The sequence below is a fragment of the Glycocaulis alkaliphilus genome (assembly GCF_004000605.1).
Taxonomy (GTDB): Bacteria; Pseudomonadota; Alphaproteobacteria; order Caulobacterales; family Maricaulaceae; genus Glycocaulis; species Glycocaulis alkaliphilus.
Window position 1 is genome coordinate 563,582 of sequence record NZ_CP018911.1, and the last position, 115,343, is coordinate 678,924.

The 115,343-nt window shown below is 62.1% G+C and carries 100 protein-coding genes, 2 tRNA genes and 2 pseudogenes (2 of these 104 running past the window's edge); 54 read left to right on the plus strand and 50 right to left on the minus strand.

All coding sequences use genetic code 11. From position 1 onward, the window contains the following. The 3 genes from X907_RS02685 to X907_RS02695 form a co-directional block, all read left to right on the plus strand. Positions 1–1,097, plus strand: the 3' portion of a protein-coding gene (locus tag X907_RS02685; RefSeq protein WP_127565514.1) for a nucleotide sugar dehydrogenase. 70 nt of this gene lie to the left of the window's left edge; the window shows 1,097 of its 1,167 coding nt (coding positions 71–1,167); its start codon lies beyond the left edge, outside the window; the stop codon is at positions 1,095–1,097. Positions 1,098–1,169: 72 nt separating this feature from the next. Continuing rightward, complete coding sequence (locus X907_RS02690) at positions 1,170–2,150, plus strand: NAD-dependent epimerase/dehydratase family protein (protein WP_127565515.1); 981 nt, start codon at positions 1,170–1,172, stop codon at positions 2,148–2,150. Positions 2,151–2,167: 17 nt separating this feature from the next. Continuing rightward, positions 2,168–2,917 carry a glycosyltransferase gene (locus tag X907_RS02695; protein ID WP_127565516.1) on the plus strand — a complete coding sequence of 250 codons (750 nt, stop codon included), beginning with the start codon at positions 2,168–2,170 and terminating at the stop codon, positions 2,915–2,917. A gap of 91 nt (positions 2,918–3,008) precedes the next feature. Here X907_RS02695 and X907_RS02700 read toward each other — a convergent pair whose 3' ends face one another. The 3 genes from X907_RS02700 to X907_RS02710 are packed head-to-tail and all read right to left on the minus strand — an operon-like array spanning position 3,009 to position 6,494. Beyond that, positions 3,009–3,815 (minus strand): ABC transporter ATP-binding protein, encoded by an 807-nt coding sequence (locus X907_RS02700; RefSeq protein ID WP_233352494.1) that lies wholly within the window; start codon positions 3,813–3,815, stop codon positions 3,009–3,011. Next, positions 3,812–4,618: an ABC transporter permease gene (locus X907_RS02705; protein ID WP_170175432.1), complete on the minus strand. Its 807-nt coding sequence runs from the start codon at positions 4,616–4,618 to the stop codon at positions 3,812–3,814. The genes X907_RS02700 and X907_RS02705 overlap by 4 nt, the downstream gene beginning before the upstream one ends. A gap of 22 nt (positions 4,619–4,640) precedes the next feature. Then, complete coding sequence (locus X907_RS02710) at positions 4,641–6,494, minus strand: glycosyltransferase family 2 protein (RefSeq protein WP_127565518.1); 1,854 nt, start codon at positions 6,492–6,494, stop codon at positions 4,641–4,643. 237 nt (positions 6,495–6,731) lie between these two features. Here X907_RS02710 and X907_RS02715 point away from each other — a divergent pair, with 237 nt between their 5' ends. Together X907_RS02715 and X907_RS02720 are read left to right on the plus strand one after the other, a co-directional pair. Beyond that, positions 6,732–8,681 carry an acyltransferase family protein gene (locus tag X907_RS02715; protein WP_170175433.1) on the plus strand — a complete coding sequence of 650 codons (1,950 nt, stop codon included), beginning with the start codon at positions 6,732–6,734 and terminating at the stop codon, positions 8,679–8,681. A gap of 109 nt (positions 8,682–8,790) precedes the next feature. Further along, on the plus strand, positions 8,791–9,546 hold the full coding sequence (locus tag X907_RS02720; protein ID WP_127565520.1) for a class I SAM-dependent methyltransferase: 756 nt from the start codon (positions 8,791–8,793) through the stop codon (positions 9,544–9,546). A 213-nt stretch (positions 9,547–9,759) separates the two neighbouring features. Here X907_RS02720 and X907_RS02725 read toward each other — a convergent pair. Further along, positions 9,760–9,888: pseudogene (locus X907_RS02725) on the minus strand (transposase); the annotation flags it as partial. Between the two features lie 186 nt (positions 9,889–10,074). Here X907_RS02725 and X907_RS02730 point away from each other — a divergent pair. Continuing rightward, positions 10,075–11,718: a coiled-coil domain-containing protein gene (locus X907_RS02730; RefSeq protein WP_127565521.1), complete on the plus strand. Its 1,644-nt coding sequence runs from the start codon at positions 10,075–10,077 to the stop codon at positions 11,716–11,718. A gap of 454 nt (positions 11,719–12,172) precedes the next feature. Here X907_RS02730 and X907_RS02735 read toward each other — a convergent pair whose 3' ends face one another. The 7 genes from X907_RS02735 to X907_RS02765 all read right to left on the minus strand — a co-directional run bounded on the left by X907_RS02735 (position 12,173) and on the right by X907_RS02765 (position 18,659). Then, the gene (locus tag X907_RS02735; RefSeq protein ID WP_127565522.1) at positions 12,173–12,796 is read right to left on the minus strand and encodes a prepilin peptidase; all 624 of its coding nucleotides are present in this window, start codon (positions 12,794–12,796) and stop codon (positions 12,173–12,175) included. Then, entirely contained in the window at positions 12,786–14,918 is a 2,133-nt protein-coding gene (locus X907_RS02740; protein WP_127565523.1) for a type II secretion system protein D, read from the minus strand. The genes X907_RS02735 and X907_RS02740 overlap by 11 nt, the downstream gene beginning before the upstream one ends. A 4-nt stretch (positions 14,919–14,922) precedes the next feature. Then, positions 14,923–15,420 (minus strand): hypothetical protein, encoded by a 498-nt coding sequence (locus tag X907_RS02745; RefSeq protein ID WP_127565524.1) that lies wholly within the window; start codon positions 15,418–15,420, stop codon positions 14,923–14,925. Next, a complete protein-coding gene (locus X907_RS02750; RefSeq protein WP_127565525.1) occupies positions 15,417–15,938 on the minus strand; it encodes a hypothetical protein in 522 nt (173 codons plus the stop codon). Before X907_RS02750 ends, X907_RS02745 begins: the two co-directional genes overlap by 4 nt. 63 nt (positions 15,939–16,001) lie before the next feature. Beyond that, a complete protein-coding gene (locus X907_RS02755) occupies positions 16,002–17,090 on the minus strand; it encodes a hypothetical protein (protein WP_127565526.1) in 1,089 nt (362 codons plus the stop codon). Further along, entirely contained in the window at positions 17,002–18,048 is a 1,047-nt protein-coding gene (locus X907_RS02760) for a type II secretion system protein GspK (RefSeq protein WP_127565527.1), read from the minus strand. Before X907_RS02760 ends, X907_RS02755 begins: the two co-directional genes overlap by 89 nt. Then, positions 18,039–18,659, minus strand: a complete 621-nt coding sequence (locus X907_RS02765) for a PulJ/GspJ family protein (RefSeq protein WP_170175434.1) — start codon at positions 18,657–18,659, stop codon at positions 18,039–18,041. The genes X907_RS02760 and X907_RS02765 overlap by 10 nt, the downstream gene beginning before the upstream one ends. Before the next feature lie 209 nt (positions 18,660–18,868). Here X907_RS02765 and gspG point away from each other — a divergent pair, with 209 nt between their 5' ends. From gspG to X907_RS02795, 6 genes are all read left to right on the plus strand, one after another. Next, on the plus strand, positions 18,869–19,309 hold the full coding sequence (gene gspG / locus X907_RS02770; protein WP_373870266.1) for a type II secretion system major pseudopilin GspG: 441 nt from the start codon (positions 18,869–18,871) through the stop codon (positions 19,307–19,309). 8 nt (positions 19,310–19,317) lie between these two features. Next, entirely contained in the window at positions 19,318–19,752 is a 435-nt protein-coding gene (locus X907_RS02775; RefSeq protein ID WP_127565529.1) for a prepilin-type N-terminal cleavage/methylation domain-containing protein, read from the plus strand. Between the two features lie 415 nt (positions 19,753–20,167). After that, a complete protein-coding gene (locus X907_RS02780) occupies positions 20,168–21,574 on the plus strand; it encodes a hypothetical protein (protein ID WP_127565530.1) in 1,407 nt (468 codons plus the stop codon). A gap of 142 nt (positions 21,575–21,716) precedes the next feature. Next, positions 21,717–23,507 (plus strand): GspE/PulE family protein, encoded by a 1,791-nt coding sequence (locus X907_RS02785; RefSeq protein WP_233352496.1) that lies wholly within the window; start codon positions 21,717–21,719, stop codon positions 23,505–23,507. 13 nt (positions 23,508–23,520) lie between these two features. Continuing rightward, a complete protein-coding gene (locus X907_RS02790) occupies positions 23,521–24,726 on the plus strand; it encodes a type II secretion system F family protein (RefSeq protein WP_127565531.1) in 1,206 nt (401 codons plus the stop codon). Positions 24,727–24,743: 17 nt separating this feature from the next. Then, positions 24,744–25,556, plus strand: coding sequence for a sulfotransferase (locus X907_RS02795; protein WP_127565532.1), 813 nt, complete (start codon positions 24,744–24,746; stop codon positions 25,554–25,556). Here the strand turns inward: X907_RS02795 and X907_RS02800 are convergent. The 3 genes from X907_RS02800 to X907_RS02810 form a co-directional block, all read right to left on the minus strand. Beyond that, a complete protein-coding gene (locus X907_RS02800) occupies positions 25,553–26,437 on the minus strand; it encodes a hypothetical protein (RefSeq protein ID WP_127565533.1) in 885 nt (294 codons plus the stop codon). The two genes, X907_RS02795 and X907_RS02800, sit on opposite strands and share 4 nt — an antisense overlap. Before the next feature lie 134 nt (positions 26,438–26,571). Further along, a complete protein-coding gene (locus X907_RS02805; RefSeq protein ID WP_127565534.1) occupies positions 26,572–27,315 on the minus strand; it encodes a sulfotransferase family protein in 744 nt (247 codons plus the stop codon). Between the two features lie 15 nt (positions 27,316–27,330). Beyond that, complete coding sequence (locus X907_RS02810; RefSeq protein WP_127565535.1) at positions 27,331–28,080, minus strand: FkbM family methyltransferase; 750 nt, start codon at positions 28,078–28,080, stop codon at positions 27,331–27,333. A 214-nt stretch (positions 28,081–28,294) separates the two neighbouring features. On the opposite strand from X907_RS02810, the gene X907_RS02815 reads away from it, so the two are divergent. From X907_RS02815 to fcl, 6 genes are all read left to right on the plus strand, one after another. Further along, complete coding sequence (locus tag X907_RS02815; protein ID WP_127565536.1) at positions 28,295–29,398, plus strand: hypothetical protein; 1,104 nt, start codon at positions 28,295–28,297, stop codon at positions 29,396–29,398. 53 nt (positions 29,399–29,451) lie between these two features. Beyond that, positions 29,452–30,375, plus strand: a complete 924-nt coding sequence (locus X907_RS02820; protein WP_170175435.1) for a sulfotransferase — start codon at positions 29,452–29,454, stop codon at positions 30,373–30,375. A gap of 49 nt (positions 30,376–30,424) precedes the next feature. Beyond that, on the plus strand, positions 30,425–32,254 hold the full coding sequence (locus X907_RS02825) for an exostosin domain-containing protein (protein ID WP_127565538.1): 1,830 nt from the start codon (positions 30,425–30,427) through the stop codon (positions 32,252–32,254). Between the two features lie 96 nt (positions 32,255–32,350). Beyond that, positions 32,351–33,190, plus strand: coding sequence for an FkbM family methyltransferase (locus X907_RS02830; RefSeq protein ID WP_127565539.1), 840 nt, complete (start codon positions 32,351–32,353; stop codon positions 33,188–33,190). 205 nt (positions 33,191–33,395) lie between these two features. Beyond that, positions 33,396–34,466, plus strand: a complete 1,071-nt coding sequence (gmd, locus tag X907_RS02835; RefSeq protein ID WP_127565540.1) for a GDP-mannose 4,6-dehydratase — start codon at positions 33,396–33,398, stop codon at positions 34,464–34,466. Beyond that, on the plus strand, positions 34,459–35,412 hold the full coding sequence (gene fcl / locus X907_RS02840) for a GDP-L-fucose synthase (protein ID WP_127565541.1): 954 nt from the start codon (positions 34,459–34,461) through the stop codon (positions 35,410–35,412). Before gmd ends, fcl begins: the two co-directional genes overlap by 8 nt. A 96-nt stretch (positions 35,413–35,508) precedes the next feature. Here the strand turns inward: fcl and cysN are convergent, their stop codons facing one another. From cysN to X907_RS02885, 9 genes are all read right to left on the minus strand, one after another. Then, complete coding sequence (cysN, locus tag X907_RS02845) at positions 35,509–37,395, minus strand: sulfate adenylyltransferase subunit CysN (RefSeq protein WP_127565542.1); 1,887 nt, start codon at positions 37,393–37,395, stop codon at positions 35,509–35,511. A 2-nt stretch (positions 37,396–37,397) separates the two neighbouring features. Next, a complete protein-coding gene (gene cysD, locus X907_RS02850; RefSeq protein ID WP_233352594.1) occupies positions 37,398–38,249 on the minus strand; it encodes a sulfate adenylyltransferase subunit CysD in 852 nt (283 codons plus the stop codon). Positions 38,250–38,579: 330 nt separating this feature from the next. Continuing rightward, entirely contained in the window at positions 38,580–39,398 is an 819-nt protein-coding gene (gene cysQ, locus X907_RS02855) for a 3'(2'),5'-bisphosphate nucleotidase CysQ (protein WP_233352497.1), read from the minus strand. A gap of 100 nt (positions 39,399–39,498) precedes the next feature. Next, the gene (locus tag X907_RS02860; RefSeq protein WP_127565545.1) at positions 39,499–39,999 is read right to left on the minus strand and encodes a hypothetical protein; all 501 of its coding nucleotides are present in this window, start codon (positions 39,997–39,999) and stop codon (positions 39,499–39,501) included. Beyond that, the gene (locus X907_RS02865) at positions 39,992–40,507 is read right to left on the minus strand and encodes a hypothetical protein (protein WP_127565546.1); all 516 of its coding nucleotides are present in this window, start codon (positions 40,505–40,507) and stop codon (positions 39,992–39,994) included. The genes X907_RS02860 and X907_RS02865 overlap by 8 nt, the downstream gene beginning before the upstream one ends. Before the next feature lie 765 nt (positions 40,508–41,272). Beyond that, positions 41,273–41,530 carry a helix-turn-helix domain-containing protein gene (locus tag X907_RS02870; RefSeq protein ID WP_127565547.1) on the minus strand — a complete coding sequence of 86 codons (258 nt, stop codon included), beginning with the start codon at positions 41,528–41,530 and terminating at the stop codon, positions 41,273–41,275. A gap of 312 nt (positions 41,531–41,842) precedes the next feature. Continuing rightward, positions 41,843–42,754, minus strand: coding sequence for a hypothetical protein (locus tag X907_RS02875; protein WP_127565548.1), 912 nt, complete (start codon positions 42,752–42,754; stop codon positions 41,843–41,845). 190 nt (positions 42,755–42,944) lie between these two features. After that, positions 42,945–43,322 carry a hypothetical protein gene (locus X907_RS02880; protein ID WP_127565549.1) on the minus strand — a complete coding sequence of 126 codons (378 nt, stop codon included), beginning with the start codon at positions 43,320–43,322 and terminating at the stop codon, positions 42,945–42,947. Between the two features lie 72 nt (positions 43,323–43,394). Beyond that, positions 43,395–44,018, minus strand: a complete 624-nt coding sequence (locus X907_RS02885; protein ID WP_127565550.1) for a hypothetical protein — start codon at positions 44,016–44,018, stop codon at positions 43,395–43,397. A 157-nt stretch (positions 44,019–44,175) separates the two neighbouring features. Between X907_RS02885 and X907_RS02890 the strand changes: the two genes are divergently transcribed. Beyond that, positions 44,176–44,517, plus strand: coding sequence for a helix-turn-helix domain-containing protein (locus X907_RS02890; RefSeq protein ID WP_127565551.1), 342 nt, complete (start codon positions 44,176–44,178; stop codon positions 44,515–44,517). Positions 44,518–44,683: 166 nt separating this feature from the next. Then, positions 44,684–45,745, plus strand: coding sequence for a MarR family transcriptional regulator (locus X907_RS02895; RefSeq protein ID WP_170175436.1), 1,062 nt, complete (start codon positions 44,684–44,686; stop codon positions 45,743–45,745). Positions 45,746–46,156: 411 nt separating this feature from the next. On the opposite strand, the gene X907_RS02900 is transcribed toward X907_RS02895, so the two are convergent. Further along, positions 46,157–46,233: transfer RNA gene (locus tag X907_RS02900), tRNA-Ile, on the minus strand. A 228-nt stretch (positions 46,234–46,461) separates the two neighbouring features. On the opposite strand from X907_RS02900, the gene X907_RS02905 reads away from it, so the two are divergent. Continuing rightward, complete coding sequence (locus X907_RS02905; RefSeq protein ID WP_127565553.1) at positions 46,462–47,244, plus strand: SIMPL domain-containing protein; 783 nt, start codon at positions 46,462–46,464, stop codon at positions 47,242–47,244. A gap of 6 nt (positions 47,245–47,250) precedes the next feature. On the opposite strand, the gene X907_RS02910 is transcribed toward X907_RS02905, so the two are convergent. From X907_RS02910 to X907_RS02920, 3 genes are read right to left on the minus strand one after another with little or no spacing between them, the layout of a single operon-like run. Further along, positions 47,251–48,081: a TIGR01459 family HAD-type hydrolase gene (locus X907_RS02910; RefSeq protein ID WP_127565554.1), complete on the minus strand. Its 831-nt coding sequence runs from the start codon at positions 48,079–48,081 to the stop codon at positions 47,251–47,253. Next, a complete protein-coding gene (locus X907_RS02915) occupies positions 48,081–48,701 on the minus strand; it encodes an MlaC/ttg2D family ABC transporter substrate-binding protein (protein ID WP_127565555.1) in 621 nt (206 codons plus the stop codon). The genes X907_RS02910 and X907_RS02915 overlap by 1 nt, the downstream gene beginning before the upstream one ends. 37 nt (positions 48,702–48,738) lie before the next feature. Continuing rightward, positions 48,739–49,461: an MlaA family lipoprotein gene (locus tag X907_RS02920; protein WP_127565556.1), complete on the minus strand. Its 723-nt coding sequence runs from the start codon at positions 49,459–49,461 to the stop codon at positions 48,739–48,741. A 169-nt stretch (positions 49,462–49,630) separates the two neighbouring features. Between X907_RS02920 and metF the strand changes: the two genes are divergently transcribed. Genes metF through metH form a run of 3 tightly spaced genes read left to right on the plus strand, consistent with a single transcriptional unit; the run spans position 49,631 to position 54,289 of the window. Further along, entirely contained in the window at positions 49,631–50,521 is an 891-nt protein-coding gene (gene metF, locus X907_RS02925) for a methylenetetrahydrofolate reductase [NAD(P)H] (RefSeq protein ID WP_127565557.1), read from the plus strand. 2 nt (positions 50,522–50,523) lie between these two features. Continuing rightward, positions 50,524–51,594, plus strand: coding sequence for a homocysteine S-methyltransferase family protein (locus tag X907_RS02930; RefSeq protein WP_127565558.1), 1,071 nt, complete (start codon positions 50,524–50,526; stop codon positions 51,592–51,594). Between the two features lie 4 nt (positions 51,595–51,598). Then, positions 51,599–54,289, plus strand: a complete 2,691-nt coding sequence (gene metH / locus X907_RS02935) for a methionine synthase (protein ID WP_127565559.1) — start codon at positions 51,599–51,601, stop codon at positions 54,287–54,289. Positions 54,290–54,414: 125 nt separating this feature from the next. On the opposite strand, the gene X907_RS02940 is transcribed toward metH, so the two are convergent. Further along, a complete protein-coding gene (locus X907_RS02940) occupies positions 54,415–55,167 on the minus strand; it encodes a HesA/MoeB/ThiF family protein (protein ID WP_373870253.1) in 753 nt (250 codons plus the stop codon). A gap of 70 nt (positions 55,168–55,237) precedes the next feature. Between X907_RS02940 and X907_RS02945 the strand changes: the two genes are divergently transcribed. Beyond that, positions 55,238–55,690: a hypothetical protein gene (locus X907_RS02945; protein ID WP_127565561.1), complete on the plus strand. Its 453-nt coding sequence runs from the start codon at positions 55,238–55,240 to the stop codon at positions 55,688–55,690. Between the two features lie 82 nt (positions 55,691–55,772). Beyond that, the gene (locus X907_RS02950; RefSeq protein ID WP_127565562.1) at positions 55,773–57,080 is read left to right on the plus strand and encodes an ATP-dependent DNA helicase; all 1,308 of its coding nucleotides are present in this window, start codon (positions 55,773–55,775) and stop codon (positions 57,078–57,080) included. Here the strand turns inward: X907_RS02950 and dut are convergent. From dut to X907_RS02990, 8 genes and pseudogenes are all read right to left on the minus strand, one after another. Next, a complete protein-coding gene (dut, locus tag X907_RS02955) occupies positions 57,077–57,526 on the minus strand; it encodes a dUTP diphosphatase (RefSeq protein WP_127565563.1) in 450 nt (149 codons plus the stop codon). The two genes, X907_RS02950 and dut, sit on opposite strands and share 4 nt — an antisense overlap. Before the next feature lie 24 nt (positions 57,527–57,550). Beyond that, positions 57,551–58,006 carry a hypothetical protein gene (locus X907_RS02960; protein ID WP_127565564.1) on the minus strand — a complete coding sequence of 152 codons (456 nt, stop codon included), beginning with the start codon at positions 58,004–58,006 and terminating at the stop codon, positions 57,551–57,553. 65 nt (positions 58,007–58,071) lie between these two features. Continuing rightward, positions 58,072–59,288 (minus strand): annotated as a pseudogene (gene coaBC / locus X907_RS14725) (bifunctional phosphopantothenoylcysteine decarboxylase/phosphopantothenate--cysteine ligase CoaBC). Further along, positions 59,270–59,665: a type II toxin-antitoxin system death-on-curing family toxin gene (locus tag X907_RS02970; protein ID WP_127565565.1), complete on the minus strand. Its 396-nt coding sequence runs from the start codon at positions 59,663–59,665 to the stop codon at positions 59,270–59,272. Before X907_RS02970 ends, coaBC begins: the two are co-directional and overlap by 19 nt. Beyond that, complete coding sequence (locus X907_RS02975) at positions 59,662–59,892, minus strand: AbrB/MazE/SpoVT family DNA-binding domain-containing protein (RefSeq protein WP_233352501.1); 231 nt, start codon at positions 59,890–59,892, stop codon at positions 59,662–59,664. The genes X907_RS02970 and X907_RS02975 overlap by 4 nt, the downstream gene beginning before the upstream one ends. Before the next feature lie 34 nt (positions 59,893–59,926). Then, entirely contained in the window at positions 59,927–61,474 is a 1,548-nt protein-coding gene (gene ubiB / locus X907_RS02980) for a 2-polyprenylphenol 6-hydroxylase (RefSeq protein ID WP_127565566.1), read from the minus strand. Positions 61,475–61,540: 66 nt separating this feature from the next. Further along, positions 61,541–62,293 (minus strand): class I SAM-dependent methyltransferase, encoded by a 753-nt coding sequence (locus X907_RS02985; protein WP_127565567.1) that lies wholly within the window; start codon positions 62,291–62,293, stop codon positions 61,541–61,543. 54 nt (positions 62,294–62,347) lie between these two features. Continuing rightward, complete coding sequence (locus tag X907_RS02990) at positions 62,348–63,025, minus strand: YbaY family lipoprotein (RefSeq protein ID WP_170175438.1); 678 nt, start codon at positions 63,023–63,025, stop codon at positions 62,348–62,350. A 96-nt stretch (positions 63,026–63,121) separates the two neighbouring features. Between X907_RS02990 and mutM the strand changes: the two genes are divergently transcribed. The 7 genes from mutM (at position 63,122) to recF (ending at position 70,960) form a co-directional block, all read left to right on the plus strand. After that, positions 63,122–63,997: a bifunctional DNA-formamidopyrimidine glycosylase/DNA-(apurinic or apyrimidinic site) lyase gene (gene mutM / locus X907_RS02995; RefSeq protein WP_127565569.1), complete on the plus strand. Its 876-nt coding sequence runs from the start codon at positions 63,122–63,124 to the stop codon at positions 63,995–63,997. Between the two features lie 121 nt (positions 63,998–64,118). Beyond that, entirely contained in the window at positions 64,119–65,039 is a 921-nt protein-coding gene (locus X907_RS03000; protein WP_127565570.1) for a TraB/GumN family protein, read from the plus strand. 131 nt (positions 65,040–65,170) lie between these two features. Beyond that, positions 65,171–65,947 carry an enoyl-CoA hydratase gene (locus X907_RS03005; protein ID WP_127565571.1) on the plus strand — a complete coding sequence of 259 codons (777 nt, stop codon included), beginning with the start codon at positions 65,171–65,173 and terminating at the stop codon, positions 65,945–65,947. 142 nt (positions 65,948–66,089) lie between these two features. Further along, entirely contained in the window at positions 66,090–66,356 is a 267-nt protein-coding gene (rpsT, locus tag X907_RS03010; RefSeq protein ID WP_127565572.1) for a 30S ribosomal protein S20, read from the plus strand. Between the two features lie 526 nt (positions 66,357–66,882). Beyond that, positions 66,883–68,325, plus strand: coding sequence for a chromosomal replication initiator protein DnaA (gene dnaA, locus X907_RS03015; RefSeq protein ID WP_233352502.1), 1,443 nt, complete (start codon positions 66,883–66,885; stop codon positions 68,323–68,325). A 154-nt stretch (positions 68,326–68,479) separates the two neighbouring features. After that, the gene (dnaN, locus tag X907_RS03020; RefSeq protein WP_127565574.1) at positions 68,480–69,598 is read left to right on the plus strand and encodes a DNA polymerase III subunit beta; all 1,119 of its coding nucleotides are present in this window, start codon (positions 68,480–68,482) and stop codon (positions 69,596–69,598) included. A gap of 222 nt (positions 69,599–69,820) precedes the next feature. Further along, positions 69,821–70,960, plus strand: coding sequence for a DNA replication/repair protein RecF (gene recF / locus X907_RS03025; protein ID WP_127565575.1), 1,140 nt, complete (start codon positions 69,821–69,823; stop codon positions 70,958–70,960). 112 nt (positions 70,961–71,072) lie between these two features. Here recF and X907_RS03030 read toward each other — a convergent pair whose 3' ends face one another. After that, the gene (locus X907_RS03030; RefSeq protein ID WP_127565576.1) at positions 71,073–71,474 is read right to left on the minus strand and encodes a MerR family transcriptional regulator; all 402 of its coding nucleotides are present in this window, start codon (positions 71,472–71,474) and stop codon (positions 71,073–71,075) included. A 136-nt stretch (positions 71,475–71,610) separates the two neighbouring features. Here X907_RS03030 and X907_RS03035 point away from each other — a divergent pair, with 136 nt between their 5' ends. From X907_RS03035 to X907_RS03070, 8 genes are all read left to right on the plus strand, one after another. Then, the gene (locus X907_RS03035; RefSeq protein ID WP_127565577.1) at positions 71,611–72,492 is read left to right on the plus strand and encodes an SDR family oxidoreductase; all 882 of its coding nucleotides are present in this window, start codon (positions 71,611–71,613) and stop codon (positions 72,490–72,492) included. Further along, positions 72,492–74,102 (plus strand): acyl-CoA carboxylase subunit beta, encoded by a 1,611-nt coding sequence (locus X907_RS03040; RefSeq protein WP_127565578.1) that lies wholly within the window; start codon positions 72,492–72,494, stop codon positions 74,100–74,102. The genes X907_RS03035 and X907_RS03040 overlap by 1 nt, the downstream gene beginning before the upstream one ends. Before the next feature lie 21 nt (positions 74,103–74,123). After that, on the plus strand, positions 74,124–75,281 hold the full coding sequence (locus X907_RS03045) for an acyl-CoA dehydrogenase family protein (protein WP_127565579.1): 1,158 nt from the start codon (positions 74,124–74,126) through the stop codon (positions 75,279–75,281). Beyond that, positions 75,281–76,081: an enoyl-CoA hydratase/isomerase family protein gene (locus X907_RS03050; protein ID WP_127565580.1), complete on the plus strand. Its 801-nt coding sequence runs from the start codon at positions 75,281–75,283 to the stop codon at positions 76,079–76,081. The genes X907_RS03045 and X907_RS03050 overlap by 1 nt, the downstream gene beginning before the upstream one ends. Positions 76,082–76,241: 160 nt before the next feature. After that, positions 76,242–78,206: an acetyl/propionyl/methylcrotonyl-CoA carboxylase subunit alpha gene (locus X907_RS03055; RefSeq protein WP_127565581.1), complete on the plus strand. Its 1,965-nt coding sequence runs from the start codon at positions 76,242–76,244 to the stop codon at positions 78,204–78,206. Beyond that, positions 78,203–79,066 (plus strand): beta-keto acid cleavage family enzyme, encoded by an 864-nt coding sequence (locus tag X907_RS03060; RefSeq protein ID WP_127565582.1) that lies wholly within the window; start codon positions 78,203–78,205, stop codon positions 79,064–79,066. The genes X907_RS03055 and X907_RS03060 overlap by 4 nt, the downstream gene beginning before the upstream one ends. 2 nt (positions 79,067–79,068) lie before the next feature. After that, positions 79,069–80,886: an AMP-dependent synthetase/ligase gene (locus X907_RS03065; protein WP_170175439.1), complete on the plus strand. Its 1,818-nt coding sequence runs from the start codon at positions 79,069–79,071 to the stop codon at positions 80,884–80,886. 7 nt (positions 80,887–80,893) lie between these two features. Beyond that, entirely contained in the window at positions 80,894–82,348 is a 1,455-nt protein-coding gene (locus X907_RS03070) for a flavin-containing monooxygenase (RefSeq protein WP_170175440.1), read from the plus strand. A gap of 143 nt (positions 82,349–82,491) precedes the next feature. On the opposite strand, the gene X907_RS03075 is transcribed toward X907_RS03070, so the two are convergent. Both X907_RS03075 and X907_RS03080 read right to left on the minus strand, forming a co-directional pair. Further along, a complete protein-coding gene (locus X907_RS03075; protein WP_127565585.1) occupies positions 82,492–83,412 on the minus strand; it encodes an alpha/beta hydrolase in 921 nt (306 codons plus the stop codon). Next, positions 83,409–84,356, minus strand: a complete 948-nt coding sequence (locus tag X907_RS03080; protein WP_170175441.1) for an alpha/beta fold hydrolase — start codon at positions 84,354–84,356, stop codon at positions 83,409–83,411. The genes X907_RS03075 and X907_RS03080 overlap by 4 nt, the downstream gene beginning before the upstream one ends. 84 nt (positions 84,357–84,440) lie before the next feature. On the opposite strand from X907_RS03080, the gene glpK reads away from it, so the two are divergent. Together glpK and thrS are read left to right on the plus strand one after the other, a co-directional pair. Then, positions 84,441–85,937: a glycerol kinase GlpK gene (gene glpK, locus X907_RS03085; protein ID WP_127565587.1), complete on the plus strand. Its 1,497-nt coding sequence runs from the start codon at positions 84,441–84,443 to the stop codon at positions 85,935–85,937. A gap of 96 nt (positions 85,938–86,033) precedes the next feature. Continuing rightward, positions 86,034–87,869 (plus strand): threonine--tRNA ligase, encoded by a 1,836-nt coding sequence (thrS, locus tag X907_RS03090; RefSeq protein ID WP_127565588.1) that lies wholly within the window; start codon positions 86,034–86,036, stop codon positions 87,867–87,869. A gap of 111 nt (positions 87,870–87,980) precedes the next feature. Here thrS and X907_RS03095 read toward each other — a convergent pair whose 3' ends face one another. The 6 genes from X907_RS03095 to X907_RS03120 form a co-directional block, all read right to left on the minus strand. After that, positions 87,981–88,286, minus strand: a complete 306-nt coding sequence (locus X907_RS03095; protein ID WP_127565589.1) for a 7(1) septoil knot domain-containing protein — start codon at positions 88,284–88,286, stop codon at positions 87,981–87,983. Positions 88,287–88,470: 184 nt separating this feature from the next. Next, positions 88,471–89,877, minus strand: coding sequence for an NAD(P)(+) transhydrogenase (Re/Si-specific) subunit beta (locus X907_RS03100; RefSeq protein WP_127565590.1), 1,407 nt, complete (start codon positions 89,875–89,877; stop codon positions 88,471–88,473). After that, positions 89,874–90,209 (minus strand): NAD(P) transhydrogenase subunit alpha part 2, encoded by a 336-nt coding sequence (locus X907_RS03105; protein ID WP_127569283.1) that lies wholly within the window; start codon positions 90,207–90,209, stop codon positions 89,874–89,876. Before X907_RS03105 ends, X907_RS03100 begins: the two co-directional genes overlap by 4 nt. A gap of 131 nt (positions 90,210–90,340) precedes the next feature. Next, positions 90,341–91,465: a Re/Si-specific NAD(P)(+) transhydrogenase subunit alpha gene (locus X907_RS03110; protein ID WP_127565591.1), complete on the minus strand. Its 1,125-nt coding sequence runs from the start codon at positions 91,463–91,465 to the stop codon at positions 90,341–90,343. A 97-nt stretch (positions 91,466–91,562) separates the two neighbouring features. Next, the gene (locus X907_RS03115) at positions 91,563–91,856 is read right to left on the minus strand and encodes an aa3-type cytochrome c oxidase subunit IV (protein ID WP_127565592.1); all 294 of its coding nucleotides are present in this window, start codon (positions 91,854–91,856) and stop codon (positions 91,563–91,565) included. Between the two features lie 86 nt (positions 91,857–91,942). Further along, positions 91,943–92,869, minus strand: a complete 927-nt coding sequence (locus X907_RS03120) for an alpha/beta fold hydrolase (protein ID WP_127565593.1) — start codon at positions 92,867–92,869, stop codon at positions 91,943–91,945. Positions 92,870–93,184: 315 nt separating this feature from the next. Between X907_RS03120 and X907_RS03125 the strand changes: the two genes are divergently transcribed. The 4 genes from X907_RS03125 (at position 93,185) to X907_RS03140 (ending at position 99,097) form a co-directional block, all read left to right on the plus strand. Then, on the plus strand, positions 93,185–94,669 hold the full coding sequence (locus X907_RS03125) for a sigma-54-dependent transcriptional regulator (protein WP_127565594.1): 1,485 nt from the start codon (positions 93,185–93,187) through the stop codon (positions 94,667–94,669). A gap of 220 nt (positions 94,670–94,889) precedes the next feature. After that, entirely contained in the window at positions 94,890–97,133 is a 2,244-nt protein-coding gene (locus tag X907_RS03130; RefSeq protein ID WP_127565595.1) for a S9 family peptidase, read from the plus strand. 198 nt (positions 97,134–97,331) lie between these two features. Next, complete coding sequence (locus X907_RS03135; protein ID WP_127565596.1) at positions 97,332–98,570, plus strand: hypothetical protein; 1,239 nt, start codon at positions 97,332–97,334, stop codon at positions 98,568–98,570. A 26-nt stretch (positions 98,571–98,596) separates the two neighbouring features. Further along, positions 98,597–99,097, plus strand: coding sequence for a hypothetical protein (locus tag X907_RS03140; protein WP_127565597.1), 501 nt, complete (start codon positions 98,597–98,599; stop codon positions 99,095–99,097). 116 nt (positions 99,098–99,213) lie between these two features. Here X907_RS03140 and X907_RS03145 read toward each other — a convergent pair whose 3' ends face one another. After that, complete coding sequence (locus X907_RS03145; protein ID WP_127565598.1) at positions 99,214–99,714, minus strand: GAF domain-containing protein; 501 nt, start codon at positions 99,712–99,714, stop codon at positions 99,214–99,216. A gap of 141 nt (positions 99,715–99,855) precedes the next feature. Between X907_RS03145 and X907_RS03150 the strand changes: the two genes are divergently transcribed. Both X907_RS03150 and X907_RS03155 read left to right on the plus strand, forming a co-directional pair. Then, positions 99,856–101,268, plus strand: a complete 1,413-nt coding sequence (locus tag X907_RS03150) for an alkaline phosphatase (protein WP_170175442.1) — start codon at positions 99,856–99,858, stop codon at positions 101,266–101,268. A 57-nt stretch (positions 101,269–101,325) separates the two neighbouring features. After that, a tRNA-Gly gene (locus tag X907_RS03155) sits at positions 101,326–101,399 on the plus strand. Between the two features lie 278 nt (positions 101,400–101,677). On the opposite strand, the gene mcrC is transcribed toward X907_RS03155, so the two are convergent. Both mcrC and X907_RS03165 read right to left on the minus strand, forming a co-directional pair. Next, positions 101,678–102,754: a 5-methylcytosine-specific restriction endonuclease system specificity protein McrC gene (mcrC, locus tag X907_RS03160; RefSeq protein WP_127565600.1), complete on the minus strand. Its 1,077-nt coding sequence runs from the start codon at positions 102,752–102,754 to the stop codon at positions 101,678–101,680. Beyond that, positions 102,754–104,706: an AAA family ATPase gene (locus X907_RS03165; RefSeq protein ID WP_233352503.1), complete on the minus strand. Its 1,953-nt coding sequence runs from the start codon at positions 104,704–104,706 to the stop codon at positions 102,754–102,756. Before X907_RS03165 ends, mcrC begins: the two co-directional genes overlap by 1 nt. A gap of 562 nt (positions 104,707–105,268) precedes the next feature. Here X907_RS03165 and X907_RS03170 point away from each other — a divergent pair. Continuing rightward, positions 105,269–105,763, plus strand: a complete 495-nt coding sequence (locus X907_RS03170) for a fasciclin domain-containing protein (protein WP_373870267.1) — start codon at positions 105,269–105,271, stop codon at positions 105,761–105,763. Positions 105,764–105,832: 69 nt separating this feature from the next. Here X907_RS03170 and rimK read toward each other — a convergent pair whose 3' ends face one another. After that, positions 105,833–107,308: a 30S ribosomal protein S6--L-glutamate ligase gene (gene rimK / locus X907_RS03175; RefSeq protein WP_127565602.1), complete on the minus strand. Its 1,476-nt coding sequence runs from the start codon at positions 107,306–107,308 to the stop codon at positions 105,833–105,835. Between the two features lie 218 nt (positions 107,309–107,526). Between rimK and X907_RS03180 the strand changes: the two genes are divergently transcribed. The 4 genes from X907_RS03180 to ettA all read left to right on the plus strand — a co-directional run bounded on the left by X907_RS03180 (position 107,527) and on the right by ettA (position 112,375). After that, positions 107,527–108,363, plus strand: coding sequence for a pirin family protein (locus X907_RS03180; protein WP_127565603.1), 837 nt, complete (start codon positions 107,527–107,529; stop codon positions 108,361–108,363). A 46-nt stretch (positions 108,364–108,409) separates the two neighbouring features. Next, positions 108,410–109,375, plus strand: a complete 966-nt coding sequence (locus tag X907_RS03185; protein ID WP_127565604.1) for a glutathione S-transferase family protein — start codon at positions 108,410–108,412, stop codon at positions 109,373–109,375. A 575-nt stretch (positions 109,376–109,950) separates the two neighbouring features. Beyond that, the gene (locus X907_RS03190; RefSeq protein WP_170175443.1) at positions 109,951–110,562 is read left to right on the plus strand and encodes a helix-turn-helix domain-containing protein; all 612 of its coding nucleotides are present in this window, start codon (positions 109,951–109,953) and stop codon (positions 110,560–110,562) included. Between the two features lie 148 nt (positions 110,563–110,710). Continuing rightward, complete coding sequence (ettA, locus tag X907_RS03195) at positions 110,711–112,375, plus strand: energy-dependent translational throttle protein EttA (RefSeq protein WP_127565606.1); 1,665 nt, start codon at positions 110,711–110,713, stop codon at positions 112,373–112,375. On the opposite strand, the gene X907_RS03200 is transcribed toward ettA, so the two are convergent. Then, a protein-coding gene (locus X907_RS03200; RefSeq protein ID WP_127565607.1) for a hydantoinase B/oxoprolinase family protein crosses the window boundary here: on the minus strand, positions 112,372–115,343 show its 3' portion. It continues 625 nt past the right edge of the window; 2,972 of the gene's 3,597 nt are visible here — the last part of the coding sequence; the start codon falls outside the window, past its right edge; it ends in the stop codon at positions 112,372–112,374. The two genes, ettA and X907_RS03200, sit on opposite strands and share 4 nt — an antisense overlap.

Genomic DNA, 115,343 nt, shown 5'->3' on the forward strand with positions numbered 1-115,343 from the left:
ATGTGACGGCAGTGGATGTGAGCGAGGAGCGGGTCGCGCTTCTCAATGCGCGCCGCAGCCCCATTGTCGATGCGGAACTCGAAGCCTTCCTGGCAGAGCGGGATCTGTCGCTGACCGCAACGCTCGACGGGCCGGCCGCCTACCGCGATGCGGATTTCGTCATCGTTGCGACGCCGACTAACTATGATCCCAGGACGAACTTCTTTGATACCTCCACCGTGGAGTCGGTGATTGAAGAGGTCGTGCGCGTCAATCCCCATGCCTCGATTGTTGTGAAATCGACGATACCGGTCGGCTTCATTGATCGCGTCCGGGAAGCGCTGGGCACCGACCGGGTGTTTTTCTCCCCGGAATTCCTGCGTGAGGGCAGGGCGCTCTACGACAATCTCCACCCGTCGCGGATCATCGTGGGTGACCGCTCCGAACGTGGCAGGATATTCGCCGAATTGCTGGTCGAGGGGGCTATCCGCAAGGATGCTCCAACCCTTATCACGGGCGCGCGCGAAGCGGAGGCAATCAAGCTCTTCGCCAACACCTTCCTGGCGATGCGGGTCGCGTTCTTCAACGAGCTCGACAGCTATGCCATGTCGGGAGAGATGGACACGCGGGAGATCATCGAAGGCGTGTGTCTCGACCCGCGCATCGGCGCACACTACAACAACCCCTCGTTCGGATACGGTGGTTATTGCCTGCCCAAGGACACCAAGCAGCTACTGGCCAATTACCGCGACGTGCCCCAGAACCTGATCCGTGCGATCATCGATGCCAATCGCACGCGCAAGGATTACCTGGCAGATCAGGTCATTGCCCGTTCGCCGCAAATGGTTGGCGTCTACCGTCTGGTGATGAAGGCCGGCAGTGACAATTTCCGCGACTCCTCCATCCAGGGGGTCATGAAGCGGGTGAAGGCCAAGGGTATTCCGGTCATTGTCTATGAGCCGGTCCTGCAGGACGAGCATTTCTTCGGCTCGCGGGTGGAACGCGACCTCGACCGCTTCAAGCGCGAAAGCGACATTATCCTGGCCAACCGTGTTACCGACGACATTCGCGATGTCGAGGCAAAGGTGTTTACCCGCGACGTTTTTGGCTCGGATTGACAGGCAGGCCTGGCGCCCGGGAGAAGGGCGGCATCAATGTGCACCGTCATGAATGAGGAAGTTTGAGGCGTGATGGGAGACCCTGTTCTGGTGACCGGCGCAGCCGGCTTTATCGGCATGCACGTTGCCGAACGCCTTCTCGCCCGTGGTGAAGCGGTCATCGGGATCGACAACTTCAACGCCTATTATGATACCGGCCTGAAGGAGGCGCGCGTGGCGCGGCTGCTCGCGCGCCCGGACTTCATCCTCGTGCGCGGCGACATCGCTGACGCACCGCAGGTGATGGACATTGTGCGCGGTGGCAAGGTCCGCAGGATCGTACACCTCGCCGCCCAGGCAGGGGTGCGCTACTCGATCGATAATCCGTTCGCTTACGAGCGCTCCAACCTGGCCGGCCACCTATCCATTCTGGAGGCGGCCCGCCACAACGCGGTCACGCACCTTGTCTACGCCTCTTCCAGCTCGGTCTATGGCGCGCGCCCCCTGACCGGTGAGGGGTTCCGCGAGGATGATCCCACCGTCTCGCCTGTCTCGTTGTACGCGGCAACCAAGCGTGCCTGTGAGCTTCTCAGCGCCAGCTACGCCCATCTCTACGGTTTCCCGCAGTCGGGATTGCGCTTTTTCACGGTCTACGGTCCCTGGGGCCGCCCGGACATGGCGTATTTCCGTTTCGCCGAACAGATGCGGCGCGGCGAACCCATTGAGGTCTACGGCGAGGGGCGCATGGCACGCGATTTCACCTACGTGGACGATATCGTTGACGGGATTATTGGCGTCCTGGATCGTCCGCCGGCACAGGGTGGCCATGAAGTCTACAATATCGGGGACAGCCACCCCGTTGGTCTTCTGGACATGATATCCACGCTGGAGGATGTGCTCGGCATGCGCGCCGAAAAGATCATGCGGCCGATGCAGGCCGGCGACGTACCGGCCACCTATGCGGACATCTCCAAGCTTCATGCGCTGACGGGCTACAAGCCCAGGGTGATGCTGCGTGAAGGGCTGGAGCGGTTCGCCGGCTGGTTCGCGCGTTACCGCCCGCGGGCGGCATAGCCTGGCATGGCTGGGTCATGATGTTCTCGATATCCATCCCCGTAGGGTCCTGGCACCCGCTCTTCCCCGAGGTTCTGGCCAGTATAGCCCGGCAGGGCGTGCCGATGGAGCTGGCTCTTCTGGACGCGTCAGGGGACCCCAGGGTCGCCCAGGCAGCCGACCGGTCGGGCCTTGCATTTGTTTACCGGCGCGAAGGCCGCGATGGCGGGCAGGCGGCGGCCATCGCTGAAGGGTGGCGCAAGACCGGCGGCGGCATACTCGCCTGGCTCAACGCTGACGACCTGCTGGTCCCCGGTGCGCTGAAACGGGCCGATACCGCCTTCCGGGACGACCCGGCCCTTGATGTGTTCTATGGCGACAGCGTCTTCGTCGACAGGACCGGGCGGGAGATAGGCCGGCACGGCCAGGTGGCCGACATTTCTCCGCTATTGCTGCGCTCCAACATCATCTCCCAGCCCTCTTGCTTCGTGCGGCGGGAAGCGGTCGAACGCATAGGCGGCATCGACGAGACCCTTCACTACACGATGGACTGGGACTTGTGGGTGCGCCTGTATGTGGCTGGTGCCCGGTTCGAGCGGACCGATGACGTCTTGTCGATGGTCTATTGGGGTGCGGACACCAAGACCGCGAGCCTGTCAGTGCGGCGGCTTGGCGAAATGGCGCGCATCGTGCGGCGTCATGCCGGGCCGTGGAGCGCGTTCAAGACGGTTCTCGCGACGGTCGGTCATGGTCTTTTTGAAAACCCGGAAGATACAATTTTACGATGATAGCTTACGTTGGACGCTCTTGCCAATGGTGCCTTCCGGCAGGACCAACTCTCCGGCAGGTTTGATGAGTCACTGACGAAAGTCGATCAATCTACCTTGCAGCCTTACGAGGTAAGCTGCCCATAGAATCGTACTCTTTCATGACATCCATGATGGGTCCGTCAGCGAGGATTCGCCCTTGGTCCAACCATATTGCCCGTTCACAATTCTGTTCAAGAAGACGCCGGCTGTGGGAGGCCAGAACCAGAATACCGGCGCTGCTTACGAAACGTGCCATCCGCTTGCCCGCCAACTTCTGGAATTCAGCATCACCTGCCGAGAGCCATTCGTCTAGAATAAGAATGTCGGGGTCGAAGGCGGTTGCAATGGCGAAGTTCAGGCGCATGCGCATGCCAGCAGAATATGTCTCGACAGGCAGGTGAAGAAATTCCCCCAATCCAGAAAATGCCGCAATCTCATCGCGCTTGGCTTCAATCTCCGGCCGGCTGCGCCCGCTTGCGAGGCCCCTCAAGGTGATATTGCGGTGTCCAGTTGCTTCACCGCGCATCCCCAGATTGATATTGACGATACTGGTTGCCGTTCCTTTTGCGGTAACAGTGCCGGTTTGGGGCGGGTATATGCCCGCCAGTACTTGCAGCAGTGTCGTTTTGCCAGAACCATTCCGGCCAAGGATTGCCACCCGTTCGCCGCCCTCGATGGCGAAGGAGATGTCAGAAAGGGCGCGTATTGCGCAAATCCGGCCCTTGCGGTCCCTGACCAGCTGCGCGTCGGCGGCCATAGGCTCCGGGCCGTCTTCCATCGTTGAGGCCACAGCCAGCGTACTGCGCGCGCGATTAAACAGCGGATAGGTGATGCTGACCGAATCGACCCTGAGATATGAGTTTTCCATAGCCATCATATCCAGAACGGGAGTTTGCGGCGCATTAATACCGACGCGATCACAGCAAGAATCCAGCTCACTGCAGTGAGAACCAGAACCACCACCCAGCTTGTCAAGCGCGGCTCCTGGCCAAGAAGCGGGGCCCGGAATATCTCGATATAATGTGTGAGCGGATTGAAATCGGCGATGAAGGCGCGTGATCCGGTCAGCCCCTCCCGCACCCAAATGATCGGTGTCACGAAAATGAGTAGCCTGCTGAACGATGTAACCAAATGGGAAATGTCCGGCATTCTGGCCGACAAAAGCCCCAGGAAATATTGAATTGAAATAGCGTTGAATATGAACACCATAAGCGCGACTAATGATTGAAAAGCATTGATGCCAATTCCACTTACCGTAAATGCAATTATTAAAAAGCAAACCACCATATGCATCAATAAAATTACAATTGATCTAAAAATGCTCTGATATACATACACGGAATAAGGAATGTTGACAGATTTTATCCAAATTTGTGATGATGTAAAAACGGAGCATCCATCTACAATATTGCCTACCAGAAATATGTAGGCCGCGTACCCGATAGCCACATAAGCAACAAAATACCTTGGATCATGCCCGGATAGCGGAGTGAAAAACACGGCTACTCCGGCAACGAAAATTCCATAAGACAGTACTATCCAAGCTATGCCAATAATACTGCGCCGGTATCGTTGTTGAACTTCATCCCACGCGAACGTCCGCCATAAATCAAAGCGGATTATGCCCTGCCATATGTCACTAAAAAATGCATATATATTATCTATAATTGTTTTTAGCAATGGGGCGACTCCTGCCAATTTCTTAAAGTTCCGGTCTTTCAATTTCTTGCGAAATTTCCAGCTTCATAATTTTTATTTCATTCTTGGCGTCGGTTTTCTGCAAGTCGCTTACCTGATCGAGCATCGAAAGCATTATTCGCCTGATTTTTACAAGTGCGGTTATCATGATGATAGCGTTAGCTGCAGTAAAAAATCCAATAAAAACAACAGCCTTCATATTGGCATCCTCGACAGCGGCGAAGAGTGCCGCTGCGATCAGAACAGCGATAAGTGCCAATAGAAGGAAACCACCGTTTCTCCACGCCATGCCCGCGAGGTCCCGCCGCATTGCTAGAGTGTGCGTCTGGAGGGCAACCCGCGCAGCAAGCTGACGGAGTGGATCGAGGGTGCCGGATTTTGGTGAGGCGCCGCCGCTGTTTGTGCCGTCTGCAGAAGGGTGAGCGCCACCAAAGCCCTCCTCGCCCCATTCGAGCACAACGGCCTGTGCTGCAAGTTCGCCCGCCAAACGGTTTAGGTCTTCCAACTCATGGTCGCCCGGAGGTTTGGCACTGTCGAACACGATGCGGACTGTTTCAAACCCGAGGAACGCCGCCGTCCGCGCGAGCGTGAGGTGAGGGCTGTCGGAGGGGGGCGCGATTTCGGCAAAAGCTGCAAGGTCGAGATAGAGGCGGTTTGGCGCAGGGGGGACTATGCATCGGGTGGCGACGCCGTCCGTCTGCGTGTCACCATCATGGCGCGCTGGAAGCAGGCTCAGGGCTGCTGGTGAGGCGTCCAGCGCGGCGTCCAGCGCATTGGCAATATCTCGAAGCGGACAGGCTGGGGTGGCCAGGACGATTAGCGGCTGACCGGAAGGGAAGGAAAGCCGGATGAAGTCGCTCGCGCTGGTGATCAGCGTTGTTTCGGGGCCGGGATCTATTGTGCCCATTGTGCGCAGGCCGTGGGAAATGATTATACATTTGCCCTTTTGCCCGGTCCCTTTAAGCCCCGAGATATCGCTCACCGATACGGCACGTGACAAAGGGTCAGCGCGTTTGAACCGGCCGTCCCCCTTTGCTCGCCGCCCCGAAATGCCCCTTATCACCGGTGGATCAGCGGCTATCAGCCGCCTTTCTGCCGCTTTTGCTTCCTCGGGGTCCAGCCGTCGGGCAGATTCGGGCAGGACTGGAGCAAATGCGGCGCGGAATGAAGGATCAAGCAGATCGAGTTCGCGCTGGAGGATTTCATCCGCCTCCTTTTCGTACAGCGACCGGAACATGACTGAGCGCTGTCCCGTGCGATGGCGGAAACAGCCGAGGGGGCGGTCAAACGAGAAGAGCTCGGCGTGCCGGAAAAAGCGTGTCCATAATTCGAAATCATTGGCCACCGAATAGCGGGTGTCGAGCTGTGATCCAGCCGCCTCCCACAAGCGCCGGCGCCAGAACGTCGACTCCTGCTGTATCCACATGCAGTCACCGGCAAGGAAGCGTGGACGCGACCAGGGACGGGCTCGCCCGACCCAGTTAATTTCCCCGCTCTCTGCCATGCTGGTGGGGCGGCCAGTGATCCAGTCGATGTCAGGGTGGGACTTGAAAATGGCGGCAACCGCAGAGAGCGTCCCCGGATGCAAGATATCATCTGAGTTGATCCAGCCCATGATATCACCGGTGGACGCCCGGAAGCCCTTGTTCAAGGCGTCGGCATGCCCGTTATCCGGCTCGCAGATCACCTGCGCAAGGTCGCCGTCGTAGCGGTCGATTATGGCAAGTGAGCCATCCGCACTTTTGCCGTCGACAACGATGTACTCCAGCTCGGAATAATCCTGATCGATAACCGATAGCAGGCATTCCTCGAGGAATTTCGCGCCATTCCAGTTGGGCGTGATGATCGAGAAGCGCATGTAGGACCTGTCTTCGCGTTTTTTTGAGTTGTATGGCGGGCGGGTCCGGATAGTAAATAGCCTCGTGCAACTTGCGTTGGTGCCGAGCGATTTACCAAGCGTACCGCGAAAGGGTCGCAAGCGTCATGACGCCAATGTGCTAGGGACTAAATGCCGAAAGTGAATTTCGCCTTCAAAGTAACTCGATAGCTTAGTCGACGCTTTTCAATAGCATTTTACACAGAAAGATCGATGAGTATGCGCCACCTTGCGCCATATGGAAAAGATAGATTTGATTATATCCAATCTCTCGACGGTTTTCGTTCAATAGCAATATTATTAGTTATTGTTTTTCATATAAATGAAAGCTATATACCGTCTGGATTTATTGGTGTTGATATATTTTTTTCCATAAGCGGATACATAATAACATATGGTCTGGTCAAATTACATGCCGGGAACGGCATTGATTTGATCGAATTTTACCGGAGACGAATAGCCCGGCTGACCCCTGCAGTTGTTTTTGTTGTAATTACAACATTAATTGTTTCAAGCTTTGTTTATCCGTCTGCCAGATTGTCTGAATTTGCGCAAACTGGATTCTTCGCGGTATTATGGGCGTCTAATATATTCCTTTTCCTGAATTCAGGATACTTTGACACAGTAAGCCAAGGAAATATGTTTCTTCACACATGGTCTTTGAGTGTGGAGGAGCAGTTCTACATTTTTTGGCCGCTAATTTTAATTGCATGGGCTAAATTGAGATTTTCTATTTATTTTATTTTGTCGCTGTTTATTGCCTCTTTGTTTGGGGCCGCATATCTCTCGCACCTCGATTCGAGCGCTGCATTTTATCTCATGCCGGCCAGAATGTTCCAGTTCATTGCGGGGGCTCTGGTAGCCATCGCTCACATCAAGCGGATCGACGTCGGTATCAATCCAGTTTGGGTGGCCGCGGCAATGTTCACAGGGCTTTGTTTTGTCTTTTTCGCTGCGGCTTTTGCAAATGGAGAGCACTACAACTTCTGGATTGCTGCGCTCGCTCCAACCATCGGTTCTGCACTCATCCTTGGTGCCATTCGATCTCCTGCAGCGGATTGGCTTTCCTCCCCAGTGCTGAGGTTTGTAGGTCTGAGAGCCTATTCCTTGTACTTGGTTCACTGGCCAGTCATTGTAATCACCACCTATCTGATAGGCGCAGATAAACCCTTGTACGTCGAGGCAGGCCTCCTGGTGCTCAGCTTCCTGTTTGCGGAGCTCGTTTACCGGTTGGTCGAGCAGCCACTTCGAATCCGAAATGACGCGGAACGGCTACCCAACCGGGTTCGGACCAGTATTGCTGTTCTTTCGATGGTCGCTGGTGTGGCTGTGTCCGCCGCGATCTGGAATGGGAGCCTCCCGGGCGTCAGCAATAACGCCGTTACGGTTGTCGATGCCGACAGTTATGCCGCAGCTGCGCAGCGTGCGAACCGGGAACGGGTCTGGCGTGGACGCATCCATCTGGGATGCCATCTGAATGCGACGGCGAGCGCCGACGACTACAATGCCAGCCTCTGCATGGCGGAGAACCCGTCAGGACGCGGGTCCTTGATGGTTATTGCGGACAGTTATGGCGCAGAAACAGTAGTTCTGCTCGAGCAGATCATTCCGCCGCGGGCGATTATGCCGGCGAACGCGGCTGGGTGTCTGCCGATCTACCCGGAGCCGCACTCGGCGAGCAGAAGCCAGGGGTGTCTGGAGTTCAATGTTTTCCGGTTCGATGCAGTACGGCGCGAAGACGTACGCGCTGTGGCGCTTGCCACGAATTGGCGCTGGTGGACCGTGCCCCAGGCCCGCAGCACGATCGAGTACCTCGCCTCACTCGACAAGACGGTTGTGGTTTTCGGTGTCAGGCCGATTTTTTCCGAGCAAGTGAGTGCGCTGGTTGGCACACCCGGGTTCGAGCTCGCCACCAGCGCGCTGGACCCCTACCTGCTTGTGGATCTTTCGGAGTTTAATGAACAGCTGCGCTCGCTGGCGGACGAATTCGATAATGTTCACTTTGTGGATATCCAGCATGTTTTATGCCGCAGCGGTTGCCGCGCGGTCCTGGGAAATGGTGAGGTTATTTACATTGACAACACGCACATCTCGGCGGCCGCTGCCGAATGGTTTGGAGTGGGTCTGCGTGGCGAGTTAGGGCCCGTCCTGTCAGTTCTAAACGAATAAGGCGGGCGGCCCAGCAAGTTGTCGACATTCGTTCCACGCATCACTACGATCGTCGGTGAGCCTATAAAAGGGAATTGAAGCTTTGTCCGAACAGGAAGTTTCACAATTTATGACGGCGTTTGAACGTGCCCGCCAACGCGCTGATCGCTTCGAGGGGATGATGGGGCCGATTTCAATTGGCCTGTTTGAAGCCTTTCTTGAGTTGCAGTTGAAAAGCGGCGTTCACGGCAACATGGTCGAGTATGGCGTTTACCGCGGCCGGTCGGCCGCTGTAGCACTTTCAAAGCTGCGCGCCTCGGAGCGAATGATGTTGGTCGATGCCGCAGTCAAGTATCCGGAGTTTGTCAAATTAAAGTCCATCAATCCGAACTTCGATTTCATTGAAGGTAAGTCCGAACAGCTGGTTGACGATGACCGACTCCGTGCCTTTCTCGAGGCGGGTGTCCGTTTTTCTCACCATGATGCGAGTCATTTCTACGATAATGTCGCGGCTGAGATGGCGTTGATGGAGCCGTTTATTCTGCCGCGGGGCCTCATGGTGCTGGATGATTTTGGCAATCCCAGCTATATGCAGGTGGTTGCAGCGTGTTTCCACCATCTGGCCCGCACCGATTGCAATCTGGAAGTATTCCTTTACGCAAATAACAAAGCCTATCTGTGCCGAAAGGAAGACTTCGAGTTTTACGCCGGGTTTGTGTTGGAAAAGATGCTGCCGCGTCTTCATGCGGTCGGGTTGAATGTCTATCTGTCCCGCACTGACAACAACGCGCGATACCGGGGTTTTTCAATCGCACTTAAGTCCAAGGCGACCGACGACGACCTCTATGGGCTAAGCTTCTTCGGCGACCGGTTTTATCAGCTATAGAGTGGGATACCGCCGTAGGCTTGGCCGGCGCAATAGCGGCGATCGTTGATGACCTGATGGGGTGGACGGCCTCCCCGCATGCGTCGACACCGTGAACCTTGCTCTGCCCCCGAAAAACTGGATCGTTTGAAGCTGGAGTTTTCCGCTAGGTTTCCCTGGGCTGGGAGAGGAGCGGAAGTTCATGAAGGCATCAAAGTTCACTGAGGCGCAGAAGGCGTTCATCCTGAAATAGGTGGCTTGGCTGATCCCCGCCTTGCGGCAGACATCCGCCGTTGCCATGCCGCTCTCCTGTTCGGCCAGGATCGCAATGATCTGTTCCTCGGTGAACCTGCTCTTGCGCATAGTCTGTCACCTCGTGACAGACTCTCAATTCAAATGCCGGACCAAACGCGTCTGAGGTCACACGGGCTGGCCTTATCCGGCATGACCCTCGGTCTGGTGCGCGAGGCCCGTTGGGCTATAAGCTACCTAGCGACTATGGCGGGTCTGCCGGTTCGGCCTGCCTGATCCAGTAGCGAAAGGCGAATTATGCGGCCTGAGATTATCGTGCATCTTGGTTCTGGCTTGTGCAGCGAGCTTGATGACTATGCGGGTTCTGCGGAGAAGGTAGTACTGGTTGAAGCCCAGCCCGATATCGCGGCGCAGCTTCGCGAGTCGGCTGCCCGCTACGCGAATGTGGATGTCATCTGCGGCGCAGTCAGGAAAGATGGCGGCGGCGGCACTGCGCCCTTTGCTGTTTTCAATGTGTCCGAGGTCAGCGGCTTCTGCCCGCCTGGCGCGCTCAAAGCTATGCTCCCGCGGCTCAGCGAGGTGCGCAAGATCGCCGCCGGGCTGATGGACCTGAACTCGGTGCTCACCCGCTACCAGGCGCTCGGCCTTCCCTACCGGGTCATCGTGGATGTGAATGGTCTGGAAGGCGAGATCATCGAAGCGCTGGCGGAACCGGCTTCGGGCTATTTTGTGTCCGATATACGCGTTCACTGCGGGCTCCACGCGCTCTATGAAGGCGGCCTCTCGGCGGCGGAAGTGGAAAGCCGACTTCTTGAAAGTGGGTTCCGTGACGTGGTGAGCGAGGGGAGCGGCCCTGTACGCACCGTGCGCGGCCACCGGAGCCTTGCGGTCTACATCGATACGCTCATCGAGAGAGAGAGAGCTTCACTTCGCACGTTGCAGCAGAGCAGTGCGCAGGCGTATGCGGGCGCGCTGGAGCAGGTCGACCTGCTTACGGCCGAGTTGGAGCGCGTGCGGTCTGAAGGTGAAGCGTCTCGTAGCGCGCTGGAAGGCCAGCTTGCCGAGAGGCTGGCTCAGCGGGATATGGCGCGCGAGCGCGAGAAGGCCAATTTCGAGGCGCTCGAGACGGCCAAGCGCCAGCTTGCCGACAAGGAAGCCGAGCTAGAGCGCTTGCATTCGGAAGGCGAGGCCGCACGGACCGAGCTGGAGAGCCTTCAGCAAAGCAGTGCGCAGGCGTATGCCGGCGCGCTGGAGCAGGTTGACCTGCTCACTGCAGAGATGGAGAGTCTGCGTTCGGAGGGTGAAGCCTCTCGCAGCGCGCTGGAGAGCCAGCTTGCCGAGAGGCTGGCTGAGCGGGATACGGCACGCGAGCGCGAGAGGGCCAATTTCGAGGCGCTCGAAAATGCCAAACGCCAGCTTGCGGACAAGGAAGAAGAGCTGGAGCGCGTGCGGTTTGAGGGTGAAGCGTCTCGCAGCGAACTGGAAGGCCAGCTTGCCGAGAGGCTGGCTGAGCGGGATACGGCACGCGAGCGCGAGAAGGCCAATTTCGAAGCGCTCGAAAATGCCAAGCGCCAGGTGCAGGCCGCCGAGTCGGAGCTGGAAAGGCTGCGGACAGCGCTCGCATCGTCCGAGCGGAATGTCGAGGACCGCCAGAACGAAAACAAGCGTCTTCAACAGGAGCTGGACACCGCGCGGGAAGATCTACGCCTGTCTCTTCGTATACAGCGCCTCGCGCAGGCCGATCTTGCCGAACTTCAGCAGCGCTACGCTGAGTCAGTGTCGCAACGTGCGGATATTGAAAACCAGATCAGCGGCCTAATCGAACACTTTCAGTTAGAGGATGCCAGAAAATCGGCCTTGGCGAAAAAGCCCGCATTGCCTGCCGGTCAGAACCGGCGCCCGGTAAACAAGACAAAATCCAGATCTGCGAAGGGCAAATAGCAGGCGCTACTTGTTGGCATGAGAATATGTCAATCCGCTAATTGTCCATCAAGTCCTCAGGAGACATGTATTGCCTTTGAAAGGCCAGTCTTCGGTGTGTGCTCTGGCGTGAATATTCGTCTCGCCGGGCCCGCAGGGTCACTATATCGACCCAGATTAGATGCATGTCCATCTGATACCGGCCACCGGCCAGTTGAGGTTCTCCATCTGCCTCAGAAGTCCAATCTATCGTCCAGCCTTCGATCTCCAGAGATCCGCTATCTCTCACCGGACGCGACTCGATTATTCGCAAGGCTGAACGTTCTATACGCGGGTATTCGGCAATGAGCTCGAGCTGGACGGCTGACCTATAAAGGTTTTCGACCAGTGCGTAAAATGGCCACAACACCGCTGCCAGCAGTGCCACTGCCACCAACGCTTCCATGGTGGAAAATCCGCTACGCATCGTTCGTGGTCAGCCGTGTCCGCCTGCTATCGCCATGACGCCATAACCAAACATGAGGCCAGGACCAAAAGGCAGTCTGGCCTCAGTCTCACTGGTTGTGTGCCTTATGAAAGCGGCCAGCAACAAGGTTATGGCTACTGCGAGCAGAAGGGCAAGGGGGATCAGACTTGCAGGAACCCAGGTCGCGCACGCCGCTCCAAGAAGAAGATCACCTGAGCCAAGCGCCCTGCGCCCAGTTCTCCAGCGGACTAATCCGGCAGCCAGCGCCAGAACGGCAAGCGTCAGCACGGCAGCCATTGCGCGATCGGGAAGAAGCGAACTAGCCATGGCGCTCGCCAAGCCGGCAACGCCGATCAGTACGGAGCCGGCGTCCGGGAGCAGCTGGCGGCGCAAATCTGTGGTGGCACTTACTGCCCCTGCTCCCGCGGCTGCGGCGAACAGCACAGGCGCCATAGGTGCGGTAAGCCAGAAGATGGCAGTGACGACCAGCAGCAAGCTTAAAAGTGCTGCCGGAGCGCTGATTTTTCTGACCGATGGCATACCAGCCAGTGCTGCCGTCAACATGGCGCTTACGGACCAGGCCAGCGCACAGGCCAGCATCAGGCTGACCCAAGTCAGGTGGCTACTCATCATCACCGGGCCGGGCAACCTCAACCTGCAAGGCAGGCCCGGCCGGAACAAGCCGCCCACCTGTTCGCAGCGGCGTCGCAAACGCGCGGTTGATTTCGTCGGCGTAGAGCTCGGCCATGCGTTGCCGGTCGTCCCGGTTGCGCAATATGTATGGTGTGACCATCACCAGCAGTACTGTGCGATCCGAGTTGAACGACATGGTGGAGAACAGCGCCCCGACAACGGGGACGTTCTGTAAACCGGGCACCCCAGTTGTGCCCCGATTGACCCTTTGTTCCATCAGCCCGCCCAAAATGGCCGTCTGCCCGTCCTGCAGGGTAATTTCGGAAGTCAGGCTCCGGTTGGAGATGATCGGGCTGGCGATGGACTGGTTGGGGTTGGGCTGTGCCGCGCTGACTTCCTGGCTGATCGTGAGATCGATACGGTCGTCGGAGTAAACCCTTGGCTCGACATTCAGCAAGACGCCCGTGGACCGGAACTGAATGGTCTGGAGAATGTCGGTGGACCCGGATTGCTGGGTGGTTGCCGCTCGCTGGCTTGTAATGATGGGCACATCGGTACCGACCTGGACTGATGCAGATGAGCCCGATCTAGCCGTCACTCGCGGCGTAGATAGGATGTTTATCTGCGTGTTGGTCGCGCGCGCGGCAGCCTGAATATCCACATCGCCAGCGCGCAGGACAGCGCTGATGCCGCCGGACTCCAGCCCCAGCCCGCCCCGGGTACGAAGTTCGACGTCGCCCCCGTATGTGTTCAGAAGAAACTCGAAACCGTAGCGCTGCTCTTCGGTAAGCGTCACTTCCGCAATGGTTACTTCAATGAGTACTTCGGGAGCAGCGGTATCAAGATCAATCAACAGGCGCTCAAGCGTTCGGAATTCGGCTTGTGTGCCAACGAAAATGATCCGGTTCCCCACAGAGTCTACAGAGATACGTGAGCCGGGCTGGCTTTGCGGACGCTGCGCTGTTTCCGATTCCACGCGCGTATCCGCGGAAGTCGTCTCACCCATGATACGGGCGGCAATTTCAGCGAGTGTCTGGGCTTCACGAGCGCGCGCCTGGAAAATATGCGGCGTTCTGGCGTCGCTGGCGGCCGCAGCTGCGTCCAGCCTGCGCGCGGTTGCTATCAGGTGGCCCATCGCGCGCTCGGAATCGGCAAACACGATAATCTGGTTTGTCTGGGGTACGGGGATTAGTGTGACAGGCCGGACAGCTCTGGGCCCCAAGCCGATCTGGTAGCCCTCCGTTGTCAGAATATCGATCAGTGCTTGCGTCAACTCGCTTGCTCGCCAGTTCCGTGGCGCAAGCGTGGCCGCGTCGGAGTTGGAAAAGCGCAGATCATCCATCTGAAGTATGATGGCAAGTGCTGCGTCGACATTGTCCGATAGTCCGCTAAGCGTCAGTGCGTTGACGTCGCGTCGCATCTGGATACCCAGTTCGGAGCGCCCGGGAAAGCTCACGCGGAGAATCTGCTCCATCTCAGCGGCATCGATCGCTTCAAGCTGAACGAACTGCACAATCGGACGCAGGCTTGCCGGTACATCGCTCCGCGCGCGCGATCGGATAAATTGAGGCCTGGAAGCCTGTAACTCGGAGCGCTCGACAATCCGCACAAGACCGTCGCGATAGGCGGCCGCCAGCCCGTATTCTCCTATCGCCGCCTCAAACAGCTGGAAGAAGGTCTCGCGATCCATGTCCCTGACGCTGCGCAGGGTAACCACGTCGTTTCTGTCCGCCACACCTGGCCCCAGCGTATAGGGCAGCTCCAATATGTCCCCGAGGACCGTATTTACGAACGCACCCAGCGGCTGAGCGGGAATAGTGGCATTGACCGAGCTGCCAGACAGGCGGGGACGCGAGTCCGGTTCGGCCAGAGATGAACGCCTTTCCCGGGCCATGGCAGGTACTCGCCAGGATCCACTCACGATTGCATGGTCCTGGCGTGCCTCCGGCACATCCTGGGCCTGGTGCGGGATGTATTCCTGTTGTTCTGCCGTGGGCTCTGCCGGACGCGGTGCAACGTCCGCCAGTTGTGCGCGGAGCATCCCGCTTTCATCGAACCCCGCGCATCCGCCCGAAGTCAGAGCGAAGCCGACAACAATTGATGTTACGATAGCCCTGCGCATGGAGTCAGATGTCCTGAGTTACAAAAACGTTGATGCTTCGTTGTTCGGAGTCGCTGGCAATTTCGATGCCATTGGGTCCAATAGCAAGAATCCGCCACTCATTATAGATTAGGTCCCCCTGCTGGAGGACCTCCTGCCGGCCATCAGCAAAACGGGCTATCACCCGCCATTGTCCGTCGAGAGCATACAGAGCTCGTATCCGCGGGGCGCCTTCTCCGAGCTCCCCCTCCAAGTCAATCATATCTGTCTCTACGGCTTCCGTCGCTACCTCCGACGTCGGCCGTTCCAACGGAATTGATCCCGGGAACAGCCCGGTGCTGCCAAGACGTTCAACCAAAACAGCGACATCGGCTGCACCAAGAGGCGCGACAAACGTGTCCACGGTCTGGCCGCCGATTATTGCTTCGGGTGCCGGCGGCGGAGACAGCGCGAATCCGGCCATTGCGGCGACCGGGGCGAGCGCCAGAACAAGCGACAGCCGTACGCTGGCGATGTTCCTCACGTGTCCGACTCGATCATGGCCGGAGCGAGGAAGCGCACCGTGAATCTGCGGTTGGAGGCGCTCCAATCGATAAATGTGGGACGCAGATCGCCATCCGCTGAGGCAGCAGCTTCAAGCAGAGGCGCAAAGGAGCCGGCTCGATCCTGCGCCGAGAGCTCAGCTTCAAATACGACCAGCCCGCCCGGCAGGGACTGCGCCCGGACAATGCTTACCCGTGAACCCGCCAGAGACACGCGCCGTGCGGCGGCCTCGATCGCGCCCTGAATACGAGCGCTGGCGATTCCTTCCGTCGGTGCACGCCAGAAGCGTGCCTCAACGGCGTCAGCCAGCTGTGCTGCTTCGCCGGCAAGGTTTGCCCAATCGCGTTGTTCGAGCGCGGCTTCTCGGGTAGCCAGCTGGCGGCGGGCAAGATCCAGCTCCTGGTCAAGCTGGTTCGACCTGTCACCAGTCTCGAGCAAGGCGTAAATGCACGCAATCGCGGAGAAAATGGCCAGGCCGAGCTGGGCACGTGCAGTCAAGCCAGATCGAATCCGCAAAGCGAGCCCAGGAGGCAGAAAGCGTGAAGGACGGTCTGACATGGTTCAGGTCCTGACTGCGTTCGCCGGAACGACACGCGCTTCGATATCCCACCCGGGCGTATTACCTGACCTTGAGAGGCGCACATCCTGCAGGGTTTCGCGAGCCTCCAGCGCACTTGCAAGTTCGGCAGGCTCGAGGGTTGCTGGTCCCGTCAGCCGGGCGGTGAGCCGCTCTGATTCAATCCGGAACGCTGATATCTGGGCGTTCAGCGTTGCAGCCACTTCAGCAATGTCTGCGGCAGCGGCGAGCGGGTTGGGCACGTCCAGCTCCCGCCTGTACAGAGCCAGCCTCTGGGCGCGGTTGCGGTAGAGCTCGAGCGCCTGATACTGGTCGGCTCCGGCTTCTGCAAAGGCTGATTGCGCGGCGCGCACTGCGTTGAGTTCTGCGGCGGTGCGCAGATACCCCCCAGCGGTGAACGCGAGCGGGATGAGCAAAAGCGCCGACAGCGCGGTCGCAAGGTGGACTGGTCGAAATCGTCCGCTTGCGATTGCCTGGTGTGCGGCAAGACCGGCGCGTGTCAGTGAGCTGCCGGGCAGGGCAGGGGCGGCGGCTTCGCCGGAATGCGCTGCGCTGCGGCGGAAAACGGCAATGTCCTGCGGGTCGGGCCTAGCCGCCCAGAACCGGCTCGCAGCCAGCTCTCCACCGGTCCAGATCTGGCCCTCATAGCCTTCCGGCCGGACAAGCAGGCGATATCCGTCCTCGGCAGGGGGGGCGTCCAGCAGGCTTTCAGGCAGGACCCAGCTTCCCGGCGGGACACCGAGCGCTTCGAGCCTCTGCTTGTCCCATGACCAGATCCCGATATGGGTAGGTCCCCAGCTGAGGTGCCAGCCCGGATCGGCGAAGGGGCTGCGCGCGCGGGCGGCGAGCGCTGCAGCTTTAAATGTCGTTGCCTGAGATGCGCTGCGGGGCCGCGCAATGCGTTCGAAGTGAACGAGGCTGCGGCTGAGGACAAACTGTTCGCCCAGTACGAGTGCGCGCCACAGATCATGCCGCGCCCGCGGATCAACGCCTGAAGCCCTGACGGCTCTGCGGCTGGGTTGCAGGGAAATCCGCCAGCTCGCCGGGATCGTCGATACGGAAAGCTGCCTCAACCTGTTCTCCCCCTGTGAGAAACTCGAACATCCGCTCATATGGCGCTTCGAACGCGCCGTAGGTCAAGCGGATGCGGGCCACCCGGATCAGTGTCCCGGCAGCCTCTTGCGTCAAGAATAGAAACTCGCTGCCTGCGGGTCCATAGCCGAACTCGTCGTAGTGCACGCTGTCCCAGCCTGGCAGGAACAGGTCGGCGAAGGTAAGCGCTTGGCCAGCCTGCAGGCGTTCGAGCGCCACTTCCCGCTCCCGTTCGCGATCTATCAGGACCGACGCGACATGGTCGGGCATGAAAGCCGGGCTCATGGGCGTGCCCGGGACTATGTTGGCATACAGGTCGAACAATACGGGCTGCCGGCACAGGTCAAGCTGGTCCCAGCCGAGTACCGCGCACAGCTCGCTGGCCCGTCTCAGATAGGTGTTCGCCGGTGCCCGCCCGTCCGGATAATCGTCTGCTTCCGCGCCCCCCAGCCGGCGCAAATCGTCGTCGTCCTCATAGTCGTAAAGCCGGGCTTCAAGCCGGCTGGCCTCGGCAAGGTCCAGCCCTTGCGTGACCAGGAAGGCGCTGACGGAGCCGGGCCGTGTGGTGTCGATGCTGATCAGTCCGGCAACGGCAATGATCCGCACCATCATTTCGCGGCCATCCAGAACCACCCGGTAGGGCTGGCCCCGCAGGCTCACCTTTTCCCCCTCGACCACGAAGTCGGGATAGTCGGGGTCAAGGCTGGGTACGCCGCCGACATGCACGGCGTCCCAGCCCATGGGCTCGGCTAGAAAGGTGTGCAGCACGTGCACTTCGGCTGAGTGCAGGTCGCGCTCCAGCGCTTGCCGGTCCACCCATTGGCGTACACTGCCAGAGGCGGATTCGTGTACCGCATAGGCTGCCGCGATCAGCACCGCCAGTATGGCGATCACGCCGAGCGTGAGCGGAAAGACATAGCCCGGCCGGGTCAGAACCATCGGTCCACATCTCTCTGACGCGCCATGGGCGGGCGCGAACGGGTTATGGCGAAGGCATGCACAACGGCCGTGGAGCCGCCATCCTCCGGAACGATCAGGATCACGCGCGGAACCGGCCGGAAGAATAGCGGATCAACGGGAAAGCCCTGCTCCGGCGGCCAGGCAGGATGGGCATTGCCGTCGAAATCGAGATAGGCCAGCCGGGCCGGCACCGCCAGCACGTACTCTGCCACCCTCTCCCCGTTCTCGGTGTAGACCAGGCGCGAGACAGGGCCGCCATCGCGGCTAGCCGCCTCGTCCTCTTCCAGAGTCACGGTGACAATGCCGACAGCCCCTGCGTGACCGGTCAGTGTCAGGTCGGTAAGGCCGCGAAAACCCGCCTCATCGCCCTCGAACGGCGTGCCGCCCTCCAGATAGTCCGGCTGAAGGCCTGCGATGGCGCGGTCGAGCGTCAGCCAGTCGATGATCTGCTCCTGCGTGCCCGCCACCGCCCGGTCCAGCCGTGCGGCCTGCGCTGAGACGGCGCTGAGCGTATCCAGCAGAACGAGCGTCACCATCGCGGCAATGATCAGCGCGATAAGGGTCTCGATCAGGGTAAATCCGGGCCGCATGGGCCGGAGGCTAGTCCGCTCCCTGCCCCCAGCGCAAGCGCACCTGTGCGTATTCCCCTGCTGGCGATGAACCGTTACTATCGGGAGGGTTTCCGTCGAGCAGGCAAGGCCCTGCCGTGGCGTATCGGGGAGTAGCATTGATGTTGATGACCAGATGGCGGGCAGGACGGGCCGGAGCCCCCGGCATGCGCAGGCCGGGCCTGTTTCGCATGCGGCCGGGATATTCCCTGATGGAGGTGCTGATCGCGGTGGCAATCATTGCGCTTCTGGCCGCGCTTATCGCGCCGCGCCTGTTCGGCCAGCTCGACAGCTCCCAGGTGACCGCCGCGCGCACCCAGATCCGCATGATCGAGACCGCGCTGGACACCTTGCGCCTGGATGTGGGCCGCTATCCCACCGAAGAGGAAGGGCTGGCCATGCTGGTCACTCCGCCTGCCGACCTCATCGATATCTGGAATGGTCCTTATCTGGATGGCGGCCTGCCGCGCGACCCGTGGGGCACGCCCTTCCAGTACCGCCCTGCCTCCAGCCCCTCGCGCCGCGGCGTGGTCTACAGCTTCGGTGCCGATGGCCAGCCCGGCGGGGAGGGCTCTGCCGCCGACATCTATTCGCGAGGAGCCGGGCCGGACGACGATGGCGGGCAAAGCTGATCCGCGCCATGCGCCTGCGGCCCGGCTACAGCCTGCTGGAAGTGCTGATCGCGGTAGCGATCATCGCCCTGGCGGCAGGTATGGCCGTTCCCGGCCTTCTAGGCGGACTGGAAGCGCGTGAGGCCTCGGGCTATTTCCGCACCGCAGAGGCACGCCTGCGCGCCCTGCGCATGGAGGCCGCGCTAGATGCGCGCGCTATACAGCTTGAAGACGCGGATCTGAACGCCGCCCTGCCGCCGCCGGGACAGGGCTGGAGCCTTGCCGCAACAGGCCAGCTTGCCATCAGCCCGGCCGGACGCTGCCTCGAGGGGGAGGTGCCGGTACATCTTGTGCTCTCTGCCCCCGGCGGGCGCAGCTGGGCGCGCCTGGCCAGGGGAAGCGAATGCGTGCTGGAGCCCCCGCCGGTGCAGGAGTCCGGTGAGGGCGGCGTGGCCGTGTTCTGACCGGAATACTTGGTGGCCGGGCGTTTTTTGTCTTGACGGATGGCCCACACCGGCGTTCAGTGTCTCTCCCCCCCCCTGATGTGAATAACATGGCGATTATGTGTCAGATGGCTTGGCGGTACCGCCGCCCGGCCCGTATCTGCTTGCTCGGCAATATAAAATGACTGTTATTTGACAGGGTGTTGCAGATTGGCACCGCTTTCCGTCAGGCCGTGCGCGGGCACCTGAAATTGTGGCACAGCAAGGGCAAAATCGATTGACAGGTCCGGATTGCCGCCCTTAACTCGCCGCCAGCGTCACGACACTGTCTGACGTAAATGGGCGGGGTATACAAATAATCGTCCCGTCCATGAATGCGAGACGTCGTGGCGTGTCATGGCCATGACACGGTTGTAACTATGGAGGGGGAACCCCTATGACTATTAAACATCTTCTCGGCGGTGTAGCTGCTGCCGCCCTGCTTACGGGCGCGACGTTTGCGCAGCAAGTGACAGTAACTGGCGCTGGTGATTTTCAAGGCCAGGTGGTCGCGCTCGAGGGCGGCCAGGACCTGGCTGGCGATCTTGTGCTGGAATTTGACCTGAGTGGTGCATTTGCCGGCATGGGCGCAGGCGGTGCGGTTCGTCTGGACATCCAGATTGACGGTGCCACGTTTGACGGCCCGGTGTCCAACACGGCGTTGGTGTCTGCCGGGGCCAACTGCGGCTTCGGTGCTGCACCGTCGCTCGGCGGCGGCGCTGGCGGGAACACGGTGCGTTTTTCAAGCACCGGTCAGCTCAATCTTTGCGCGGCTGGTACCGCGACGATCACGTTGCCGATTGAAGCCACAACGTTTGGCGAACAGATCTCTGTCAGTGCAACGTTTACGGCAACCGCCGATGCCGGGACGTATGGCCCGGTGGTTTCGCTCGACGTTGATGCGGACGATATCGTCAGCTTTGATAACGCGCTGACCTACTCCATCGCGGCTGGCGCTGCTGGCGCCGGTGAGCTCGATGCTAATGGCGAAAACCTGCTTGGCAGCGGTATTCTCGGCGTGCTGTCCGTCGCTTATGATGACACGCTGAACTATGATCTCGCTGACACTCTCGCCGCTGCCAACATTGGCACTGACAACCTTGTTGCCAGTGGTGAACTGACTGTAACCCTCGCCAGCGCTGCCGGTATCGACTTCATCGAACTCGACGGTGTGGACTGCCCGGCTACGGGTAACGTCTTTACCTGTGCGGTCGATATCGCTCAGCTCGAAATTGATGGCGCTCATGACATCACCTTCGATGTCGATGGCAACGGGGCCGTAGCCCAAACGCCGTCTGCTTCGCTATCGCTCGTCGCTGATGGGGGTGCGAATGCCGATGCGGACGTGTTCGACGGCGTCGCTGCCACCGATCTGGCCGAAATCACTCTTGATGATGGTCTCGACACCTCGTCGCTGGCCAATGCGAACTTCGCCTGGGTCCGCTTCGGCACGGGCGGAACGGAAAGCAATTTCCGCATCCAGTTCGCGGATGCAGATGAAGCCAATGCCGTGACGGAAGTGCGTGTGGACGTTGACGCCGGCAATGGCGTTGACGCTCAAACCGTGACGCTCGTGGCGGGCACCGCCAATGACGGCTTCGTGGTTCAGGGTGCGACCATCACCTTCAACTCGCGTGGTCTCGGTGCGGCCTCCGGCCAGAGCGGCAATGCCGACATCACGGGTGTTGACCTGCAACACTCCGACGATGAGCCGGGTGTGGGCAACGGCACGATCCTGCGTCAGCTGATCAACCGTAACACGGCCAGCTTCGTGGCTACGCCGGGCCTCGCGAGCGACAACTAAGTCGTCTCTCCGGTTTTACGGAAAAGCCAAGGGAAGGGGCGGTCTTCGGACCGCCCCTTCTTTTTCATGTGTTTCCCCTTTTGCGCCCCCGCCCGGGCGCCTGTATCGTGACAAAGCATTGAGGGGGCAAAGGCTCCCGCGCATGGCTGGCAGGACAACGATGGACGAGCGCCGGATAGGGGACATATTGCGCGAAAGCGGGGCCATCTCGGCAGAGGATGCCGAGCAGGCGCTCGCCTATCAGCGCGAGACCGGCGCGCTGTTCGGTCAGGCACTGCTTCGCCTTGGCGCGGTCGCCGAGGAAAAGCTCCTGAGCGCCCTCTCCGCCCAGCTCGGCTTTTCCGTGCTGGACCGCGCCGCCCTGCCCGAAAATGACGAGGTCTTTGCCGCCTCTGCCCGCGCCGTCGGCCTCCCCTTGCGCTGGCTTGCCGCCAAGGAGGCCGTGGTCTGGACCGTGCCGGACGGCTCCGGCGATGAGGCGGAGGCAAAGCTCATCCTGCTGGCGCGCAACCCGCTCGACCCCGCGCTCAATGAGCGCCTGCACACCGGCTGGGCCGGCCGGGTGGAGCGTGTGCTGGCCTCAAACCGTCTGCTCGACAGCGCGCTGGCGCGCCTGCACTCGCTCTCGGCCCAGCGCCCGGACGGTGTGCTGACCGATGCCGAACGCCTGCGCGAAATGGCCGAGGAAGCGCCCGTCATCGACTTTGTAAACGCACTGTTTGAGGACGCGCTGCGCGACGGGGCCAGCGACATCCATGTCGAGCCCTTTGAACACGTGTTCAAGGTGCGTTTCCGCGTCGATGGCGTGCTGCATCTGGTGCAGACCCAGCCGCGCTCGCGCTTTGATGCGGTTGCCTCGCGCGTGAAGCTGGTGTCGGGCATGGATATTGCCGAGCGCCGCCTGCCGCAGGACGGCCGTCAGACCATACGCTTTGCCGGCGAGGAAGTGGATTTGCGCGTGTCCAGCCTGCCAGGCGCATGGGGCGAATCGCTGGTGCTGCGCCTTCTGCGCAAGCGCCAGGAACTGCCCACGCTCGATGGTCTGGGCCTTGAAGGCGCGCCGCGAACCGGTTTTGACCGCATGATCCGCGAGCCCAATGGCGTCATCCTCGTCACCGGCCCGACCGGCTCAGGCAAGTCGACAACGCTCTACCGGGCGCTGGAGCTGGTCAATGATGGCGAACGCAAGATCATCACGATCGAGGATCCGGTCGAGTACGATATGGACGGGATCACCCAGGTGCAGGCGCGCGCCGACATCGGCTACAGCTTCGCACGCGGCCTGCGCGCCATACTGCGCCAGGACCCCGACGTCATCATGATCGGCGAAATCCGGGACGGCGAGACGGCGCGCATCGCCATCCAGGCCGCGCTGACCGGCCACCTCGTCTTCTCCACCCTGCACACCAATTCGGCCATGGCCGCCATTGAACGGCTTGTCGATCTGGGTGTGGAATCCTTCCTGGTCTCGGCTGCCTTGCGGGGCCTGATGGCTCAGCGCCTCGTGCGCCGGCTGTGTGATCATTGCGCCCTGCCCGCCCCGCCGGAAGATATCGTCATTGCCGAGCAGCTGCTCGACCAGTCCCGCAGCGAAGGCGCGCTGTGGCCGGCCGGCACATTCGCCGCGCCTGCGCACTGGCGCGTACCGCAAGGGTGCGATCACTGCCGAGGGCAGGGCTATCTGGGCCGCGTCGCGGTCTATGAGGCCGCCTATGTCGATGGGGCCTTGCGCGAGGCTGTCGCCCGCCATGCCCCCTCGCGTGACCTGATGGCCGCCGCCCGCGCCGCCGGCTTCCTGACTATGCTGGAGGACGGGATGCTAAAGGCGCGAGCGGGCCTTACCTCCGTGGCGGAAATCATGCGTGTGCTGGGCGGCGGGCCGGAAGTCGTGATCGACGAGGCACCGCCCGCACGCCTGAGCGCACAAATCTAGGGCGGGCACGGCCATGAGCGGGGCATACCGGTATAAAGGCCTGCGCCCTGACGGGCGGTCCGTCGAGGGACGCATCACCGCCGCCAGTGAGCAGGAGGCCGTCACCCAGCTGGCCGGCCAGCGCATCCAGGCCTTCGAAGTGGTTCCCGATACTGCAAACCGCCGCCGCTTTGCCCGGCGCAAGGCCGGAGCGCGCGACCGGGTGCGCGTGCTGCGCCAGCTCTCCATGCTGGTGCGCGCAGGTGCTCCGCTTCTGACCTGCTTTGACAGCCTACTGGAAGATGAACCCTGCCTAGAAATACATGACAAGCTGAGGGGCATCCGCTCCGACCTCAGGGGCGGGGGACGTCTGTCACTGGCGCTGTCACGCCATTTCCCCGACCTGCCGGACTATGCACCCCGCCTGGTGGAACTCGGCGAGGCGACGGGCTCGCTCGCCGAACGTCTCGCTGAGGTGTCCGGACAGATGGAGCGTGACCTCACCGCAGCGGAGGAGTTGCGCAATGCGCTGGCCTACCCGGCCTTCCTGGCATTTGCCGGGGTCGGCGCCGTGCTGTTCATCTTCATGGTGGTGGTGCCCCGCTTCTCCGCGCTGCTCAGCGAAGCACGCGGCGAGATACCCCTGGTTTCACGCATCGTGCTCAGTATCGGCCAGACGGTCAGCGAGCACTCGGTCCTTGTGCTGGGAGGCCTTGCCCTGCTGGTAGTTATAGGCATCCGGCTGGTCAGCCTGTCCTCCACCCGGCGGGCGCTTGTCGGGGTGGCGTTCCGGACACCGGTTCTGGGCCGGTTCCTCAATGCTTCGGATACCGCGCGCTGGGCGCGTGTGACCGGCACCGCCCTCGCCGCCGGGGCGAGCCTTCTCGACGCGCTGACCCTCGCCGAACGGGGCGTCATGTCAGCGCGCCGGCGTGAAGGGCTTGCCGAGGCGAGGCGGGCCGTGCGTTCAGGCGAGCCGCTGGAGGCGGCCCTGCGCGCAAACACCGATATGGACGCCATGACCCTCAACCTCATCCGCACCGGGCGTCTGTCCGGCGCCATGGCCGACATGCTGCTATTCGTGGCCGAAAGCGGCGAGCAGCAGGCACGAAACCTGAGCAAGCGCCTGACATCGCTGGCAGAACCCCTGGCGATCGCGTTCATTGCCTCGATCATCGGCCTGGTCGTTGTCAGCCTCGTCCTGGCCATGTCCAGCCTTTACAGCTTTGATATCCAGTAATATTCGGGAGCTTTGAGGTGCCGGCACCGATTATCGCAATGGGGGGGATTGGCGGCAGCGGCACCCGTGCCTGCGCCCAGATCCTGCTTAATGCCGGCTATCATCTGGGTTCCGATCTGAATGAGGCGCTGGATAATCTTACCTTCTCGCTGATATTCAAACGCCAGTCCGCGCTGATGTGGAACCGCACGACATTTGAGTGCTACCTGTCAGCCTTCCTCAGCCATCTGCAAACGGGCCACCTGCCCAAAGGCATGGTAGGGACTCTCGCGGACATCCCGGCTGCCGGCCGGGCAGGCCACAGCGCCGACTGGCTGACTGAGCGCCTTGGCCGTGCGCGGACTCCCGGGCCAACCCCGGGGGGGGAACTGCTGGGTTGGAAGGAGCCGAATACACACATTTTCATAGAAAGAATTATGGAATCAAAAGACGATATAAAATACGTGCACATTGTACGAGATTTCAGATACATGATGGCAAGTAAAAACAATAATCAGATTAAAAATTGGGGGCCTGTATTTCTTGACGACGATGGGCTATATGAAGGCCCAAGGGTTCTGCGGTACTGGTTCGAGGTTCAGGCGCGAATGATCGGGATATACAAACGGTTTCCCGACCGTGTGATGTTCCTTAGCTATGACCGGCTGAGTGAGGCACCCCGGATGCAGATCGGCGCATTACTCCGGTTTTGTGAAACACCGGCGGCAGGCGACCTGTCCGAGCTTATGACGGGGCTGGACTTTGTATCTGGGACCAGTCCGGCTTCAGACCTACTGCTGGACGCCCGACAGGCCCGCGTGCTGGCTGAAACGCTCGCGATCTGCGCCTAACTGTCAGGCACCAGCGAACGCCCTGCCTTTAGTGGTTCGCAAATGCGCGACCACCAATGGTCCAGGGTCAATGGCGCGAGCCAGCGGTCCCGCCAATCCGTTCCGGACTGAAACCGGGAGATGATATCTGTGCGTGCGGCACGAAGACGAGCGCGGTCGAGCGCGTCCGGCTGCCATTCATCCACGTAGATGACTGGCAGGCTGGAATACGCAGCTGTTGTGGCGTTACGCCGGATTATCGGAACGGCCCCGTTAAGTAGAGCGAGCCAGGCTTTCGGCGACGGGTCCAGACCGCCTCCCTCGACACAAAAAACAAAGCTGTGCCGCTGAAGGAGGTTCAGAAATTCCTGCTCTGGCACTTCCTCTCCGGGACGGTACGCCCAGCTCGCCCAATGCGTGGCTGCGATCGCGCTCACCGATTTTCGCAGCGCCCACTGATCGCCACCGCGTACCCTGTGAGCGCACAAAGCGGTAAGCGGCCGCGAACCAAGCGACGAAAACCCGGGCGAGAACCACGATGCCCGGTCCCCAGTGGTGACCAGACCAAGGGGGAGGGGTGAAAGCCTGTCGAGGCCTTGAGTGTCCAGGTTCTCTGCCCACCAGTGGAGTAGCAATGGATGGCTTCGTATGTCGTCGACAATGTCCTGCAGCGCCTTGCCGAAGGACGGCCAGCGCAGGTCGACCTGACGCGGAATTGTTGCGTCTTCCGAACCTGACACCAGCACAAATGGACGAGTGAGCTGTGGCAGAACCTCAACCGCGAAGCGCTCGATTGCTATGGCAGGCGAGCGTAGCGACAGAAACAGCGTCTGCGGGGCCTGATGAGGCGGCGTCTGTTTGATCAGGTGAACACGTGGTTCTTGCGTATCGCTGAGAAACACCCAGTCACAGCGCTTTGCAATACCGGTAATCTGGTACTTGTCCGCGCCCTGATGTTTGGGAAACAGCCGAGTGTTAAGCGGTTCTGTCCGTTCCCCCAGTCGCGGTCAAATGTTCCGCTGCCGTTCATGGCCGCTCAGGCCAACGCCCGAGCCCGGAGCGCGTGGTAGGTGTCCCGTGTTTCCTCTGGCAAGGTCATTTGATTGTGAGCCTCTGAAGTCGGAATGGCCGGGTCGTAGAAGCTATCAGCGTCTCGTGCACCTAAACCGATCTTGCTGATGATGGCATCAAGTCTTGGACGCATCACCGCTTCCACAGGAGAAAACTCGATGATTGGCAGGTCTAGAACGTCGGTCCACTCCAGAAGTTTCTGATTGTATGCGGTCCAGATGTGCAAGCCCTTTGCGATGGAAAATCCATTACGCTGCTGCAGGGATTTCGCTACAGCGGCAGGATGCCGGAATATCCCGGCCGCCTGCAGGTCCGGGCACACTTCCAGCCAGCCATGAAGGGCGAACAGCGTGCGGGGATCTTTAAATCCCCAGAGGCTTTGATCCTTGCGTGACTCGATGAACAGGTCACGTACCGACGCGTGGAGCTTGCCCCACACCGGTTTGTGCGGGGGATTGTCCCAGCTGCCACCGTTTGTACGCAGCAGATCTTCATGCATGTAGAGCAGGGATGGCGCTTCCTGCAACCCTTTGGGATTAGAGCGGATGCTGTGGTCAAGCACTTGACCCAAATAAAGACCCGCACCCTTGAGTGATCCGCAAAGCGCGCTGGTTCCACTGCGGTGCATACCCAAGACGACAATCGCCTGTGACTTTGCCGTTTCCAGCTGATCCGCTGGAGTTTTGGCGTGTTTGGTAGCCTCACTCACCTGTTGTCGCCTCTTTCAGAAGTTTCGCAGCCGATCGGCTATGCGTTTTACGGTGCGGCTCCAAGGCCATTTGTACCCCTGAAATGTCGCATACAGATGTGGCTTGAACTGGCTTCCGTCAAGCTGCTGAAAATGTTCTTCAAATAGATCGTTCCTAATGAATATGACATCGCACTGCCAGAAAGCGCTATCATAATAGCAGGGCTCCACGACGTCAAATAACCGGAAGCCGGACTGCATTACAGTCCTCACCCGCTCCGCAAGCGTGTCTCCAGTGCACTCTATTATAACAACGGCACAGTTTTTTAACATGTTTTTTGCGCCTTCCAATACGTCCATTTCACGTCCGTCTATATCAATTTTTAAAAGAAAAGGCCCTGTAAGGGCGTTGGTCCAAATATACTTGTCCAGAGTAGTAATCGCGACTTTCCGTTCGCCGGGTGCGCCTGTAATGCCTTCTGCAATCAAAGAGGCCCGCACAAGGTCTGTTTTCCCTTCAAAGCCCTCTACAGAAAAAGCAGCGATCCCCTCGCAATTGCCAATGGCAATTCCCTCAATTCGGACATCAAGTCTGCGATAGGTTGCCCTGATCTGCGGGTGATATTCCTCGACCGGTTCAAACAGCACATGATGCTTGTCGGGGAAGGCATCAATTAACTCTGGAGTCCCCGTCAGTACGCCGACGTCCAGAATTGTTGTTACCGGAATACCCCTACGCCGTAAAATCTTCAACGACTGGGCCTTTAGGGGTCCACGACCGGTCATTTTCCGTCCATTTCAGCAGGTTCATCGAGGGTGAATGTCGCAGCGCAAGCCAGGATGCGCAAGCTGACTTAACACGCTACGATATACGGGTGAGAATGCTTTTCGGACGTGAAATGTGCGTTGGAAAGTTGTTCCAGCGGCGTCGCAGAGTTGCGTAGCTGGCGGCATGAACGTGCAACAAAAGGATCATGGTGTGAGGGTTCTAGTTGGAGGTATGCGCCAGTCAGACTGGCAGGAGCTCGAAGCCCTGTTCAAGCCGTCCGGGAGCGAGCAACTGGCAGTGTCGATAGAGCGGTTGCCGGACTTTGCTGGCGGGGCCGGCTTAGTAGAGGAAAGCGCTGCCCGGACGTTTCAGTCGGCGCCGACCGCGCTCTGCGTGCTCGGGTATGCGGCACCGGAGGAGGTGGCGGCAGCGGCAATGCACAATGGAGCAGACCCGCTGGACGCGCTCGAGCGGTGGCGGCTTGATTGCAAAGTCATCTTGTCATTGCTCGAGGCCTTTCCGCTGCGCACAGCGCTACTCCACGTTGGAGCCGCTCGTTCTCACCCTGATCTGGCCAAGGGGAAGATTGGCGAGCGACTGGAGCAGGAACTTGATGCGGCAGGTATGCCCCCGGCCCATGTGGGCACACTTTCCCCGCTATTGCTCGCGGCAGCATCTTATATTGTGAGTGATCTGGGGGGCACTGATGAAGACATGTCCCTGCTGGACAAGGTCGCGACTGTTCCAGGCAGCCTCGTTATTCGGCCTAGTGCCCAGGAGCTTGCCCTGGATGCGATTGCCTCAGTGGTCGCCTTGAAGGAGCGCGAGAAGCTGGCAACCGAGCTGGTGCAGGCTCGCAATGCGTTTGAGGCCCGTATGGCGGATCTGACGGAAAAATTGGGCGACAGTGAACGAATGTTCGCAAAGGAGAGGGCCGCCAGGGCGGCATTGGGCGCCGAACTGAATTCGATTAAATCATCGAAGCTGGGTCAAATTTTTCTGTCTCTGCGAAGAATTGGCGCACATTTCAGGCAGTGGCCGCGCCTCTCCAGGCAATTGCGTCTGGATGTCGAACTAGTAAGCACAAGCGAGTATTTCGATGGGCCTTGGTATACTGAGCGTTATCCTGACGTCGCGGCTGCCGGTGTTGATCCGGCGCTGCATTTCGTCCGGCTTGGTGGAGCGGAGGGGCGCGCACCCGGGCCGAGATTTTGCTCATTCGCCTATCTGGCGTCCAATCCCGATATCGCCGAACGCGGGCTAAACCCTCTTGTTCACTATCTCCGGTTTGGCCAGGCGGAGGGGCGAACCATTGAGCCGGTTCACGATGCATGATGAGAATGTTGCATAGGGACGCAATGCCGGCGGATCAAAGCGTATGGTCTGACATGATGAATCCGACAAATGATCGACAGCTGACCCCCGGCTCCGGACCCATCCGGGCGCTGCAAGGTCTTTACGCGAACCCGGCCTCGTCTTCGGCGCGCGAAAAAATGGTGAACGCGCTTTCCGGTCTGATGCCGCTCCTGGAGAGGTCAGCTGAGCCCATCCGCGTGATTCAGCATTTAGCCTGCACCGGCGGTACACTTTTCTCCCGCTGCTTGCAGGCCCAGCCCAACACGACCGTTCTCAGCGAGTTGGACCCTATCAGCACGATACAGCTTAAGACCCAGCGGTCGGGATTTGCGCCAACCGACCCCATTCTGCTGGCGAGAGCAGGCCTGAACCGGATCGATGACGAAACCGCGGTGGAAATGTTCTTGGCTGCTGTGGGTGTGTTGCGTGCTCGGCTCGAGCGGACAGGGCGCAGACTGGTAATCCGGGGGCACGCACACTCGCAGTTTTGTACGGAGGTGGACTGGAACCTGCGGCCAACGCTCAATGAAATGCTTGCCGGGTTGGCGCCAGTGCGTTCCGTAGTCACGCTTCGCCACCCGATAGAATCGTTTACCTCCCTTGACCATAACAAGTGGCACCACTTTTCACCATTTTGCCTGGATGAGTATTGCCTCAGATACCTTGCCTTCCTCGACCGGCATGCCGAAATCCCATCAATTCGATATGAAATGCTTGTTTCAGACCCTGACGCCACTATAAGAATGCTCTGCGACATTCTGGAGCTACCATTCAATGTTGATTGGCCCATGCTGATTCCCGCGATCCGCATGACGGGTGATAGCGGCCGCCGTGGCAATGTCATCGGACCGCGTCCAAGGCGGGAGATTTCCGGCTATCTGGTTGAAGAGGCCGCGCAAAGCGAAAATTACCACACACTTTGCGAGCGCCTGGGGTATGACCCGTCGACAGCCTGATCCCTGTAGGCAAATCGATAACAGGACTGGGTGTCCGGGAGCATAAATTTTGAATACTGTACTTTTCGTGCCCTATTTCAGACCGGACGATCCAGCGCGACGGGCAGAGATCGAGCTGTGTCTTGAAAAGAACAAGGCCAATCCGGCTCTGCACAGCATATGCCTTATCGTTGACGAGCCTGGGCATGAGCATCTGGCCACTGATCGTGTAAAGATTTACCGTGTTGAATCCCGCCCGACCTACCGGGACTGGGTAGAGCTGAGCTATCTGTACGCGCCCGACGCCATATCGCTGCTCGCGAACGCCGACATATATTTTCTGGACGATGTGCCCCGCCTTGCAGAGATATTCGCCAATGACCCCTCCGGTTTTGTCGCGCTAAGCCGCTATGATGGCCACAACACTGAGCTGGTCCGGCATCCAAACCCGCATTGGTCACAAGACAGCTGGGCGTTCCTTCCACGTGCCTGCCGCAACCAGAGCCGCGATGCGCAGCTCGGTTTCCCGCTGGGTGTGCCAAGGTGTGACAACAAGGTAGCCTACGTGTTCGCTGCTTACGGGCACCATGTCTACAATCCATGCAACCATATACGGTCGGTTCATGTCCATGAGAGTGCCATCCGGTCCTACTCCAAGAAGGGGGACATGCGGATAGTCGGCGGGGTGGCGATGGTTCATCCTTGCGAATCTCTCATCGCCCCTTCTAACCTCGATTTCGAACTCTGGCCGGTGCGACCCGAGCTGTTCCAGTCGGTGACTGTCAATAAGTCGTTGGGTAAATGGGCCAAAGAGCTAGAGCTTTCGATCCCGGAAACCCAGCCACTGATCGAATCTGTGCTACCCGGCACGCTAGGAGCTGCAGAGCCGACAAAGCGCTTGCCACAGGAAGGTGGGGGTCTGTTTGCGGACGGAAATCTTGCTGGTTTTGATGCGCACTGGCAGCATCCCGCGATTACCGAGCAACACGCATTCAACAGGCTGAAGGCACTTGCGCCAAGAGAAAGTAGTGTTGCGTATCTTGGATTTCCCTGGGCGACCCTCATAGATGTCAGCAACCACAACAAACAGGACGAGCAGCGCCGGACGCTATTGCGTGCAGCGCTCGATAGCTGCGCGGACCGGCTGAAAGGTTACGGTCGCATCGCAACTGTCTGCCAGCACATTCATATGAAGCAATATGCTTCGCTTCTATCCGAGGCGGGCGTCACCGATGTGTTCTGGTCTCACGCGGTAACAGACGAGCCGGAGATTGCAGAGCACGGACTCACCATTCATCCTTTTCCGTTATATCCGGTGCAGGCTTGCGATGGCCGGGGGGTTAGCTATGAAGCTCGCCGCTACCTGTTTTCTTTTGTCGGCGCCAAGGCGACCCCGATTTATCTAAGCCAGGCACGGACCCATATTATCGAAGAGCTCGCGAGTCATCCGATGGGGCTAGTTCGCGAACGCGCCACCTGGCACTATAATCGTATCGTTTACGACTCCCAGATTCTCAGACGGGTCGAGGCCAATTCGGTGCTTTTGGATGAGGCGGCGTCTGAGGAGTTCAGGGAGGTCATGCGTCAGAGCGTCTTTACCCTTTGCCCCTCTGGCACCGGACCGAACTCGATACGGCTCTGGGAAGCAATCTGTAGTGATTCAATTCCGGTAGTGATGGCGGAGACGTATCGCCACCCCGGTAGCGGTAGCCTGTGGCGTGAGGCTGTGGTCGAGTGCGGCGAGGACCGTCAGAGTATCGCCGAGCTGCCAGAGCGCCTGGCAGAGATAGCCGGCGACGCCCGCGCGCTATTAAAACGCCGGGCCGCCTTGCGTATGCTGGCGTTGCGCTACGGGCCGGACAGCTTCGTTGCGGATATCGTCTCTATCATGCGAAGCTAATTGCGCCGCTTTCCGGCGCAAGAATCCGCTTCTCGCCATCTACCGGCGAGGCTGGACCTAACATGCTGATGTAGCGCAATCGAAGGACCCTTTCTGATGAACCATGATCCGGTATTCACCCACTTTCGTCCTTCAGAGGTGGTAGCAGACGGTGTTTCGGTTTACGACTTTCTTGGTGTCAAAACAGACACGCGATTCAAGAAGGCTTGGGTTCAATTTGCTGCTCCTGCCGGGAAGGCCGTTCAGGCCCGTCTTCCAGCATTTAACGAGCACTATCCGGACTGGGTTCTGACGCTGGAGAGCGTCCTGCGGGCAAGTGGCACCTATCGGGTGGCCGAGCTTGGTGCTGGCTGGGGTACCTGGTCGTCAATCGCCGCTGCGGCTGCCCGGACCCGGCCGCAGATCAGCGGCGTCGAAGTCGTCGCGCTGGAGGCCGACCCCACGCACCATAAATGGCTCCAGCAGCACTTCGCCGTGAATGGACTGAAAGCCGATGGTGTGCATCTGGTTCATGGCGCAATATCAAAAGAACGAGGCCAGGCCCGCTTCCCGGTCATTGAAAATCCTGATGAAGATTATGGCGCGTCGCTGAGGCAGGTGAATAATGGTGGCGACTTTATAGTCGTTGACTCATTTATTCTCGAAGACGTCATATCAAAGTTTACCGGTGCCGTCGATTTTATGCATGTTGATATTCAGGGCGCGGAGTATGATGTTATTCCCGACAATATGGATTTGCTTAAACGGTCTGTGAAGTCAATCATGATCGGGACGCATATATCACTGCAACATCACGAAGGAATGAGAGACAGGTTTCTGGAGCGCGGCTGGCGCGAGCGGATGAATTATCCACGGATGGCCTTATGCGACACCCCCTATGGAAAAATTCAGTTCGGTGACGGCGTTCTGGGATTCGAAAATCCTGACCTTTTCTGACAATTCGGCCTCGCAAATCCTGCCGGCTTGCGCCGCCCTAGGTATGGCGCGCGGGTCTGGCAGCTGACACAGGCCAATGAGGATTCGCTGCGGTCGCTTTGCCGACCGCAGAATGTGTTGTAGCACACGCGCAGGACAGGGTAATCAGCGCCGGGTTACCGGGCAGAACCGGATAACAGATGCAAATTCGAATTACGAGGAAAGCATGACCGCAAAGACGGCTTTGATCACCGGAGTTACCGGCCAGGACGGTGCTTACCTGTCCCGCTTGTTGCTGGAAAAAGGCTATATCGTTCATGGCGTAAAGCGCCGCTCATCCTCGTTCAATACCGGCCGGATCGATGATCTTTACATGGATCCTCACGCCGATGATGTGCGCTTCTTTCTGCATTACGGCGATCTGACGGATTCAACCAATCTCATCCGCCTCGTTCAGGAAGTGCAGCCCGACGAAATCTATAATCTGGGCGCGCAGAGCCACGTGCAGGTGAGCTTCGAGACACCGGAATACACGGCCAATTCAGACGCGATGGGAGCGCTGCGCATACTCGAGGCGATGCGCATTCTGGGGCTGGAAAAGAAGACCCGCTTCTACCAGGCATCGACCTCCGAGCTCTATGGCAAGGTGCAGGAGATTCCCCAGAAGGAAACCACGCCCTTCTACCCGCGAAGCCCGTATGCCGCTGCCAAGCTCTATGCCTACTGGATCACCGTGAACTACCGTGAATCCTACGGCATGCACGCCTCTAACGGCATATTGTTCAATCATGAAAGCCCGATGCGCGGCGAGACCTTCGTCACCCGCAAGATCACGCGCGCCGTTGCAGGTATCAAGCTCGGCTATCAGGACAAGATCTATCTGGGTAATCTGGATGCCCAGCGCGACTGGGGGCATGCGCGCGACTATGTTGAGGGAATGTGGCGCATTCTCCAGCAGGACGAGCCGGATGATTACGTGCTGGGCACCGGCGAGATGTACTCGGTGCGCGAATTCGTCGAGCGGGCATTTGCCCATATCGGTGTCGAGATCGAGTGGCGCGGCAAGGGCGTGGACGAGACCGGTGTCGACAAGGCGACCGGGGTAACCCGGGTTGTTGTTGATCCACGATATTTCCGCCCGGCCGAAGTCGAGCTTCTGCTGTCGGACCCGACGAAAGCCCGCGAAAAGCTCGGCTGGCAGGCCACGACACCGTTCTCCGAGCTGGTGCGCGAAATGGTGACCGAAGACCTGAAAACGGTTGCTCGCGAGCAGGACCGCCATGACCGCCATGGCTGATACTCCCGCCGTCATCTACCCGCTCGAAGGCAAGCGGGTCTGGGTCGCGGGTCATCGTGGCATGGTCGGCTCCGCGCTGGTGCGGCGGCTCGAACGGGAGAACCCGGCCGAGATACTCAAGGTTACCCGCCAGGAGGTCGACCTGCGTGACCCGGCGGCTGTCCGCTCATGGCTGGAAACGGCGCGCCCAGAGGCCGTGTTCGTGCCGGCCGCGAAGGTGGGCGGCATTCTGGCGAATGACACCTATCCGGCCGACTTCCTCTACGACAACCTGATGATCGCAGCGAACATCATTCATGCGGCCCACGAGACCGGTGTGGAGAAGCTGCTCTTCCTCGGGTCGTCGTGCATCTATCCGAAATTCGCTGATCAGCCCATCGTGGAAGAGGCGCTGCTCACCGGCGCGCTGGAGCCGACCAACGAGTGGTACGCGATCGCCAAGATTGCAGGGATCAAGCTTTGCCAGGCTTACCGCAAGCAGCATGGCGCAGATTTCATCTCGGCCATGCCCACCAATCTCTACGGCCCCGGCGACAATTACGACCTTCAGAGTTCCCACGTGATACCGGCGCTCATCCGCAAGGCGCACGAGGCGAAACGCGCTGGCGCACCCTCCATGGAGATATGGGGCACCGGCACGCCGCGCCGGGAGTTTCTGCATGCTGATGATTGCGCCGATGCGCTTGTTCATCTGATGAAGGTCTATTCGGCGCCCGAACACGTGAACGTCGGATCGGGGACGGATGTAACCATTGAGGAGCTGGCGCGCCTCGTCATGGCCGTGGTCGGGTTTGAAGGTGAGCTCACCAAGGATCTCTCCAAGCCTGATGGCACGCCGAGAAAGCTGATGAGTGCAGACCGGCTGCGCGCGCTGGGCTGGAAGCCTTCGATAGGCCTTCGTGAGGGGCTAGAAAATGCAAACGCTTGCTATATTGAAACTATTTAGCAGGCGGCCGCCTTCGCGGAGGATCGTCGTTTCGTGATCGCAAGCCGTTTCGTGGTCAAAATACTGGTCGGCCAATTCTAATGACGCTCGGTCTCGTCATCCCAGCCGCCCCGACCGGCGCAGCAAAGCGATAATGCGGTCAGCGGCCTCTTCGGCGCTGATCGTCGCCGTTTCCACGTGCAGCTCGGGGGTCTCAGGCGCCTCGTAAGGGCTGTCAAAGCCGGTGAAGTTCTTGATCTCCCCCGCTTTGGCCTTCTTGTAGAGGCCTTTGGGATCGCGCTGCATGCACACCTCGATGGGTGCATCGACGAAGACTTCGATAAACTCGTCCTCTTCCACCAGCTCGCGCACCATCTGACGTTCGGCCCGGAAGGGGGAGATGAAGGAGCAGGTGACGATCAGCCCGGCATCAACAAAGAGCCGTGCCACCTCGCCGATCCGGCGGATGTTCTCCACCCGGTCGCCTTCGGTGAAACCGAGATCGCGGTTCAGCCCGTGGCGCACATTGTCGCCATCAAGCGAGTAGGTGTGGTGTCCAGCCTCAGCCAGGCGGCGCTCGACGATATTGGCGATGGTCGACTTGCCGGCACCGGAAAGCCCTGTAAACCACAACACGGCCGGCTTCTGGGCCTTGAGCCCGGCCCGGCGTGTCTTGTCCACATCCATCTGGTGGGTATGGATGTTGGTCGCCCGGCGCAGCGCAAAGCGGATCATGCCCGCCCCGACGGTCTGGTTGGTATACCGGTCGATGAGGATGAACGAGCCGGTATCGCGGATCTCATGGTAGGGATCAAAGGCGATGGCACGGCTGGTGGACAGATTGCACTGGCCGATACCGTTCATGCCCAGCTCCTTGGCCGGGATGTGCTCGTAGGTGTTTACATCAACACCGTATTTCAGCTCCGTCACCGAAACCGGGGTTACCTGCCCGCCGGCTTTGAGCAGGTATGAGCGGCCGGGATGCATGGCATCTTCATGCATCCAGAGCACTTCAGCGGCGAACTGGCTGGCGACTTCCGGGCGATCCTGGGTGCCGGTCAGCATATCGCCGCGGATAATGTCGATTTCCGCATCGAGCACGAGGGTCACCGCTTCGCCTGCGCTGGCCTCTTCCAGATCGCCATCGGCGGTGACGATGCGGGCGACCCTTGCCTTCTGGCCGCTTGATGCGACGACGATTTCATCGCCCGGCTGCACCGTGCCGGACACGATTGTTCCGGAGAAGCCGCGGAAATCGAGATTGGGCCGGTTCACCCACTGGACAGGGAAGCGGAACGGCCCCGAACGCGCATCGGTCTCGGTGTCGATATCCTCAAGCAGTTCCAGCAGCGTCGGCCCGTCATGCCAGTCCATCGCCTCCGAACGGCTGGTGACATTGTCGCCATAGCGCGCGGACATCGGGATCGGTGTGATCGTCTCGAAGCCGAGATTTTCCACCTTCGCGAGATAGTTCGAGACGATCTCGTGGAAGCGGGCACGCGAATGACCGGCAAGGTCCATCTTGTTGATCGCCAGCACGACATGGCGGATGCCCATCATGTGCGCGATGTAGGAATGGCGCAGGGTCTGCACGAGGACGCCCTTGCGCGCATCAACAAGGATGATCGCGAGGTCGGCGGTCGATGCGCCGGTCGCCATGTTGCGCGTATATTGCTCGTGGCCGGGTGTGTCTGCGACGACAAACTTGCGCTTGTCGGTGGAAAAGAACCGGTAGGCGACGTCGATCGTGATACCCTGCTGGCGCTCGGCCTCGAGCCCGTCCAGCAGGAGCGCGAAATCGATCTCCTCGCCGGTGGTGCCGTGCTTTCTTGAGTCCTTTTCCAGCGTGGACAGCTGGTCTTCGAAGATCAGCTTGGAATCGTAGAGCAGCCGCCCGATCAGGGTGGACTTGCCGTCATCGACTGAGCCACAGGTGATAAAGCGGAGCACTCCGCGATCACCGGTTCGCGTGAGACGCGAAATCACATCAGCGCGCACATCCATCTCTAGAAATATCCCTCGCGCTTTTTCTTTTCCATCGACCCGGCTTCGTCATGGTCGATCAACCTGCCCGAACGTTCCGAGGTGCGGGCGGTCAGCATTTCCATCACCACCTCTTCCAGTGTCACTGCCGCCGACTCGATGGCGCCCGTCAGCGGATAGCAACCCAGCGTGCGGAAGCGGACGAGACGCATCTGCGCCTCCTCGCCCGGCGCGAACACGAACCGGTTGTCATCGACCATGAGAAGCTGGCCATCGCGCTCGACCACGGGGCGTTCCGCCGCGAGATAGAGCGGCACGATGGGAATGTTCTCTTCAAGGATGTATTGCCAGATATCAAGCTCGGTCCAGTTCGATAACGGGAAGACCCGGATCGATTCGCCCTGCCGGATCCGCGTGTTGTAGGTCCGCCAGAGTTCGGGGCGCTGATTGCGTGGCTCCCAGCCATGAGCGGAATCACGGAACGAGAAGATGCGTTCCTTGGCGCGCGATTTTTCCTCGTCGCGGCGTGCGCCGCCAAAGGCCGCATCATAGCCGTGCCGGTTCATGGCCGCGCGCAGGGCCTCGGTCTTCATTACCTGGGTGTGCAGGTTGGACCCGCTGGCGAACGGGCTGATGCCGCGTTTGAGACCGTCCTCGTTGATTTCCACGCGCATCTCAAGACCCAGCGCCTCGGCCAGGGCGTCGCGATAGGTGATCATGTCGCGGAATTTCCACGTCGTATCGACGTGCTGCAGCGGGAAGGGCGGGCGCGAAGGATAGAAGGCTTTCAGCGCCAGATGCAGCATCACGGCTGAATCCTTGCCTATCGAATACAGCATGACCGGGTTGGCAAACTCGGCCGCCACCTCGCGCATGATGTGGATGGACTCCGCTTCAAGCGCCTTCAGGTGCTCGGACAGGGGCAGCTTGCCCGTCCGCGGTTTCCCGAAGCTCGCCGCATAGTCCGCGATACGTGCGATTATCGCGTTCCTGTCGGTCGTCATGTCACTCTGACCCCATAATTTGTCCGACTCGGTCGGAAAATTGCCCCGCGCCGACAGGCCTCTGGAGGCTGTGCTGGATTTCCTTGCCCCGCAGGCAGATCAAGGCTGCGATTTCATGATGCGCCGGTCGAATGAGAAACGCACGGGCAAAGGTGAGCCAATACACTTCCGCCGCACGACCGGTGGGTGCAACCCAGTTGCTCATAACCGCACGTGACTGTCTGGCGCTGAGGGCAAGCGGCCCCGCGCCACAAAGCAACCATTGAGATAACCTTGCTCGGTCTTGCCATAGAGGAAGGGCGAGCCGTCCGGCCCGGTAACGCTGCCCCCGGCCGCGATCAGGACCGCGTGCCCGGCGCCGGTATCCCACTCCATCGTCGGCCCGAAGCGCGGGTAAAGGTCGGCCTTGCCTTCGGCAACGAGACAGAATTTGAGAGACGAGCCGGCGTTCACCGCAGCGGCCGCGCCCTGGGATAGCGCGAATGCACGTGTCCGCTCGTCAGCGTGTGACCGGCTCATCACCGCCACCCGTTCGGTCTCCGGCATGACACGGGCCTTGAGCGGTGCCAGGGTGGCATCATCCAGCCTGCTGCCCGGCGCGGCATCTCCGGACAGTCCGGCCCGTCCACCCAGGTAGATCCGCTTCAGTGCTGGCGCATACACGCACCCTGCAACCGGTACGCGCCCGGAAATCAGAGCGATGTTGATCGTGAACTCGCCATTGCGATTGATGAATTCCTTGGTGCCGTCGACCGGATCGACCAGCAGAAACTCGCGTTCGATATCAGGACGAAAGCCGGCCGAAAAACTCTCTTCAGCCAGAACCGGTACGCCTGGCATCACCTTGGCAAGTGCCTCCAGGATAACGGCCTCGGCGCGCGTATCGGCCGCCGTGACGGGAGAGCGGTCGTCCTTGGAGGTGACGACGAACCCGCTGTCGTAAACGTCCATGACCTCGATAGCGGCCTTCAGGCATATGTCGGCAAAGCTGCGGGCAAGCGCATCATGCTCGAGAGACAAGGCGGTTCCTTTCAACGATGTCCGCCGGAATGGCGATTGCAGGTGTGTGCACACCCCGCGTTGCGCGATGGAAATCCCAGCAATAGGGATAATCGGCCATTCATTCCAGTGCTTCGATAATTCTGAGCAGGGCTTTTTCCTTTTCGAGGAGGGCTTTTCCGGCCTTGCCTGCACCGAAGGCGATGAGGGCCTTTTCCAGGCGGGCATATTCGGCCTTGGTGAAATAGAGAAGCACGCAGCGCGTGCGGCCCTGGTCTTCCAGCCCGCGCAAGGCCCGTGACAGATTGCGCACCGTTTCGGTTTCGGCCAGATGCATGAGCCCTTCAAGCGTCTCTGGCTCCTCCACCGCGGTCAGCAGAAGCAGCTTGGTCCAGCCGATCCGCTCAAGGCGGGCCTTGTCGGGATAGCCTGCAAAATGCTGCGCGATGCGGATGAGATAATAGGCCTTGCGCCGGCTGATCCAGGCCTCCTCCAGCCAGGTCCTGAAGGCCTCCGGATCACTGGTCTTCAGTTCCACCAGCATGGTGCCGAGCGGCAGGAAGTGGCGGTCAGGATTGCGGGCCAGGACAAGGGCGTCCTGATAGAGTTGCTGTTCAGTCATGGCCTGCCTCCCCCGTATCGTAATCCGGGAGGTCGAGCGCCTTGAACAGGGCCTCTTCGGCGCCCTCGATCCCTGTGCGGATGCGGCTGGCGCCATGGGCATAGAGCCGCTCGCAGAGGACCTTCCAGCGGACCGCATCAAGGCGCAGGGTCAGCACATGGCTGACCGGGTCCTGCAGGGGCACGCCCAGCACCCCGGCCAGCACCTCGACCGGCAGGGTCTTGGCCAGCACGGTGAGGCTGCGGGCATTGCCGGGCGTCATCACGGCCGTGATCAGGCGCAGCTTGGGCCAGCCGATCCCGGTCAGCTCGGCTGCGCTCAGGCCGTGGGCAAAGGCGGTGCGCACCGGGCGGATCAGGCTGTCGCTGTCGGGATGATCCATGCCGAGCTGGCGCAGGACGACAGGATGAAGTCCGGGCTTGATCTGGGAGATGGCTGACAGGGCGTGGGCCACGTAGAGGATCCCGGTTCCTGCCATCTTCGACAGAGCGTCTGGTGTATATTTCATATCTGGCTCCATGAATGGTTGTTGGAGCCTTGATGCTTCTGGAGAGCCGGATGGGGATCAAAGGATTATGCAGCCAACTGTCTGTTTTATCGGAATATTTTCAAACCTGACACCGCGCCCCCCGTCCCGGCCCGGATCCGCCTGCCATGCGGGCCTGGGTGTCCTGAGCGAAGCGGCAGACCCGGCCTCCCGCGCGCTCGTCCGTCCGGCCGTCCGTCTGGCCGTCCAAAGATTCATTGCAATTAATTGCAGATGCCCGCGTGCACCCACAGCGCCTCCTCCAGACAATTGCAATTAACTGCGGACGCCTGTGCGCACCCGAAGCGCCGCCCCCCCCCGGGGGCGATTGCAATCAATTGCAGATTCCCGCGCGCACCCGAAGCGCCGCCCTCCCGGCAATTGCATTCAATTGCAATTCCTTGCCACGCCGTCACCCCCGCACACAAACAACGGCTCACCCACCCTCAAGCCTCACCGGCAGGCCCGCGATTCTCCACAAATGGCCCGCTCTGGCCCCCGCGTGGACAAGTTCGGACAGGTTTGGCACGCAAATGGACAAGTTTGGCACGCAAATGGACAAGTTCGGACAAGTTCGGACAAGTTTGGTCAAGTTAACTTGACTCCCCGCCAGGCGCTGACTCCCGCCATGGCCATCGCCGACTTTCCCGCGATACGCCCGCTACCCACGCCTACCGTCGGCAATTAATTGCAAATACCCACGGACGCTTTCACGCCAGCGGAGAAGGCGACTGCGGGGTATGCCCGTCAACGTTTGAGGGCCGGATCGAAACCTTCGAAGAAATACCCGACCGGAACCTTGAGCGTGCATGCCAAGGAAAACAGCCCGGCTGCGCCGATACGGCTTGCGCCATTTTCGTATCTCTCAACCTGCTGCAGGGTCACGCCCAGTTTGGCGGCCAGGGTTTGTGAAGACATCTGCAGAATCCTGCGGCGCAGCCGGATACGTATGCCGACATGTCTGTCGATGGCACCGGTGGATCGTGCGCTGGCCATTTGTTCCATATTGGCTCGCCTCCTGCCTGTCCCCGTCCGCCATCGTGCTCAGGGGTCAGGGCCTTGGGTCGGGACAGGGCCGTTAGAGCAGATCCGGTGTCGGACATGGCCATGCCCTGGATCTCCAGACGGACAGTGCATCCATAGCGGGTATGTATGCAGAAAGCACGCCGTGGGTAAAGCCCGGAGCCAGCCCCTGACAGAGTTCGGGCGGCCGGGATGGCCGGGCGGGTCCCGTGCAGACCGGCTTTGCCAGTAACGGCAAAGCCCCATAATGCGCTGCGGGCAAGCCCCCGAGGGGCGGTTCGGCGGCGGCGGGCCCTATTGCCGTGCCAGCGCCTCTGCTCCGATCGGCAGATTGGTGGGGGGCGTCGTGCAGGGCATGGATACGAAACGCTCGCCGCGTCCCATCAGCTCGATCTGCAGACGGCGGATTTCAGCGCCGCCCCCGCACGGCAGCACCCGGGCGATGGATACCTGCCCGTGCTGCTCGAGATGAAGAAGGAAAGCGGCCGCGAGCGCGTCGCTCACTGCGGCATTGACCTGCCATGCCCGATCGGCCCCTGACCTCGCCCCGTAGACACGCCCGTCCTCGCCGCGCACATGCAGGGCGCCGGTGTCGCGCATCCCTATCGGTATCAGGGGAAACCATTCCGGTCCGGAAAAGGCCGGGTAGACCGTATCCACGCGCGGACCGACCGCCAGCCAGGGGCTGTCAAAGAAAAAGGGCAGGATGGTGAAAATGTCCCAGACGCGCCCGTCGGCCCAGTGATGCTCCATCACGCCTGGCCAGTAGGCCTCACGCCTGGCGGAAACCGGCTCATCCATCACCGTCTGGCCGGTCATCCGGTCTACGACCCGCATCCGGCCGACCATCATGGCATCCATGTGCGAACCGAAAACCGGCCCATCGACATGGTCAAAATCGAAATTCACGACAAAGCGGGCATGGTCGCGGCGGGGCGCAGCGAGGCGCGTCTGTTCCAGCATGCGTTCGAAACGGGCGCGGAACACCGTGCGGTTGGGCTCGGGCAGGAACCATGAGAACTGCGACGTGCCGGTGACCGCACCCAGTGCGGTCTGGCGGTAAAAGCTGCTGGAGGGGTCTGCCTCGGCCACACGCGCGGGATAGGGCATGGGCATCTGATGGGCGGCAATGGACTGCCGGTCGGCGCAGGCCGTGAGCGCGAGAAGCAGGAAGGCCATGCTGGCAAACCATGGTTTTCTGGTCATATCGCCCTCCTTTGCCGATTCATCCAGGGAGCATCACCCGGGCCGCGCGGCAGGCACTGTAAGCAGCGGGGTGTTGCCATTTAATTACTAGTTGGGTGTGGTGCATAATTCTGTAGCCATCAGGCCGGGCTTTGGGGGCCTCGCAGGTCAGACGCGTCCCTCTACCCGCCTGCTGGCCGTTAGTGCCCCGTCACCGGCAGCCGGCAGGATCAAGACGGCAGGTCAGCTGGAGCTCCTCAAACCCGGTCTGGCCATTGCGGAGATAGACCCCGGTTCTGGCCTCGAACTGGTCATGGGTGAGCGGCAGACCGGCAGCAGCCCGGTCCGGGTCATCCCAGAAATGGATGTGACAGTGGGTTTCACGGGCGCATAGCCGGACCAGTGCGTCTTCATACGTCTCCCGCTGGAGGGCGGACGGTCCCTCGACCAGGACGAAGTGATGAAGGACAGCGCCCTGGCGCACCGAGCGCAGGGTCCACCAGCCATCGGGCTGGGAACGGTCAGGGGTGGAGATGCCGGACGCTGCAGCAAGGGCGACAAGGCTCGCAAGCAGATGGCAGGCAGACATGGCGGGCGCTCCTGTGAGGGTTCAGGGGTCTGTCGGGGCGGGTGGCAGGCCGTTTTCCGCATCTGTCCCGGCCTAGAGGCGGCCAGCTTGCATGGACAGGGCAAGGCCGGTGCCTCTCTCGGGATCGTAGGCGCAGGCATAGGTGTGAGGCTGCCAGGCCCCGAACCCGTTCTGCAACTCGATCCGGTCGCCGGCATAGATGATGACGCCATGCCCCCCGTCGGCCACGCTCACCACGCGGGTAAAGCGGCGCTCGCCGGGCCGGGTGGTCCAGCGCGACCGGTAGCGGGCAAGACTTTCCAGGCTGGCCCGGCAGGCATAGTGGGCGTCTGCCAGATGATGGTCGGCCCAGCAGGAGGGAGAACGCCGGCACACCGCCTGCCTGATCGCATCGCGGCGGGCCTGCTCGGCCTGGTCTGCTGCCGCACGCGCCTCGCGGTCCAGCTGGCGCGCTTCACGGGCTGCCTCGCGGATGCGCCGTTCGACCGCGCGCGCGGCCTGGCGTGCCTGCCTTTCGGCCGCCTCGTCCTGGCGGGCCTGGAGGCGTTCCGCTTCGCGCAGCGCCCGGCCTGGCAGCAGCTGGTCAAGGGTCACCGCAAAGAGGCCGAGAACAAAATACCCGGCCAGCCCGGCCCCGATAATCTTCCACACCAGCCCGCGTCTGCGGGCCGGCGCCCGGCGTGATCCTTTTCCCATCCCCGTCCTCCTGTCCAGCATGGCGGGTCATGTCCAGGCTGACAGCCTAAAGGCGGAAACTTGCCATTTCATTATCAGTAGCAGCACAACACGCCACCCTGATTGGTTACGCATCAGCCCCGCTGCGCCCTAAACCTTGAGGCAGGGAGCAGCGCTGATGACCGACTTGCGGACACGTTTTGGCAGACTGCTGGCCGCTCACCGGCGCCGCGCCGGTATGACCCAGCAGGATCTGGCCGAAGCGGTGGATGCCAGCGTGTACATGATTTCCAAGATGGAAAGCAGTGCATCGGGTACCAGCTTTTCCATGATCGAGCGGCTGGCCCGGGCGCTGTCGCTGGACCCGGCCGAGCTGTTCACCGCAGACCTGCCCGCCTCCCATTTCCAGCGCAGCGCCTATGGGCGCATTACCCGTCAGCTCGTCGATCTTGATGAAGACGAGCTGGAATGGCTCGAAGGTGTGATCACCGCCGCCCTGAAAGTCCGCAGGCCCGGATGAGCCTGAAAATGACATTGATGGCAATACCGCTCCCGGACGGCCCGGCATGGGGGACAGGCCGCGGATCCTCGGCCTCCGGGCTGATGCGCCGGACCATGGTCGGTCAAAAGCAATTAATTGCAAATCGCATGGCAGCGGCCCGGCCTGCTGCGCACGAGGCCGCGGCATGAAGGCGCGGTTTTACCGGTTTCTGGGGGCACTCGCCCGGTCAGATGAACCCCTCACCCAGGCGCAGATCGTCACGGCGTCAGGCCTTTCCCAGGCGACGGTGAGCCGCTGCGCCCAGGAAGGGATCAGACAGGGCCTGCTGGCCGCGACCGGGCTGGACTCATGCACGCCTGGCCGCCCGGCCTCTGCCTATCAGCTGATCCGCGAGAATGTCTATGTGGCCGGGTGCATCGTGCGTCCCGGCCGGTTCGAGATCGGCCTTTACGATCTGGATCTCGACCCGGTCCGCCTCAACGGACACACGCTTCGGCCCGCCGGGTTTCCCATGACCGCGTGGAGCGATGCGGACATAATAGAGGCGATTACCGGCCCGCTGGAGGACTGGCGGCGCTTCGGCCCTGTCCGTGAGCGCCTCGGCCTGATCAGTGTCATCGACTATCATCACGGCGTCCCGCCCGAACGCCTTGCCGGACTCGAGCGTGCGCTGAGCGGACATTTCGGTCTTGCCTGCGCTGTCACCGATCCGCCCGGGCAGGCGGCCGCCCACGCCGTATACCATTGGCCCGCACTCGCCGGACGCGTGCTGTTCTGTGTCTGGCTGGAGGGCGATCTGATGTGGTGCCAGTATTATGAGGCTGGCTGGCCGGCGGGCCGGCTGAAGATGGCAAGGCCACCTGAAGATTTTCTACAGGTACCCGACCGGGGCGCGCCCACCCCCGAGCATCCCGTCCATGGGTTTGCCGACACGCCAGGCTGGGTGAAGGAGGACGGCCCCCTGGCTCCGAGCGCGGCGCGCCAGCTGGACCAGCAGGCAGAGCGTCTGGCAAGACGGCTCTTCCCGCATAGCCTGGCCAGGTTTCATGAGGAGATTCCCCTCGCGGGGGTGATCGCTGGCACCTGGCGCCGCGACGTGCTTGAACGGGCGGCCCAGTCCCTGTCCAGGCTTCACGCCCATAATTACCCGCACAAGCCTGGATTTGCGTGTATCGGCCTTCATGTCGCGGGCGAGGGCGCAGCCATCGCTGCAGATCTCGCGGCCACCCGGCTGACCCTGGCATGAGGAAATCCAGCCCGCATGCCTGCGCCAAAAACAGCCGAATTAATTTTATTCAGGGATGGCTTTAACTTGTCCATGAATTTGTCCACGAAAACTCGCATATTGCTCCGTATAAAGAATATTTGAACATTCATGCCAGTAGCTCATACAATTAATTTATAACATCTTATAGGTTTCGCGGGAGAAGGGAAGGGGGGAAGATTTTGAACATTACCAAATGCAACAAAATGAGATTTCTTCCCGAATGGCACGGGTTGGGACTGAAATGGCGTGAATGAAAGCGCCCCGGGGGGCGGCAGGTCTGCGCGGAAAATCCGTGCAGACAGGGTTTGACATTATTGGCAGGCTCACGGGCCCCGGCCGTCGCGGGGGGCGAGGCGGGGACGAGGGGCAGGGCGGAAGAATCTTGAAAGGTGGTGGGCCCGGAGGGACTCGAACCCCCAACCAAGCGGTTATGAGCCGCCGGCTCTGACCAGTTGAGCTACAGGCCCACCGTGGCGCCGTGATAGCGCACGCTGGCGGCAGGGGAAAGCGCGTGGTTCACGCACAGTTCAGCAGCCTTGCGGCAGACAGCACGGACACCGCGCCACACGGCGGCAACCGGCCTGCCTTGGTTTTGCCGTATCGCGGTGAGGTCATGCCTGAGCGGTGAACCGCGCGCTGTCCGGCGCGTTTAGCGTGGGGGCCGATGCCCTCAGGATTGAAGATGGAGATTGATTATGCCGCATGTTTCGAGTTTTGCCATTGCCCGAAAGGCACTCCACCGCCGGTTCGCTGGCGCGGTGCTCGCCGGCGGCCTGCTGCTGGGCGCCGCGGCGTTCCTGCCGGTTCCTGCCCTGGCTCAGGATGTCGTGCCCGGCGAGACGCAGGAGGGCCGCCTGTCCCTGTCGGCGCGCGGCGAGGTGCGCATCGCGCCGGATCTGGCTACGGTAACCGCTGGCGCGCAGACCCGCGCCGACACGGCGGCAGAGGCGCTGGCAGCCAATGCCCGCGCAATGTCTGGCGTATTTCAGGCGCTGGAGCGGGCCGGCATCGCCCGGCGTGACATCCAGACCTCCGGCCTGTCGCTGAATGCGGTCTACGCGCCCTATGATGCCCAACGCGGCAACGACCAGCGCATTGTCGGCTATGAAGCCAGCAACACGGTGCGCGTGATCGTACGTGACATGGACAGGGTGGGCCGGACGATCGATGCGCTGGTCGCGTCGGGGGCCAACCAGCTTCAGGGCGTCAGCTTCACCCACTCCGATCCATCTGCCGCACGTGACCAGGCGCGCCGCCAGGCCGTCAGCGAGCTGAACCGCCTGCGGGCCCTTTACGCCGAGGCGGCAGGCATTTCGACCGGCCGGCTCATTTCGCTCAGTGAAAGCGGCACGAGCCAGCCCTATCCGATGATGTATGCGCGTGCAGAATCCCTCGCCATGGATGCCGGTACCGAGATTGCCTCGGGTGAGATCACGGTGTCGGTCAATCTGGATGCCGTGTGGGCAATCCGGCCCTGATGCCGGTCACCAGACAAGCGCCGGGGCCTGCCATCGCGGGCTCCGGCCGTCTGGCCATTCCATTTCGCCTGAATTGATGCCCCCCGTAATGAAAAGGCAGTCAATGCCTTCCCGGGCGGCGCCCTCCAGATCGGTAATGACTCCATCGCCAACGGCCAGCAGGCGGTCCTTTGCGACGGCCCCTCCGGCCTTCTGCTCCAGAGCGGCCCGGGCGAGCGCATAGATCGGGGGGTGAGGCTTTCCGGCAAACAGCGCTGTTCCACCCCTCTGCTGGTAGGCCTGTGCCAGCGCGCCGGCGCAGTAGAGCAGGCGTCCTTCCGGTCCCTGCACGACAATATCCGGGTTGGCGCAGACCATGGGCAGGCCAAGCGCCGCGGCTGCATCCAGCAGGGCGGCATAGTCCTGTGGCGTCTCTCGTTCGTAATCTATCAGCCCCGTACAGGAGATCAGGCGGGCTTGGTCCAGCGGCGCAAAGCTGAGCCCTGTCCCGGCATATATCGGATCGTCGAAGTCGGGCCCGAGCTTGTAGGCCGGTCCGGGCGCGAAGCCGGACAGAAGCGCGTGAGTGGCATCACCGGAGGTGACGGCCATGTCCCACACCCCGTCAGGGGCGCCCATTCTCCGCAACAGGCGCTCCAGATAGGGCGCGCGCAGCGGCGAGTTGGACACCAGGCAGACCAGTCCGCCCTGCGCACGAAAACGTACGAGCGCCTCAATGGCGGGGCAGGTCAGCTGCTCGCCGTCGCGGATGACACCCCATACATCGCACAGGATTGCGTCATAGCCGCCGGCGATCGCCCCCAGCCGGGCCTGAACAGGGACGCCGCTGTCACGCATCAACGGGTGCGCTGACGCAGGGCACGCGTGGCTGCGCTGATATCACCGCCTGCATTGCCGATGATGCTGGTGATCTCCTCGCGCTGCGTTTGCGCGAGCCAGACCCCCATCACCTCCGCGTCAACGACGCGCAGGCCGTTATCTCCGCTCATGACGCGCCAGTTCACAGCGACATCCTCGCCATTGCCGCGCGCCCGCACGGTCGAGCGGACAATGAAATCTCCCGGTGCGCGGGTGACCGAGCCGGTGACATCCAGCGTCTGGCCGGCATAATTGCCCAGCTCGCGCTCGTATACATTGATGGCGAATTCGCGAAATACCGTGCGGAACTCCTCCAGCTCTGCCTCGTCCGCGCCGCGCCGGAAGCGTCCCAGCACGAAGCCTGTGATCCGCGGCACGTCGGCCAGCTGGTCGACACGGTCGCGAAAATTGCGCCGCAAGGTGGACTCATCCAGCTCGCCGTCGTGAAAGGCCTGCAGGGCATTGATGACTTCCTGGGCTTCGCGCTGGACGAAGGCCTCGGCCTCGCTGGCTGACTGCGCGGAAACGGGGCCGGAGAGGACGAACAGCAGCAAGGCCGCCAGCATGCCGGTAATGGCCGTAAGGGGTTGTCGGAGCATTTTTCCTGTCCTGTTAGCTGCCATGGCTCCCGTCATGTCAGTCGAAATCGGGCAGATCCTCGAAATCGCGCTGTTGTCCGAGCGCGGCTGCCCGATTCTGCCTGTAGACCGAGCGCAACTGAACATAAGGGTCGATGGCACTACGTTCCAGACTGGCGAAGGTTTCGTCCAGTTGCAGGCGTATATCGAGGGCGTAAATGCCGCGATACACCCAGATCGCCTCTGTTTCGCGAATATCTTCAACCCAGTAGGTCGGATGCGGGTAGCGGTCTGCGAAGCGGCCGAGTGTGTCGCGCATGTTCGATGGGCCGAGGAAGGGTAGCACCACATAGGGACCGCCCTCTACGCCCCACTGCCCGAGTGTCAGGCCAAAATCCGTGTCGTGCAGGGTGATATTGGCTTCGCTGGCGACATCAAACAGTCCGCCCACGCCGATAATGGTGTTGAGCCCGAACCGGCTCGCCGTGGCAATCGCTTCGCCAGGGCGGCCCTGCAGCAGCAGATTGGCGAACACCACCGGCTGGTTGAGATTGGTCAGCACATTGTGCACGCCCGTGCGGGCAGGGGAGGGAACGGTGTCGCGGTAAGCGTGCGCCAGCGGAGCGATGACCGCCCGGTCAGCAGCGGTGTTGAAGCTGAACACGGCGCGGTTGACCGGCTCGAACGGATCATTGGCCTGCAACGCTTCCGGACGGGTCGTGCAGGCGCTGGCGAGGCTACCGGCCAGCAGAACGGCGAACAAAAGGTGCGCTGCGCGCATATGGGCATTTCCCTCAAACTGACCTGCGCAACGGCTCCCTGACCGTCCAACAGGCTTACATAGGAAGATACGCGCCAGCGCTCAAATCGGACGTGTGTCTTTGACATTGATGCAGATCAGATAATCGCATAAAGATATCCTTATGCAGATAAGGAGCGGAGCCTGGCTCATGCCCAAGGACCGGTTAGCGCCCGCCACCGGCGTGCCACAGATTTCCTTCGAGTTCTTCCCGCCCAAGGACGAGGCGATGGAAGAGCGTCTGTGGAACTCCATCGCAAGGCTTGCTCCCCTGAACCCGCTTTACGTCTCCGTGACCTATGGCGCAGGCGGGTCGACGCGTGACCGGACCCACCGGACGGTCCGGCGCATCGTCGAGGAGACGGCTCTCAGCCCCGCAGCCCACCTTACCTGTGTAAATGCCGCCCGCGACGAGGTGGACGCCGTGATCCGGGACTACTGGAGCGCCGGCGTGCGCCATATTGTGGCGTTGCGCGGCGATCCGCCCGGCGGTGTCGGCGAGCGCTATGAGCCATTCGCAGGCGGTTACGCCAATGCAGCGGAGCTGGCGGCTGGCATCCGCGCAGTGGGCGATTTCGAGGTGTCGGTCGGCTGCTATCCGGAAAAGCACCCTGAAAGCGCGAGCTTCGACCACGATATCGACCTGCTGAAAGCCAAGATCGACAACGGGGCAACGCGCGCCATTACCCAGTTCTTCTTCGATGCGGACGTGTATTTCCGCTATCTAGACCGGGTGCGATCCGCCGGCATCACCATCCCGATCGTGCCGGGCATCATGATGCAGTCGAACTTTGAGGGGCTGGTGCGTATGGCGGGGCTGTGCGGGGCGACCATCCCGGCGCGCCTGTTTGACCTGTTCGACGGGCTGGAAAGCGATCCGGGTACACGCGAACTGCTGACTGCCAATGTGGTCGCCGATCTGTGCCATGACCTGTCTGATCATGGCGTTGACCAGTTCCACTTCTACACCCTCAACCGGGCCGAACTGGCGCTGGCGACCTGCCGGCTGCTGGGGGTAAGGCCCGTGGAGATGGCGGCCTGATCATGAGCTTTACCCGTTCTTCGCGCCTGAAGGCGCTCGAAGTTGAAGCGCAAAAGCGTATCCTCGTCCTGGACGGCGCCATGGGTACGATGATCCAGCGCCTCCAGCCCTCGGAGGAAGACTACCGGGGCACACGCTTTGCCGGATGGCACACATCGCTCAAGGGTAATAACGATCTTCTGAACCTCACAAAACCCGAGGCCATCGCCGATATTCACCGCGCGTATTTCGATGCGGGGGCGGACATTATCGAGACCAATACCTTCTCGGCGACCTCCATCGCGCAGGCCGATTACGCGATGGAAGACCTTGCCGCCGAGATCGCCCGCGAAGGCGCGCGCATTGCCCGCGAGATTGCCGATGTGGTGGAGGCCGGAACCGGCACGCCGCGCGCGGTGGCGGGTGCTATCGGCCCGACCAACAAGACGCTCTCCATCTCGCCCTCGGTAGAGGATCCGGGCTTTCGCGATGTCACCTTCGATGCCGTGCGCGAGGCCTATGCCGAGCAGACGTTGGCCATGGCCGAGTTCGTCGACTTCATCCTCATCGAGACGATTTTCGACACGCTGAACGCCAAGGCGGCGATAAAGGCCGTGCTGGACCTGCGCAATGAGGGCAGGCTGGACCCGGCCATCCCGCTCATGCTGTCGGGCACGATTACCGATGCGTCGGGCCGCACCCTGTCGGGCCAGACGACGGAGGCCTTCTGGAACTCGGTGCGCCATGCAAGGCCGTGGGCGGTGGGGCTGAACTGTGCGCTGGGGGCAAAGCAGCTGCGCCCTTACGTCGCCGAGATGAGCCGCATCGCGGAAACGCGCGTGCTCGCCTATCCCAATGCCGGCCTGCCCAATGCCTTTGGCGAGTATGACGAGACGCCGGAGGAAACGGCCGCCTATATCGCCGACTGGTCGAAAACCGGCCTTGTGAACATTGTCGGCGGGTGCTGCGGCACGACGCCGGACCATATCGCCGCTATCGCGAAGGCCGCTCTTTTGGGCAAGCCACGCGCTCTGCCGGAGCGTCCGCGCGCCATGCGCCTGTCCGGCCTTGAACCGTTTGAACTGGCTTCCTGATTTTATGACCGATACGCCTGCCCAATCCCGTGCCGTCTTTGTAAACGTTGGTGAGCGCACCAACGTCACCGGCTCTGCGCGCTTTCGAAAGCTGATCAAGGAGGGCGATTACGCTGCCGCTCTTGATGTGGCGCGCCAGCAAGTCGAGGCCGGGGCGCAGGTGATCGACATCAACATGGATGAGGGTCTGCTCGATTCAAAGCAGGCCATGATCACCTTCCTCAATCTCATCGCCACCGAGCCGGACATTGCCCGCGTGCCGATCATGATCGACTCTTCCAAATGGGAGGTGATCGAGGCGGGCCTGAAATGTGTGCAGGGCAAGGCCATCGTCAATTCCATCTCGCTCAAAGAAGGCGAGGAGAGCTTCCGCAAACAGGCGCAAGCCTGCCTTGCCTATGGCGCGGCCGTGGTGGTGATGGCGTTTGACGAGGACGGTCAGGCCGACACCAAGGAGCGCAAGGTCGAGATCTGCGAGCGCGCCTATCACATTCTTGTCGATGAGCTGGGCTTCCCGCCTGAGGACATCATTTTCGATCCCAATATCTTCGCCGTGGCGACGGGGATCGAGGAGCATAATGACTATGCCGTCGCCTTCATCGAGGCGACGCGCGAGATCAGGAAGCGCCTGCCGGGCGCGCATGTCTCCGGCGGTGTGTCCAACATCTCCTTCTCCTTCCGCGGCAATGAGCCGGTGCGTCAGGCCATGCACTCGGTCTTCCTCTATCACGCCATCAAGGCGGGCATGGATATGGGCATCGTCAATGCCGGCCAGCTTGAGATTTACGACGAGATCGAGCCGGAATTGCGCGAGCTGGTCGAGGACGTGATCCTCAACCGCCGCGAGGATGCCACAGAGCGCCTTCTGGAGGCCGCTGAGGCCTATCGCGATACCGGAGAGGCCGAAGAGAAGGCCGCCGCCGAATGGCGCTCCTTGCCCGTTGCAGAGCGTTTAAAGCATGCCCTCGTGAAGGGGCTGGATGAGTTCGTGGTGGAAGACACCGAAGAGGCGCGCCAGTCCGCCGAGCGCCCGCTCCACGTCATTGAAGGCCCGCTCATGGACGGGATGAATGTGGTGGGGGACCTCTTTGGCGAGGGCAAGATGTTCCTGCCGCAGGTGGTGAAGTCGGCGCGCGTGATGAAGAAGGCCGTCGCCCACCTCTTCCCCTATATGGAGGCCGAGCGCGAGGCGGCAGGGCTGGACAAGCAGTCCAACGGCCTTGTCATCATGGCGACGGTGAAGGGCGATGTACACGATATTGGCAAGAATATTGTCGGCGTCGTGCTGCAGTGTAACGGCTATGACGTCGTGGATCTGGGCGTCATGGTGCCGCCGGAGAAAATCCTGGAGGCCGCGCGTGAGCACAAGGCCGATATTATCGGCCTGTCGGGCCTGATTACGCCCTCGCTGGACGAGATGGTGTTTCTGGCGAGCGAGATGGAGCGCGAGGGCTTTGACATACCCCTGCTGATCGGCGGGGCAACGACCAGCCCGGCCCATACAGCGGTGAAGATCGAGCCGGCCTACCACAAGGCGCCGGTCATCCATGTGCATGATGCCAGCCGGGCGGTGGGCGTCGTCTCCAAGCTGCTCTCTGACACCCAGCGCCAGCCCTATTGGGACGAGATACAGGCCAATTACGCCCGCATCCGCGAGACGCGCGCCCGTACCCAAGGCAATCGCCGCCGTGTGACACTGGCTGATGCGCGTGCCAAGGCGTTCGACGCCGATGCCACTGGCCACCAGCCCGTCAAACCGCTGCAACCGGGCCTCACCACGATTGATGATGTGCGCCTGTCCGATCTGGTGCCTTACATCGACTGGACGCCCTTCTTCTTCAGCTGGGAGATGAAGGGGACGTATCCGGCCATCTTCGATGACCCCAATCGGGGCGAGGCGGCGCGCGCGCTCTTTGATGATGCGCAAGCCATGCTGAAACAGATGGTCGAAGGCGACTGGCTCAAGCCCAAGGGCGTTGTCGGCCTGTGGCCCGCCCGGCGCGAGGGCGATGATATTGCCGTCTTCGCCGATGAGACTTGCAAATCACGTCTTGGCAAATTCTACGGATTGCGCCAGCAGGCGGAGAAGGATGGTGACAATCCCTATCTCTCCATCTTTGACTTCGTGCGCAGCGATGTGACCGACTGGGTGGGCGGGTTTGCCGTTACCTCAGGCGATGCCGAGGACGAGATCGCCGAGCGCTTCAAGAAGGCCAATGACGATTATTCCGCGATCATGTTCCAGGCGCTGGCGGACCGCTTTGCCGAAGCCTTCGCCGAATATCTCCATGAGCGCGTGCGCAAGCAGATCTGGGGCTATGCGAGCGATGAGCGGCTCTCCAATGCGGAGCTGATCAAGGAAGCCTATGCCGGTATCCGCCCGGCGCCCGGCTATCCGGCCCAGCCCGATCACACCGAGAAAGACCTGCTCTTCAAGCTGCTCGAAGCGCCCGAACGCACCGGCATCAGGCTGACCGAGAGCCGGGCCATGTACCCGGCAGCCTCCGTCTCAGGGCTTTATCTGGCGCACCCTGACAGCGTCTATTTCGCCGTCGGGCGCATCATGCGCGATCAGGTAGCAGACTATGCGGCGCGCAAGGGCTGGAGCATGGAGGAGGCCGAAAAGGCGCTCGCGCCGGTGCTTGGCTATGAGCCGGACGCATCCCGGCTGGAGGAAGCCGATGCGGCGGCGTGAGGGGTTTGCTCAAGATTAGCTGAAACCCCGGAAGCGCGAAGCGCTATCCGGGGCCTCTCTCCGTATCACCTGCAACAGGTCCCGGATCGGCTACGCCGTCCGGGAGTTCATGGGCTGTTTGGAGCTTACCCCCCACACGCCTCGCACGCCGGATCGCGTGCCAGCTTCACCGTGCGAAGGCCGCCCGAAAGCCCGTCGACGATCTGCACGCGGCCAATGAGCGGTTCACCTGCGCCGGTGATGAGCTTGATCGCTTCCAGCGCCATCAGCGTCCCCACAATGCCGGTAATCGCGCCGACAATGCCCGTGACCGCGCAGCTTTCCGCGCCGGGTGGAATGTCTGGCACCAGACAGCGATAGCAGGGCGCGTGAGCTCCCAGATGCGGCGCGAAGCTGGAGACCTGCCCGTCCCAGCGCCCGACCGCGCCGGAAACCAGCGGGATGCGCGCGGCGATTGCCGCGTCATTGACCGCAAAGCGGGTCGCGAAATCATCACAGCCATCGAGCACCAGATCGGCGCCTTCGAGGAGAGCAGGCAGATTGCTGGCATCGGCGAGCAGGCGGTGGGTTTCAATGCTGACCGCCGGGTCCAGCGCCTGCAGCGCATCGCGCGCGGCCTCTACCTTTTCGCGGCCCACATCGCTTGTGCGGAAGAGTACCTGCCGCTGGAGATTATCGAGGCTGACCGTATCGGGATCGACAAGTGTGATCTGGCCAATCCCGGCAGCGACCAGATAGAGCGCCGCCGGAGCGCCCAGCCCGCCCGTGCCAATCATCACCAGTTTCGCTGCGCCCAGCTTTGCCTGACCGGGGCCGCCAATCTCCTTTAGAAGGATGTGGCGGGCATGACGGTCAATATCGGTCTTGCGCACCTTCACGCATCCTTTCAGGCAGGGTTCATCAACGCCATAGCACGCTAGCCTTGAAACGGTCCAAGGGAGGTGTCTCATGGCACAGGGGAATGTACGGGGAATTTCACGGCCACACCTGATCGTGGCAACGGCGCTGGGTCTGCTTGTTTCGGCGTGTGCCACACAGGAAGGCTATCGCCAGCGTGCCGCACTGCATCTGGGCCAGTCCGCCGATGCGCTGATTGTGGAGCGCGGCTCGCCGCTTGCGCGCGATTATCTCAGCGATGGTTCGCAGGTGTGGACCTATTTCGTGGCCGAGCAGCGCCATGATCCGGGCGGCTACACCACCATTCCGCGCGAGCGCCGGATTGTCTGGACCGACCGCAGGGGCAATCAGCACGTCCGCATCGAGCAGTATGAGGAAACCGTCTACACGCCGCCGCGCAGCTGGATGGTGGAATGCGAGACGCGCTTTGTCGTCGCCGGCGACGGGATTGTGCGTGATTTCCGCTTTGCCGGGGATGCTTGCCGCGCGCCGGAGATCTACTGACCCTCCAGCAGAGCACAGCAAGGTGTGAATAGGGCGGAGTTCGGCACTGGCGGCGGGTGGCAAACCGCGTCAGCCTGCGCCGATGATGGATACGCCCGCCAAATCTCCCGCTTCGGCCGATCTTGACGGCCCGGTGCTCGATTATCTGGTCAATGGCGGTTCCCATGTCTTCCTCACCGGGCGGGCAGGGACCGGCAAGACCACGCTGACGCGCGCCGTGCTGGAGCGTCTGGGTTCCAGCGCCGCCGTGCTGGCGCCCACCGGCGTTGCCGCCATGCAGGCGGGCGGGCAGACCCTGCACGCCTTTTTCCGCCTGCCGCCGCGCCTTGTGGAGCCGTCCGACATTCGCCGCCTGCGCAATGCGCGTGCGGTCAAGGCGCTCAAAACCCTGGTTATCGACGAGATTTCCATGGTGCGCGCCGACATGATGTGGGCGATTGATGCCAGCCTGCGCCTCAACCGGGAAAGCTCGGAGCCCTTTGGCGGGGTGCGCATGATCGTCGTCGGCGATCTCTCCCAGCTTCCTCCTGTCGTGCGCGATGAGGAGGCCGGCTATCTGGAGATGGCCTATGGCGGGCCGTTCTTCTTCCACCCGCCCGCTTTTCGCGATGCCGGATTTTCCATGCTGGAACTGACAAAAGTCCACCGCCAGGCCGATCCCGATTTCGTGCAGATACTCAACGCCGTGCGGACCGGCGAGCTGACACGCGAGGAGGGCGCCGTCCTCAATACCCGCGTCACCGGCCGGTCAGGGCTGGAGGCCAGCGCCACCCATGTCGTGCTCACCCCCACCAACGAAGCTGCCTTCCGCATCAATGCGCAGCGCCTTGATGCGCTGCCCGGCAAGCCGGAGCTGATCGAGGGCAAGACATCAGGCCAGTTCGATCAGCGCATCATGCCGACCGATGATCCGCTGATCCTGAAACGCGGTGCGCGTGTGATGCTCTTGCGGAATGATCCCGGCGGGCGCTGGGTCAATGGCTCGCTGGGCGAGGTGGTGGGTTTTGCCGAAGCCGGCGTGATGGTGAAGATCGGCGATGAGGTCCACCGCATCGAGCCGGTGCAGTGGGACCGCCATGCCTATAGCTATGATGCGGCGGCCAAGGCGCTGAAGAAGGAAACCGTCGGCAGCTTTACCCAGATGCCGCTGCGGCTCGCCTGGGCGATGACCATCCACAAGGCACAAGGCCTGACGCTGGACCGTGTCTATCTCGATCTGCCGGGCCGTCTGTTTGCCCACGGGCAAGCCTATGTCGCCCTGTCACGTGCGCGCACGCTGGAAGGGATGGAGCTGTCACGCCCCTTGCGTCCGTCCGACATCATTGTCGATCAGCGTATATTCGACGTGAAAAGCTATTGCGATCCTGCGCCTGCCCGGCTTGAGGGCTAGACTCCGGTGGAGCCAAAGCCGCCTGCGCCGCGCTGTGTTTCGTCCAGCGTGTCAGCCGGTATCAGCTGGGCCTGAACCACAGGCGCTATGACCATCTGGGCGATGCGTTCGCCGCGGCGCACCACGAAGGGTTCGCGGCCATGATTGATCAGGTTCACGCGCAGCTCGCCGCGATAGTCGGCATCGATCGTGCCAGGCGTGTTGACGCAGGAAATGCCGAACTTGGCCGCCAGGCCAGAGCGGGGGCGCACCTGCGCCTCATAGCCTTCGGGCAGGGCAATCGCGAGCCCGGTCGGGATCAGCTGCCACTCGCCCGGCTGCAGCGTAACCGGCGCGTCTTCGGGGAGCGCGGCAGGCAAATCCATACCCGCCGATCCCGGCGTCTGATAGCGGGGAAGGTCCAGGCCCGCAAAATGCTCCAGCGCCTTGATGCGCACCTGAACCATGAAAGAATCCCCCGCCGGAAGCCGCTATTGCGGGTTTTGTTCCATCCAGCGTTCCATCTCGTCAATGCCGTCGTCAAAGCTTTCGACAGCAGAGATGATGGCGGTGCGCTCCTGATCTGTGAGCGAGCCCATCATGACGCTGATTGCGTAATCGCCGTCCTCAATGCCGATGCTCAGCACAGTCGGCTCATCCGGCGTGCCTGCACGGATCATCAGCGGCAGGCCGGCGAGCAGGACCTTGAAATCGTTCCTGTCGGGCACGACGGTTTCCCGGTCGCACAAAATGGCGCCGGTGCCGTCAGGCAAGGGCGGTAATTGCAGCGGGCCGGGCCTCGCGGTCGCCTCACGCACGGTGAAGCCCTCGATGACGGTCGGCTGGACGCCGGCCTCACCGGGAATGGCGAAGCAGTCGGCAAGAGCGGGTGCGCCGGCTGCGAGGCTGGCAAGAAGGGCAGCACCGCTGGCGAACAATGTCTTCATGGAGAAACTCCTGATAGCAACCGCAGACGGGACGGCCCGGTCCAGCGGCCAGAACACGCTGCAGCCTAGCGCCGCAAAGGTGCGCGTAACAAGGCCATCACTGAATCGCCCAGCTTTGCCGCAATCACGTCTTTGTGCGCGCGCGCGATTGGCTTCACCTCATCGCGCGAGACGATCAGCACACTGTTCTCCGCGCCGCCCATCGCGTCGCCTGATACATCATTGGCGATGATGAGGTCGCACCCCTTGCGCTCCAGCTTGGCGCGCGCAAGCGCTTCCAGCGCGCCGCCGTCCGATGCCGTTTCTGCGGCAAACCCGACGACCAGGCGCGGGCGGCGGTCTGTCAGCCCCGACACCTCCCTGAGGATGTCCGGGTTCTCCACCAGCTGCAGGCTCGCAAAGCCCGCCTTGTCGGTTTTCATCTTGCTGGCATGGCGGGTTGCCGGGCGCCAGTCGGCCACGGCGGCGACGCCGATATAGGCATCAGCAGGCAGGGCGGCCATCACGGCGTCGCGCATTTCCAGCGCGGTCTGGACCTTGACCAGCTCGGCGCCCGCTGGCGGCTCTATACTCACCGGGCCGGAGACCAGCGTCACGCGCGCCCCGTGTGCTGCCAGGGCTGCGGCCAGCGCATAGCCCTGCCGGCCGGAGGAATGGTTGGAGAGGAAGCGGACCGGATCAATCGGCTCGATGGTAGGCCCGGCCGTGATGATGATATGCGGGGCACTCATCGGGTCAGGAGGGCCAGCGCCGCGTCGGCGATGCGCATCGGCTCGGCCATGCGGCCCGGCCCGAACTCTCCGCAGGCCATCTCGCCTTCGTCCGGCCCTACAAAGGCTATTCCGCGGCTTTTCAGCGTGGCGAGATTGGCTTGTGTCGCGGCGTGCTCCCACATGCGCACATTCATGGCGGGGGCCATCAGTACCGGCTTGTCAGTGGCCAGCAAGGTGGTGGAAGCCAGATCATCGCACAGCCCATGTGCGGCCTTGGCCACGATGTTGGCGGTGGCAGGGGCAACGACGATCAGCTCTGCCGAGCGTGACAGCTCGATATGGCCCATCTCGGTCTCGTCGGTGAGCGAGAAGAGATTGTCATAGACTTTCTCGCCCGACAGGGCGGCCACGCTCATCGGCGTCACGAACTGCTTGGCCGCATCGGTGAGAACGCAGCTTACGCCCACATCGCGCCGCTTCAGCTCGCGGATCAGCTCCAGCGATTTGTAGGCGGCAATGCCGCCGGAAATGATGAGAAGGATGCGGGTGTTCATAGCTTGTAAGACCATTGCGTCAGCCAGGCGGCAAAGCCCGCCTCGTCCAGCGAGCCGTCTGCCAGCGCGAGCATTGTGCGCGTCGCATCGCGTTCGGTCGCGTCCAGATACCAGCCATTGATCCTTAGCATCATGTAGCTGGCGATGAATGCCATGCGCTTGTTGCCGTCCAGAAAAGGATGGTTTTTCGCTATGCCAAATCCGATGCTGGCGGCCAGATCATGAATTTGCGGCGCCGGGTCTGCGTAGGCGAGCTTGTTTTCTGCCCTGCTGATGGCGGAATTCAAAGCGCCTTCATCACGCAGACCACGTGCGCCGCCGGTGGCGTCCATCTCGCGCTCATAGGCGTCGAGTATGGCCGACAGCGGCAGGAGCCGGATGTCGTGGCTCATTTGGCGAGGTCTTCGAGGGTCTTGCTATAGCGCGTGCGGCATTCCTCGTAGGCTGACATCGCCGCGCTATAAGGTGCCTCGGATTTTACCAGAGTGACACGGCCACCCGTAACTTCGAGCGTGACCTCATCGCCACGGCTAAGCCCCGCCATTTCCAGCACTTCCTTCGGGAGCCTGACCCCCGTCGAATTGCCCTGCTTTGTCAGCTTTACCGTAATGGTCATCATGCACCTCCACCCCCACATATAAGCACATACGTGCTTACATTGCAAGACGGCCTGTCAGGGCAAGGGTAAGCAGCACGGCGAGGCTGGCCGTTGTGATGGCAATGAGCATGCCGGTGAACCAGCCGCGCCTGACGGGGGCGGACACCTGTTCAGGCGCGTTCATGCGCTCGGCGGCTTCGGTCAGGCGCTCCAGCGTGACGGGCAGGGCAACCAGGCTGGTATGCAGGCGTTCCAGATCGCGCAAGACATCGCGTATCCGCCCTTCCGGGCCCAGCTCGCGGCGCATGAAGCGCTCTACGGCGGGCGCGGACGATTCCCACATATCATGGGCGGGGGTGAGGGTGCGGCACACGCCCTCAACCTGCACCATGGTCTTCTGCAGGAGGATGAGCTGGGGCTGAAGGTGCATGTCGAACAGCTCCGTCACCTCGAAGAGCTGCAGGAGCACGCGTGACATCGGCACCTCGTCTGCGCGCTTGCCGAATATCGGCTCGGCGACGGAGCGCAGCGCAGCGGAGAAGTCCGCGCGCGCATGGTGCGCAGGCACATAGCCCGCATCGAAATGGGCATCGGCGGCGCGGTCATAATCGCGGGTCAGGAAACCGTGAAGGATGCGCGCCAGATAGCGCCGTTCCGGGCCTTCCAGCCGCCCCACAATGCCAAAGTCGACCGCCCAAAGCTTGCCATCGCGGCCCACGAACAGATTGCCCGCATGCATGTCGGCGTGAAACGCGCCGCGCTCCAGTGCGCAGGTGAGGAAGGCATCGGTGATGTCGGAGGCGAGCCTGACCCGGTCGATACCGGCCGCATCAACGGCCTCGATGTCGGTCAGCGGTATCGCGTCGATCCATTCGGTGGTCAGCACGCGCTTGGTGGTCAGCGGCCAGATCACTTCGGGGATGTGCAGGTTCTGCGCGGCGACGGCGGCTTCCATCAGCTCGCTGGCGCCGGCTGCCTCCATGCGCAGATCCAGCTCCAGCACCAGAGAGCGCGCAACCGTCTCGACAAAGGCACGCGGCTCCATCCGGCGCGAAGCCGGAAAGAAGCGCACGGCGAGCCCTGCGCCCATGCGCAGTACGGCAATGTCCTTGTGGATGCGCTGATCGATGCCTGGACGCAGCACTTTTACCGCGACGGTCTGGCCATCATGGGTAACCGCCTTGTGGACCTGAGCGATGGAGGCTGCGGCGGCGGGCGGGCCGAATTCGGCAAACAGCGTCTCTACCGGCGCTTCCAGCTCGGCCTCGATCACCTTGCGGGCCTCGGCATCGGGAAACGGGTTCATGCGGTCCTGCAGGCGCGACAGGCCGCGCGCGAAATGCACGCCCACCACGTCGGCTCTCGTGGCCAGCACCTGACCCAGCTTCACATAGGAGGGGCCCAGCTCTTCCAGCGCCCGTGCCAGCCGCTCGCCAGGATTGTCTGCCCGTCCGCGAATGGCCACAAGGCGCGCCACCCGCCCCGCGAAGCGTGCTGATGCCGGGAAGACAGCCTGATACTCGACCGGGAACATGGCGTCGTGACGCGCCAGCGTCCATGCCGCGCGGATAAGCCGGAAGAAGGTGAAGACAGGTCCAAACATCACGCCGCGAGGTTTAGGGGGCAAAGCCCGGTTTGGCGAGGGGGCGCATGTGCGGCCCTTTTGCCGTCAGCTTGTCCGCCAGCCGGTATGCAGGGCCGCGATGCCGCCCGACAGGTTCGTCACCTTCACTTCTCCAAACCCTGCTTCGCGCAGCTCGGCGGCAAACGCCTCCTGATGGGGAAAGCGGCGAATGGATTCGACGAGGTACTGATAGCTGTCGCGGTCCTTGGCGATGAGAGCGCCGAGCTCGGGGATCGCCTTGAACGACCACAGATCATAGATGTTCGCGACAGCGCGTGTGACGGGCCTGGAGAATTCAAGGCACAGGAAACGCCCGCCGGGTTTGAGCACGCGGTGCATTTCGCGCAGCGCCTGCATGCGCTCGGTCACATTGCGGATGCCGAACCCGATCATCACGCAGTCCGCGCTTCTGTCGTCAAAGGGCAGGCATTCGGCGTTGGCGACGGCCCATTCGATGCCGTCTGCCTGGCCGCGCTTGATGCCTGCACGCAGCATCTCCTCATTGATGTCGGCCACGATGGCGGTGGCGGGCTTCTCGCCGGGGCGTCTGGAGCGCTCGATGAAGGCGCGGGCGAGATCGCCGGTACCGCCCGCCACATCGATCAGCCGCTCGCCAGGTTTCGGCCTCGCGCGGGTGATGGTGATGTCTTTCCACACCCGGTGAATGCCAAGGCTCATCACATCATTCATCAGGTCATAGCGGCGCGCCGAGCGGTCGAACACGCCGCGCACAAGGCCCTGCTTTTCCTCGCGCGGCACTTCGCGGAAGCCGAAGGATGTGGTGTCAGTATTGCTCATGAGATCAGACTAGCCTTCGCCATTGAAAGCTGCCAGTGCGGCAGATGGACCAGATCAGTAAAGGCGCACGCAGTCCGGTCCGGCCTCACCGTCTATGGCATAGCGCGCGGTGGCACCGGCATCATCAAACCAGCTCTGCCCATCCGCGCTTTCATGGCGCAGCACGCCTTCAGCCTCGCCTGTCATGGCCGGACCCAGCCGATATTCGGCGTCTTCGACAGACAGTGCCGCGCCGTCCGCATCACGATTGAGAATTGCCAGAATGTCTCCGCACAGGAAGATGGCTTCTTCGGCCTCCATGGCAGGGGCCTCGCCCGCATCACCAACGAGGCTGGCGCCAAACGGGTCGAGACGTATCTCTCCGGCATCAATGCGCCTCTGCCCGACATTGACCGCCAGCGGCGCGCTCAGCCATTGCAGCTCGCCATCCCAGGCAAGGGCGGCGCGCAATGCATAGGCCTGCCCGTCTTCAAGGCGCGCCGGATCAATGGTGAGGCTCACCTCCAGCGGCAGGTCGGCGCCGTCCAGCACGGTGCTGGCTTCCGCCACCGCTTCGCCTTCACCGCTGACCGCGAACAACTCGACCAGCACAGCGGTGCCATCGGGCAGGCGCACCGGCTCGCCGACGCTCAACGTGGCGGTCAGTGTACGCGGCGCGTCCTCGTCAAATGGCGAGCAGGCAGCGGCCAGAAGCAGGCCAAGCGTGATAATGGCGGCGGATAACCGGACCATGGCGACGTCTCCATGTGATGCTGGCACTCGCCTTAGCACAGCGCATGCGCACATTCTAAGCGGCAAGACGCACCTTTCAGACGACGAGGCCACACCATGCCCGAACTGCCCGAGGTGGAAACCGTACGCCGCGGCCTCATCCCCGCCATGGAAGGGCGGCGCATTCTGTCCGCGCGGACGAACCGGCCCGATCTGCGCTTTGCCTTCCCCGAACGCATGGCAGAGCGCCTGACCGGCACGCAGGTGGAGCGGCTCGACCGGCGCGCGAAATACCTGCTTGTGCGGCTGGGATCAGGTGAAACCCTGCTCATGCATCTGGGCATGTCAGGCCGGTTCTCGATTCTGGCAGAGGACATGGCGCGCCAGCCGGGCGATTTCGTCTACGCGCCGCCCGCCAACCCCGCCCACGACCATGTCGTGCTGGACCTCGAGGGCGGGGTGAGGGTTACCTATAACGATCCGCGCCGTTTCGGCTTCATGACCCTGTTCGATACAGGCGAGGAGGCGGCAAATCCCTATCTGGCCCAGCTTGGACCGGAGCCGGATTCCAACCTGTTTTCCGGTCCTCATCTGGCGGCAGCGCTCAAAGGGCGGCGCTCACCCATCAAGACCGCATTGCTGGACCAGCGCGTCGTGGCGGGGCTGGGTAATATCTATGTGTGCGAGGCGCTATGGCGCGCGCGTATCAGCCCGAAGCGTCAGGCCTATACAATCGCGGGTGAGCGGGCAGAGCGACTGGCCGTGGCCGTGCGCAATGTCATTGCCGAGGCGATTGATGCGGGCGGCTCTACTTTACGCGACTATGCAGGCGCAGACGGCGCTCTGGGCTATTTCCAGCACCGCTTTGATGCCTATGGGCGCGAGGGCGAGGCGTGCCGCGGCAGCTCGGGCAATGAGGGGTGCGGCGCGCCCATCATCCGCCTCGTCCAGCAAGGCCGGTCGACCTTCTACTGCCCGGCATGCCAGCGCTAACGGGCGGGCGCATTACAAATATGTCATCCATAATGTTGTAGACATATAACATTTGGTTTGATATTAAACCCTCCAGGCCACCCGAACAGGAGGCCAGATACACAATGAAAAGGTCAGACCCATGTTGAAAAACACTATCAGACAAGCGGCGCTCGCCGCACTGGGCTTCCTGGCCGGGGTTGGACTCTCCTCCCTGGAGCGAAGCTACGCACAAGATTACGCCGCCATCGAGGCCTCTCCGGCCCTGTGGACGATCGAGGCTGATGGCGCGGCCGTCCATCTGTTCGGCACTTTCCACCTGTTGCCTGACGCGCTCGACTGGCGTTCCGATACGGTGAACACTGCCTTTGCCGAAGCCGGGACGGTGTGGTTCGAGGCCGATGTCCTCAGCCCCGAGACGCAGGCCCAGATGCAGGCCCTGATCCCGCAGCTCGGGCTCAATCCGCAAGGCGTCACCCTGTCCTCCCTGCTGGGTGCGGACACCTATGCCGCCTTTGAAGCACAAACCGCAGAGCTGGGCATTCCTGCAGCCAATTTCGAGCCTGTGCAGCCCTGGCTTGCCGGGATTACGCTGGGCGCGATGCAGCTCCAGTCATTCGGCTTCAATCCGGCGACGGGTGTCGAGGCCGTGCTGACGGCTGAGGCCAGTGAACAGGGCAAGCAGCTCGATTACCTGGAAACGGCCGAAGGCCAGCTGCGCATCCTCGCCGGTCTGCCGATGGATACCCAGATCGAATGGCTTCGCGTGAGCCTTGAGGAGATGGGCGATCTGCGTGGAGAGCTGGACCGTATGGTCACCGCCTGGGCGACCGGCGACATGGATACGCTCGATACGCAGGTGAACGGTTCCATCCGTGATGCCAGCGACGAACTTTATCAGGCGATCATGGTCACCCGTAATCGCGACTGGGTGCCTCAGATCGAGGCCATGCTGGCATCGGGCGGCACGCATTTCGTGGCGGTCGGGGCAGGTCACCTCCCCGGTGAAGACGGTGTGGTCGAGCTCTTGCGGGCTGAAGGTTACACGGTCACTCGCCGCTAGACGCATCCATCAATAAGCAGAGATCGCCCGCTCCGGGGTGTCGACCCCGGGGCGGGCTTCCTGTATGGAAGCCGCCGCATCGAACTGTCGCGGCACTGTCAAGGCGGTGTCATCCTCAAGGAGGGCTCAAGATGGCCTACAAGACGATCCAGACCAAAACCGAGGGGCGGGTAGGGGTTATCACCTTCGACCGGCCATCGGCCCTGAACGCGCTGTGTGACGAGCTGACCACGGAGCTGGCTGCCGCGCTGGAAGCTTTCGAGGCCGATGAGGATATTGGCTGTGTGGTTCTGACGGGCTCTGCCAAGGCGTTCGCCGCCGGTGCAGACATCAAGGAATTGCAGGATCGCGATTTCGTCTCGCTCTACATGCACGATCCCTTCGCAAAGAGCTGGGAATCGGTGGCGCGCTTCCGCAAGCCGATTATCGCTGCGGTCGCCGGCTATGCGCTGGGTGGCGGCTGCGAGATCGCCATGATGTGCGATTTCATCATTGCTGCGGAAACCGCGAAATTCGGTCAGCCCGAGATCAATCTCGGCGTCATGCCCGGCGCGGGCGGCACGCAGCGCCTGCCGCGCGCTGTCGGCAAGTCCAAGGCCATGGATATGTGCCTGACGGGGCGCATGATGAATGCCGAGGAAGCCGAGCGTGCCGGCCTGGTCTCGCGCATCGTGGCCGCTGACGACCTGCTCGACACCGCCATGGAAGCGGCAGAGGCCATTGCGGCCAAATCCCTGCCGATCGCGATGATGACCAAGGAAGCGGTGAACATGGCCTATGAGATGGGCCTGACCGAGGGCATCCGCTTTGAGCGGCGTGTCTTCCAGTCCCAGTTTGCCACCGAAGACCAGAAGGAAGGCATGGCGGCCTTTGCCAGCAAGCGCGCTGCGCATTTCCGCCACCGCTGATTTAGCACGCATCGCGGTTGACGAAGCCGGGGCGCACGGGTATACGCCGCGCCTCACTTCGCTCAACGCTTGCCTTTTCAAGGGCGCGGCGCGACGATGAGAACTTAGGTTTCAACGACTGTTTCAGGCCCCTGGAGTATCCATGGCGAATACGAGTTCGGCGAAGAAAATGGTGCGCAAGATTGCGCGCCGCACCGCCATCAACAAAACCCGCCGCTCGCGCATGCGCACCTTTGTGAAAAAGGTCGAGCTGGCTATCGCGGCCGGCAATCAGACCGAGGCGCGTGACGCCCTGCGTGCGGCCGAGTCCGAAGTCATGAGCGCCGTCTCCAAGGGCGTCATCCACAAGAACACGGGCTCGCGCAAGGTTTCGCGCCTTTCGGCCCGCGTGAAGTCGATGAACGCCTAGTCAAAACTCGTCCTTAGCCGGATAAGTTTAGAGCGTGTCTGCAGTATGTCTGCAGGCGCGCTTTTTTATTTGTTTTCTGTTCAGAAAACCGCCGGGATCGCCTGTTGCACAAGGCGTTCCCACAACCTTTCGCGCTGCAATTTCTCTCCCCTTTGACAGCTGCAAACACGGCCCGCCATGAACGCCTGCGGAACGTAAACCCTGACTGAATCTTTTTTCACTGCGCAACGTCCAGCGCAATCAGGGAAATCTCCTTGTCAAGCGCCGAATCGGCCCGGAATCACGGTTAATGATGTTGATTCCCGCAGCGCTCTGGCTAACCTGTCTGGACCGACGCGACTGATCTCCATACGGACCAAGAGCGGGTTGCGGGGGCGAGCATATGGCTGGCCGCCGAACGGAGAAGTCTTGTCTAAAATCAAGGTAATAGCTGCGGGACATAACTTGCAGCCGACAGGTTTGAGGTTGGGGACTTATGGGGCTGAACAATTCAGTTTCTAACGCCAGAACACAGCAGCGGGGCGTCATGCAGGGTGTGCCGGCCGTCAGCGATGTCTGGCGCGATGTACGCGCCAGGCTGCGCCAGGAATACGGGGATGTGATCTATGTTTCCGAGATCGCGCGATTGCGCGTAGCGGAAGATTCCAATGGTTCCATCCAGATCATCTGCGCCAATGATTTCGGCCGCGCCTGGGTGGAGGACAATCTGGGCGCCCGGCTTCGTGCGCTGTGGACGACCTTTGATACCGGCCCGCGTGACATCGTGATCTGTTGTGAAGGCGTTCCGGCTGCCCGCGCTGGCGTCCGGGAGGATCGCCGGGTACCGGCCAGTGCCGCGGCGCCGGTCCGCCCCGCGGCCTCTGCTGCGCTGGCGCCTGCGCGCGAAGCCCTTGCCAGCTCGGCATCGTCGGCGGCCCTTGGCGGGCCGGAGCGTGCCTCGCGCAGCGATGGCCGCTTCACCTTCAACACCTTCATGGTCGGCTCGGCCAATGCCATGGCCAGCACGGCGGCCAAGGCGATTGCCGGTGCGTCCGCCCCGCCTTTCAACCCGGCCTTCTTCCATGGTGGCTACGGGGTGGGCAAGACGCATCTCTTGAACGCTATCGCCCATTCGGTGAGCCTTGGCGAGTCCGGCCGCAAGGTGCTCTATCTGACGGCCGAGGAGTTCCTCAACGGCTTCCAGTCGGCTCTGCGGGCGCGTGACGTCCAGCCCTTCAAGGACCAGGTGCGTACCTGTGACGTGCTGCTGATCGATGATGTCCACTTCATCGCCGGCAAGCCGAGCACGGAAAGCGAATTCCTGCACACGATTGCAGCCCTGATCGCGGAAAACCGCCAGGTCGTGCTCGCCTCGCATTGCGCGCCGGCCGAGCTGGGTGTCGGTGATGAACGCCTGCGTTCGCTGCTGCGCGGCGGGTTTGCCTGCGAGCTGTTCGGGCCTGATCTCGATCTGCGCCGCAAGATTGTTGACTGCAAGGTGGCGCAGGCCCGCGCCCATTGCCCCGATCTCGATGTACCCGAACAGGTGCGCGATTTCCTGGCGGCCCGCGTGACCAGCTCGGCGCGCGAGCTCGAAGGCGTGCTCAACAATGTCATCGTCCGCACCGCCTATATGGAGCGCCCGGTGACGATCGAGGCAGTGGAGGAAGTGCTGGGCGATCTGCCCGTGAAGGCAGAAAAGCGCGTCACGGTCGACGAGATCCAGAAGGCGGTAGCGGCCTATTTCTCGATCACGTCCTCCGACATCAACTCCAAGCGCCGCACCCAGTCTGTCGTGCGCCCGCGCCATATCGCCATGTATCTGGCCAAGACCATGACCACGCGCTCCCTGCCCGATATAGGGCGGCGCTTTGGCGGGCGGGACCACTCGACGGTCATTCACGCGGTGACCAAAATTACTGCCCAGCTTGGCGCCGATCCGCTTCTGGCCGAAGATATTGAGGCCATTCGCAAGCGTCTTCGCGGCTGATTGTGCTGCAACGCCCCCCGGCGACCGCAAGAGACCCCTTCTTGCGGTCGTTTTTTTTGGTCTATGGTAAACAACCCGGTCTACTAGCGATTCTGTCAGGCGGGAGGCTGCGCTTGCCGGGCTTTCCGCCAAATCTGGTCAAAAGGCGATAGAGATGAAGCTCACGATAGAGCGCGCGGCCCTCCTGAAAGCGCTTGGACACGTCCAGGCGGTGGTGGAACGGCGCAATACCATCCCGATCCTCTCCAACGTGCTGATCAATGCCAACGGCCAGCACATGCGCCTGACCGCGACCGACCTTGATACCGAGATCGTGGAAGAGGCCCCCGCCCATGTGGAGCGGGCAGGCATCGTGACGGCTCCGGCCCACACGCTTTATGAGATCGCCCGCAAGCTGCCTGAAGGGGCGGATGTGACGCTGCAGATGGCCGGTGATGATCCGCGCCTGCAGCTCTCTGCCGGGCGCTCGCGCTTCAACCTGCCCGCGCTGCCCGCCGGTGACTTCCCCGTCATGCCGACCGAGGATCTGGCGACCAGCTTTACCCTGCCGGCCGCCGCCTTTGCGCGCCTCATCGACAAGACGCGCTTTGCGATCTCCACCGAAGAGACGCGCTACTACCTCAACGGCATCCATCTGCACGCGGCAGAGCGTGATGGCCGCAAGACGCTGCGCGCTGTCGCCACCGACGGCCACCGTCTGGCGCTGGCCGAAACCGATCTACCCTCTGGCGCGGAAGGCATGCCGGCGGTCATCGTGCCGCGCAAACCCATCCAGGAACTGCGCCGCCTGCTCGAAGATGTGGATGATGAAATCCGCGTGCAGGTCTCCGAAGGCAAGATCCGTTTCGAGCTGGGCGCAGCGGTGCTGACCTCCAAGCTGATTGACGGCACCTTCCCGGACTATGAGCGCGTGATCCCGCGCGGCAATGACAAGATCATGAAGGTGGACCGCGCCCCGTTCGCGCAGGCCGTCGACCGGGTGGCCACGATCAGCCAGGAGAAATCCCGCTCGATCAAGCTGACCGTGTCGGACTCCACGCTGGTTCTGGCGGTCAACAACCCTGAAAGCGGGACGGCGAGCGAAGAGCTGCATGCCGACTATTCATCCAGCGAAATCGTCATTGGCTTCAATGCGCGCTATCTGCTGGACGTCGCTGCTCAGATCGCTGGCGATGAGGCCATGTTCGAGTTTGCCGATTCCGGTTCGCCGACGCGCGTGACGGACTCTGGCGATCCGGACGCTGAATACGTGCTGATGCCGCTGCGGGTGTAGGGGTTAGCCTGAACGGTTTGCCCGTCAAAGGACACACCGCCATGCCTGCTGGCGTGTCAGTTTCTGCTCCTACGGTATGTTCATTACCGGGGTCCCCGCCCCCGAGCGGGGACCCAGTAAACCTGCAAAACAGCGTCATAAGCATGCCGTTTGAAGTCCTGCTTTCGCCTCTGGGTCCCCGCTCGGGGCGGGGACCCCGGCTGTTTGCCGGGCAGCTGGATCATGAACAGAACATCTGCCGTCACCCGCCTGAAGCTCACCGGCTTTCGCAACTATGCCTGGCTGGATCTCGCGCTGGATGCGCGCCCTGTCTGCCTGTTCGGCCCCAATGGCGCGGGCAAGACCAATCTGGTTGAAGCGGTGTCTTTTCTCGGGCCGGGCAGGGGGCTTCGCGCCGCCGGTTCCGACGCCGTGCGCCAGCGCGGCGCTGGCGGGGAAGCGCCGGTCTGGGCGGTCCATGCCGAGGCCGAAACGGCCCACGGCCCGGTAACGCTGGCAACCGGCGCTGACCCCGATAATCCCGCCCGGCGCAAGACGCGCCTCGAAGGCGTGGCCACCACCCAGACCCAGCTCGCGCGCCTTTTCCCGATGATCTGGCTGACCCCGCGCGAGGACCGGCTGTGGGCAGGTCCGCGCAGCGACCGCCTGCGCTTTTTCGACCGTCTGGTGCTGGCCGGTGAGCCGGGTCACGGCACGCAGGCCAACGCCTATGACAAGGCGATGCGCGAACGCCAGCGCCTGCTGGAGCGCATGGATGAAGGCCTCAGCGTTGATCTGTCATGGCTCGATGCGCTGGAAGCCAAAATGGCCGAAGCGGGCACCGCGATGGCGCGTGCGCGTCTGGTGGCCCTCAATGCCCTCCAGAGCGAGATCAATGACCGCCCGGCATCTGCCTTCCCCAAAGCCGATCTTGCGCTCTCCGGCTATCTGGAGGGGCTTCTCGTGGAGGATGAAGGCGCGGCGCAAACCCGCTTTGCCGCGCGCCTGAAAGACACGCGCCGCAAGGATGGCGCGGCGGGGCGCGCGCTGACCGGCCCGCACCGCACCGAGCTGGAGGCGCGCCACCGGGAGAAGGATCAGGTGGCGGCGGACTGCTCCACCGGCGAGCAGAAGGCCCTGCTGCTGGGTCTCGCGCTCGCCCATGGTGCGGCGCTTGCGCGCGAGCGCGGGGCCGCCCCGGTGATGATCTTTGATGAGGCGTGCGCGCATCTGGATGTGGACCGCCGCGAGGGCCTTGCCAGCGCGATTGCTGCCATTGGCTGCCAGGCCTGGCTGACGGGCGTGGAGAAGGGCCTGTTCGAGGCGTTCGGCGAGGGCGTGCAATATGTCAGCGTGGAGGCGGGCCAGGCGGTAAGGGGGTAGGTGCGTGCTTCGAGACGGCTTCTTGCGAAGCCTCCTCAGCATGAGGGAGGTTTTCGCCATGTCCCTCATCCTGAGGGCGAACGTAGTGAGCGTCTCGAAGGACGAGGGACAACTACCCCTTCAGTTTCCGCAACCGCTCCTTTGAGCCTTCATGGATCAGGCGCAGCTCGTCCAGCGTTTCGTCGATCTGGCGGCGCTTGTCTTCCAGCTCGGCAATCTTCTCGCCCGTGCGCTCGATGACATAGCGCAGCTGCTTCTCGCGGCCCTCGCCCTCCTGCCCGTAAAGCTGAAGGAAGGTGCGGATCTCCGACAGGGTTGAGCCTATCACCTTGGCCCGCAGGATCAGCGAGAGGCGCTGGCGGTCGGTCTCGGTGTAGATGCGCTGCGTGCCGACCCGCTGCGGGCTTATCAGCCCCTTGTCCTCATAGAACCGGATCGTGCGCTGGCTGATGTCAAAATGCGCGGCGAGATCAGCGATCCCGTAGAGGGTCTCGCCTGCCTCATTCGTTTTCATGCTGGTTGCCGCTCTGGCCATTTCATACTGCCTGACGCTTACAAGAATTGCTTGACGTATACGTAAGCATGCGTCAGCCTGAAAGAGAAGACAAGAGCCCCGCCAGACGGGCCGGTCAGGGAGGAGAGGCAACGCCGTGACTGCCAAAGGGTATGACAGCGTATTTCGCGAACAGCTGTTCGCCGGGAAGACGATAATCGTCACCGGCGGCGGGTCCGGCATTGGCCGCTGCACCGCCCATGAGCTGGCCAGCCTTGGCGCAAAAGTCATCATCACCGGGCGCAAGGCGGAGAAGCTTCAAGGCGTCGCTGCCGAGATCGCCGAAGATGGCGGCGTCTGCCACATGGCGGGCTTTGACATCCGCGATGAGGACGCCGTGAAGGCTGCGGTGACAGAAATCGTCGCGGAACATGGCCCCGTCCATGGCCTCGTCAACAATGCGGGCGGGCAGTTTCCGGCCAGCCTGCAGGACATCTCGAAAAAGGGCTGGGACGCGGTGATCGCGACCAATCTGACCGGCGGCTTCCTGATGATGCGCGCCGTGTTCGAGGCTTCCATGGCCGAACATGGCGGCACGATCGTCAACATGACGGCGGATATGTGGAACGGCATGCCGGGCATGGCCCATTCCGGTGCCGCGCGCGCAGGGATGGCCAATCTCACCAAGACAGCAGCGTTCGAGTGGGCGCAGTATGGTGTTCGCGTGAATGCGGTGGCGCCTGGCTGGGTCGCCTCGTCGGGCATGGACACTTATGGCGGCGCGGTGCGCGCCATGATCCCGCATCTGCGCCAGCACCTGCCCGCCAAGCGCATGGGGACGGAGGCAGAGGTTTCATCAGCCATCGTGTTCCTCCTCAGTGAGGGCGCGAGCTTCATCACCGGCGTGACGCTGGCGATTGATGGTGGTGCGCCGCTGGGCAGCGCGGTTTTCCCCCTGCCTGACCATGAAAAGAGCGTTGCCTATAATGGCTTCCACCGGGCGGTGGACCCCGAAGTCCTGCGCGGAGGTGGCAGCTAATGCCCGTGCTCTCGTCCCGCCTCAACGCCTCAAGCGATGAGTTCCGCGCCAATGCGGACAAGATGGCCGAGCGCCTTAGCGAAGTGCGCGCGCTGGAGGAGAAGGTGCGCGCCAACTCCGAACGCAAGCGGGCGGATTTTGAAAAGCGTGGCCAGCTTCTGCCGCGCGAGCGCGTGGCGCGGCTGCTTGACCGGGATGCGCCCTTCCTCGAGCTCTCGCCGCTGGCGGGCCTGAAAATGCATGATGATGACGGGGATCGCGGCGCCTCTGGCGGTGGCTCAATCGTCGGCATCGGGCAGGTCTGCGGCAAGCGTGTCATCATTGGCGCGTCCGACAGCGCCATCAAGGGCGGCACGGTCGCGCCGATGGGACTGAAAAAGGCCCTGCGCGCGCAAGAGATCGCGTTGGAGAACAAGCTGCCCATGATCCATCTGGTGGAGTCCGGCGGCGCGAACCTGCTCTATCAGGCCGAGATTTTCGTCGACGGGGGCAGGAGCTTTGCCAATCAGGCAAGACTGTCCGCTGCCGGTATTCCGCAGATCGCGGTGGTGCATGGCTCGTCAACGGCGGGCGGGGCGTATCTGCCGGGCCTGTCTGACTATGTCGTGCTGGTGAAGGGCAATTCGAAAATCTTCCTCGCCGGACCGCCGCTGGTCAAAGCCGCCATTGGCGAGGACGCGGACGATGAAAGCCTTGGCGGGGCAAAGCTCCACGGCGAGGTGACAGGCCTTGGCGAATATGTCGCCGAGGACGATGCGCAGGCCATCGCCTATGCCCGCGAGATCATGGACAAGCTGAACTGGGATGGCGCCACCCCGCCGGGGCAAGGCGAAGCGCCCAAATTCGCCAGCGAGGAATTGCTTGGCGTGGTCCCGGCCGATGACCGCACCCCCTATGACGTGAAGGAAGTGATCGCCCGCATCGTCGACGGGTCGGACTTCCTGGAGTTCAAGGCGCGCTATGGCGCAGAAACCGTGTGCGGCCATGCCCGCATTGGCGGCCATCTTGTCGGCATTCTGGGCAATAACGGTCCGATCCAGCCCAAAGGCTCGATGAAGGCCGGGCAGTTTATTCAACTCTGCGACCAGTCCGGCACGCCGCTCATCTTTTTACAGAATACCACCGGCTACATGGTCGGCTCCAAGGCAGAGGCCGATGGCGCGATCAAGCACGGCTCGAAAATGATCCAGGCCGTCGCCAATGCGCGCGTGCCCAAAATCACCATCGTGCTCGGCGGCTCCTATGGCGCTGGCAATTACGGCATGTGCGGGCGCGGGTTCGATCCGCGTTTCATCTTCGCCTGGCCGACCGCCCGCACCGCCGTGATGGGCGGAGCGCAGGCCGCCAAGGTGATGGAGATCATCACCCGCGCCAAGAATGAGCGCGCCGGCCAGCCGACCGATGAAGATGGGCTCAAAGCCATGAGCGACATGATCCGCACCGGGCTGGAGGAGCAGTCCTACGCCCTCTTCGGCACGGCGCGGCTATGGGATGACGGCATTATTGACCCGCGCGACACCCGCGCCATCCTCACCGAGAGCCTGAATATCTGTGCTGAAGGCAACGCCCGCGCGCTGAACGCCAACACGTTTGGTGTGGCCCGTTTCTAGAGTTTCAAAAGGAGCTCCCCCATGCAGTTCACCACCGAACACAACCAGCTTCGCGACACCATCGCAAAATTCGTCGCGACCGAGATCAACCCTCATGTGGAGGAGTGGGAAAAGGCGGAAGAGTTTCCTTCCCACGAGCTCTTCAAGAAGATGGGTGATCTGGGCCTTCTCGGCCTGCGCTGGCCGGAAAAGTTCGGCGGGGCGGGGCTCGATTTCTCCTACGGACTGGTGTTCGCCGAGGAGCTGGGTCTTGTGAACTGCGGCGGTGTGCCGATGGCTATTGGCGTGCAGACCGACATGGCGACCCCGGCGCTGGCCAATTTCGGCTCTGACGAGCTGCGCGCGGAGTTCCTGGCCCCCGCCATCTCCGGCGATGCGGTGGTGTGCCTTGGCGTGTCGGAGCCCGGTGGCGGGTCTGACGTGGCAGCACTGAAAACCACCGCTAAATCCGATGGCGATGACTACGTCATCACGGGCACCAAGATGTGGATCACCAATGGCATGAAGGCCGATTGGTGCTGCCTGCTGGCCAACACGTCCGACGGCCCGGCCCACGGCAATAAATCCCTCATCATCGTGCCGATGAACTCCAAGGGGATTACCCGCCAGAAAATCCACAAGATCGGCATGCATTGCTCGGATACCGCCCAGCTCTTCTTTGATGAGGTGCGGGTGCCGAAACGCAACCGGATCGGGGATGAAGGCGCGGGCTTCCTCTACCAGATGCTGCAATTCCAGGAGGAGCGCCTGTTCGGCGCGGCCTCTTCGCTCAAAAGCCTCGACCGGGCGATTGATCTGACCATCGAGTACACGCGCGACCGCAAGGCGTTCGGCCATTCGGTGCTGGACAATCAGGTTGTCCATTTCCGCCTGGCTGAGCTGCGTACCGAGGTGGAGGCGCTGCGCGCGCTGACCTACCGCGCCGTCGCGGACTTCATGGAAGGCAAGGACGTGACGCGTCTTGCCTCCATGGCGAAGCTGAAATGCGGCCGCCTGACGCGCGAAGTCTCCGACACCTGCCTGCAATACTGGGGCGGCATGGGCTACACCTCGGACAACCCCATCGCCCGCTCCTTCCGCGATGGCCGCCTGATCTCCATCGGTGGTGGCACCGACGAGATCATGCTCGGCATTATCTGCAAGCTGGAAGGTACTCTTCCCAAGCGCCGGAAGGACTGATGAGCGCGCCCGAGACAATCCTGATCGAGACCCGTGCCGGGGTGCGTCACGTGACGCTGAACCGGCCGGAGACCCGCAATGCCATGTCGCTGGCCATGGTGGACGAGCTGCTGGGCGCTCTCAAAAGCGCTGAAAGCGACGGCGTGCGCGCCATCGTCCTTAAAGGCGCTGGCGGGCATTTCTGCTCTGGCGGAGATGTGAAGGATATGGGCGCGGCCTACGCCGGCCCCGGCCCTGATGGCGAAGACCCCGCAGCCAAGGTCAACGCCCAGTTTGGCCATTTGTGCAAAGCCTATGCGGAGACCGGCCTGCCGGTGATCGTGGTGCTGGAAGGCGCGGTGATGGGCGGCGGGTTTGGGCTGGCGTGCGTGGCTGATGTGGCGCTGGCGCGCGAGACGGCCCTGTTCCGCCTGCCGGAAACCGGGCTTGGTCTCGTCCCGGCGCAGATCGCGCCGTTCCTGGTGGAGCGGCTGGGGTATTCCGAAGCCCGCCGCCTCGCCGTGACGGGAGGCAAGATCGATGCGCTGGGCGCGCTGCGTCTCCGGCTCGTGCATGGCGTGCATGAGGGCGAGGATGCGATGAATACGGCGCTGGAAGCGGTGCTCGCCGACATTCGTAAAGGCGCGCCGAACGCCATAGCCGAAACCAAGCGCCTGATGCGCCGCGCGCGCCTGCATGATGCAGGCTCCCTCATTGATGATGCGGCCAGGGTGTTTGCCGCTGCCGTGCGCAGCGAAGAGGGCGCGGAAGGGCTGTCTGCCTTCATCGAGAAACGCCCCGCCAAATGGGTGCAGGGATGAGCGGCCTCACTTGCCTTTCTTTCGTCATTCCGGGCGAAGCGCGTCAGCGCGTAGACCCGGAACCCAGCGCTTCTTTCATAAAGTTCTGGGTTCCGGATAACGCCTTCGGCGTTTCCGGAATGACGAGGGGTGGGGTGTTCTGCTGTCAGAGGGCCGCGCCATGACCACTCCCATCAAATCCGTTCTGGTGGCCAATCGCGGCGAGATCGCCGTGCGGGTTTTGCGCTACGCCAAGAGCCGCAATATCCGCGCGATTGCCGTCTATTCCGATGCCGATGCGGACGCGCTGCATGTGCGCGAAGCGGATGTCGCCGTGCATATCGGCCCGGCAGCGGCCTCCGAGAGCTATCTTAAGATCGAGGCGATCATTGCCGCCGCGAAGGAAACCGGAGCGGATGCGATCCATCCGGGTTATGGCTTCCTGTCGGAGAATGCGGCCTTCGCACGCGCCTGCGCGGCCGAAGGCATCATCTTCATGGGGCCGCCGGCCGACGCTATCGAGGCGATGGGCGACAAGGCGCGCGCCAAGGCGCTGCTGGCCGCGTCCGGCATATCCATGGTGCCCGGCTGGCAGGGCGAGGATCAGTCCGACGCCAATCTTGCAAGCCAGGCTGACGCAATCGGCTTTCCGCTTCTGATCAAGGCCGTGGCAGGCGGGGGCGGGCGCGGCATGCGCGCGGTCAATTCCAGCGCGGAGTTTGCAGACGCGCTTGTCTCGGCCCGCCGGGAAGCCAAATCCGCCTTTGGCGATGATGCGGTGCTGCTGGAAAAGCTGATTCACCCCGCCCGCCATGTCGAGGTGCAGGTCTTCGCCGACAGTCATGGCAATACGATCCATATCGGCGAACGAGACTGCTCGGCCCAGCGCCGCCGCCAGAAGGTGATCGAGGAGGCACCCTCACCCGCCGTCAACGAAACGCTTCGTGCCGCCATGGGCGCAGAGGCTGTGCGGGTGGCGCAGGCCGTGGGCTATGTGGGCGCCGGCACGGTGGAATTCCTGCTGGATGCGGACGGGAAATTCTACTTCCTTGAGATGAATACGCGCCTGCAGGTGGAGCATCCTGTGACCGAAGAGGTCTACGGGATGGACCTTGTCGAATGGCAGTTCGTGGTCGCGTCCGGCGGCATGCTGCCCGCCACGCAGGAGCAGATCGTCCCGGAAGGCCACTCCATCGAGGTGCGGCTTTACGCTGAAGACCCGCTGGACGGGTTCAAGCCGCAATCGGGCGACATCATCCATTTCGAGCCCGAGGATGCCGCGCGCGAGGTGCGCATCGATACCGGGTTTGAAACCGGCGACGTAGTGAGCACCGCCTATGACGCGATGGTGGCGAAAGTGATCGCCTTCGCGCTCAATCGCGATGAGGCCATCGACCGGCTGATCGCCGGGCTCTCCAAGGCCCCCATGCTGGGCGTGAAGACCAATCGCGATTTCCTCATCCGCCTGCTGGACAGCGAAGCCTTCCGCACTGGCGCGGTGACGATTTCTGATCTGGACGAGTGGGCGGCCTCCGCCAACGGTCCTTTTGCGCCAGAGCGGGTTCCCGGTGAAGGCATAGCGGTGGCGGCAGCTTTGCTGGCCTCTCCGGCCGAGGGCGCGGTGCGCGGCGGGTCGGTGAAACGCTTCACCCTGCCTCTGGAAGCTGACGGGGAAGCGGTTGACGTCTTCGTGGAGCAGGACGGCCCGCACGCCGTCACGGTGAGCCTCGGCGAGGCCCGCCATACCATTACCCTCCTGGACGAAGACGCGCCTCACTTGCGCTACCGCCTCGATGGCGTGGACCGGCAGGCCTGCGTGGCCGAAGGCGAAGACGGCACGCTGCACATAGCGCTGGAGCGCCGCATCGTGGCGGTGCGTGAACCGTCTGCCTTCTCAGGTAACGATGCCTCCGACCCCTCGCGCATTACGGCGCCCGTTTCCGGCGCTCTGGTGGCACTGAACGTGAAGCCCGGCGACACGGTGAAGGCGGGTGATGTGCTGGCCCTGATGGAAGCGATGAAGATGGAAATGCGCCTCACCGCCGCCGCGAACGGCGTGGTGAAGGCGGTACATGCAGCCGCAGGCCAGCAGGCCGCGGGCGGCACACTTCTGATTGAACTGGAACTTGAAGGATCAAACCCATGAGCAAGGCCGTCATCACCTGCGCGATCAATGGTGTGCTGACCAATCCCAAGCAGCACCCCGTGCCCGTCACCCCCGCCGAAATGGCGAAAAGCGCGCGCGAGGCCTACGATGCCGGCGCCGCCGTCATGCATGTGCATTTCCGCATGCAGGAAGACGGGATGGGCGGATTTCCAAGCTGGGATCCGGACCTGGCGCTGGAAATCTGCGACGCGATCCGCGATGCCTGCCCCGGCATCATCATCAACCAGACGACCGGCATTGTCGGCCCGGATGTGTCAGGCCCGGTTGCCTGTCTGCGCAAGGTGAAACCGGAAGTCGCGGCCTGTAATGCGGGCTCGCTGAACTATCTCAAACTCAGGAGCGACGGGTCATGGGCCTGGCCGCCCGTGATGTTCGATAATCCGCTGGAGAAGATCCAGACGATGATCGACGCCATGAAGGAGACCGGCTCGCACCCGGAGTTCGAGTGCTTTGATGTCGGCATTGTCCGCTCGGTCAATATGTATATCGAGAACGGGATGGCCCCATCGGCCCACTATAATTTCGTGATGGGCGTGGCCTCCGGCATGCCGTGCGATTCGCGGCTTCTGGAGCTGCTGACCGAATACAAGCGCGAAGGCGATCCCTGGCAGACCACGCTGATCGGGCGCAGCGAAATCTGGCCCGTTCACCAGCGCGCTGCCGAGCTGGGCGGCATGCTGCGCACCGGGCTGGAGGACACATTCTACCTGCCCGACGGGGAACGCGCATCTGGCAATGGCGCTTTGATCGAAGCTCTGGTTCAATGTGCGAGAAACGCGGGCCGGGAGATTGCCTCTCCGTCAGAAGCCCGCACGCTGATGAACCTTCGGGGAGGATGAATATGTTGGCCGCAACCGCCGCTGATCTGCCACGTCTGGCCGGAGGCAAACGTTTTGCCTCCACACCGGCCCACCTGATCGAAAATGGTGAGAGCAAGCCGGACACAGCGGCTTATGTCTTCCATGACGGGTCTGGCTGGGTGACGCGCACCTGGCGGGATTACGCCGATGAGGCCCGCCGGGCCGGCCGTGCGCTGGTAGCTTTGGGTCTGCAGAAAGACCAGTCGGTGGCGATACTGGGCTTTAACCGGCCCGAATGGACGGTGATGGCCAACGCGGCGATGATGGCAGGCGGACGCCCTGCGGGCATTTACTGGACCAGCGCGCCGCCGGAAATCGCCTATATCCTCCAGCATTCGGAAAGCCCGGTCTATCTCGTTGAGGATACCGAGCAGGCAAAGAAGGCACTGGAGCTTAAAGCCGACTGCCCGAACCTTTCCCATATCGTCGTCATGCGCGGGGCAGAGGCGCCTGAAGGCACAATGAGCTGGGACGCCTTCATGGCGCTCGGCACCGAGGACCATGAGGGAGAATTGCTGGCCCGCCTCGACGCGCTGGAAGAGCATGGTATCGCCACGCTGATCTACACCTCCGGCACGACCGGCCCGCCCAAGGCGGTGATGCTGAGCCATGGCAATGTGGCGTGGAGCGCCTCCGCCCTGATAGAGATGTTCGGGCGCAGCGATGATGACCGCTCACTCTCCTATCTGCCGATAGCCCATATCGCCGAGCAGCAGGCCTCCGTCCACAATCACGCCGCCGCGGCAGGCACGCTCTGGTTCGCGCGCTCCATGGAGACGCTGGCCGAGGACCTCAAAGCCTGCCGGCCGACCATCTTTTTTGGCGTGCCGCGCGTCTGGGAGAAGATGGCCGAGACCATTCAGGGCCGCCTCGCCGAAGCGACCGGCCCCAAGGCCAAGCTCGCCAGATGGGCAATGGAAACGGCGCGAGAGGTCAATCTCGCCGCTATCGACAACAAATCCGTATCGCCGCTTCTCAAAGTCCAGAAAGCCATCGCCGACAAGCTCGTCCTCTCCAAGGTGAAGGACGCGCTGGGGCTGGACAAGTCACGCATGCTCATCTCCGGCGCGGCGCCGATTTCGATTGAGGTTCTGCGTTTCTTCGCCGGGCTCGATCTCGTCATCTATGAGGGCTACGGCCAGTCGGAGACCTCTGCACCGACCAGCTTTAACGGTCCCGGCGCCGCGCGCCTCGGCTCGGTGGGACGGCTGGTGCCGGGCATGGAGGCCCGCGTCACCGAAGAGGGCGAGCTGCTGGTGAAGGGCCCGAATATCTTCAAGGGCTATATGAAGAATAACAACGCCACCGCCGACAGCTTCACGAGCGATGGCTGGATGCGCACCGGCGATGTGGTCAATATCGATGATGATGGCTTCGTCTTCATCACCGGCCGGATCAAGGACATCATCATCACGGCAGGCGGCAAGAACATCACGCCGGCCAATCTTGAAACCGACCTTATGAACATCCCGCTGGTCGAACACGCGGTGGTGGTCGGCGATGCCAAGCCCTATCTGGCGGCCCTGCTGACTTTGAGCGCTGACGGGCTGGCTGCCTTTGGCAAGAAGCAGGGGCTGGAAGGTGACATCCGCAGCCATCCCAAAGTGCTGGAAGCCATTCAGGAGGGTGTCGACCAGCTTAACACCCGCCATGCCCGCGTGGAAAATATCCGTAAGTTTGCCATCCTGCCCGGCGCGTTGAGCGTGGAGGGCGGCGAGCTGACCCCGACCATGAAGGTGAAGCGCAAGGTGGTCATTGAACGCCACCGGGAGATTGTTGAAAGCCTCTATGCCAAGTAGCAGGCCCTTGCCGGAAAGGCTGGACACGCTTCTCATCGGGGCGGGCATGTCCGGCATCGCCATGGGCTATCACCTGAAACGGCGCGGGCTGGATGATTTCCTGATCGCGGAGAAATCAGACGGTTTTGGCGGTGTCTGGCGCGATAACCGCTATCCCGGCGCTGGCTGCGATGTGCCAAGCCACCTCTATTCCTTCTCCTTCGCGCTCAATCCCTACTGGAGCCGCAAATACGCGCTGCAGGCCGAGATACTCGACTATTTTGAAGAGTGCGCCGAGCGCTTCGGTCTGGGCGATCATTTCCGGTCGGGATTGATCGTCCGTTCACTGACATTCAATGAGAGCGAAGGCCGCTGGCAGGTCCGCTTCGCCGATGGCAGCGAAACCAGCGCGCGCGTCGTCATTAGCGCGGTCGGTCAGCTCTCCGAACCCTTCACGCCGCAGATTGCAGGCCTTTCCGGCTTTGCCGGTCCCGTCATGCACACGGCGCGCTGGGACAGCTCGGTAAAGCTTGATGGACAGCGCGTGGCGCTCATCGGCAATGCCGCCAGCGCCATCCAGCTATTGCCGGAAGTGAGCGAGCGGGCGCGCGAACTGACCATCTTCCAGCGCACCCCCAACTGGATCATCGCCAAGCCGGATCGGGCGTTCACTTCTGTCGAGACATGGGCGTTTGCGCACATTCCCGGCTGGCAGAGGCTCTACCGGCTGGGAAGTTTCCTCATCCATGAGCTGCGCTATTCGGCGCTTGTCAGGGGATCGCTGGCCAGCCGTTTCACGCTCTGGTCGGCCAGACGCAAGATCGCCAAAGGCATCAAGGACCCGGATCTGCGCGCAAAGCTGACGCCGGACTACCCGCCCGGCTGCAAGCGCATCCTGCTCTCCAATGACTATTTCGCGGTGATGCAGAGGGAGAATGTCCACCTTGTCACCGGGGGCATCAAGCGGGTCCATGCGGACGGGGTGGAGACGGCCACTGGCGAGATCGTCCCCGCCGATACGCTGATCCTGGCAACGGGCTTTGTGACCACCGAATTCCTGCCGACGCTGGAGGTGACGGGCGCAGAGGGCCGGTCCTTGCGCGATACCTGGGGCGCCTCGCCGCGTGCCTACAAGGGCGTGGCGGTGGCCGGTTTCCCCAACCTCTTCATGCTCTACGGGCCGAACACCAATCTGGGCCATAACTCCATCATCTTCATGGTGGAGCGGCAGGCCGAGTACATCGCCGACAAGGTGGGGCTGATCCTCGATGGCGGGTTGAAAACCCTCACCGTCCGGCCGGAGGCGGAAAGCCGCTACAATGCGGAGCTGCAAAAACGCCTCTCAAAGACGGTGTGGGCGGGCGACTGCCCCTCCTGGTACAAGACGGCTGACGGCGTGATCACCCAGAACTGGGAGGGCCTCGCCACCCGCTTTGCCCGCACGCTTGGCAGGCGCGATGATGCGGACTGGGAGGGGGTATAGCTCACAGTCACCCTACCTTTCGTCATTCCGGGCGGAGCGCGTCAGCGCGCAGACCCGGAACCCAGCCTTTTCAATCACTGGGTTCCAGATAAGCGCTTCGCGCTTTCTGGAAAGACGAAGGAAAGGCAGACAGGCTTGAGGCTTTAAGCCAGTTGCAGCTCCACCCAGACGCGTGCCCGGTCAATGGCCCAGTCGGCTTCCGGGATGAGGGGGGAGAATATCTGGAAGTCGTGCCACATGCCTTCCCAGATTTCGCAATCGACCGGCACGCCGGCGGCTTCCAGCTTTTCGGCCAGTCGCGTGGAATCGCTCAAGAGGATTTCGTCGGAGCCGACCTGAATGAGGGTTGGCGGAAGGCCATTCATCTCCGCAAAGAGGGGCGAGGCTTCCGGGTCGGTGCCGGGCCGTCCGCCCAGATAAAGCTCGCCGCCCGCGCCCAGATAGCCGGGGTTCAGCATGGGATCGCGCATCGCCTTGGCTGCCAGGCTCTCCCCGCTCATGGAGAGGTCGGTCCAGGGAGAGAGGAGGTAGAGCGCATCGGGAATGCGCTTGCCCGCATCGCGCAGGCGGATCGTCGCTGACAATGCCAGCCCGCCACCGGCTGAATCGCCGCTGAGGATGACCGGCCCCTTTTCGGTTTCCATCACGGCCTCAATGGCGGCCACGGCATCCTCGATCGCGGCCGGGCAGGGGTGTTCGGGTGCCATGCGGTAATTGACCGAGACGGCATTGAGGCCAAACGCTTTCGCCATGCGGGCGACAAGAGCGCGGTGGCTGAGCGCGGAGCCGCGCGAATACCCGCCGCCATGCAGATAGATCAGCACGCCCTTGCGGGCGTTCTCAGGGGCAAAGGCGAGCGCATCGCAGCCGCCAACCTCCGTACGCGCCACTTCCACGCCCTTGGGCATGGGAAGCTGGCGGCCCGCCTTGTCCATGCGGGCTCTGGCGTGCTCGGCGCTGGTGGCGGGTGACAGGCTGGAGCGGCCCGCCTTGCGGGCCATGCGGCGGCCCAGAAGCGATCGCAGGCGAAGGCCTTTTCGGGCCGGAATGGTCTCGATGGTCATGGCGTTTCGCGTCCTTCGGTGATGATGCGTTCCGCCCAGTCGGCAAAATCGCTCATGGCCTGCTCATAGCCTATATCGTTCAGGGTTTCGTGGCGCGCCTTGGGATCGTGGCGCATCGTCACGCGGGTGAAGCGGTTATTGTAGAGCCGTCCGGCGAGAATCTTCACCGCCTTGCCATTATTGGTCGCCGGGTCTGCGCCGCCGCCCGCCAGATGGATCGGCAGGTCGCGGGCCATGTTCTCCAGCCGCGCGCCATCCTCACCGCGTTCAAATCCATTGACGAAATCGCGCCACAGCAAGCGTGAGGCGGGCCAGCCGCACAACGGATCGGCGATATAGGCGTCGACCTCTTCGGGGATACGGGTAAGCCAGTCGCAATCGGTGCGCGCTTTCCTGACCCGCTTGCCCCAGGCCTCGAAGGTCAGCGCGTTCAGCCACAGGCTGGGCTCGGTCTGCTTACGCACAAAGCCTTCCAGCCAGAGCACGGCGCGCATCAGCCCGGCAAGGCTGCCGAGCGCCAGATTGGAATTCCATACCGCGACGCCAGCGAGATGGGCGTGCTCGTCCATGGCCTGGTTCATGGCAATCACCCCGCCCATGGAGTGGCCGAACACGATCACCGGCAGGCCGGGAAAACGTTGCTGCATATGTTCGCGCACGAAGCGGGCATCGCCCATCAGCCTGCTCCAGCCGTCTTTGAGCGCGTAGACGCGCGGCGGCGCATCCGGGGCGGTTGTCTGGCCGTGACCGCGATGATCGTGCGCGCTGACGTGAAAGCCGCGGCCTGAGAGATAGCGGGCAAAGCGCTCATAGCGCCCGCCATGCTCGGCAAGGCCGTGGTGGATGATCACAATGGCCTTGGCGGGAGCCTTGGCTTCCATCACTCGCAGCGCCAGACGCGCGCCGGTCGCACTCTCCACGAACTCCAGGCCAAACCCGCTCATCCACGTCCCCTTACGCTTTGCTTTGATGAGTTTAGCCTGCATTCTCACGCCGCTGCCACCATATTGGCATCAGGGGGAGAAGCCATGCTCAGCCGTTCGCGCAAAGCGCCCGCCATTCTGGCCATCGATCAGGGTACGACCTCCAGCCGTGCCATGGTGTTTGACCTTCAAGGCCAGGTGGCCGCGCTGGCGCAGGAAGAGTTCAACCAGATCTATCCAAGGCCCGGCTGGGTCGAACACGACCCGGAAGTGATCTGGGCGACGGTGCTCTCCACTGCGCGCAAGGCGATCAAGGCGGGTGAAGCCAAGGGCTATGAGATCACCTGCCTTGGCGTGACCAACCAGCGCGAGACGACTCTGGTCTGGGACCGCCAGACCGGCGAGCCGGTGCATAATGCGATTGTCTGGCAGGACCGGCGCACGGGCGAGGCCTGCGCGAAGCTGGAGGCCGACGGCGCGGCTGCGATGGTGGCAGGCAAGACCGGGCTGGTGCTGGACCCTTATTTTTCAGCCACCAAGATCGGCTGGATACTCGATAGCGTGCCGGGTGCCCGCAAGAAAGCTGAGGCCGGAAAGCTCGCCTTCGGTACGGTGGAGAGCTTCCTCATCTGGCGGCTGACAAAGGGCAAGCGCCATATCACCGACGCCACCAATGCCAGCCGGACCAGCCTTTATGATCTTGAGGCTCAGGGCTGGGATAGCGAGCTCTTGCGCCTGTTCAACATTCCGCGCGCCATATTGCCGGAGGTGGTCGATTGCGCGGGCGATCTGGGCGTCGCCGACAAATCGGTGCTGGGCAAGGCGATACCGATTACGGGCTCTGCAGGCGATCAGCAGGCCGCCGCCATCGGTCAGGCCTGCCTGTCGCCGGGCGAGATGAAATCGACCTATGGCACCGGCGCCTTCATGATCCTCAACACGGGCGGGACGCGCGTGACCTCGCAGAACCGCCTGCTGGCGACAACCGCCTGGCGGCTGGAGGGCAAGTCCGCCTTTGCGCTGGAGGGATCAGTTCTCTCAGCAGGCGCGACGATCCAGTGGCTGCGTGACGGGCTGGGCCTGATCTCCAAGGCGTCTGAAGTGGAGGCGCTGGCGGCCAGCGCCGACCCGGACGCGCCGGTCTATCTCGTCCCTGCCTTTACCGGGCTTGGCGCGCCGCACTGGAAGCCGGAAGCACGCGGCCTCATCACCGGACTGACGCGCGGGGCAGGCCGGGCGGAGATTGCGCGCGCGGCGCTGGAATCCACCGCCTTCCAGACGCACGACCTGCTGACCGCCATGCGCGCGGACGGGGCCCAGACGCTGACCCTGAAAGTGGATGGCGGGATGGTGGCCAACGCCGCCTTCCTGCAGCGGCTGGCGGACATTTGCGATCTGGAGGTGGTGCGTCCTGTGAACACCGAAACCACCGCCTGGGGTGCAGCGTTTCTGGCCGGCCTGGGGGCTGGTCATTTTGCCTCCATCACTGAGGCAGCCAGCCTGTGGAAGGCCGATCAGCGCTTTGCTCCGGCGGCTGATACGGGTTGGCGGACGCGCCATCTGGCGGGCTGGGCGGATGCGCTCCGGCGCACCACAATGTAATAATATTACACTTACATGGAATCCGGTCATGGACTTGTGCAGCGCACGCGCTTAAATCCGGTCCCTTACCGTTCACCCTTTACCGTCAAGAAGCCCATGTCACAGCAAGACTTCCCCCTTGATACGAAGCGCCACACGGCGGCCCATTTGATGGCGGCTGCCGTGAAGGAAATCTGGCCCGAGGCCCGGTTCGGTGTGGGGCCTGCGACCGCGACCGGCTTCTACTATGACATCAACCTGCCCAACACCCTGACGCCCGAAGATCTCGCCACGATCGAGAAGCGCATGAAAGAGATGCGTAAAGAACGCATTACCATGGTGCGCGAGGAGCTGCCCATCGACAGCGCCATCGAATACATGCGCCGCGAGGGGCAGGACTTTAAAGTCGAGCTTCTCGAGCTTTTGCGCGACAAGGGCTCGACGGCGATTGCCAAGGAAACGGGCGATGAGAGCGTGGCCGGTGATGGCCTGGACTCCGTCAGCTTCTACAAGCTGGGTGATTTCGTCGATCTGTGCCGTGGCCCGCATGTCGATCATTCCGGGCAGGTCGGCCATTTCAAGCTGCGCTCAATCGCCGGTGCCTATTGGCGCGGCGATGCGAAGAACCCGCAGCTGCAGCGCATCCACGCGCTGTGCTTTGACACCAAGGAAGAGCTGGACGCGGAAATCCTGCGCCTTGAGGAGCAAGCCAAGCGCGATCACCGCAAGATCGGCAAGGAGCTGGGGCTTTTCACCATCGTGGAAGAGGTGGGCGCGGGCCTGCCGCTATGGCTGCCGGCGGGTAATGTGATCCGCGACGAGCTGGAGCATCTGGCCCGTCAGGAAGAGCGCGCCGCCGGATACCAGCGCGTGTCCACGCCGCACATCACCAAGGGCGAGCTCTATCACAAGTCCGGGCATTTGCCGTACTACGCGGAAGACATGTACGCGCCGATCATGATCGACGAGCAGGAGTATTACCTGCGCCCGATGAACTGCCCGCACCACCACATGATCTACGCCCATGACCAGTGGAGCTATCGCGATCTGCCGGTGCGCCTGTCGGAATACGGACAGGTCTATCGCTACGAGGCCTCGGGCGGGCTGTCCGGCCTGATGCGCGTGCGCGGCTTCTGCCAGAACGATGCGCATATCTATTGCCGCGAGGATCAGGCCAAGGACGAATTCCTAGCCGTGATGCATATGCACGCGAAATACTATCGCATGTTCGGCATCGAGGATTTCTGGATGCGGCTTTCCCTGCCAGACTTCGATAATCTCGACAAATATGTCGACGACACGCAAGGCTGGATGAAGGCGCTGGGCATCCTCAAAGAGGCGATGGACGAGTCCGGTTATCCCTACAAGGAAGTCGATGGCGAAGCCGCCTTCTACGGCCCGAAAGTCGACTTCATGGCGAAGTCTGTGGTCGGGACGGAATACGCCATCTCCACCAACCAGCTCGACTTCATGGCCACCAAGCGCTTCGATCTGGAATACACGTCAGAAGACGGCTCCAAGCAGCCGGTGTATGTGATCCACCGCGCGCCGCTGGGTTCACATGAGCGCTTCGTCGCCTTCCTGATCGAGCACTATGCCGGCAAGTTCCCGGTCTGGCTGGCGCCCGTTCAGGCCGTGGTGATCCCGATTGCCGACCGGCATGAGGAGTACGCCAGAAAGGTGCAGCAGCGCCTGTTCAACGCGGAAACCAAATCCGTGCATTCCGGCATTCGCGCCGAGGCGGATCTGGCTGGCGAGCGCATGCAGAAGAAAATCCGCAACGCGCAGAACCGCAAGATTCCCTACATGCTGGTGGTCGGTGATGCTGAAGCCGAGGCCGGTACGGTGGCACTGCGCCACCGCGATCATGGCGATCTTGGAACGGTGAGCGTCGATGATGTGATTGCCCGCATCACCAGAGAGATCAACACGCGTGAGGACCAGCCTGCCTGAACGGCTGAACTCCCGGCCGGGCACAGCGAGAGCCGGGAGCTTGTGCAGAACTGGCGGATAGAGGCCCCGGATAGCGCTGCGCGCTTCCGGGGTTTCATGTTGTTGGGATCCTCACCTGACGCCCGGAAAGCTCGTCACATACTCCACGCGAATGTCGGGGAAGCTGGTGACGAACTGCACCTTGAAGTCGGGAAAGCTGTCGACAAACTGCCATCGCCCGCAGGCGTTCGGGAAGCTTGTCACCTGCTGTACACGGATGTCTGGAAAGCTCCGGACGAGCTCGACCCTGATATCGGGAAAACTCGTGACCACCTGAACCCGGCCCTGCAAGGGTATGCCGTCGAAGGTGCAGTCCTCACCCACAGCAGGGCTGATGGCGAGCATGGCGGCGGCCAGTGGTGACACTGCAATCAGCATGGGAAAGCCCTCCCTTGCGGGAGAGCCTTTCAAAGCGGGGATGAACGGGCAGTGAAGGGGGTTAATGCATGCCCTCGTGCTTCGAGACGCGCTTTGCGCTCCTCAGCATGAGGGCGTGGGTGCGCCTTTCCCTCATCCTGAGGGTGAGCGAAGCGAACGTCTCGAAGGACGAGGGAAAGCACCCCTAATGCATGCCCTTGACGATGCTTTCGGTCATCTTCTTGGCATCGCCCAGCAGCATCAGCGTGTTGTCGCGGAAGAAGAGCGGGTTCTCCACGCCAGCGTAGCCAGAGCCCAGCGAGCGCTTGATGAACATCACCGTGCCTGCTTTCCACACCTGCAGAACAGGCATGCCGTAAATCGGGCTGGAGGGGTCATCCTCGGCGGCCGGATTGGTCACGTCATTGGCACCGATAACGAAGGCCACATCGGCCTGCGAGAAGGAGGAGTTGATGTCCTCCAGCTCAAACACCTCATCATAAGGCACCTGGGCTTCGGCCAGCAGCACGTTCATATGGCCGGGCATGCGGCCCGCCACCGGGTGGATGGCGTAGGACACGTCCACGCCTTCGGCTTTCAGCGCATCACCCATTTCTTTCAGCGCATGCTGGGCCTGCGCCACGGCCATGCCATAGCCCGGCACGATGATGACCTTGCCGGCGTTTTTCAGGATGAAGGCGGCATCCTCGGCAGAGCCCTGCTTGACGATGCGTCCGCCGGTGTCGGCGGCTGAGGAGGCGACGCTCTCGCCGCCAAACCCGCCCAGCAGGACCGAGATGAAGGAGCGGTTCATCCCCTTGCACATGATGTAGGAGAGGATCGCGCCCGATGAGCCTACAAGCGCGCCGGTGACCAGAAGCGCGGTGTTTTCCAGCGTGAAGCCGAGCGCGGCAGCGGCCCAGCCCGAGTATGAGTTGAGCATGGAGACGACGACCGGCATGTCCGCGCCCCCAATCGGCACGATCAGCAATACGCCAAGCGCGAGTGCCAGCACCGCGACGATCCAGAACGCCATTTTCGCGTCACCGCCCGAAGCAACCAGGAAAGCGATGAAAACGGCCGCCGCGATGCCAAGGCCCAGATTCAGCCAGTGCTGGCCTTTGAACACCAGAGGCGCGCCGGACATGATGCCCTGCAGTTTCAGGAAGGCGATGATGGAGCCGGAGAAGGTGATGGCGCCGATGGCGGTGCCGATACCCAGCTCGATGAGGGAGAGTGCCTTCAGATTGCCGGTCTCGTCAGCAATACCGAACGCGGTCGGCGCATAGAGCGCAGCCGCCGCGACCAGCACCGCGCACAGGCCGACCAGCGAGTGGAAACCGGCCACCAGTTGGGGCATCGCTGTCATGGCGATACGGCGCGCAACGACCGCGCCAATCGTGCCGCCAATCGCGATTGCGCCGGCGATCATGATGAAGCCGGTGAAGCCGATATTGAGCATCAGGAGCGTGGTCGTGATGGCGATCGCCATGCCCGCCATGCCGAAATAATTGCCCTGGCGCGAGGTCTCCGGGCTCGAAAGGCCCCGCAGCGCCAGAATGAAGAGAATGCCCGAGCCGAGATAGAACAGGGCGGCAAGATTGGGGGTCATTCACCGGACTCCTTGCGCGCTGCCGCAGGCCGCTCTTTCTTCTTGTACATGGCCAGCATGCGCTGTGTGACGAGGAAGCCGCCGAAAATATTGATCGAGGCGAGCACGACGGCGAGCAGGCCCGTGCCTTGCGCAAACCGGCTGTCCGGCCCGATGGCGGCGGCTCCGGCGGCCAGCAGCGCGCCGACAATGATCACCGAGGAGATGGCGTTGGTCACGCTCATCAGCGGCGTGTGCAGGGCCGGTGTCACCGACCACACCACGTAATAGCCCACGAAGATGGCGAGCACGAAAATCGCCAGCCGGTAGATGTTCGGATCAATGGCTTCCATACGTCTCACTCCGGCCCGTCTGCGGGCCTGTCTGTCTGCTAGCCGAGGAATGCTGCTGCGGCGGCGAACGCGCTCAGCGTGATGATGGCAACACCGGCAAATATGAGCTGCGAGATACGCCGTTTCATGGACTATCCTCCGAGGGAAGGATGAACAGCTGCGCCATCGCGCGTCAGCGTCATCCCCTTGATGATCTCGTCCTCCCATTGAGGCGAGAGCGCGCCATCCTCTCCGCGAAGAAGCGGGGCGAGGTTGACGAAATTCTTGGCCAGAAGCTGCGAGGCGTCGGCGGCCAGGCGCGCGGGCAGATTGGTGAAACCGGCGATTTTCACTCCGCCATGCTCGACAATCTCGTCGGCCTTGGTCAGCTCGCAGTTTCCGCCCGTAGCGGCGGCGATGTCGATGATGACCGAGCCCGGCTTCATCGTCTCCACCATGGCTTTGGTGATGAGGCGCGGGGCGGGACGGCCCGGGATCAGCGCGGTCGTCACCACGATGTCCTGCTTGGCGATATGGGCTGCGACGAGCTCGGCCTGTTTGGCCTTGTACTCCGCGCTCATTTCCTTGGCATAGCCGCCAGCGGTCTCTGCGGCCTTGAATTCCTCGTCCTCGACCGCGATGAATTTTGCGCCCAGCGAGCCGACCTGTTCCTTTGCGGCGGGGCGCACATCATTGGCCGACACGATGGCGCCCAGACGCCGCGCGGTGGCAATCGCCTGCAGGCCGGCAACGCCCGCGCCCATGACGAAGGCTTTGGCCGCAGCAACGGTGCCCGCAGCCGTCATCATCATCGGGAAGGCGCGGCCATAGAGCCCTGCTGCCTCAATGACCGCGCGGTAGCCAGCCAGATTGGATTGTGAGGAGAGCGCGTCCATGGACTGGGCGCGGGTGATGCGCGGCGTGTATTCCATCGCCAGCGCGTTGACGCCCGCCTCGGCGCAGGCTTTGGCAAAATCCTTGTCGCCATGCGGATCGAGCAGGCCGACCAGCACAGCGCCCTTGGGCAGCTTGGCCAGCGTTGCCGCATCGGGGCGGCGCACGGTGAGGAAAAGCTGGCCATCCTTGATGGCGGCGGCACGGGTAACGCATTTGGCGCCAGCGGCCTCAAAGGCTCCATCGGTTACGCTGGCGGACAGTCCTGCGCCTTTCTCGATCGAAATGCTGGCACCGGCTTTTACCAGCGCCTTCACCGAATCAGGTGTTGCCGCGACGCGGGCTTCGCCGGGATAGGTTTCGGTGAGAACGGCTATGCGCATGATGACATCCTGTCCGGCCCGCAACGGGGTTTGTTCAGGATGTCACAATGCGCGAATCTCGCTGATGCGCAAACGTGAATTTGGCTAATCGCACGCGCTAGCCTGTGAATACTGCGATCGCGAGGCCGATAATGGCCGTCAGCACGGTCAGAACCGCAGTCGTTGTCCAGTACCACGGCCCCTGCTTCATGATGACGCCGCCAATGACGCCCACGGCCAGACCAAAGCCGAGCGCCGTGAACCAGCCCGAGCCGGTGGCAAAGGCGAAGGTCAAAAACACGACCGTGTAGGCCAGTATCAGCGAGGACGAGACGCCTGCCTTCATCACGCCGACATACATGCCGTGCTGCTGGGATATATCCATTTCGCCGCGGTTATAGTCAGATGCCATGTCGGAGCTCCGTCTGGTCGATTGAGGCTGTTAATGCGGCAATTAGCATGGGTTTGGCCGGGGGCCAATACCGGCCCGGCGCGTATTCATGCCTGTTTCGCCCAGCCTTCACACAAGGCCTGCAACACGCTGGCAACCGCGAGCGGCTGATCAAGGATGAGGTGGTGCTTGGCGTCCGGCACGCTGATGAAGGGCGATTGGGTGAACGCGCTGCGCATATAGTCCCAGGTCTCTGCCTGCATGAGGCGTGACTGCGCGCCGCGCACGAAGGCCAGCGGGCATTTCAGGTTTGCCGCCGCCGTCTCCGGGTCACGCCGTTCCCAGGTCAGCTTGGCCCAGAGGTCAGGGTCAAACTTCCATGTCACCCCGCCTTCAGCCTCTTTCAGTGAGCCGCGCGCGATATGGTCCAGCAGCCATAGGTGCTCGCAGGGCTGGTCGGGCAGCAGGCGGAAGCGCGCCAGCGCTGTTGTGGTATCGTCATAGACACGCCCGCCCCGGCGCGGCGGCGGATCACCGCGTTGCTCGGTCTGCGGGCGTATCGGACTGTCGAGAATGATCCCGGCCCGCAGACGCTCGCCAATGGAGATAGCTGCACTCAGTGTGACAAAACCGCCAAAGGAATGACCGGCAAGCACGGGCTTGCCGGCTTCAAAGGCGCCGCCATGCTCGGCGGCAGCCAATACATCGGCCGCGTGGTCATTCATGGAATAGACATCGCGCCAGCCGCTATCGCCCATGCCAGCCAGATCCGTCGCGACAACGCGGTAGCCTTCGCTGGCAAGGAAAGGTCCGATAGCATCCCACCAGCCCTTGTGGGCTGTTCCGCCGTGGACGAGGATCAGGCCCGGCGCGCCGCGCTCCCCCCATGCCTTCCAGCTCAGCCTGGTGCCCAGCCGTTCGGCTTCCCCGGTTTCGCACGCCGCTTCCTGCGCCCGCACAAACCATTTCGGGCCGGTGAGCATTTCACCGTTGAATGCAGCAAGCGGGGAAGGCGGGCGTTCGCGATCAGTCATCAGAAAATGCGTCCGTTCAAATGACGGGCCGTGGGCAGCGTCCCCGGCCAGGAAAGGCAGGCATTGGGTAGGCCCGCGCGCATGATGCGTCAATCAACGCGGTTCACCCCGACGGCAACATATTGCTAACCCTCTATTTACCCTAACCAATTCTCACCGGCCTCTACACGCGACCTTAACCGGAGGTGTCCCATAACGGTGCGCATCAGGGGCGGGGTCCACCAGAAGAGTCCGGCCGTTCACGCAGAAAACTGCGGGACGGCCATGACGGGCCGGGACACGCCTCACCAAGGTGGGACAAAGGGTGTGGGTGACATGGCCAAGACTATTCTGATCGTCGACGATGATCCGACGCAACGCCGGCTGATGCAGGCGGTTCTCGAAAAGCAGGGGCATCACCCCGAAATGGCCGAAAGCGGGGAGGCGGGTCTTGACCGTATCCGCCGCGGCGGCATCGATGTGGTGCTGCTCGACATGGTCATGCCGGGCATGGACGGTCAGGAAACGCTTGAAGCCATCAAGGCACGCGAGCCGGACCTGCCGGTCATCGTTCTCACCGCCCATGGCGGCATCGAGACGGTGGTGAAGGCCATGCGCGCAGGCGCGGTGGACTTCTTCGTGAAGCCTGCGAGCCCGGAGCGCATCGCGGTCTCTATCCGCAATGCCTTCAAGGTGAAGGATCTGACGGGTGAGGTGACGCGTCTGAAACGCACCCAGTCGGGCCAGCTCGGCTTTAAAGACATGATCGCATCGGCGCCTGCCATGCGTCAGGTGGTGCGGCTGGGCGAGCGCGCGGCCAAGTCCAATATTCCGATCCTCATCACCGGCGAAAGCGGCGTTGGCAAGGAGCTGGTTGCCCGCTCCATCATGGCCGCGTCTGACCGTGCGGGCCGTCCCTTCGTGGCCGTGAACTGCGGCGCGATCCCGGAAAACCTGGTGGAATCAACCCTGTTTGGTCACGAGAAGGGCGCCTTTACCGGTGCGGTGGCCAAGCATATGGGCAAATTCCAGGAAGCCGATGGCGGCACGCTCTTCCTTGATGAAATCGGCGAGCTGCCGCTGGACATGCAGGTGAAACTGCTGCGCGCCCTGCAGGAAGGCGAGGTCGACCCGGTTGGCGGCAAGAAGCCGGTGAAGGTCGATGTGCGCATCGTTTCGGCAACGAACCGGGATCTGGCCGAGCAGGTCAAATGCGGCGCGTTCCGCGAAGACCTGTTCTACCGCCTCAACGTCTTCCCGATCGAGGTGCCGAGCCTTTCCGAGCGCGCGGATGACATTCCGGCGCTGGTGCGCCACTTCATCGCCCGCTTCAACGCGCAAGAGGGCAAGTCCGTGCTCGACGCCACTTCGGAGACAATGGACATGCTCGCCCGCCATCACTGGAAGGGCAATGTGCGCCAGCTGGAAAACGCTGTCTTCCGCGCGGTTGTGCTGTGCGATGGCGATTACCTGACGCCAGAGGATTTCCCGCAGATTTCCGGCCTCAACCCGACCTTGCGGTCAGTGGAGGCAGATCGTCCGGCTCCCGTTGCCGAAACGGCAGCGCCGGCAGAGCCGGTGGACGCTGCGTCCGGAGAAACCAACGGTCACGTGTCTGCCTTCCCGGTGGATATTACGGACGCTGGCGGGCATTTGCGGCCGCTGGAATCCATTGAGCGCGATCTCATCGCCTTTGCCATCGAGACCTATTCAGGCCGCATGGCGGAAGTGGCGCGCAGGCTCGGCCTTGGCCGCTCCACGCTCTACCGCAAGGTGCGCGAATACGATCTCGAAGTGGATAATTTCCGCGAGGCGGGGTGAGGGCTTTTCTCTTTCCCTCGTCATTCCAGAAAGCCCGTCAGGGCTTATCTGGAACCCAGTTCATGCCTGAAAATCTGGGTTCCGGGTCTGCGCGCTGACGCGCTCCGCCCGGAATGACGAAAGAATGAGGTTGGTATGGGAGCAAGAAGTCCTGCCTCTGGCCAATGATCAATCAGCCTTGTAGCGTCCGGTCAGTTTTCAACTGACCGGACGCTTTTTCATGCGCGCTGCTCTTGCTGCCCTCCTGCCGCTTGCCCTTATTGCCTGCGAGAACGGTGAGGCGCCGCCCGCCGCCCAGACACACCATGCTGCCGGCGAACGCCTGACAATAGAGCGCCTTTACGGCTCGCCTGATCTCACCGGCCCGACCGCGCGCGTCGTGCGCTTCTCCCCTGATGGCAGCCGTATAACCTTCCTGCGCGCCAAGGAAGATGACCGCACGGTTCAGGATCTCTGGGCGATGGATGTGGAGACGGGGCGCTCTTACGTGCTCGTCGATGCGCGCCAGCTGGCGCCTGAAGAGCGCGAACTGACCGAAGCCGAAATCCAGTTCCGCGAGCGCGCGCGCATTACGGCCACCGGCGTGGTCAGCTATGACTGGGATCAGGCTGGCGAGGCCGTGCTGGTGCCGCTGGATGGCGATGTCTTCTACGTCAATGTGGAAACCGGCGAGGCGCGCCGCCTGACGCAAACTGAAGAGTTCGAGACCGACGCCAAGGTCAGCCCGCGCGGCGGCTATGTATCCTTCATCCGCGAGCAGAATCTGTGGGTCCATGATCTGGCCACAGGAGAGGAACGCGCTCTTACGACCGAAGGCGGCGGCGCGATCAGCTGGGGCATGGCCGAGTTCGTCGCCCAGGAAGAGATGAGCCGCTATACCGGCTATTGGTGGTCGCCTGATGACAGCCGGATTGCCGTGGCCCGCGTCGATGAGAACCCGGTCATGGTGGTCGAGCGCTTCGGCATCTCTGCCGAAGGCGTCTCTGTCTCCGAGCAGCGCTATCCGCGTGCCGGCACGCCCAATGCCCTTGTCACCCTGCATGTGATCGATCTTGCCTCTGGCGAGGTGGTCGACATGGATTTGGGTAGCGAAACCGACATCTACCTTAACCGCGTCAACTGGAGCCGGTCGGGCGGGACGCTCTGGGTGCAGCGCCAGAACCGCGCGCAGACGCAGTGGGATTTGCTGGCCCTCGACCCCACGACCGGGACGGAATACGCGACGCGGCGGATCACGGAGACCGCAGATACGTGGATCAATCTCGATCACGATCTCCACCCGCTGAGCGGGGGCGGTCTGATCTATCTGTCCGAACAGTCCGGCTTCCGTCATATCCGGCGGGTTCACGCTGACGGCTCTGCGCTGGACATCACCTCGGGCAACTGGGTTGTTGACGGCATTGCCGGTATCGACGAGGACAGCGGCACGATCTGGTTTACCGGCTGGATGGAAACCCCGCTGGAGCGCCATCTTTATTCGGTGAGTTTCGACGGCGCGGTGCCTGAGCGTGTCACGCAAGGCAATGGCCGCTGGAGCGTCTCGGTCGGTTCGGGCGGGTCAGGCTTTATCGGCAGCTATTCCGATGTCGAGACGCCGCCCCACACCGCGCTCTATGCCATGGATGGGACGCGCATTGCCTGGGTGGAAGAAAACCCGCTGAACGACGCGCACCCTTACGCGCCCTTCCTGCCCTCTCACGTGACGCCGGAATACGGCACGCTGACGGCTGCAGATGGCGAGACCGATCTGCACTGGCAGATATACCGTCCGGACCATTGCACCGCATCCACGCCCTGCCCTGCCATCGTGCAGGTCTATGGCGGACCCGGTGTGCAGACCGTACACACGGGCTGGCAGTCCTTGCGTGACCAGATACTGGTCCAGTCCGGCTATGTCCTCTTCAAGGTTGATAACCGGGGCAGCTCGAACCGGGGCCATGCCTTCGAGGCCGCGCTGCATCTGCGCATGGGCATTCTCGAGGTCGAGGACCAGCTGGCCGGTCTTGACTGGCTGCAGGCGCGCGATTTCGTTGATGGCGAGCGGGTGGGCCTGTGGGGCTGGTCTTATGGCGGCTACATGACGCTGATGACCACGCTGCAGGCACCGGGCCGGTTTGCCGCCGGGATTGCCGGTGCGCCGGTGACCGACTGGTCGCTGTATGACACTCACTATACCGAGCGCTTCATGTCCACCCCGCAGGAGAATGCCGGCGGCTATGAGGCCGGGTCAGTCTTTGCCCATCTCGATGGCTACGAGACACCGCTTCTCATCATTCACGGCATGGCCGATGACAATGTGACCTTCGACCATTCCACGCGTCTCTTTGCCGAACTGCAGGAGCGCGGCGAGCTGTTCGAGATGATGACCTATCCCGGCCAACGCCACGGCATCCGCCCGCCGCCCCTGCAGATTCACCTTCTCAAGACACAGATGGCCTTCTTCGACCAGCATTTGCGCGAGTAGGGCAGGCTGGCCGGTGTTCTGCCGCCGTGGCATTTTGCGCACATGCGGGCCTTCCAATCACGGTTAACCGGCGGTTTTGTCCTTAACATTGCCGGATTTTTCGCGGTAACCTTCCGTTAACGGGCGGCCAGCAGGCCGGCAGAGGGACCGGAAAAAGACTGGCGGGCACAATCGCGCCGGTGAGGGGAAAATGGGCCGATGACGTCTGAAGTGATGATCATGAACCGGCAGGCCGTGGCACTGGCCGCTGACAGCGCGGTCACCTATGGCGGCGGGCCGGAGCCGGTTGTCACGCTGGAGGCGGAGAAAATCCTGCCGCTCAATGGCTCGGTCGCGCTGATGGTCTATTCGCGCGGCGATGTGCTCGGCCGCTCCTGGTCGCAGATCGCCCACGCCTTCCGTCAACAGCATGGCAGTACCGAGTTTGAAAGCGTCGCCGATTGCGCGAAAGCCTTCTTCGCTTTCGTCGATGGTAACCGCAAGCTCTTCCCTGAGCGCGAGGAGCGCGAGGAGTTCGAGGGGCTGATGCGCGCCGCCTTCCTCACCCTGATGAACCATGCCCGCGCCATGGCGAGCTACCCCGGTGCCGGGTATGAGGACGACGCGGCGGCCTTCGAGGCCGCGCTGGAGCTTTACCGCAGCCATCTCGCCCATGACGAAAGCGGGCGTCCGCGCGCCGATCTGGACGTGTTTGGCCATCTCACGCGCGAGCGCTTTTACGAGCTTTACGGCTCAGTGCTGGACCAGCTGATTGCCGACGCGCTGGGCGCCTTCGGGCAGGAAGAGGCGATGCGCGCGCGCCTGTTCGACTTTGCCTACATGATCGTCACCAAGCCGGCCTTTCTCGAACCCTATGCGGGTCTGGTGTTCGCCGGGCTGGGGACAGCGGACATTTTCCCGGTCTACGTCCATCACTATGCCTCCATCCTGGTCGACGGGGTGATGAAGCGCGCCCATGACGAGACGACGGCCGTGGGTGTCGATGACGGGCCGAATGCCTTTGTGCGCACATTTGCGCAGGCCGACATGACCCATGCCTTCCTGCGCGGCATCCACCCGCTCATGTTCGACATGATGATTTCGATGAATCTCATCACCAATGAGGCCGCTGCCGATATGGCCTTGCGTGAGGCCGGGCTGGACGCGAAAGCGGCCGGCGAGGTGATGGAGCGCATCGGGCAGGGCGCCCTGCCTGCCCTGACGGGCCATTTCATCAAGGCGTCCCATCAGGTCAGCCAGGAAGAGTTTATCAACCCGTTCATCCAGGTGGTGTCGGCCTCCGGCAAGCGCCAGATCGCCGAAACCTCCAAGGCGCTGGTGGAGCTCAACATCCTCAAAAGCAGCCTGCATCAGACCCAGACCGGGGTCGGCGGGGATGTGGATGTGGTGATGATCTCGCAAACGGGCGGCGTGGAATGGTATGCTCGCAAGGCCTGATGGCTGGCGGGCTAGGAGCTTGATCGATGAGCAGTGACATGAACGATACCCCGTCCCGGCTTGATCTGGACCGCGCCCGCGCCGCCCTGGCCAAGGTGCGCGATGAGAGCGCCATTGCCGTGCGTGCCCCGCGCCCGGCCGATCTGTCGCGCCTGCGCGAGGAGGCTGATCGCCGCCACCGCATCGAAACGCGTGCCGGTGCCTTCCGCATGGAATTGCGCAGCCAGCTGGGCCTTGCCGACACGCAAGGGCCCTACTCGCCCTTGCCGTTGAATACATCGGGCGTGGTGGGCCATGCCTTGTGCGACGCTGACATCTGCATGCCCGGCGCGCCGCTGGCCAATGCGCCCGAACGCCCAAAGGCTCAGCCTGCCCCGTCGATTGCCGGCGAACGGCCCGATGCGGGCTTTGCCGGCGAGGCGCAGGCCGTGTCGCCCGTTGAGCCGGAGACGGAGGCGGATTGGGCAGACGGCATCCCCGAACCAGAGGCACCGCGCAAGCGCAAGAAATTCCTGGGACTGTTTTAGGGCGGGTCTCACTGAACTCCCGGAAGCCCGAAGGGCTGTCCGGGACCAGTTTCAGGATAATTCTGGTAGAGGCCCCGGGTCTTGCGGAGTGCCCGCCCGGGGTTTCATGGCTTGAATTACGCCGTCAGCAGTATCTTGCAGATCGCTTCAAGCCCGTCTTTGTCCTCCGGGCCGAAGGCAGCAAGGCTTTCTGAATCCACGTCCAGCACCGCGGCCAGAGAGCCATCGGGGCGAAACACCGGCACGACAATTTCCGAGTTCGACCGGCTGTCGCAGGCGATATGGCCGGGGAAGGCATGCACGTCAGGGACAAGCTGGGTCTCGCCGCTGGCCGCTGCCGCGCCGCACACCCCCTTGCCGAACGGGATGCGCAAACATCCCAGCGTGCCCTGATAGGGGCCGACCACCAGCTCACGGGGTTTAAGCGGATCAACCACATAAAACCCCGTCCAGAAAAAGCGCGGCGCGAAATTCTGCGCGAGTACGCAGGCCGCCGTGGCAAAGCGCGCCGTCTCGCTGGTCTCGCCAGCCACAATCGCCGCGATTTCCTCGGCCACGCGGGCATAGGCCTGTTCGAGTGTTTCGCCTGCGGGCGCTTTTGAGAGGGCTTCGGCCATGAGTGCTCCTTCGGGCATCGGCGGCAGGTGTGCTATCACACTTAGGCGCACCCTGGCTGCGCCGCCAGTATCCTTTCATGCCCCTGTCACACCGGGCTGCTACCTCTGACAATCTCTCAGCCACTGCTTGAAAGAAGAATGATGACCCGTTTTCTCCGTTTTACCGCGATCAGCTTTGTTGCCCTTGGCCTGGCCTCTGCAGCCCACGCACAGGAAGCGCGCAATGTGATCCTGATGATCAGCGACGGGGCGGGCATGACGACCTGGCAGGCGGCCAGCCATTACCGGCATGGCGAGCTGGGCGGTGAGGTCTATGACGGGTTCGATGTTCACGTCTTCATGTCGACCTATTCTCAAGGCCGCGAAGGCCGTGAAGCAGGCAGCTATGAAGCTGCGCCGGCATGGGACGGCACGCCCGCCGGTGATGTGTTCGAGACCCGCGGAGGCAGCTATCCGCAGGGCTTTGAAGGCTACCGTTATCTGCGCACCAACCCTACCGACAGCGCGGCGGCGGGTACGGCGCTGGCCAGCGGTGTGAAGGTGCATAACGGCGCGCTCAATATCGCGCCGGACGGCACCAGGCTCGCCCATATCGGTCAGACGCTGGCCGCCAATGGCGGCGTGTTCGGCTCCATTTCGGACGTGTACTGGAGCCATGCCACCCCGGCGGCGTTCCTCGCGCACAACATTTCGCGCCAGAACTATGAAGAGATTGCCCGCCAGATCGTGACCGACAGGGCCGCCACCGTGGTGATGGGTGCAGGCCATCCCTATTTCGACGATAACGGGCTTCCGCGCAGCGGCGAGGATGTGGATTACAGCTATGTCGGCGGGGCCGATACCTGGCAGGCGCTCAGCGCCGGTGAGGCGGGCTGGACCTTGATCGATACGCTGGAGGGCTTTGCGGCGCTGGCGTCCGGTGAACAGGAAGCCGCCGCTGGCGATCGTATAATCGGCACGGTTCCGGTGGCGGCAACCATCCGCTTCGGACGTGACGGCGAGGGCATGAATGACCCACTCATCCCGGCCGTGCCGGACCTTGCCACAATGAGCACCGGCGCGCTCAACGTGCTCAACGCGCAAGACGCACCCTTCTTCCTGATGATCGAAGGCGGCGCGGTGGACTGGGCGGCCCATTCCAACAATCTGCCGCGCATCATTGAGGAGCAGGTGGCTTTCAATCTGGCCGTGGAGGCCGTGGTGGACTGGGTCGAGACGCACTCCTCCTGGGAGGAGACGCTGATCGTTATCACCACCGATCACGGCAATGGCCTTCTGCTCGGCCCGGACTCGCTGGATGAGGCCTTCCAGAATGTCATCGGTCAGGGTGCAGGTATGCTGCCGCTGGCGCGCTGGCACACCGATAATCACACCAACGAGCTGGTGCCGCTCTGGGCGCATGGCGCCGGCGCTGACCGGATCAGGGCCAAGGCCACGCAGCGCGATGACGGGCTGGCGGCTTGGGGCATCACGCCGGAGAACCGCATCTATCTGGATAACACCGCGCTGAACCGGGCCATGCACGATGCGATGGGGCTGGAGTTTGCGAACTAGCCAACGCCCTTGCGCGCGGTGGACCTTCGCCGTACATCGGTCCGGCGCGAGCCTGTCGCGGGTGTAGCTCAATGGTAGAGCAGAAGCTTCCCAAGCTTAAGACGAGGGTTCGATTCCCTTCACCCGCTCCAGTTTATCTATTTAATATATTGATTTATAAGATGGGTGCGCGCTTCCGACTGGACCGCATTCACAAACATACTGCAGTTTTTGCGGTTGATTGTAGGCTCATTGAAGGCGCTGCCGCTGCCAGTTCCCCGGCCGCGTTTTCGTACTACCGTCACTGATGATCACTGATGCCGATGACGGTCAGCACCATCTTCCCAAGCGACGTCGAAGGCTGGCCTCATAAGCTAGTTTCAGAAGGTTGCCTGGTTTCATTGCCGTTGGATTTCTAGTGCAAGCCACATCATCCCGCCAATTCGGGCTCATACACGAGGCTTCTCAGGCTTGCCTCAAATTCCCCGGGGCCAGCCGTCAGATCAATTGTCTTGAACCGAAACCTGTGGCCCTGAAGGGTCATCCCCTCATCGACGCTGCCTCCTGTCTGAGGGTGCAGCAGCATCCCTTCCGCTGTCAGGGTCGCGGGTTCTTCCGGCTGCTCTTGACTGCGCAGATAGGCGTAAAGCTGATAGATGTAGCGGCTCTTGAGAATTTCATTGCGATAGGCGGAACTCGTGAATATCGCCGTGAATTTCGTGTCGATCACCATGCGGCGCCCGGTTGCCTCCTGGTTCAACTCAATATCGATCTGCATGCCAGGAAGGATCGCGGCGATCCCAGGCGAAGGCGCTTCAACAGGCCATGATAAGCGCTTGCCTTGGCTTACCGTCCAACCGTGAGGGTGCAACTCAAGGCGCAGGGCGTTGCCTACGGCCCGTTCAAATAGGCGGCGGACCAGATGATCATTGCTATCAGGCAGCTTGCCCCAGACATCCCCCGCGCCTTGTGTGGGGATAATCGTATCAAAAACCATGCGCGCCAGAGCGACCATGAAACGGTCCGCACTTTCATTGCGACCGATCTGGTCGCTGGCCAGTTCAGCCCACGACGGACGAGAACCGATCACGCCCATTCGTGTGAAATCACTCGCCAATTGCCTGCAGCGATTTGCAATCAGATCGTCTTGAACGCGGCTCGCCAACTGTTGAAGGGCTGCCTTTACAAGCCGGTTGCGCGGGGTATCCATCGTATGTTCTTCGAAGCGGCAAGCGATGCGCCCCCGATCCATTAGCTGGCGGGTCGTGGTCTCCAGCATATCGATGCGGCCACGAACCCGTGAAAGCGTGGCCGCTCTGGAACGGTATCCTCGTGAGAGGTCTCGTCGAAGGCGCTGATCAACGACATCTGTCAACAGCCTTGCCACCAAATCCGGAAGATCCCGGGCCGTTTCAACCTGATGATCAAACCTGCCCCTGAATTGCACCAGATCAGCCGCGTAGAGAAAAAGCAGCCAGATGTTGCGTAGGGGGATGGCGTTGGCCATCAAAGGCCTTCACGCAGCGCCTGGGCCGCACCCCGAGCGCGATCAGGGGCATCGAACCAGTATTCTTCCAGCAACGGGCCTATCTCGGTATCGACCACTTCAGCAAACCATGCTGAATGGTCATGGATGTTCTCGTCTGTGGGCGTGACATATGAGTGCCCCACCCGAAACTGCGGCCCTAACGCCCGATCCTGGGCGATTGTTTCGTTCAGCGTGAATATGCGATCCCGGATCAGGGTGATCATATCGTCTGGGAAATTCTTGGCGCGGCACCAATTTTCCCATGCGGTATTCAATAGCGGCTCCAAGGTTACAAAAGCAAACCTGCGACGCAAAGCCAGGTCGACCAAGGCAAGCGAGCGGTCGGCGACATTCATGGTGCCAATGAGATACAGATTATCAGGCACATGAATCTTCTCACCCGGCATCTTCCGATAGGCCAGCTCGATCGCATCTGCCCGGCTGCGCTTGGTGTTTTCCAGCAAGGTCAACATCTCGCCGAACACCTGTGCCGGATTTCCACGATTGATCTCCTCGATGATCAGGACATGAGGCAAATCAGGCTGGGCACGGGCAGCGTCGACCACTTGCAAGAAAATACCGTCCGTCAGTGTCAGGCCGCTACTGGAAGGGCGATACCCCCGCACAAAATCCTCGTATGACAGTGAAGGGTGAAACTGAACGGAGCGCAGCTGGTCAGGCTGGGGCGCCCTGCTACCGATGTGCGCCTTGGCCAATCGCTTTGCTAACCACGTCTTTCCAGTGCCTGGCGGTCCCTGAAGGATGAGGTTCTTCTTCGATGACAGGCGATCAACGAGGCCCTGCAAGGCATCACGTCCCAGAAAACCGCCTTCGGCAATGATGTCGTCCACCGTGTAAGGATGGATCTCCATCATCGGCGAAGCGTCATCTTCGGAGGCATGTTCCGCTTCTGCTTCGCTCAGCGGATCGACCTCTGGCGCGAAGCGCTCTGCCCAGTAGGTGTGACGGAGGAAATAGTCGTAATCCTGACCGGCACCATGAAAGGTGAACGCAACAAGTCGTCGCGCCAAGTCCTCGTCTTCAACGCGAGCACGGGCAAGGGTGTTTCGGTAGGTGTAGAAATACCAGTCCTTGGGTGGATCCAGCTCTTGCCAATCGACGTCGACCGTCATGCCGTCACCGCGGTTTTCTGTTATCGTGCCGATGGCCTTGATCCGCATGACGCTTACGGTACGGCCATGATTTTCGAATGGAACGTGATGTTTTTGGGTAAAAGAGGCTTTGATGGCGATACGATCACCAGGCTTCATCTGCCTGACAAGCGCCGAGAATTTATCTTCATCGCCATTTTGCCAGATGCCTTCTTCCAAAAACCTGTTGGTCTGGTCGCCATCGGACCACATTGAGCCAACAAACCAGTAATGCACCCTTTCAGCACCAGGGTCATCGCTGGGAGCATCCTGGTCATCTTCATCGCCTGCAAACTTGACCCGCGCCGTCCGGAAGATGTCGGCTGCCCATTCTGACGAAAGATCAGCGGTCCGGCCCTGCTCTGTTAACTGCCAGACGCCTCGGCCCGGCGAGGTCAACATTCCGGCGTTGGTCAGATAGAGGCGCGCAAAGTGTACCCTGTTCTCGAACTTCGAGCGGCCATTCTGATTGGTGAGCGCTAGAAACTCCTCCGGTATCTCATGCCGCTTAATTAGCTCACCAATGACTTCACGAGGGCGGGCCTGGCCACCGAGATCCCTCATGATCTCGATCACGGGTGCGAAATAGCTGACGAATTGTGGTACGCCCTCGATCTTCAGCTTGTGTAAGCCCACGACCCTGCCTCCCCTTGCAACTGAAGCGAGAATGTCAGGATCGCTTACAAAGGCCAAGGCGTTGGGTTGGGATATGAACATGTCTCCGGTGCCCACAACCGAAAAGCGCACGCGCCCCATTTTGGTCGTGAGCACCTGAATCATCGAGCGGCCGACGCTCCGATCTGTCGGAAAACAGAAAATATCCACAAGTATTGATCTTAATATATGCAGAGTTGCATCTGTTGTTTGGCAGCTGCATTGTTTGCAGGGCTCGTCGCGGCCATAATAGTTGTGGAGTTGAGGGGCCGATCCAATTTGGTTGCGCCCCGCGTATCCGCGCGTCCGCGCCTCACTGCGGGCAAAAGTGCCCGGCGGCCCTTGGCGTTTCGGAGAGCGGAGCGCCGGGCGGGTGCCATGACCCCTGACAACAATGATGAAGGCTCAATTCCTTTCACCGTCGATTTGCCGGGCTGTTGCCTGCGTCCGTCTGGCGCTGTTCACGCCCGCGGACGGCTCGCGGACGGCCCGCGCGGCACTCGCTGCCCATTCCCGCCTTCACGCGGCCACGCCGCCTTCAGCAACTTTCTTCACCCAAGGTGATCCACCCTCTTCAGTATCGCGTATTCGATACAAGATACCGCTTCCCGGTATCCGCGAGGCTGGCCGGCTTCCCCCGGACGCCCGGCCTCGTTCCGGCAATAGAAACGGAGACTGTTCGATGCGTATGACCGCCATGATTTCCTCGACCGCTGCCGCTGCCGCGCTTCTGGCTGCGCCGGTACTTGCTGACCATCACCGCGGCCCGGCCGACATTGTCGACACGGCTGTCGCTGCGGATGATTTCAACACGCTGGTGGCTGCCGTTCAGGCCGCTGACCTTGTTGATGCGCTCAAAGGCGAAGGCCCGTTCACGGTGTTTGCGCCGACCGACATGGCTTTTGCCGACCTGCCCGAAGGCACGGTAGACACCCTGCTGATGCCGGAAAATCAGGCCCAGCTGCAGGCCGTGCTCACCTATCACGTCGTGCCGGGCAGCTACACGTCAGACAGCGTTGGCCCGGGCAGCTATGATCTTGAAACCCTGCAAGGTTCGACCGTCAATGTGGTCGTTGGTGAAGACGGCTCGGTCACGGTGGATGGCGCCAATGTCATTACCGCTGACATCGAAGCCTCCAACGGCGTGATCCATGTGATCGACGCCGTCATCCTGCCGAACTGATCCCCTCCATAGATTCGGCATGTCAAAGGGCCCGTCACGCTCCCCGGTGGCGGGCCCTTTTTGTGCTTGCTATTCGCCGGCTTCCTCGCTGGCCTTGCCGCTGGCTTCGATCACTTTCAGCTCGGTGTTTTCCGGCGCGTCGGAGGCTTTGAGCGCGCCCTTGCGCCGCGAAGTGCGCGGCAGGGAGACGGTCTGCACCTGGCTTTCCATGTACTCGATGATAATGCCCGCGACGTCCTTTTCGCTGGTGCGCTCAATGCCTTCGAGGCCCGGCGAGGAGTTTACTTCGAGGATTTTCGGGCCGCTATTGGAGCGCAACAGGTCCACGCCCGCGACCGAGAGGCCCATCGCCTTGGCGGCCTTGACGGCGGTTGAGCGCTCTTCTGGTGTGATCTTCACAGCCTCTGCCGTGCCGCCCCGGTGCAAATTGGAGCGGAATTCGTCGGCGGAAGCCTGACGCTTCATCGCCGCGACCACCTTGCCGCCGACAACAAAGCAGCGAATGTCCGCTCCGCCCGCTTCCTTGACGAACTCCTGCACGATGAAATTGGCTTCCAGCCCCCGGAAGGCGTCGATCACGCTCTCGGCGGCCTTTTTCGTATCGGCCAGCACCACGCCGCGCCCTTGCGTGCTCTCCAGCAGCTTCACCACCAGCGGCGCGCCGCCCACCAGCTCGATAAGCGTCTTGGTGTCCTTGGGCGAGTGGGCGAAGGCGGTGGAGGGCATGCCGATGCCTGCGCGGGCCAGAAGCTGGTGCGCATAGAGCTTGTCGCGGCTCGCGCCAATGGCGGCAGCCGGGTTCAGGATATAGGCCCCGGTCATGGCAAACTGGCGGATCACGGCCATGCCGTAATTGGTCATCGACGCGCCGATGCGCGGGATCACCGCATCAAAGCGCGGCAGGCGGCGGCCATCATAATAGATCGCGGGCGAGAGCGTGTTGATGCCCATGGAACAGCGCGCCGTATTGATCATCTCGGCGACATGGCCGCGATCCTCAGCGGCCTTTTTCAGGCGTTTGGAGGAATAGTTGGTAGGCTCGCGCGTCAGGATGGCGATGCGAAGCGGGCGCTTGACCGGCTTCTGGCGCGGATAATCGGAATAGACCTTGTAGCCGATCTTGCCCTGCACATAAGAGTCCGCCGGGTTCACCACGATACCGTCGCGTATGGCCGTGCGGCCCAGCAGCATGCGGTAATTCATGCTCTCCCGGTTGGTCAGGGTCAGCTCGATCGGCCATTGGCGCCCGCCAACATCGACCATTGCCTCGATCACCCAGCGCAGCTCGGACTCGCCATTGGACGAGGTAACCTCGCGCCGGTCCACCGCCGGGGCCGCGCAGGTGATCTCCACATCAGGCTGGCTCGGGATGGGATGGATGACAAAGCGCACCTGGGGTGCGTCATCCGGCCCGAACGGCTCCACAGACACTGCATGCAGCGCAGACGTGCGTGCGCCGGTGTCCACCTTGGCCTTGATTGCGGGAATGCCCAGCTCCGGGAAGGACGCCCACTCTTCCCATCCCAGTATGAATGGCTGATCCATCAAATCCTCAATAGCCTCTGGCGTCCTGATCCTGATTGCGGGGTATGCCCGCCTGCCGCGTGCCTTAGCGCGCAATTTCGCGCGCGTCCATCGGGCCCGCTAGCTGGCGCAAAGTCAATTTCTTCCCGTGCGGAAAGATATATCTGCAAGCCACCTGTCTCGACCTGCATCGCCACGGCCCCCATGTGTGGTCTGAGATATTGCACAGGAGAGTCTCCATGGCCGGAATTTATCGCCCGCTGGTGAAGCTGACACGCGGCATGGCCGCCTCTGACGGGGCAGGGGTCAAGATGACCCGCCTGCTCGGCACCCCGGAACTGCGCGTGCTGGACCCGTTCCTGATGCTCGACAAATTCCACTCCGATAATCCGGACGACTATATCGCAGGCTTTCCCGAGCATCCTCACCGTGGCTTTGAAACCGTGACCTACATGGTCGCAGGCCGGATGCGCCACAAGGACAATAAGGGCCATGAAGGCGTGATAGAGCCGGGCGGCGTGCAATGGATGACCGCCGCTGGCGGGATCATCCATTCCGAAATGCCGGTGCAGGAAGACGGGCTGATGAGCGGCTTCCAGCTCTGGATCAACCTGCCGGCCGCCGAGAAGATGAAACCGGCTGCCTATCAGGAATATGATTCTGACGAAGTACCCTCCGACATCCGAGAGGGTGTGGTGGCAAAGATTGTCGCCGGGCGCACCTCCGCCGGCGTTGAAGGCCCGGTGAAGAACATCACGACGCAGCCTTTCTACGCTGAGCTCGTTATGGAACCAGGCGCTGTGTTCGAGGAGCCGATACTGGCCGACAAGACCACCATCCTCGCCATCCATACTGGCGCGGTCAGCATCTCCGGCATCGCCCTGCCGGAAGCGCACCTGGGCGTGTTCGGCCCCGGTGACACGGTGCGTATCGAGGCCGGGCCGGAAGGTGCCCGCGCAATCCTGGCCGCCGCCTATCCTATTGGCGAGCCGATCGCCTGGGGCGGGCCGTTCGTGATGAACACGGAAGGCGAGGTGCGCCAGGCCATGCTGGACTACCAGATGGGCCGGTTCTGACTTTCGCGCGTTAGTCAGTTAGCAGCAGAAAAAAAGGAGACCGCCTATGGGACGGCTCGTGGACGGCGTCTGGAAAGACGAATGGTATGACACCAAGAGCTCGGGCGGAAAGTTCGAGCGCCAGGACAGCGTGTTCCGTAACTGGGTGACGGCAGACGGCTCAGCCGGACCCAGTGGAGAGGCAGGCTTCAAGGCCGAGCCCGGACGCTATCACCTCTATGTATCGCTGGCCTGCCCGTGGGCGCACCGCACGCTGATCTTCCGTCATCTCAAAGGGCTGGAAGAGATGATCCCGGTCTCGGTCGTTCACTGGCTGATGAAGGAAAACGGCTGGACCTTCAAAGATGGCCCTGGCGTGATCCCCGACCCCCTGCACGGCGCCGACTATATGTATCAGGTCTATACGGCGGCCAAGAGCGACTATTCCGGCCGCGTGACCGTGCCCGTATTGTGGGACAAGCAGAAAAACACCATCGTCTCCAATGAGAGTGCGGACATTATCCGCATGTTCAATTCCGCCTTCGATGAGGTGGGCGCGGCGCCGGGAGATTACTATCCCGAACCCCTTCGCGGCGAGATCGATGCCTTGAATGAGCGCATCTACCACACGGTCAATAACGGGGTTTACAAATCCGGCTTTGCCACCTCGGCCGAGGCGTATGAGGAGGCGGTCACGGCGCTTTTTGAGAGCCTGGGCTGGCTGGAAAGCCTGCTGTCCGACGGGCGAGAATACCTGACAGGCACGCAACTGACCGAGGCCGACTGGCGGTTATATACCACGCTGGTGCGCTTTGACCCCGTCTATCACGGCCATTTCAAATGCAATCTGAAACGCCTGATCGACTATCCGCATCTGGCCGCTTACGCGCGCCGTCTGCACGGCCTGCCGGGGATTGCCGGTATCTTCAATCTCGAGCACGCCAAGCGGCATTATTATGAGAGCCATGACATGATCAATCCGTCCGGCATCGTGCCACTGGGGCCGGATGTGCACGTGGCAGACGGGGGTTAGAGTCCGGTCTGTTCGCAAGTCCCGGCCAAGCGCAGCGCAGAGCCGGGACCTTGTGCAGACTATGCGTAGAGAGGCCCCGGATCGCTTCGCGTCCGGGGTTTCATTGTTGGGGGGGCGGCCCAGCATCTTCGCCCTTTGCCAGCCATCGGTTCCGGGCCTTGCAAGCGGGTTCTTCGTTTCTGAGGATCACAGGCGCGGCGTACTGATCGCTGCGATTTTCCTGCTGGCCGGTTCCCCGCGCTGGAAGCGATACCGGTTGCCGGGGATTTTGCGACCGCGGCCCTGGCCAGCTACGCCAATGTGCTGGCAGCCGCCTCGGTGATGGTGATCGTCATGGTCACTGTCGAGCGCCTCATGGCTGCCAGGTCCGGCGGCTGACCCCTCCGTTCGTTCAGACAGCACGACCCCGCCCGGAGCCAATCCGGGCGGGTTTTCTGTGGGCCGCCCCCTGCGTCCCGCGCACCCCTTCCATTGTCCTGACCGGCCCGCCTGCATTATGGTGCGCAATGCAATGCAGCTTGAAAGAGGTTGGGCCCGCATCCTCCTCCACCCTGTTTGCAGCTTGGGAGCGCCCTTTGGGGAAGGCTAAACTTGAGAATATCGCGGCCCTGCTCTGGCAGTTCCGCCGCCGTACAGGCCTGAAGCAGGAGGCGGTGGCTGAACATCTCGGCGTCAGCCAGGGCTATTACTCAAGGCTGGAGAGCGGCCGGCTAATGCCCTCAACGGCGGTCTATAACCGTATCACCGCGCTGGTTGCGAGCCCGGCTTTCGAGGATGCGGCCGTGCGCTGGCGCAAGGCGGTGCGGCACAGCTACTCCCCTGTCAGCATGGTCGTTGCCGACCGGGACACGGTGCGCATTCTGGAGGTATCGCAGGGCTTCCGGGCCATGGGCGGCGTCTATGCCCGGCTCCGGACCTGGGATGTGCTCGAAAACATTCTCGGCGAGGATTTTGACCGGCAGGCGATCAAACTCAGAGCGATGGGTGCGTTTGATGGCGCACTGAATCTTGTTCGCAATATCTGGGTTGCCGGGGGGGCGGAGCAGACCGCGTTCTTTAAGGCCGTGACCACCGTGCTGCCCGATGAAAACTACAAATACGTTCTTTACAGCCAGAATGTTGAGATCAGCGAGCAGGAATACAATTCCTACGCTCCTGATGAGCGCATAACGGCTCTTGAACGTTAGCGCGCTGGCCGCCCTTCTGGCCCGGTGCCATGACAGGCCGGCGGATAATCCGCCTGCGCTCACCCCTTCCATTGCCAGGGCGCGCGCGCCTGCGCTATAGCGCGGCAAGACTTTCTCCCCCTGCCGCGCCGCCAAAGGAGCCCCGCTCATGTCGTCCTATCAATACGTCTATCACATGGACAAGCTGGCCAAGACCTTTCCGGGCGGCAAGCAGGTCTTCTCCGGCATTTCGCTCCACTTCCTGCCCGATGCAAAGATCGGTGTTGTGGGTGTCAACGGCGCGGGTAAGTCGACCCTGCTGAAGATCATGGCGGGTATGGACAATGACTTCACTGGCGAGGCCTGGGCGGAAAAGGGCGTGCGCGTCGGCTATCTGCCGCAGGAGCCGAAGCTCGATGAGGCCAAGACCGTCTGGGAAAACGTCATCGAGGGCTCCGAAGACAAGAAAATCTATGACGATTACAACGCCATCGCCATGCAGTTGGCGGAAGACTATTCCGACGAGCTGATGGAGAAGATGACCGCCCTGCAGGAACAGGTCGATGCGCGCGACGCATGGGATATCGATTCCAAGATCGAGATGGCGATGGAGGCCCTGCGCTGTCCGCCCGGCGATGCTTCGGTTGCGAACCTTTCGGGTGGTGAGCGCCGCCGCGTGGCCATCTGCCAGCTGCTTCTGTCCAAGCCGCACATGCTGCTGCTCGACGAACCGACCAACCACCTCGACGCCGAGAGCGTGGCCTGGCTCCAGCATCACCTTGAAAACTATGACGGCGCGGTGCTGATCGTCACCCACGACCGCTATTTCCTCGACTCCATCACCACCTGGACGCTGGAGCTCGATCGCGGTCAGGGCATCCCCTATCAGGGCGGGTACTCGGCCTGGCTGGAGCAGAAGGCCAAGCGTCTGGCGCAGGAATCGCGCGAGGAAGGTGCCAAGCAGCGCGCTCTCGCCCGCGAACTGGAGTGGATCCGCTCCAGCCCGAAAGCGCGTCAGGCCAAATCCAAGGCGCGTATCAAGTCATACGAAGAGATGCGCGACGCGGCGGATCGTGAGAAAATCTCCACCGCCACCATCCGCATTCCGCCGGGCCCGCGCCTGGGCGGCAATGTGGTCGAGTTCGACAATGTTACCAAGGCGTTCGGCGACAAGCTGCTGATCAAGGATCTGACCTTCAAGCTGCCGCCGGGCGGTGTGGTCGGCGTGATCGGTCCGAACGGTGCGGGTAAAACCACGCTGTTCAAGATGATCGTTGGCGAGGAGCAGCCCGACACGGGATCGGTCAAGCTCGGCGAAACCGTCAAGCTTGGCTATGTGAACCAGTCGCGTGATGCTCTGGATCCGAAGAAAAACGTCTGGGAGGAAATCTCGGGCGGCCACGACATGCTGTCGCTCGGCGAACATGAAGTGCCCAGCCGCGCCTATGTCGGCGCGTTCAACTTCAAGGGCGGGGACCAGCAGAAAAAGGTCGGCATCCTGTCGGGCGGTGAACGCAACCGGGTGCATCTGGCCAAGATGCTCAAAGAAGGCGGAAACCTGCTCCTGCTCGACGAACCGACCAACGATCTCGATGTGGAAACGCTCTCCGCGCTCGAAGCCGCGCTGGAAGACTTCCCCGGCTGCGCCGTGGTCATCTCGCACGACCGCTTCTTCCTGGACCGGATCGCCACACACATCCTAGCGTTCGAGGGCGATAGTCATGTGGAGTGGTTCGAGGGCGCCTTCTCCGACTATCTGGAAGACAAGAAGCGGCGCCTCGGCACCGATGCGCTGGTGCCTACGCGTGTGAAGTTCCAGAAGTTCGAGCGTTAGCCGCGAGACTCCCCATACCCGCCGCCGCCCGGCGTTTCGATCTCGATTGAATCGCCGGGCGATAGCCGGACCGAGAACAGGGCCGGCTGCTCCTCTATCCTGCCATCGGCGCGGATAACGCGTGCCTTGCCGGGCGCGCCGTCTCCGCCGCCTTTCAGGCCGGGAGGGGCGACACGGCGGCGCCCGGAGAGCAGGCTGGCCTCCATGGCCTCAAGAAACTCGATCCGGCGCACCGAGCCATGCCCGCCGCGCCATTTTCCGCCGCCCCCTGAGCCTTCGCGCACCCGGTGATGCGCCACACGCACCGGATAGCGCAGCTCCATGATTTCAGGATCGGTCAGGCGTGAATTGGTCATGTGGGTGTGGACGGCGTCCGCACCGTCAAATCCGCTGCCATCGGCCATAAGTCCCGCGCCGGAGCCGCCACAGATCGTCTCGTAATACTGATATGTTTCGTTTCCGAAGGTGAAATTGTTCATCGTGCCTTGCGCGGCGGCCATCCGGCCGGTAGCGGCGAAGAGGGCGTCGACAATGAGTTGGCTGGTCTCCACATTGCCGGCCACCACCGCGCCGGGCGGCTCAGGCGCGATCAGCGAGCCTTCGGGGATGATGATCTCCACCGGCTTCAGACAGCCTTCATTGAGGGGTATCTGATCCTCGATCAGGCAGCGCAGCACGTAGAGCACGGCAGCGCGCGCAACGGCGCTCGGCGCATTGAAATTGTTCGGCATCTGCGCGCTGGTGCCGGTAAAATCGATAATGGCGGCGCCGTCGCCGGGCTGGGTGGTGATGGCCACGCAGATGCGCTCCCCGCCTTCCAGCTCCATCACGGCAGAGCCGCTTTCCAGAGCGCCGATAACGCGGCGGACCGCGCGCTCGGCATTGTCCTGCACATGGCCCATATAGCCCTGCACCACGCTTAAACCCTGTTCGGCGATCAGGCGTTGCAGCTCCTGCGCGCCGCGCGCGCAGGCCGCCAGCTGGGCTTTGAGATCGGCGATATTGCGCTCCGGCGCGCGGGCCGGGTGTTTGCCCGATCCCAGCGCTTCGCGCACGGCCGCCTCATTAAACTTCGTGTCCGAAAGAATTTTCACGGCATCGAACACCACGCCTTCCTCGTCGATGGTTTTCGAGAAGGGCGGCATGGAGCCGGGCGCGATCCCGCCCACATCGGCATGGTGCCCGCGCGCGGCCACGAAGAAGAGGCGCTTGCCGCTATCGTCACAGACGGGCTGGATAACCGTGATGTCGGGCAGATGCGTGCCGCCATTATAGGGCGCGTTCAGCGCCACGGCTTCGCCTGCGGCGAGATCAGGGTGAGCATCGAGAGCGGCACGCACGCTCGCCGACATGGAGCCCAGATGCACCGGCATGTGCGGCGCGTTGGCGACGAGCCCGCCCTCTGCATCAAAGACAGCGCAGGAAAAATCGAGGCGTTCCTTCATGTTGACCGAGTGGGCGGTGCGCTCCAGCACCACGCCCATCTCCTCGGCGATACCCATGAAACGGCGGTTGAAAAGCTCCAGCGTAACAGGGTCGAGCGCGGTAGAGCCGTTCGTTCTTGTGGCCTCGCCCGTCCGCTCCATGATCAGGGCGCCGGTGCGCCCCGGCCGCGCCGTCCACCCCTCATCCAGGGTGATCGTCTGGCCCGGTTCCATGATCAGGGCGGGGCCTGAAATGATTTGCTCCCGGCACAGTTTCGCCAGCGAATAAACCGGCGCATCCTGCCAGCGTCCGCCGGAGAAGATGCGCGTTCGGCCCTCCGGCTCAGCGTTCTGCGCGCTCGTGTGCGGGGTGGAGGGCAGAACGGCGCCTGAAGGGGATTCCGCCTTCACCGATACCGACTCGATCATCAACACAGCATTGGCGGGCGGTGTAAATCCGAACAGGCGAAGGTGCGCCTCGTCATGCGTGGCGCGCGCCGCATCAAGCCCGCTCATGGCAACGGGCAGGGCGGTGTCCGATCCCGCCACGCGAAGGTGCAGCTGGCCAGTGACGCGTATCTCCCCGGCACCTTGGGCTTTGAGGGCTTCGCTTGCCTCGTCCTCCAGTGCGGACAGGCGCGCCTGCGCCGCCTGCAAGCCATCGGCGTCCAGCGGCACTTCCAGCCCGGCCTGGCGCGTCTCCAGAAGGGCGGCCATGCCAATGCCCAGAGCAGAGAGCAGCCCCGCCTTGGGGTGAATGATGATACGGCTCATGCCGAGCGCCGCGGCCACCTGACAGGCATGCTGCCCGCCCGCGCCGCCAAAGGCGTTCAGCGCGTAGTCCCGCGGATCAATGCCCTGTGAGATGGTGATCTGGCGGATGGCGCCGGCCATGGCTTCGGCAGCAATGGCAAGAAACCCTTCGGCGGCTTCCTCTACACTGCCCGCTCCCATGGATGCCGCCAGCGGCAGGATGGCCGCGCGCGCAGCTTCAATGTCCAGCGGAGCATTGCCGTCCGGTCCGAACACGTCCGGAAACCATCCGGCATGTACGCGGCCCAGCACAATGTTCGTATCCGTAATAGTGGGTGGGCCGCCATTCCCATAAGCCGCCGGACCCGGCCTCGCCCCTGCACTGTGCGGGCCGACGCGGGCGCGCTCCCCGTCAAAATGCAGGATGGATCCGCCGCCTGCGGCCACGGTGTGGATGGACAGCATGGGCGCGCGCAAGAGGCGGCCGCCAATGCGCACCTGGTCGCGGCGTTCAAAGGCGTCCCCGTCATAGCGTGAGACGTCAGTGGAGGTGCCACCCATGTCAAAGCCGATAACCCGGTCCAGCCCTTCCGCCCTGGCTGTCTGCGCCATGCCGACCACGCCGCCAGCAGGGCCGGACAGCACAGCATCGCGCGCCCGAAAGTGCCCGGAACGGGCGAGCCCGCCGGAGGATTGCATGAAGTAAAGCGGAATGCCGCCAAGCCCCTTGTCCACGCGGGCCGCATAATCCTGCAGCACCGGGTCCAGATAGGCGTCGATCACGGTGGTGG

What these genes read in the sequence shown, in the direction of transcription:
- gspG (WP_373870266.1), top strand. Translation starts at nt 18,869, where the DNA reads ATGCGGCCGGGATATTCCCTGATGGAGGTGCTGATCGCGGTGGCAATC.
- X907_RS03075 (WP_127565585.1), bottom strand. Translation starts at nt 83,412, where the DNA reads ATGACCATCGAGACCATTCCGGCCCGAAAAGGCCTTCGCCTGCGATCG.
- X907_RS02930 (WP_127565558.1), top strand. Translation starts at nt 50,524, where the DNA reads ATGAGCTTTACCCGTTCTTCGCGCCTGAAGGCGCTCGAAGTTGAAGCG.
- X907_RS02975 (WP_233352501.1), bottom strand. Translation starts at nt 59,892, where the DNA reads ATGATGACCATTACGGTAAAGCTGACAAAGCAGGGCAATTCGACGGGG.
- X907_RS03040 (WP_127565578.1), top strand. Translation starts at nt 72,492, where the DNA reads ATGCCCGTGCTCTCGTCCCGCCTCAACGCCTCAAGCGATGAGTTCCGC.
- X907_RS02820 (WP_170175435.1), top strand. Translation starts at nt 29,452, where the DNA reads ATGATGAATCCGACAAATGATCGACAGCTGACCCCCGGCTCCGGACCC.
- X907_RS03130 (WP_127565595.1), top strand. Translation starts at nt 94,890, where the DNA reads ATGCGCGCTGCTCTTGCTGCCCTCCTGCCGCTTGCCCTTATTGCCTGC.
- X907_RS03115 (WP_127565592.1), bottom strand. Translation starts at nt 91,856, where the DNA reads ATGGCATCTGACTATAACCGCGGCGAAATGGATATATCCCAGCAGCAC.
- X907_RS02710 (WP_127565518.1), bottom strand. Translation starts at nt 6,494, where the DNA reads ATGCGCTTCTCGATCATCACGCCCAACTGGAATGGCGCGAAATTCCTC.
- X907_RS02785 (WP_233352496.1), top strand. Translation starts at nt 21,717, where the DNA reads ATGGCTGGCAGGACAACGATGGACGAGCGCCGGATAGGGGACATATTG.
- X907_RS02885 (WP_127565550.1), bottom strand. Translation starts at nt 44,018, where the DNA reads ATGGGAAAAGGATCACGCCGGGCGCCGGCCCGCAGACGCGGGCTGGTG.
- rpsT (WP_127565572.1), top strand. Translation starts at nt 66,090, where the DNA reads ATGGCGAATACGAGTTCGGCGAAGAAAATGGTGCGCAAGATTGCGCGC.
- rimK (WP_127565602.1), bottom strand. Translation starts at nt 107,308, where the DNA reads ATGGATCAGCCATTCATACTGGGATGGGAAGAGTGGGCGTCCTTCCCG.
- X907_RS02945 (WP_127565561.1), top strand. Translation starts at nt 55,238, where the DNA reads ATGGCACAGGGGAATGTACGGGGAATTTCACGGCCACACCTGATCGTG.
- X907_RS03105 (WP_127569283.1), bottom strand. Translation starts at nt 90,209, where the DNA reads ATGGAAGCCATTGATCCGAACATCTACCGGCTGGCGATTTTCGTGCTC.
- X907_RS02910 (WP_127565554.1), bottom strand. Translation starts at nt 48,081, where the DNA reads ATGCGTGACAGCGGCGTCCCTGTTCAGGCCCGGCTGGGGGCGATCGCC.
- X907_RS02765 (WP_170175434.1), bottom strand. Translation starts at nt 18,659, where the DNA reads ATGCGGCCCGGATTTACCCTGATCGAGACCCTTATCGCGCTGATCATT.
- X907_RS03170 (WP_373870267.1), top strand. Translation starts at nt 105,269, where the DNA reads ATGACCGCCATGATTTCCTCGACCGCTGCCGCTGCCGCGCTTCTGGCT.
- X907_RS03095 (WP_127565589.1), bottom strand. Translation starts at nt 88,286, where the DNA reads ATGCTGATTGCAGTGTCACCACTGGCCGCCGCCATGCTCGCCATCAGC.
- X907_RS03150 (WP_170175442.1), top strand. Translation starts at nt 99,856, where the DNA reads ATGACCCGTTTTCTCCGTTTTACCGCGATCAGCTTTGTTGCCCTTGGC.
- recF (WP_127565575.1), top strand. Translation starts at nt 69,821, where the DNA reads ATGAACAGAACATCTGCCGTCACCCGCCTGAAGCTCACCGGCTTTCGC.
- X907_RS02790 (WP_127565531.1), top strand. Translation starts at nt 23,521, where the DNA reads ATGAGCGGGGCATACCGGTATAAAGGCCTGCGCCCTGACGGGCGGTCC.
- X907_RS02860 (WP_127565545.1), bottom strand. Translation starts at nt 39,999, where the DNA reads ATGACTGAACAGCAACTCTATCAGGACGCCCTTGTCCTGGCCCGCAAT.
- X907_RS02730 (WP_127565521.1), top strand. Translation starts at nt 10,075, where the DNA reads ATGCGGCCTGAGATTATCGTGCATCTTGGTTCTGGCTTGTGCAGCGAG.
- X907_RS03050 (WP_127565580.1), top strand. Translation starts at nt 75,281, where the DNA reads ATGAGCGCGCCCGAGACAATCCTGATCGAGACCCGTGCCGGGGTGCGT.
- X907_RS02895 (WP_170175436.1), top strand. Translation starts at nt 44,684, where the DNA reads ATGAAGGCGCGGTTTTACCGGTTTCTGGGGGCACTCGCCCGGTCAGAT.
- X907_RS02970 (WP_127565565.1), bottom strand. Translation starts at nt 59,665, where the DNA reads ATGAGCCACGACATCCGGCTCCTGCCGCTGTCGGCCATACTCGACGCC.
- X907_RS02760 (WP_127565527.1), bottom strand. Translation starts at nt 18,048, where the DNA reads ATGGTTCTGACCCGGCCGGGCTATGTCTTTCCGCTCACGCTCGGCGTG.
- mutM (WP_127565569.1), top strand. Translation starts at nt 63,122, where the DNA reads ATGCCCGAACTGCCCGAGGTGGAAACCGTACGCCGCGGCCTCATCCCC.
- X907_RS03125 (WP_127565594.1), top strand. Translation starts at nt 93,185, where the DNA reads ATGGCCAAGACTATTCTGATCGTCGACGATGATCCGACGCAACGCCGG.
- X907_RS02810 (WP_127565535.1), bottom strand. Translation starts at nt 28,080, where the DNA reads ATGACCGGTCGTGGACCCCTAAAGGCCCAGTCGTTGAAGATTTTACGG.
- ubiB (WP_127565566.1), bottom strand. Translation starts at nt 61,474, where the DNA reads ATGTTTGGACCTGTCTTCACCTTCTTCCGGCTTATCCGCGCGGCATGG.
- X907_RS03185 (WP_127565604.1), top strand. Translation starts at nt 108,410, where the DNA reads ATGGGACGGCTCGTGGACGGCGTCTGGAAAGACGAATGGTATGACACC.
- X907_RS02875 (WP_127565548.1), bottom strand. Translation starts at nt 42,754, where the DNA reads ATGACCAGAAAACCATGGTTTGCCAGCATGGCCTTCCTGCTTCTCGCG.
- X907_RS02715 (WP_170175433.1), top strand. Translation starts at nt 6,732, where the DNA reads ATGCGCCACCTTGCGCCATATGGAAAAGATAGATTTGATTATATCCAA.
- fcl (WP_127565541.1), top strand. Translation starts at nt 34,459, where the DNA reads ATGGCTGATACTCCCGCCGTCATCTACCCGCTCGAAGGCAAGCGGGTC.
- X907_RS03060 (WP_127565582.1), top strand. Translation starts at nt 78,203, where the DNA reads ATGAGCAAGGCCGTCATCACCTGCGCGATCAATGGTGTGCTGACCAAT.
- X907_RS03120 (WP_127565593.1), bottom strand. Translation starts at nt 92,869, where the DNA reads ATGACTGATCGCGAACGCCCGCCTTCCCCGCTTGCTGCATTCAACGGT.
- metH (WP_127565559.1), top strand. Translation starts at nt 51,599, where the DNA reads ATGACCGATACGCCTGCCCAATCCCGTGCCGTCTTTGTAAACGTTGGT.
- X907_RS03030 (WP_127565576.1), bottom strand. Translation starts at nt 71,474, where the DNA reads ATGAAAACGAATGAGGCAGGCGAGACCCTCTACGGGATCGCTGATCTC.
- X907_RS02780 (WP_127565530.1), top strand. Translation starts at nt 20,168, where the DNA reads ATGACTATTAAACATCTTCTCGGCGGTGTAGCTGCTGCCGCCCTGCTT.
- X907_RS02735 (WP_127565522.1), bottom strand. Translation starts at nt 12,796, where the DNA reads ATGATGAGTAGCCACCTGACTTGGGTCAGCCTGATGCTGGCCTGTGCG.
- X907_RS03145 (WP_127565598.1), bottom strand. Translation starts at nt 99,714, where the DNA reads ATGGCCGAAGCCCTCTCAAAAGCGCCCGCAGGCGAAACACTCGAACAG.
- dnaN (WP_127565574.1), top strand. Translation starts at nt 68,480, where the DNA reads ATGAAGCTCACGATAGAGCGCGCGGCCCTCCTGAAAGCGCTTGGACAC.
- X907_RS03045 (WP_127565579.1), top strand. Translation starts at nt 74,124, where the DNA reads ATGCAGTTCACCACCGAACACAACCAGCTTCGCGACACCATCGCAAAA.
- X907_RS02830 (WP_127565539.1), top strand. Translation starts at nt 32,351, where the DNA reads ATGAACCATGATCCGGTATTCACCCACTTTCGTCCTTCAGAGGTGGTA.
- X907_RS02720 (WP_127565520.1), top strand. Translation starts at nt 8,791, where the DNA reads ATGACGGCGTTTGAACGTGCCCGCCAACGCGCTGATCGCTTCGAGGGG.
- X907_RS02905 (WP_127565553.1), top strand. Translation starts at nt 46,462, where the DNA reads ATGCCGCATGTTTCGAGTTTTGCCATTGCCCGAAAGGCACTCCACCGC.
- X907_RS02880 (WP_127565549.1), bottom strand. Translation starts at nt 43,322, where the DNA reads ATGTCTGCCTGCCATCTGCTTGCGAGCCTTGTCGCCCTTGCTGCAGCG.
- X907_RS02695 (WP_127565516.1), top strand. Translation starts at nt 2,168, where the DNA reads ATGATGTTCTCGATATCCATCCCCGTAGGGTCCTGGCACCCGCTCTTC.
- cysN (WP_127565542.1), bottom strand. Translation starts at nt 37,395, where the DNA reads ATGGATGTGCGCGCTGATGTGATTTCGCGTCTCACGCGAACCGGTGAT.
- X907_RS03140 (WP_127565597.1), top strand. Translation starts at nt 98,597, where the DNA reads ATGAGCAGTGACATGAACGATACCCCGTCCCGGCTTGATCTGGACCGC.
- cysD (WP_233352594.1), bottom strand. Translation starts at nt 38,249, where the DNA reads ATGCGCGAGGTGGCGGCCGAGTTTGCCAACCCGGTCATGCTGTATTCG.
- ettA (WP_127565606.1), top strand. Translation starts at nt 110,711, where the DNA reads ATGTCGTCCTATCAATACGTCTATCACATGGACAAGCTGGCCAAGACC.
- X907_RS03165 (WP_233352503.1), bottom strand. Translation starts at nt 104,706, where the DNA reads ATGATTCAGGTGCTCACGACCAAAATGGGGCGCGTGCGCTTTTCGGTT.
- X907_RS03000 (WP_127565570.1), top strand. Translation starts at nt 64,119, where the DNA reads ATGTTGAAAAACACTATCAGACAAGCGGCGCTCGCCGCACTGGGCTTC.
- X907_RS03080 (WP_170175441.1), bottom strand. Translation starts at nt 84,356, where the DNA reads ATGAGCGGGTTTGGCCTGGAGTTCGTGGAGAGTGCGACCGGCGCGCGT.
- X907_RS02815 (WP_127565536.1), top strand. Translation starts at nt 28,295, where the DNA reads ATGCGCCAGTCAGACTGGCAGGAGCTCGAAGCCCTGTTCAAGCCGTCC.
- X907_RS03100 (WP_127565590.1), bottom strand. Translation starts at nt 89,877, where the DNA reads ATGACCCCCAATCTTGCCGCCCTGTTCTATCTCGGCTCGGGCATTCTC.
- X907_RS02950 (WP_127565562.1), top strand. Translation starts at nt 55,773, where the DNA reads ATGATGGATACGCCCGCCAAATCTCCCGCTTCGGCCGATCTTGACGGC.
- X907_RS02775 (WP_127565529.1), top strand. Translation starts at nt 19,318, where the DNA reads ATGCGCCTGCGGCCCGGCTACAGCCTGCTGGAAGTGCTGATCGCGGTA.
- X907_RS02890 (WP_127565551.1), top strand. Translation starts at nt 44,176, where the DNA reads ATGACCGACTTGCGGACACGTTTTGGCAGACTGCTGGCCGCTCACCGG.
- dut (WP_127565563.1), bottom strand. Translation starts at nt 57,526, where the DNA reads ATGGTTCAGGTGCGCATCAAGGCGCTGGAGCATTTTGCGGGCCTGGAC.
- glpK (WP_127565587.1), top strand. Translation starts at nt 84,441, where the DNA reads ATGCTCAGCCGTTCGCGCAAAGCGCCCGCCATTCTGGCCATCGATCAG.
- X907_RS03005 (WP_127565571.1), top strand. Translation starts at nt 65,171, where the DNA reads ATGGCCTACAAGACGATCCAGACCAAAACCGAGGGGCGGGTAGGGGTT.
- dnaA (WP_233352502.1), top strand. Translation starts at nt 66,883, where the DNA reads ATGCAGGGTGTGCCGGCCGTCAGCGATGTCTGGCGCGATGTACGCGCC.
- X907_RS02690 (WP_127565515.1), top strand. Translation starts at nt 1,170, where the DNA reads ATGGGAGACCCTGTTCTGGTGACCGGCGCAGCCGGCTTTATCGGCATG.
- X907_RS02990 (WP_170175438.1), bottom strand. Translation starts at nt 63,025, where the DNA reads ATGGTCCGGTTATCCGCCGCCATTATCACGCTTGGCCTGCTTCTGGCC.
- X907_RS03055 (WP_127565581.1), top strand. Translation starts at nt 76,242, where the DNA reads ATGACCACTCCCATCAAATCCGTTCTGGTGGCCAATCGCGGCGAGATC.
- X907_RS03135 (WP_127565596.1), top strand. Translation starts at nt 97,332, where the DNA reads ATGACGTCTGAAGTGATGATCATGAACCGGCAGGCCGTGGCACTGGCC.
- X907_RS03110 (WP_127565591.1), bottom strand. Translation starts at nt 91,465, where the DNA reads ATGCGCATAGCCGTTCTCACCGAAACCTATCCCGGCGAAGCCCGCGTC.
- X907_RS02920 (WP_127565556.1), bottom strand. Translation starts at nt 49,461, where the DNA reads ATGCGCGCAGCGCACCTTTTGTTCGCCGTTCTGCTGGCCGGTAGCCTC.
- thrS (WP_127565588.1), top strand. Translation starts at nt 86,034, where the DNA reads ATGTCACAGCAAGACTTCCCCCTTGATACGAAGCGCCACACGGCGGCC.
- X907_RS02740 (WP_127565523.1), bottom strand. Translation starts at nt 14,918, where the DNA reads ATGCGCAGGGCTATCGTAACATCAATTGTTGTCGGCTTCGCTCTGACT.
- metF (WP_127565557.1), top strand. Translation starts at nt 49,631, where the DNA reads ATGCCCAAGGACCGGTTAGCGCCCGCCACCGGCGTGCCACAGATTTCC.
- X907_RS03065 (WP_170175439.1), top strand. Translation starts at nt 79,069, where the DNA reads ATGTTGGCCGCAACCGCCGCTGATCTGCCACGTCTGGCCGGAGGCAAA.
- X907_RS03180 (WP_127565603.1), top strand. Translation starts at nt 107,527, where the DNA reads ATGGCCGGAATTTATCGCCCGCTGGTGAAGCTGACACGCGGCATGGCC.
- gmd (WP_127565540.1), top strand. Translation starts at nt 33,396, where the DNA reads ATGACCGCAAAGACGGCTTTGATCACCGGAGTTACCGGCCAGGACGGT.
- X907_RS02985 (WP_127565567.1), bottom strand. Translation starts at nt 62,293, where the DNA reads ATGAGCAATACTGACACCACATCCTTCGGCTTCCGCGAAGTGCCGCGC.
- mcrC (WP_127565600.1), bottom strand. Translation starts at nt 102,754, where the DNA reads ATGGCCAACGCCATCCCCCTACGCAACATCTGGCTGCTTTTTCTCTAC.
- X907_RS02865 (WP_127565546.1), bottom strand. Translation starts at nt 40,507, where the DNA reads ATGAAATATACACCAGACGCTCTGTCGAAGATGGCAGGAACCGGGATC.
- X907_RS02915 (WP_127565555.1), bottom strand. Translation starts at nt 48,701, where the DNA reads ATGCTCCGACAACCCCTTACGGCCATTACCGGCATGCTGGCGGCCTTG.
- X907_RS02960 (WP_127565564.1), bottom strand. Translation starts at nt 58,006, where the DNA reads ATGAAGACATTGTTCGCCAGCGGTGCTGCCCTTCTTGCCAGCCTCGCA.
- X907_RS02870 (WP_127565547.1), bottom strand. Translation starts at nt 41,530, where the DNA reads ATGGAACAAATGGCCAGCGCACGATCCACCGGTGCCATCGACAGACAT.
- X907_RS02700 (WP_233352494.1), bottom strand. Translation starts at nt 3,815, where the DNA reads ATGATGGCTATGGAAAACTCATATCTCAGGGTCGATTCGGTCAGCATC.